This is a genomic window from Photobacterium sagamiensis (assembly GCF_050337085.1).
Taxonomy (GTDB): domain Bacteria; phylum Pseudomonadota; class Gammaproteobacteria; order Enterobacterales; family Vibrionaceae; genus Photobacterium; species Photobacterium sagamiensis.
This window is the reverse complement of the sequence record NZ_JAKJSP010000014.1, coordinates 115,344-230,686: the sequence shown is the minus strand read 5'-3', so window position 1 is coordinate 230,686 and position 115,343 is coordinate 115,344. Positions and strand designations below refer to the sequence as shown.

Genomic DNA, 115,343 nt, shown 5'->3' with positions numbered 1-115,343 from the left:
TCTGGTGACATGGAAACCTTATCGGCGTAGCTGGCGAGATAGTATTGGCTCTGGCTGAAGTTATCACCAAACGCATAAACCGGTTTTCCGGCATCTTTGAACTGATTAATGGCCTTGGCGATGTAACGCAATTTGGTCAGGTTTGTACCTGCCATGCCTTTGAGGTTCAGCACTAATCCGGTAATACTCTTGTCAGTGGCAGCTGTCCGTATTGTTTCCACAATGTCGAACAGTACATTTTCCTGTACAGGCTGTTGCCCTAATACATTACTGGCAATGCTATCGATTGGATTGATATAGCTGCGCTGTTCAACGATTGGGCCTGATAAATCCAGGACCAATGCGGCTTCTTCAGGTAATTCAGGCTCTTGGCTATCCTGGCTTAGCGCAAAAATAATTGCACCCACAATTATTAAGAAGAAAAGATTGAGAATAAATTGTCGGGTGAAACTGATCAGTTTCCAGATAGCTTGGAATATTTTTCCAATGCCTTTGAATATCACTTTCATGAACGTTCCTGATGATGATTCTTATTCCTTATCGTAACTTACTCAACATGGAATTTCAGTAACTAATCCACTCATAGCGCTTTCACTCGGTACCCGAAGAACCGATTCAAATTATAAAATGTTGTATTAATGTAAACAAATGTTTGAAAAAAGTTACTCTTGTGCAATATACTGGTCAGACCATAATCAAAAAAGAATGGAAGCCATGGACGATAAATCTTACCCTCATTTGTTAGCGCCCTTAGATCTTGGTTTCACTGAGTTACGTAACCGAGTGCTAATGGGTTCGATGCACACAGGCCTTGAAGAGTCTCGTGACGGCTTTAAGAAATTGTCGGCATTCTATGCTGCTCGTGCCCGAGGTGGTGTTGGGCTGATTGTGACAGGTGGTTTTTCACCTAACTTTCGTGGTCGTCTGCACCCGCTCAGTGCGCAGTTCAGCTCTGCTCGTGCAGCACGTGCCCATCGCGTGATCACAGATGCGGTTCACGAAGAAGGCGGCAAAATTGCGTTGCAGCTTCTTCACGCGGGCCGTTATGCGCTGCACCCTTTTGCGGTAAGTGCTTCGGCGATTCGATCACCAATCTCCAAATTTACCCCGAGTGCAATGAGCTCTCGACAGATCCATAAAACGATCGAAGCCTTTGCGAAAAGCGCTGAACTTGCCCGTGAAGCCGGTTATGACGGTGTGGAATTAATGGGATCTGAAGGGTACCTGATAAACCAGTTTATCTGTAAGCGCTCTAATCATCGTTATGATGAATGGGGCGGTAGCTATGAAAATCGTATTCGCTTCCCGATAGCGCTGGTTGAAGCGGTACGTAAGCGCGCCGGACGTGATTTCATCATCATCTTCCGTTTGTCTATGCTGGATCTGGTCGAGCAGGGTAGTACCCAGGAAGAAGTCGTCAAACTTGCAAAAGAATTAGAAAAAGCGGGAGTGACCATTCTTAATACGGGGATTGGCTGGCATGAGGCCCGCGTACCGACGATTGCGACGCAAGTTCCACGGGCCGCTTTTACCTGGGTAACGGAAAAAATGAAAAGTGAAGTCAATATTCCATTAGTTACCACTAACCGTATTAATACCCCGCAAGTTGCCGAAGATATTTTAGCGTCAGATCAGGCCGACATGGTTTCGATGGCTCGTCCGTTCCTTGCTGATCCGGATTTTGTTGTCAAAGCAGAGCAAGACCGAGCGGATGATATCAACACCTGTATTGGCTGTAATCAGGCCTGTCTGGATCAGGTGTTTGCCGGTAAGCGTGCGAGTTGCTTAGTCAACCCGCAAGCTTGTTATGAGACAGAGCTGGTATTGACGCCTGCGGCCAATAAGCGAAAAGTGGCGGTGGTCGGGGCGGGGCCTGCGGGCTTAGCCTGCGCGACTGCGGCTGCAGAACGTGGTTTTGACGTCGATTTGTTTGATAAGAATGAATACGTCGGCGGCCAGTTTAATCTGGCGATGCAAATCCCCGGGAAAGAAGAATTTAAAGAGACCATTCGTTACTTCACTCGTCGTTTAGAACAGACAGGCGTGAATGTGACACTGGGGCATGCGGTCGAAGCGGATGAATTGAAAGGCTATGACGAAGTGGTTGTTGCCACTGGGGTGAAACCGCGTCTGCCGAATATTCCGGGTGTCGAGAGCGACAAGGTGATTGATTACCAGACACTGATCCGAGATAAGGTTCAGCTGGGCCAGAAAGTCGCCGTTATTGGTGCGGGAGGGATCGGGGTAGATGTTTCCACCATGCTAACTGAACCCGACCATCATGATTTAGATAGCTGGCTCAAAGAGTGGGGGATTGATAAAACCATTGAACATGCGGGTGGGTTGTATCCCTTTAAGCAGCATATGAGCCATCGCCAGGTGTGGTTGATGCAGCGTAAACCTGGCAAGGTCGGTAAAGGGCCGGGTAGAACAACAGGCTGGATCCATAAACGTGTGCTGGAAAAACGCGGTGTTGAACTGCTTGGTGGTGTCAGCTACGACAAAATTGATGAGCAGGGGTTGCATATTACCGTTGAAGGCCAACCGCGCATTCTTGATGTTGATAATATCGTGCTGTGTGCGGGACAGACCTCTGTTGAGCAGTTATCTGAGGGTCTCAAGGCCATGAATGTGAATGTTCATGTGATTGGCGGTGCAGAAGTCGCAGGTGAGGTGGACGCTAATCGGGTGATCCGCCAAGCGGTTGAGTTAGCTGCGAAGTTGTAACAGGCATAAGACCTAGGCTCTAGATTCTAGTGTCTAGTGTCTAGTGTCTAGGTTCTAGTACTTCATCACAGAAGTTTTGATGAGTTCAGCCACCAAACGTCGTCATTCCGTAAAGTGAGGAACGAACTTATACGGAATCTAAGGCGCACACGGTAGAACTGGATCCCGGATATCTCGTACCTCGATTCCGGGATGACATGTTTAGGAACTTCAACTATTCATAATTTATGTGAAAATGTACTAGGTACTAGGTACTAGGTTCTAGCAACCCCAGAACCCCCATGGTTTTTCGCCATCATTTTTGTGATATATTAAAAATAATAATCATTTGTATTTGAGGTCGCCATGGATGCGCTAGCGCTTTTGTTAAATCGACGTTCATTGCCAAAACTGATGGAGCCGGTTCCACAGGGTGATACGTTAAATAATATCTTTCGGGCTGGGCTGCGAGCACCGGATCATGCTGGTTTAACCCCATGGCGCTTTATCGTATCGCAAGGTGAAGGGCTGCAAAAATTAGCCAATATTCTGGTCGAGGCCGCAAAAGCGGATGGTGCCGATGACACCGTGATCGAAAAAGCAGGCAAATCGCCGTTCCGTGCCCCGATGGTGATCACTGTGGTGGCTAAAGTCACCGAGCATGAAAAAGTACCGGTTATCGAACAGCATTTATCGGCAGGGTGTGCAGTGCAAGCGATGCAAATGGCTGCGGTAGCGCAAGGCTTCTCCGGTTTCTGGCGAACGGGCAAATGGGCTTACCATCCGGTCGTGCGTGAAGCTTTGGGTGTGACAGGCAATGATTTAATTGTCGGCTTCCTCTATATGGGCTCGCCAGCCTGTCGTGAGGCGAAAGTACATGAACGCGATATCGCACAATTTGTCGAATATTTGTAGCCTTACCTTTTCTCGCTAATTTGATTTTTATAATCAACATTCGCAGGTTAGGGTGACACATCTGGTTCGCAGGAGTAGAATCCTTGGCTCTCTTTGTTATTCCGGAGTGTGTCATGGAAAACGTTCGTCTTACTCAATACAGCCACGGTGCAGGATGTGGTTGTAAAATTTCTCCTCAAGTTCTTGATACTATTCTCCAAACTCAGTTAGCACCGTTTGCCGATCCTAACCTGCTGGTCGGTAATGAAAGTAAAGATGATGCAGCCGTTTATGATTTAGGAAATGGCACGGCAGTGGTCAGTACGACAGATTTCTTCATGCCAATCGTCGATGATCCGTATGATTTTGGCCGCATTGCCGCAACCAATGCGATCAGTGACATCTATGCCATGGGCGGTAAGCCGATTATGGCGATTGCGATCCTTGGCTGGCCTGTCAATGTACTGGATCCTGAAATTGCCCAACAAGTCATTGAAGGCGGTCGTTCAGTCTGCCGTGAAGCGGGGATCTCCCTGGCCGGTGGTCACTCGATTGATGCGCCTGAGCCTATTTTCGGTCTGGCGGTAACCGGTATTGTCGATACTGACCGGGTTAAGCGTAACAACCGCGCTGAAGCGGGCTGTAAACTATTTTTAACCAAGCCGTTAGGGATTGGTGTATTAACAACGGCAGAAAAAAAATCCAAGCTTGCCGATGAGCACCACGGCCTGGCCCGCGACTGGATGTGTAAACTGAATATCCCTGGTGCTGATTTTGCCAATGTTGAAGGCGTAAAAGCGATGACAGATGTCACCGGCTTTGGTCTGCTGGGGCATTTGAGCGAGATCTGTGAAGGCAGTCAGGTTAAGGCAAATGTATGGTTTGATAGCGTACCTCACTTGCCTGGTGTTTTTGACTATATCGATCAAAATTGTGTGCCGGGTGGTACAGAGCGTAACTATGCAAGTTATGGCAGTAAGATTGGTGCACTAACGGATAAGCAGAAAGCACTATTGTGCGACCCACAAACTTCTGGCGGTTTATTACTGGCTGTAACCGCGGATGCGGAACATCAGGTTCAGGAAGTGGCTGAAAAACATGGTATTGAGCTACAAGCCATTGGTGAACTACTGCCACAAGATGGCGAAACCCTGGTTGAGATTTGTTAATGTCACGCCCAAATTGTGAAGATTACCGCCAACTGTTTGTCAATGGCACGCCGTTGATGGATATGCGTGCACCGATAGAGTTTACTCAAGGTGCATTTCCAACCTCGATCAACAATCCATTGATGTCGGATGATGAGCGGACTGCGGTTGGTACTTGCTACAAAAAACATGGTCAGGAAGCTGCAATTGCTTTAGGTCATCAGTTAGTGAATGGTGATGAGAAAGCCAGGCGTGTCGCACAGTGGAAAGCGTTTTGTGACGCCAACCCGACGGGTTATCTGTATTGCTTCCGTGGTGGCTTGCGTTCGCGTATTACTCAGCAATGGCTGAAAGAAGCGGGTATTGATTACCCGATGATTGTCGGTGGCTATAAAGCGCTGCGCCGTTTCCTTCTCGATACGATAGATCAGGTGGCTCAGCAACCAATGACCTTGATCGGCGGGAATACCGGCTGTGGTAAAACTATCATGGTGAATCAGCTTGCCAATGGTATCGATCTGGAAGGGGCGGCGAATCACCGTGGCTCATCTTTCGGGCGTTATGTTACCGCACAGCGAACACAAATTGATTTTGAAAATGCGCTGGCCGTTGAAATGCTGAGAAAACAAGCGTCAGGGTGTGAGCAATTTGTGTTTGAAGATGAAGGACGGGCGATTGGCTCGACCAGTGTACCTTTATCGATCAATGCGGCGATGCAAACCGCAAAAGTCGCCATAGTCGATGATCCGCTTGATATTCGTCTCGAGCGTTTATTAGATGATTACGTAGTACGCATGCAGCGTGATTTTGTGGCTCTCCATGGTGAAGAGCATGGCTGGCAGATGTTTGCTGATTATCTTGAAAAAGGGATGTACGGTATTCGTAAGCGACTGGGCCTGCAGCGTTATGAAGAATTGCTGGCAGCACAACAGCTCGCAGTCCAAACTCAGCAGAATAACGGCTCCCTTGCCGGGCATGATGCCTGGTTGAGACCTTTGCTCGAAGAGTATTACGATCCGATGTACACCTATCAGCTCAGTAAAAAAGCTGATCGGATAGTATTTCGCGGTGACTTCGATGAGGTCAAAGCGTGGTTGATCGAGCATAGTTCCTAGTTTCTAGTCGCGAGTTTCGAGGCCCTGGTATCTCGAAATTCGCTCCTCACCTCTTTGGGTACTGTTTTTTTATCCAGTAACTTCTTGTCCTCATCCCGTTCTTTCTATAAAGTTTCCTTCAAATAACACTAACCCGATTAACCGGATGACTCGTCTTTATATTGCTGAAAAGCCCAGTTTGGGCCGTGCTATTGCCGCGGTTTTGCCTCGCCCTCATAAAAATAACAATGGTTACATTGAAACGGGGAACGGGGATATTGTGACATGGTGTATCGGTCACTTGCTCGAACAAGTAGAGCCGGACGCCTATGATGAAAAATATAAAAAATGGAATATGGCGGATTTACCGATTATTCCCGAGCAATGGCAGCTTGTAGCAAGAAAGTCAGCAAAGCAGCAATTGGCGGTTATTCGTAAATTAGTGAAGCAGGCCACGGAAGTTGTGCATGCGGGGGATCCCGACAGGGAAGGACAGCTGCTGGTCGATGAAGTTATCGATCATGTGAAATTACCGGCCAGGAAAAAAGCCGAGATCCAGCGTTTGCTGATTTCAGATTTAAACCCTGCCGCAGTCAAGCGCGCATTGGCAACAATGCGCAGTAACCGCGATTTTATTCCGTTATCGGTTTCAGCTTTAGCGCGATCACGTGCCGACTGGATGTACGGAATGAATATGACCCGGGCGTATACGTTGCTTGGGCAAAAAGGGGGATATCGTGGCGTCTTGTCTGTTGGTCGAGTCCAAACGCCAATATTAGGCTTAGTCACTCGTCGTGATGATGAGATTGCGAATTTTAAGCCTAAGCCATTTTACGAAGTCTTTGCCTTAATTCCATATCAGGATATGGAAATTCGAGCGCGTTGGAAGCCCAGTGAAGCCTGTCAGCCCTGGCAAGATGAAGACGGGCGAGTGCTCAATCGCCAGCTGTGTGAAAACGTGGTTAAGCGAATCAAAGGCCAACCAGCCGAAGTCACTGAAGCGGAGCGAAAGGAAACCCGGCAGGCACCGCCATTGCCGTATTCCTTGTCGGCGTTACAGATCGATGCTGCAAAGCGTTTCGGTATGAGTGCGGCTGATGTACTGACTAACTGTCAGTCTCTGTATGAAAAACACAAAGTGATCACTTACCCTCGTTCTGATAGCCGCTATCTGCCAAATGAGCATTTTAAGCAGGCCGGAGATGTCTGTCAGGCGATTGTCGGTAATGCCGGTGAGTTAGCCAAGGCGGGCGAAGGGGCAAATCTGTCACTGAAATCAAAAGCCTGGAATGATAAAAAAGTCGATGCTCACCATGCGATTATTCCGACACCAAAGAAGATTAGTTCCGGCATATTGAGTGCCAGTGAAAGCAAAGTCTACCAGTTGATTGCCCGTCAGTATTTGATGCAATTTTATCCGGCGGCTGTTTATGCCGAAGCGAAGTTAGTCTTTACTATTGCTCAGGGACATTTTATTGCCCGTGGTCGCCAGTTGATGAGCGGTGGATGGCGTGCGTTACTGGGACGGGATGATTCTGCCAATGATCAGGCTGATAAGGGATTGGCTGATAAAGTGCCGCCACTTGAAAAAGGTACGGTGTTAACCTGCCGGAATGGCGAGATCAAAGACAAAATGACCGAGCCACCGAAAGCCTTTACTGAAGCGACATTGCTGCAGGCGATGACGGGGATCGCCCGGTTCGTCTCGGATACTTCGCTGAAAAAAATTCTGCGAGATACCGATGGCCTGGGTACTGAAGCGACGCGTGCAGGTATATTAGAGCTTTTGTTTAAACGACAGTTGCTGAAACGGCAGGCTAAGAACATTCATGCGACAGAAGCGGGAAGAGGGCTGGTGTACGCCTTGCCAGATGAAGCAACTTATCCGGATATGACGGCTCATTGGGAGCACCAGTTGCAAGACATGGCGGATAAAAAATGCGCCTATCAACCGTTTATGGACGCTTTACAGCAGCAAGTGCATCAGCTGATGGATAAAGTAAAGTACAGTGAAGTACCCGTTAGCTTACGTGAATTGAAATCACCCGAGCCGAGACAAACGGGTAAAAAGCGGCGGTATACCAAGCGAAAGAAAAGCTAAATCACGCAGTAACGGTTCCGGCCTTGTGATTTAGCCTCATAGAGTGCCATGTCGACCCGCTTGAAGAACTCATCGGGTGAGCCGTGTATCGACGGGATCATGGTACTGACACCAATGCTGATGGTGACAATGTCGGGGGCGTTATCGACGCCGTACTGCCTTGGCAACTGTAGTTTTTGTACTCCAGATAAGGCGCGTTTAGCTGCGAAAATTGCGGCACTATGATCTTGGCCGGGTAACAGCAGCACAAACTCTTCGCCACCATAGCGGGCAAAGAGTGACCCCGCCCGTCGCTCAAGCTTCGACAGTGTGGTAGCGATGATTTTTAAGCACTGATCACCGGCAGCATGACCATATTGGTCGTTATACATTTTAAAGTGGTCGACATCCATGATTAGCAAGGAAAATGGCAGTTGGTGGCGTTCTGCCCTATGCCATTCTTCCATAATCTTCTGGTCAAAAACCCTGCGATTATAGACTTCTGTCAGGGGATCGAGTTTGGAAATTTTTTCGAGCCTGGTGTTTACCCGCTCCAGCTCGGCGGTTCGCTCCGTGACACGTTGTTCCAGCTCTTTGTTCAGATTGATCAGGTTTTCTTCTGCCTGGCGGCGCACAATATGCTGCGAGATAATAAAGCCAAACTGTTTGAGCAGGTAGTGATGGTAATCATGCAGTGGCATGCCTGTCAGCAGGTTATCGCAAGCAATCCAACCGACAGGCGTATCTTCATCCCACAGTGAGATATAGGCACTCCAGCCAAAGCCGACCTGTTTCAGATCATGGTACAAAGGCGTATTGTTCTCAATCGCAAGGTATTCCTCATTTTTCACGGTATGGGCGGTAAACCACAGATCGGGGATTTCAGACTCAAAATAATGCTCATCGACAGTATTACCATGAATGTCAGTGCCATAAGTCCCGCGCATACGCTGGTTCTTTGCGAATAGAAAAATGGCCATACGATCGAGGTGTAATTCCTTTTTCCCTTTTTCTACCGCGGTAAATAGCATGCTATTCATTGAATCAGCGCGCCATAACTTGAAGGATATGTCATGCAAGGCCTGAAGTTGATTTAACAGGGCTTGTTGTTCATGCTGGCTGATTTGTAATTCCCGCTCAGCTGAACGGCGTCCCAAATGCTCATCTTTAATTGTCTGGCTGAGTAAGCCCGCATCGAGTTCAGAGGCAAGCAGAGTCGCTAACAGCGAAAAATCCTCACATGCATGCTGTGTCTCGGAGGGAAGATCGACAATTAAACAACCGATGATACTTGAGCGGCGTTCCAGCGGTAACCATAAACGTTTAATGTTGTCATGGACGGTATATTGCGGCCTGTGGGTAGTGATGGCCTTAGTGACGTGATCAAAGGGAATACGATTCTCGCCGACAACGTCAATGGGAGGAAACTGGTAGTGAATCCCTTCATGATCCATATCCAGCAAGGTTTTCCATGTCGACTTATAAGCGACAAAGAGCTGGCTGTGTATCACACCAAAACTTTCGCTGAAATTACGGCATGTTAATTCACAAATAGTACGAAGCCCATGGGCATTACCCCATTGTTCAATAATCCGCTGATAGAAAATACTTAACTGTTTATGACTGGCCAACGTCTGTCTTCCATACTATTTATTTTTATAAAATGTATTTTTAACGATTAGAGAGAATAAATTTAGCATGGAAGCCACAGTTTTATGTGAAATGTGGTTCGCATTTATAAATTTGCGACAGGAGCCTCATAAGTGCAGGGGGGCAAGTCAAATTGTTGCTGAAGCTAGTCGTTATTATCGATTGATTTGAGTTTAAGTGACTGGTTAGTAAATAATATTTCATCCGGAAATGTTTACTTGGTGATTTAAACAAAAAGATCACCAGTCCGGTGAAAATGGCCTGGCGGCTGATGCTAACAAAGAACACATCAGCCACATGCTGTTTACCAAGGGATTGGGGTACCATCAAAGTTGAAAAATCCACCACTTTGATCTGGCGTTAAGTTATCTATGATCTGCTTTAGGCCATGGGCTGATTTCGGTGCACTTATCAACGCATTTGGCCCGCCCATTTCAGTTTGAACCCAGCCGGGGTGAAGGGCGACAGAGATAATCCCTTCAGGTAGTAAATCATTCGAAAGGCTTTTCACTACAGAATTTAAAGCCGCCTTTGATGAACGATAAATGTATCCGCCGCCACTGGTGTTTTCTGCCATGCTGCCCACCTTTGACGAGATTGAAGCGATCACTCCCGGCATGCCGGCCTTGATTTGCGGGAAGAATGCCTCGGCAATTTTCAGGGGCGCGATGGTATTGATTTCAAACACCTTACGCCATTCCGCTACGTCCGTATTGCCAAAGCCGTAACCTTTCGGACCGTAATAACCGGCATTGTTGATCAACAGATCGAGCTTGGTATCATGCAGCGTATTACTGAGCTGAGAGATTGCGTTGTGATCGGTAACATCAAGCGGATGGAGAGTAAGCCCGAGATAATTCGCGCTGAGCTGTTGTAACTCCGTGGCATTTTCAGGTGAGCGGCAGCAGGCATGCACTTGCCAGCCATCAGCCAGGTAGGCTTGCACCAGTGCTAGACCGATACCGCGGTTGGCACCGGTGATTAGTAATGTTTTTGCCATTAGTGTTCCTTGTTGTCAGCCTGAAACAGAAAAAAATAATAAAAACATTATAGTGCGATGCTGTTATTTACACATTGATATTCAGTTGCTTAAGGTGGCGGTAAATAGTGTAGCGGGATATACCGAGATCGTGGGCGGCGCGGCTTATGTTACCGTTATGCCGACTGATGGCCTTGGTGATCTCCTGACGTTCAATTTCTTCCCGGGCATGTTTCAGGGAAAGACTTTTTTGGTGATGGGGCGTTGACTGAGGCAGGTCTAAGTGTTCGGGCTCAATAACGCTGCCGTCACAGAGGGTCACGGCGCGCATAACGCGGTTGGCCAATTCGCGCACATTGCCTGGCCAGTGGTAGTGATTTAAAGCCTGGGCCGCCCGGGGGCTGAAACGTAGTGGAGGCTTGCAGTTAGCTGAATATTTTCCCATAAAATCATTGGCGAGTGAGAGAATATCTTCCGGCCGTTCACTCAGTGGTGGCACACTGAGCTGAATGACATTGAGGCGATAGTAAAGGTCGGCACGGAACAACCCTTGCTCGACTTTTTCCGCCAGATCGACATTGGTTGCCGAGATAATACGCACATTGATGGAGTGGGATCTCTGGCCACCCACACGGCAGATCTCTCCGCTTTCTAACACGTGGAGGAAATTACCTTGTTGCTCCAGCGGCAAATCGCCGATTTCATCTAGCAACAGGGTGCCGCCATTGGCTCGTTCAAACGCCCCGCGATGAGTCTGGCTGGCTCCGGTAAATGCCCCTTTTTCATGGCCAAACAACTCATCTTGTACCAGGGTAGGCACTAATCCGGCACAGTTAACCGTAATAAACGGCTTTTTGCTGCGCAGTGAGTGCTGGTGAATAAACTGCGACAGGTATTGCTTGCCAGCGCCAGAGGGGCCGAGCAATAGCACACTGGCATCGGTAATAGCAATTTTCTCGGCTTGTTGGAGAATGTCTTGCATGGCGGCACTGCGGTTGAACTGAATCGAACTGGGCTGACTGGGTGCAGAATGTTGCAGGTGCGACACACCGCTGGCGTGGCCGAGGGCGTTATTGAGCCATTCTAATTGGGCCGGGCGGGTATGAAAATCGAACAAGAAGCGCAGCAGCCCTCGGTGTTCAGGCTGTTCAAAAAAACCTTTGCTGGCGAGGGCTACCCAGTAAACATGCGGATTAATGGTGGTCAGTTTGGGAATAAGTTCCGCCAGAGTACAGTCGTCAGATAAGCAGACCAACCCGACGTTCACCTGATCGTGCTGGTAGATATCTTCAGCACTCACAAAAACCCACCCAGCAGTTTCCAGAGCCCGGATAATCTGTCGGTCTTCTGGCTGCATCTTATTACCTTCCCACAGGGCACATTGGCGAACAGGTTGTTTGTTAACGTCTGATTTGCTCACGGTATTTCCCTTACAACTGACAAACAACGATATTGTCTTAAGTGTAGGAAGCCGAAAGAAAGTCAGGCTCTCAGGTTTGAGAAACAATCTGTTTTACGGCTTTAATGTTAAATTTCCCAGTATAGTATTTTCCACTTATGTATAAATACCGTCGTCTTTATTTAAATGTAATATTATCAGATGGTTAGATTGCTAGAAATTGTCGTAATCTTAGCTTGCTTGTTATATACCCAAACCCTGTAAAAAGTGTCACTTTATAACCCTCCAGGGGTGAAAATCGGCATGTAACCAAAGTGAGTATTATTGTAACGAATATGTGATAACGGTTGAATTATTTGTCATATTACTTCCTCTTTATTTTTCAACAAGTTGAAATGCTGAACGCAAAATAATCAAATAAGTTCTAAATCCTGACCAAAAATTGACCGTCAACTATTTGTCATGACATAAATCACTTTGCTAGAATGCCGACGTTTGATGCAGCTAAGGCTTGGGTTTGCAGGCGAAGTAAGTGCTTGCGCACTGTTCTGTTTTTTTATGGTCTGATGTGCATTTTTATACCTTAAATTCAGTCGGTAAGGCTGATTTAACAAGATATAAAAGTACTCGCTAAACGGTAAATCACGGTTGTTCGGGAGCCATTTTGCGAGTTCTTTCGAAATTATTTTGACTTTGTAGAGGGCACAATTTGAAATCAAGAAATACCTGTGGGGCATCGATCTTTTCCGTCCCCAAGCTGTGCGCCACCGCGCTGATTGCTTTTTCCTCTTACTCATTTTCTACCGCTGCATTAGCCGATGTGCTTGATGCACCGGGAGCGGCTCAAGGCAGTGCCAGCCAGGAGCACCGCCAGCAGGCGGAAAACCAGACCCAGGCATTGACCAAGGCGATGGCTGATTACCGCGGTGCTGATAAGTCAAATAAAGCCAATTACCTAAACCAAATGATGACGCTGGCTGAAGAGCGCCAGGCGCTGCTGGCCGAACTGGTGCAAACCGATCCGGCAGCAGCAGTGCGTGCAGCGCTAGCGGCAAAAGATCGCGGTGATATGCCGGCTGAAGTTCAGGCTTTGCTGGAACAAGAACAAGAGCTTGATGGCGAGCTGGAAGTTTTCTATGAAGATTATGAAGATCACAGTAAGAGCCGCCTGCGCCATGTGCTGAAAACCAAAAACGGCCGGGTAGAACTGCACCTGCCGACCAATGCGAAAGCCGATGCGATGCAATCTGGGATGCGGGTACGTGCCCGCGGCTGGCAGTTTAAAGACCACAGTGAAACGCTTGGCTCGTTGGCATTAGACGACGAGCAGGACAACCTGACGGTACTGGCGGCCCAAGATAGCACCACTAACACCACTACTACTAACACCACTGCGACTTCGGCATCATTCGCCAACACTTTAGGCGAGCAACGCACGCTGGTGATGCTGGTTAACTTCCAGGACAACGCTCAGCAGCCATGGACAGTCGAAGAAACCAGAGAGATGGTGTTCGGCACGGTCAGTGATTTCTATAAAGAAAACTCCAACGGCCAGACCTGGCTCAGCGGTGATGTTAATGGCTATTTCACTCTAGCCACTAATGAGGTTTGTGATACAGATGTCATTGACACCTATGCCAAACAGGCTGCGGCCGACAATGGGGTAGATACCAGCAGCTACAGCCGGCTGATCTATATCATCCCAAAAATCAACAATTGTGGCTGGACAGGTATGGGAACCATTGGCGCAAGTCAGTCCCGAGCCTGGATCAACGGCTCTTTTACCCTGAACACTATCGGTCATGAACTGGGCCATAATTTCGGGCTTCGCCACGCCCAGGCACTTGATTGCGGCGCGAATACGATTGGCGGCGACTGTCTCAACTATTCATATGGCGATACCCTGGATATCATGGGTAGTTCTACGGGTCATTTCAATGCCTTTAATAAGGAATATCTTGGCTGGCTGACCCCGACCTCCGGTGAAATAGTCACCGCCGACAGCGATGGCAGCTATCAGCTGGAGCCCTATGAAACAGCACCAGGCGGCGCGGCCAAGGGGCTAAAGGTGCGCCGAGGCACAGATCCGGCAACAGGACAGCCGCTCTGGTACTACATCGAATACCGCCAACCGCTGGGTTTCGACAGTTTTCTCGAAGGCATGAGTGGCATTACCGATGGTGTGGTGCTGCGTCTGGCTACCGAGTCAGATATGAAGAGCAGTCAGCTGCTCGATATGACTCCGGGTAGTATCTATTCAGATTTATCCGATGCCGCACTGGCTGCAGGTAGCAGTTACACTGACCCGGATGCCGGTGTGACCATTACCACCGAGTGGGCAGATACCTCTGGGGCAAGCGTCCATGTCAGCTATTCGGAGCAGGCATGCACCCCAAGCAGCCCGGAGATCACACTGACACCAAATGAAAATGCCGGGGTTGCTGCGGGTACCACCGTCAGCTACAGCGCAACGGTAACCAACAATGACAGCAATGGTTGTGCGGCATCTGATTATAACTTATTGGCGAATGTACCCGCCGGTTGGTCGGCAACGGGTTCAACGCTGAATCTGGAGCCCGGTACCAGCGATACGATGACCCTAAATGTCACCTCGGCTGATACTGCTACCGATGGCGCTTATGCTATTGCAATCAGCGCAGAAAACAGTGCTGACAGCAATTACCACAGCAGCGTTGTTGCCAGCTATGTGGTGGAAACGCCGGTCGCGGCCTGTGTATTGGCTAACCCGGTGTTGTCACTGTCTGCTAACAATAGTGGCGAAGTTACGGCTGGTACGATAGTCAATTACACTGCTACCGTGACTAGCCAGGACAGCAGCAGCTGTGATGCCGCCGTTGTTGATGTGATAGCCAGTGTTCCTGTAGGTTGGAGTGCCGACAGCAGCACTGTCACCCTGGCACCTGGCGGCACAGCATCTGTCAACCTTAGCGTCACTTCGGCGAGCACCGCCGCTGATGGTGTATATGCTATTGACGTCAGTGCATTTAACACTGCAGACATCAGTTACAACAGCAGTGCAGTGGGCAGCTATATTGTCGCGGCTCCCGCATCGGCTTGTGTGGCCGCCGCACCTCTATTGTCACTGTCAGCCAGTGCGGGTAATGTGATTGCCGGCAGCACGGTCAATTACAGCGCGACGGTAACCAACAAGGATAGCAGTGATTGTGCTGTCACAGACTTTGCGGTATTTGCCGACGTTCCGGCGGGCTGGAGCGGCAGCAATGCCAGCGTAAATTTAGCGCCGGGCGAAAGCGCAACCGTTAATCTCAGCGTGACCTCTGCCGCGACAGCCTCTGATGGTACGTATAACATCGGTATCAATGCGCAAAATACGGCAGATAGCAGCTTGCTCAGCAGTGCGATGGCGAGCTATGTGGTTGCGACACCGGAAACGCCGGTCAATAGCGCGCCGGTTGCGGTGAATGATAGTGTGACATTGCCAGCCAAAGAGGCGCTGCTGATTGATGTACTGGCCAATGACAGTGATCCGGATGGCGACAGCCTGAGCATCAGCGCGGTGAGTCAGGGGGCCAAGGGCAATGTGCAGATCACCTCTGATGGCCAGCTACTATACACCCCGGCAAAAAGCTTCAAGAGCAGCGACAGCTTCAGCTATACCATCAGTGACGGTGATAAAACCGCCACCGCAACGGTGAGTGTTAGTCTCGCCAGTTCCGGAGACGGCAACGGCGGTGGCAACAAAGGCAAGGGCAACAATAAGTAAGCAGTCTCGCACCAGTGATATCTTATAGCCCCAAAGGTGAGTAGCACATCAAGGGAGGAGGATAACAGAAGTGTTGCTGACAAAGCGCGACAAGGCGATATTTATCGCTGAATAGGTAGAAGCGCGTTATTCCTGCTTCGTTTGATTGAAAATAAAATGCCAGTCAGTTAATCCTGACTGGCATTATTCTGTTAATCAAGCTTAATCAAGCTTAATCAAGCTTATAATGGTCCTCGTTTTGTAGTGGTTACAGTTATGTCGGCTTCAAATTTGACCGCATTGTTTTCAGGATCCGTTAGGATAACTTCTACCGGGCCAGCACCTGTAGCTAATGCTTCAAAATCGATATCAGCAAACTCTGGTAGGTGCTCGACTACAAAGTTGCAATAGTAAACATCATCAGGTGGGATAACCTCACCAATTGTACACGACTCGTAATCAACACCACGATACTCCCTGATTTGGTTGTCATTAATAATATTCATGACACCTGACTCGTCATCACCGGCATCCCCATTAGGAAGAGGAATAAGGATATTACGTATTCTCATCGCTGAAAGTGTAAGATCTTCAAATGCATCGACACCTTCAGTACTGATTTTAACGTACACAACTGTCGAGAATCCAAAATCAAGACTGAATTGAGGACCAACGTCTTCAAAGGTTACAGTTGCGGAGTCAGTGTTGGAGTTTACATTAGTTTCTTCGTCAGTGACGGTTACAAGGGCCGTATTCATTAAAGTACTTAGTGAGCCGGACGCATCGCCGGTTACCGTGGCTTCAATGGTACAGACATATGGGGTGCCATAAACAATAGTGACGGTGCCATTAAAGACACAATCTCCGCCAGTTTGTGTTACCCGAGAACCATCCAGAACCGCATCGGTCAGGCTAAGCAGACGAATATCCTCTTGCGCTACCGAGTTGTTGGTGACGGTGAACTGATAGACCACGTCGCCTTCCGGCTCAAATACTTTAGCGCTATCGGCAAAAGCTCCGTCAGAAGGACCTCCGATGGCTTTAACTTTTTTCAATAGGGCAACCATAGGTGGCACATCGGTGATGGTAACTTCTTCAAAATCTGAAAGGTCCGCAGTATTGCCTTCACTGTGGCCGGCACTTTCCGCCGCAAAAACTTCGGCTTCGTTATGAACGGTAATCAAGCCGCCGCTTACATCACGGTCAAACGTACAAGTGAAACTGTCACCATCCTCGCCGCTGATTGCCAGGTTCTGGTTATCAGCATTATCACAGTCGTGGTCGACGGATGCTGTCAGCAAATTAAGAGCATCAGTACGAGTAGGAGGAGTGCCGGGGACAAGGATATAATCAAACAACGAAGTTACGGTCAGTGGATCGACGGTACTAGTATTGGTGATCACCAGTTTGTAGGTGACATCCCCGCCAGGTTCATCGATATAGACAGAGCCACTGCACTTGCCATCCGCATCAACGGTTCCGCCGACACATTCATAGCCCGGACCGGCAATGGCGAACTTGTCGATAGTGATGGAAGGTATAACATCCTGCATCGCTACCGGAATCACGAGACTGCAGGTGCCATCTTCTGGCGTTGTCGGAGTTGTTGGGTGGGTTGGATCACAGGTATTATCCCCGACCGGATCATCATTCTTATCCAGCACCGTGGCGCGGATAAAGTCCTGATAAAGCTCATCGCTTTGGTCATCCGGCAAGTTGTCATCATCGATTTGTACCATGATAAAACATCGAACGGTCGGAATTGACGGTGTCAGGGTTATTGGCAGATTGCCGGCCAGAACAGTATCACAAGTATGCTCCGCGTGTTCCGCTAACAGGATCATATTGGTATCTGAGGTATCCGTTGTAGCAGTCAGATCGAAGTTGGCAAATACAGCAGCGTCGGTAGAAGAACGAACGATATCATTCACAGTGGTAACTTTAATATCAGCTCTCGCACTTTCGTTTGTAATCACGACTTCATATTTGAATATACCTTGGGGTTCATCAGCAGAGTCGTCGCCAATCAATGTCTTAGTCAAAGTAGGTGGTTCGGGTTTAATAAAGACATCGATATTGAAGGTATCGCAGTTACACTTCGACTTGGTATTCGGGATCTGGCCTGAATACGGGTCCTCACCAACGGTACAGTTATTACGCTCCTGGTTGTCCCATGCCGCACAGTAGTTGAAGTCGGCACGATTGTCTTCGTCTTCGTCCGAGCACAGCATGGTGATGGTTTCGTTTTCCAGGACGTACGTATCCGGGCCAAGCGCCTTGGTGATATCACCGCATACATCTTCATCGAGATCGACATCCGCTGTTTCACCGCTGTCGCCGGGGATGGGCAAAATCATACTACAGTCTTTCTTGCCCACACCGTGGACAACCTTGGGACTCAGTTCTGTTAACGGCAGATAGAAGGTGGTGTCGTAGCGTTCATTGGCATTGGTACGAACGGTGACATCCGCCTGGAATGAAAATGTTTCACCCAAGGTACATTCCGCTTCCGCGTCGAGGGGAACGACTTGGGTGATCTCCACATCGTTGGCGGTACAGTTCAGTGCATCCTTAGGCAGTGAATTGCCCGGTTCCAGCAAATAGGCATCCGCCATACAAAATTTTTCGTTCGGGGTGAACGTATAGGATCCAGCATATGCCGGAGTCTGACTCGTTAGCCCATACAGAGCCGCTGTGCTTATCAGGGTGACGCTCAGTACCCTGGCAAGCCGGCTACTTATTAATCGTTTCATTGTTTACCTTCTTGTTTCTTTTAAAGTTAATAAAAAGGTTTCACGCATGGCTGTCACATTGGAACGCCAGCTGTCGATGCTGGTATCCATGTCGGCAAGTCAAGTAGCACGCCCTCGTAGCGTTTCTGACGGCGAAAAAAGGATAGTTTCATGTTGTAAGAGGCTGCGGTTAATAGACCGGCTATCGTTCTCGGCATAGAATGCACGTGATTAACAATACTCATAAAACCTCATCTTACGGTTATCCATTTTTGTTGGTTACTCTTCACCGTTCTTGATTCTTCATTGTTGAGGTAGTGCCCTGCTTACCTGTCACTTTATTCGTTATGGTTTCCTCACGAAGGTGGATTTGATACCGCTTCACTATACAAAAATAAGGCCGGATTTTATTTTGCTAATAATCAATCAGTTACAAGGGGTTGCTTGAAAGTTGTGTTAGTGATCCGCACGAAAAAACAGGGCCGAAAATAATCGCTTATGGGAACAGTCAGTTAGGTGTGCGAAAAACTAACACTCAGTGTGCGAAGGTGACACAGTGGAAAGTCTCAAAGATGAGTCAGATAAGATCGCGTTTTTCTGCTTATCCTTTTGGTATCGCAGCTGTTTTTCCGTGGAGTATTGCTATGGGGCCAAAAACACGATTTTGCCTGTTACTCACTGGATTATTGCTGCTAACGGGAGTGGCGGGGTGTACGACCCGCCATGATCAGCTGTCGGAATTAGGCTTTACCCGTAACTATCTAGATGGTTATCAGGACGGCTGCAGTAGCCGTAAAGAACAAACGACCACGTATATCGATGGCTTTCGTCGTGATCCGGAACGGATGATGGCTGACATGAAATACGCCAGTGGCTGGACCGATGGGTTTGAGCAGTGCTATGCCAATAACACAGACTATTACTAGTAGCGCGAATGGCATAATGCTGTAGAAGAATATCAAAAAAGGCCGCGAGTTCGCGGCCTTTTATACTTATGTATTTAAAACTACTCAGGTTGGTAAAAGCGTTTTAACTCATGCATGACCTGCATCAGTGTCGACAGTTTTGGTTTACCTTCATCCATCAATTTGTAGTTGTTATCGTAAACGCGGTAGTTGCCGTATTTATCGACCACCGTGGTGCTGTTTTTCTGTACTACCACAATGTCACGACTGTCACCCGCTAAGATCCAGCGGCGTTTAGGATGCTCTTCAAACAGGTTGACGCCACTGCTGTAGCTCTTCGGTGATGATGAGACACTAAGCAGAGATTCCATCAAGGTGGGTACCACATCAAGATGACTGGTTGAGCGGTTGATCTCTGCTGCAGGCTGATCGGGCCAATGAATAACCATCGGTACTTTAAGCTGATACTGGCTGTAATTACTGTTTGCACCCCAGCTATTGGTACCCGTTTCATTGAACTCCGTGCCATGGTTAGCCGTAATAATCACAATGGTATTATCCAGCGCCTGTTTTGCGGTTAGTTCTTCAAAAATATCAGCCAAGAGTTCATCGACGTAATAGGCCGCATTACGGTAACTGTTTTTCAGTAACAGAGTCGAATCAACACCCGCGGTGTTTATCTTTACGTTGCCAAGTGAAGGTGTAAATTGCGGCACATAATCACCACTTTCTTCAAACTCTTCTACCGACTTCAGTTCAAGATAGCTAAACCAAGGTTTTTCGTTATTTTGATCACCTAACCAGGTTTTCCAGTCAGCAATCGCCAGTTGGTCATCGGGTTGTTGATTTTGAGTAGCAGGCAGTTTTTCTTCAGCTTGTTTGGTGTCAAAAATAGCCTGGTAGTAAATAGGGGCCTTAAACTGGTTACCACTGAACAGGCCAAAGTCATAATCGCGTTCTTTCAGTGTATTCAGCAGAATAGGTGTAGAGCCTGCAGAGCGCACGCTATTGATATAACCACCAGGCAGGCCGTAGAACAAGCCAAAGATGCCAGTCATGTTGTCATTACTGGCACTGTAGTGGTTTTTGTAGTTTAAATTCTGGTTAGCAAAAGCAGTCAGGTAAGGCATGGTTTCTTCATTCACCATGTCACTGCGTAAGCTATCAATCATCACAATCAGTAAGTTTTGATTAGTGCCATGATTGTTAAATCTGAGTTTTTCAATAGGGTAGCGGATCAGTTCACTTTCGTCTAAACCTTGCTCTGCTCGGCGTTTAACATAGTCTTGACGATCAAGCAGGCCGTGTTTTTCCATGAAGCTTTTCGCTGTCATCGGGTAAGATAACGGGAAATTTGAACGCTGCATGGTGACGGGGTGATACAAATTAGCATCTGCCCAGATATAGAGCAGATGGCTACCCAGGAAGCATAAGCCAAATACGGTGGCAATCGGCACACCCACGTGTTTGCGAGTGAGCTTTCTGAGTTTGCGCCATAACCATTCTGACAGAATTAATTGCAGCAGGAAGATGATCGGAACAACAACAAACAGGTATTGCCAGCGGGCATTCAGTTCTGTTTTCTCACCACTTAATAGCAGATCCCATACCAGCGGACTTAAATGTAAATCAAGACTCTCGTAGGCATGGGTGTCTAACAATAATGTTGTCAGACCAATCGTACCGACTAACACCGCAAACAGGCGCATTAAGCGCTGTGACGGGATCAGAAAACTGGCAGGGAAAAGGATTAAGATATAAAAACCAAAGACAAGAAACCCGAAATGTCCGATCCAGCTAAATCCAAGATAAAGCTGTCCCAGTAGCGTTTCAGGCCATTCAGATTGCACAATGTAACGCGTGCCTAAAAGCATGGCTGCGATAATATTGAAAAAGCTGAACCAGTGCCCCCAGCTAATTAGCTGGGATACTTTGTCTTTATAATTATTTCCGCTGGCGACCATAAATGTCTGTTCTTCTCAGTCTTAAATGCAAGCTTACAAAAAGATAAGCTTAATCTTTTTTAATTGAGTTCAGCAGGGCTTGTGCGAATTTCTCCGCGATGGCTTTTTTTTGCGATGCCGGAACATCGGCATTGATGATGTTAGTTGCAATATTACCCACCACCATAAGTGCAAGTTCTGCAGAAGCGTTATGGTTTTCAAGTACGTCGTACACATCGCTAATGATCTGTTCAACTTGCTGATTGCTGTATTTTGAAGTAATTGGCATAGGAAGTCTTGTTTAATGTCTTAGTTTAAAGTTTAAGAAAGCGACTTATAATAACCTACACTTTACTCTTACTGAAAACCTTTTCCATTATGAGCCTTATACTTTCGAACGTCATCCTTCACCAGCTGACAAAAAACGAGCAAGATGAGCTTGAGATTCATCTTAGAAAACAAATGCTTGACCATGGCGAGTCAACTGAAGACCTGGTTGCTGAACTGCATCGAGTATATAGCAGTAAAGGTGCCAAAGGGTTCGCACATTTTGCTGAAGACAGTGAATTTTGTCATTGGTTGAAGCAATGCCGCACTGGCGAACTGGACTTTTTGACATTTTCTAACCAATCTGCTCAACGATTACAGGCTGAATTAGCAAAATATCCGTTCGCTGAAGCCGGCACCTTAGTGATGGCTGAATATCAGTCATTGGCGACGGATTACCTGTTTATTGGTTTACTGCCAACCCGCCACAGCATGAAAGTTACCGAACAGCTGGATATCAGTGCAACTGATTATCTGGACGTGGCCAAAATGGATATCGCGGCGCGTATCGATCTGTCGTCTTGGGAAACGGATGCGGATTCCAATCGTTACCTGACGTTCATTAAGGGCCGTGTGGGCCGTAAGATCGCTGACTTCTTCTTAGATTTTCTGCAGGCGGTTGTGGGTTTGGACGTGAAAGAGCAAAACCAGGTGCTGATGCAAGCGGTGGAAGATTTCTGCGCCGACTCTCGCTTAGATAAGGAAGAGAAGCAGCAGTATCGTAAGCAGGTTTATGATTACTGTAACGGGCAGCTTCAATCCGGTGATGAAGTGGCAGTAAAAGAACTGGCCGGTGAGTTACCTAATGCAGAAGACGGGACAAACTTCTACGAGTTTACGTCGAACCAAGGGTATGAATTGGAAGAGAGCTTCCCTGCCGATCGTACATCAATGCGTAAATTAACCAAGTTTGTTGGCTCTGGCGGCGGACTAACGATTAATTTCGACAGCATGTTGCTGGGTGAACGTATTTTCTACGATGCAGAAACGGATACGCTGACTATCAAAGGCACGCCACCGAACTTAAAAGATCAGCTACAGCGACGTTTGAATAGCGATAACTGATCTAATGTTCGCAAACGGCTGACACCATTCTGATTGGATCCGGTAATCATTGGCGCTGCCTGTAAACCACCTTCGTTCTGGCGAAGGTGGTTTTTTTATATCTTCGATGTGCTGATGTAGTGTATGTATTCCAAGACACAAGACACGTATGTATAAAGCTTGTTGCTTATTGGATTTCGTCTGGAAATTTGTCTAAAGTTAAGATAAACAGAAACTAATTGTATAAACAGAATATTGGAGAGGGTTGTACCAATTTTCTTTTTCTGATGCGGTAGCAGGAGTTAGCATGGATGACAAAGAAACCGTACTTTCGCTTCAGGCTGCAACGACTACCCCCAGTCATCGTAAAACCAGATTGCTACTTTCGAAGAAAGTACTTTATACCTTTATATTGGTGATTATTTCGAGTGCTGGCCTGTTTGGATACCTGTCATTTCAGTCTGCGCAAGTGCGGGATGTGATTGGTCTGATTTCTCAGGTTGAGTCGGAAGCCGAGCAACTAAGAAGCACTGTCACCGTGAATATGGCAATGCCTGAATCAACTCAAAGCCATGCGTCTGTGGCACTCCGTAAACACCTGCTTGAACTCAACGATCTCTCCGTTGCCAGTCAGTTTGAAGATCCGCTGAACAACTTGATTTTACAAGGCGGGCTATTTGCCGAGAAAGTCGATAAGGCTTTAATGACCGGGCAGACGACCCATCAGTCAGCGGTCCAAAATGTTAGTCAGAGCAGTTCTCCGAACCAGTTTTATACGCTTAAAAATGACCTGCTGGCTTATGACTTCTGGCTGTCCCAGATGAATCTGATACTAATGGCTGTCGTTTCATTTGCGGGGGTGATGGTGACACTCTATGCCGCAAAAAGGGCTGACGAAATCGCAACAGCAGGCGTATCAACAACAGAAGCATCAATAACATTAAGGGGAGAAGAGGTTAATACTGCCGTTTTAGTTTCCATGCCTGCTGAAGAGGTCAGTGAGGCTGAAAAAGCATTAATTTCAGAATTGATGACAGCGACACCTGAGCTTGTCGAAACCTCAGCGATAAATGAAGATACGTCTCAGGTCAAATTGGCAGGCAAGGCAGATTTACAATCAGAATCTATATTTGATGTTCAATATATCCTGGACAATATGAATGGCGATAAAGAGTCTGTAATGATGCTGCTGGAAATCTTCCTTGAGGAACATTCTGGTGACGGGGAGTCTTTGAAAAACTGCATTGAACAGTCTGATATCGATAAGGCCAGTCTATTGATCCATAGCTTGAAAGGAGTGGCGAGCAGTCTTGGAGCGGCGTCTTTACATTCGATTTCTGAGCATATTGAGTATGCTTTTAAACATAAACAAACCGTGACCAATACTGACTGTACAGATCTCAGCCTGGCAATTAAAAATGTCGTCAGTGCAGCAGAAGCCTATCTGGCGGAAGAAAGAAGTGTCTCTGTGGACTCCCCTGATACAGCTGAAGATGTGAAAAAATGTCAGTTTCTTGAGGTTAATACCAATCGGGATGAGGGCCTGGCCATTCAGCAAGAGTGAAAGGGGCCTGATATTGTCTCTGTTGGTATATCATTTCAACTTGACAGGGTGTATGTATTTTCAGGTAGTTATTATCGCCATCACTAAATCTGATACAGATATTTTTACTGTAGCAATGCAGCCACGAAAGGATAAAAGTGTGATCGCTGCACAAAGTTGATCTTTATCAATAGTTGGTTTTCGAAGGGGTGGATAATAGCCGCCCTATGATTATTCTAAATAAACAGTCAGTTCGATCGCAGCGTGAACTGGATACAGTGAAAGCGATGATTCGCCTATATTGTAAAACACTGCACCGTGGGGCGATTGTTTGCCCTGAATGTGAAAGTCTTTTCGAGTATGTTGAAAATAAGGTAGATGGCTGCCGTTTAGCGAATGAAAAGCCAACCTGTCTGAAATGCCACAGGCACTGTTACCACCCAGCCAAACGCCTGCAAATGGCACATGTGATGCGCTGGGCGTTACCAAGGTTCATCTGGCGTCACCCGGTACAGGCATTACAATATAAACTTGATGGAATGAGTCAGAATAACAGTCTGCCATCACGCTCTACGACGGGGTACCTCAAGTAACTGTGGCGATGGAGATATACCGATTGGTATTAGACAAGGACGTTGATATAAGGATTAAAGAAAAGGCTGCCAGAGGCAGCCTTTTTGTTTGCTGTTAGTTTGCTTACTGTTATACCGAGTGGTATTAATTATGCGGCGCTCAGCCCCAAGCTTACCAGCCAGGTCGCAATACGGTCATCAGTCAGTTCTGGCTGACGGTCCTCATCCAGAGCCAGGCCGACAAATTTGTCATCGTTTACCGCGCGTGAATCATTAAAGTCATAGCCGTCAGTAGACCATTGACCGACGAGTTCACCACCAGCTTCTTCAACGAGTTCTGCAAGATCGCCCATTGCATCCTGGAAGCTGTCCGGGTAATCAACCTGATCGCCAAGGCCAAATAGCGCGACTTTTTTGCCACTGAGATCAGCATCTTCCAGCTCTGGTACAAAGTAATCCCAGTCAGGCTGCATTTCACCGTAGTTAGCGGTAGGGGTGCCTAAAATGATCAAGTCAAGATCATCGAAGATTTCGTTACTGCAGCCGGCAATGTCACTGGCGTCAACGCCTAACTGCGCCGCAATTTTATTAGCAACGGCTTCAGTATTTCCGGTGTCACTACCAAAAAAGATACCAATGTTTTTCATGTTTATCTCCAGTGCCATTACGCTTAACGATTTAAGTCGCAATGGCGGATGTTTAAAATTAATTTCAGTTTCGAGTTTCGAGTTTCGAGATCCTAGAGTCGAGAAGCTTGAACCTAGTACTCTTTCACATAAATTATGAATAGTTAAAATCCGTCATCCCGGAATTGAGGAACGAGATATCCGGGATCCAGCTCTAGCCGCGTGCGCCTTAGATTCCGTATAAGTTCGTTCCTCACTTTACGGAATGACGATGGTTGGTGACTGAACTGGTCAAAACTTCTGTGATTAAGTATTAGGAACTCGATACTCGCCCCTCATGACTATTTACTCGCTTTTACTTCTCTTCCAGCCACCTAACTGCTCTAGCAATTGCAGTTTGTGCTGGACTTGCTCACGCAAGCGCTCGAGGTTGGCCTGATACTGCTGCGGATCACGGCGCAATACCTGAGTAAAGCGGGCTTCACGGCTGATCAGGGCCTCCACATCTTTCTTTGGTGACTTAGAGTCCATCTGCAGTGCTGCCCGTCCTTTTTCGACGCGACGCGGGTCGAAGCGGAACAGCGGCCATAAGCCGGTTTCAACCAGAAGTTGCTGGTGCTCGATACCTTCAGCCATGTCGTAACCATGGGTAATACATGGTGAGTAAGCAATGATCAGAGATGGCCCCGGATAGGCTTCAGCTTCTTGCATTGCTTTGATGGTTTGGTTCATGTTGGCACCAAGGGCAATTTTGGCGACGTAAACATTGCCATGCATCATCATGTTCACGGCTAAATCTTTGCCATTGCTTGATTTGCCCTGGCTGGCAAATTTTGCAACTGCGCCGGTGGGTGTTGCTTTCGATTGCTGGCCGCCCGTATTGGAATAACCCTGGGTATCCATCACCAGTACGTTGACGTTCTCACTACCCGCTAAAACATGATCTAAACCGCCAAAGCCAATGTCGTAGGCCCAACCATCACCGCCGAGGATCCAGTTACTTTTTGCCACTAAATCATCGGCCCTGTCGATTAAACGACGGTTCGAATAATCAAGCTGGGCGCGTAGTGTTGCGATGTTCTTGCGCTGACGGATAACAGCTTGTTCGCTGCTATCAAATGCATCTTGCTTGAGCTGTTCTAACAGCTCTGATGGCAGTATGTCTGCGGCCATGTTAAGCAGGTTCAGGGCATTATCCCGCTTGTTGTTAAGGGCTAAACGCATTCCTAAGCCAAACTCGGCATTGTCTTCAAACAATGAGTTCGCCCATGCCGGTCCCCGGCCATGTTTATCCACGGCGTAGGGTGTTGTCGGCAGGTTACCGCCATAAATGGATGAACAACCGGTGGCATTGGCAATTAACAGGCGATCGCCAAACAGTTGGGTCAGCAATTTAACGTAAGAGGTTTCACCGCAGCCGGAGCATGCACCTGAGTATTCAAACAATGGCTGCAACAGCTGGCTGGTTCGGGCATCGATGCGTTTAATATCGATACGCTCTAATTCCGGTAAATCGAGGAAGAACTCGAAGTTATCGCTTTGCTGTTGCAATAATGGCTGCTTCGGCGCCATGTTGATCGCCTTACGGCTTGGATCGTCTTTATCGCTGGCCGGGCAAGCTGTGGTACAGAGGTTACAGCCGGTACAATCTTGTGGGGAAACCTGCAAGGTGTATTGCTGACCTTTAAAATCACGCTGTTTGTATTCGGTTGACTTGAAGCCTTCAGGTGCGTCTTCAAGCTGTACCGCGTTAACGGCTTTGGCGCGAATAGCCGCATGCGGGCAGACAAGGGTACAGATATTACATTGGGTACACAGATCTTCTTCCCATACCGGGACTTCCTGGGCAATGTTACGTTTTTCCCACTGGCTGGTGGCTGTTGGCCAGCAACCGTCCACAGGGAAAGCACTGACAGGCAGTAAGTCGCCTTTGTCGGCCATCATCATTGCACTAACGCGTTTAACCAGTTCAGGGGCTTTTTCGCTGACAACGGCAGGGCGGCTGAACAGGCTGGTGACCTGATTTGGAATGGTGACCTGTTGTAAGTGAGCCACCGTCGCATCCACCGCTTTATGGTTGGCTTCAACAATCGCCGGGCCACGTTTACTGTAGCTTTTTTCTATTGCATGCTTCAGCTGGCTGATGGCTTGTTCCAGCGGCATCAGATCACTGAGGGCAAAGAACGCGGTTTGCATGATGGTATTCAGGCGGTTCTTTAAGCCTAATTCTCGTGCCAGCTCAACAGCGTTGATGACATGCAAATTCAGCTGCTTGTCGATGATCACCTGCTGGACTTCACGAGGAAGGCGCTCCCACACTTGATCTGCAGGATATGGGCTGTTTAGCAGCACCGTACCTTGTTGTGTCGTGTGTTCAAGCATATCCAGTTTTTCAATGAACTGGAATTGATGGCAGGCGACAAACTCGGCTTGCTCTATCAGATAAGGGGCTTCAACAGGTGTTGCATCAAAACGCAGGTGAGAAACCGTTGTGCCACCCGATTTTTTCGAATCGTAGACGAAGTAACCCTGAGCATGTAATTCGGTATTTTCGCCAATGATCTTGATGGTGTTTTTGTTAGCGCTGACGGTGCCATCAGAGCCTAAACCGTAGAAAAGTGCCCGCAAACGTGAAGCCGGTTCGACTTCAACTGGGGTACCAATCGGTAGCGACAGATGGGTAATGTCATCGTTGATCCCAACCGTAAAGTTATGCGTCAGGGTATTTTCCGCCATTGTGTCAAAAATAGCTTTGGCATGTGTCGGATTGAATTCTTTGGATGATAATCCGTAGCGGCCGCCGACAATGCTTGGTTGGTGCGAATATTGGCCGGAAGTCACGGCCTGGTTCATTGTCGCAACAATATCCAGGTACAGCGGTTCACCCATTGCGCCCGGCTCTTTAGTGCGATCCAATACCGCGATTTGTTTGACTGACGACGGTAGCACCTGAACGAAGTGCTTGAGGGAAAACGGACGATAAAGGTGAACGCTCACTACACCCACTTTACGGCCCAGTGTCAGCAGGTGATCGACGGTTTGTTCCATGGTCGATGTTGCTGAGCCCATAACAACCACAACGTCAGTGGCTTCGGGGTGACCATAATAGTCAAAGAGTTTGTATTCACGGCCGGTCAGTTCAGCAAACTGCGCCATTTTTTCGGCCACAATATCAGGGCAGGCCTGGTAATAGTGGTTTGCGGCTTCTCGGGCCTGGAAGAACGTATCCGGGTTTTGGGCTGTACCGCGAATGCTTGGCGCATCAGGTGTTAAGCCCCGCTTATGGAAAGCATCGACCGCGTCCTGATCAATCATACTGTCGATGGCATCATCGTCAATCATCGCAATTTTGTTGATTTCGTGAGAGGTGCGGAAACCATCGAAAAAGTGCACAAATGGAATGCGGCTGTTTAATGTGGCAGCCTGGCTGATCAGGGCAAAGTCATGCGCCTGCTGAACAGAATTGGCCGCCAGCATCGCGAATCCCGTCTGGCGTACCGCCATCACATCGGAGTGGTCACCAAAAATAGACAGGGCATGGGTGGCAAGCGTTCGAGCCGCAACATGCATCACAAACGGAGTCAGTTCCCCGGCAATTTTGTACATGTTAGGGATTTTAAGTAACAGGCCTTGTGATGACGTAAAGGTGGTCGCAAGGGAGCCAGCCATCAGTGCGCCATGAACAGCACCCGCTGCACCGCCTTCTGACTGCATTTCCATCACCTGGGGTACTTGTCCCCACAGGTTGGTTTCTCCCTGGCTTTCCCAGCTTTCACAGGCTTCAGACATAGGTGACGACGGGGTAATTGGATAAATTCCGATCACTTCATTGCAGCGATAAGCAATTGAAGCGGCGGCTTCATTACCATCCATTGTCTTGTAGGTACAAGGTTTTTTAGGCATAACAAACTCCAGCGAACAGGCACCGTCTATTCTAAATTGGTCGAATAAATTTGTATTATGTATTTAATCAATTAATACAATGCGTAATAATTATTTTTATATTGATTAAATGTGCAGTATCTGTTGTGTGAATGGAGTCAGCCTCTGAATGTAGGGTAAGGCTGACTCAGGTAAGGTATCCCCTCATACTTGAAATTGCAGGCTGTATTTCCAATTAAGAGGGGCATAGGAGTGGGTGATCAGGGCCGGATTAGACCTCGACTAGCTCAATCTCAGGTTGTGGGTTCAGCAAAATAAAAGCATAAAGAAAGCTAAACATTAATTCAGTTCAAAAAACAGAAAATTATCCTAGCATCTCACCGTAAAGCTATTTACATGATTTATGTGGTGATGTAAAAAGTACATCATTATAAGTGTAAAGGTCCATATATGCAGAATTCTCTTGAGCAAGCCATGTTGCAAATTGCGCTCGACCTCAATTTAAACCTTCCTTCTGGGCATCATTACCAACGTTTAATGCAATCATTGCAATCGGTATTACCATGCGATGCCAGTGCGTTATTTATTCTTGATGAGTCAGGTTTGCTTTCTGCCGCCGCGGTAAACGGCCTGTCAGAAGAAGTGTTAGGGAAAAAGTTTGACCCGAAACAACACCCGCGTTTGGAGGCTATTATGGACAGTCGTCAACCGGTGCGTTTTCCGGCAAGCTCAACCTTGCCTGATCCCTTTGATGGTTTGCTTAAAGATGATCCTAACCGCGCTATCGACGTCCATGACTGCATGGGTTGTAGCTTGTATGTCGAAGATCACTTAGTCGGTCTTATTACGATTGATGCCATGCAGATTGGCGCATTTAAACGCGTTGATGATATTACCGTCGCGACCTTTGCGGCACTCGCTGCCGCGACGATACGAAATGTGAATCAGGTGGAGGCGCTGCGTAAAAGTCACCGCCAGCAGCAGAGCATGAACCAGGTACTGATCCAGGAGGCGCGAGAGAAAAGTGGTGAGTTAATCGGCATTAGCCCAGAAATGCAAGGCTTGCGTAATAATATCAATATGGTCGCGCATTCTGACTATGCGGTGTTAATTAGTGGTGAAACAGGGACGGGTAAAGACCTGGTCGCACATGCATTACATGCGAACTCTTCCCGGGCCAAGCAGCCGATGATCTACGTTAACTGCGCAGCGCTGCCTGAAAGCCTGGCGGAAAGTGAGCTTTTTGGTCACGTGAAAGGTGCCTTTACCGGCGCCAGCAGCAACCGTGCTGGTAAATTTGAGCTTGCCGATGGCGGTACTCTTTTCTTGGATGAGATTGGTGAACTGCCATTACTGATGCAGGCGAAACTACTGCGGGTGATCCAGCAAGGTGAAGTTCAGCGGGTTGGGGCAGACAAAAACATATTTATTAATGTGCGCATCATCGCGGCGACCAACCGCGACTTACCGCAAGAAGTCGAGGCGGGGCAGTTTCGTCGTGACCTTTACCATCGCTTGAATGTATTCCCAATTAAGGTGCCAGCCCTGCGCCAGCGGCAAGAAGATATTGCGGTACTATCCGGCTATATTTTAGATCGCGTGCGACTGCAGTTTCATGTCGCCAAACTCCAACTGCACCCACAGGCATTAACGGCATTAAAGCATTATCATTGGCCGGGTAATGTACGTGAATTAGAGCATACGCTGATGCGGGCGGGTTTACGTGCTATTCAAGATCAGCAACATCTGATCGGTAAACAGCATCTGTCAGATGAGGTAAGCCATAAAACAGACGCAGTAGAGCTTGTGGATACTTCAGCATTACCCAACACGTCTTTTGAGCTGCGTGGCGAGGTAGAGCGTTATCAAACCAAGTTGATCTCCCATGCATTGCAACAGTCCAACTTTGTTTGGGCGCAAGCGGCGGAGTTTTTACAGATGGATCGCGGCAACCTCTACAAAATGGGTAAGAAGTTGGGGATCGAACCCAACAAGTTACGCGGTGAATTAATCTGATTTTTATGATACAGCCCAGCATTTTGAACGTTTTGATCTGCTTGGCTATTAGTTCGGGGTGATGTGGGAATCACATCAAGAGTTGATGTGATTATCACATCAACTCTAGCGTGGCTTGATATTAAACTGTTAAATATCAACCTGATACATATTGGCATATTTACTGCATATAGTTGGTGAGATCTTCGTTAATACGAAATCAAAAACATAATTATAATGGAGTTTTAAATGTTCTGTATTCAATGTGAGCAAACTGTTCAAACACCTGTGTCTAAAGGTTGTTCTTATACTCAAGGTATGTGTGGTAAAACGGCGGACGTTTCAGACCTACAAGATGTATTAGTATTTAACCTACAAGGGGTGTCTTTTTGGGCTGACCTCGCACGTAAATATAACATTATTGATGCCGACATTGACGCTTGGGCACCACGCGCATTCTTCTCTACGTTAACCAACGTTAACTTTGTGCCAGAGCGTATTACTGAATACACTGAAATTGCAGAACGTTACAAGATTCAACTACGTACTCAGGTAATGGCTGCAGCAGCGGCAGCGGGTGACGAATTACCAGAACTCTCTCCGGCAGCGCAATTTGTATTGCCAGCGACTGCAGAAGAAGTGATGTCATTCGCACCGGATGCTGCGGTTAACCGTGGTCATGACGAACTGCATGAAGACATCATTGGCCTGCGCCTATTATGTCTATATGGCCTAAAAGGTGCTGCGGCTTACATGGAGCACGCGAACGTACTTGGTCAAAATGACGAGTCTGTGAGCGGTGAATACCACAAAATCATGGCATGGTTAGGCACTGAACCCACTGATGCCAATGCGTTATTAGAAACCTCAATGCAAATTGGCCTGTTAAACTACCGTATTATGGAAATGCTGGATAAAGGCGAGACAGATACCTTCGGTCATCCGCAACCAACACAGGTAAACGTAAAACCAGTAGCAGGTAAATGTATTCTGGTTTCTGGTCATGACCTACATGATTTAGAAAAGATCCTGCAACAAACTGAAGGCAAGGGTATCAATGTTTACACCAATGGTGAAATGCTACCTGCCCACGGCTACCCTGAATTAAGCAAATACCCGCATTTAGTCGGCAACTTCGGTAGCGCTTGGCAAAACCAGCAAAAAGAATTTGCTAACTTCCCGGGTGCGATCGTGATGACATCTAACTGTCTGATCAATCCAAACGTGGGTCAGTATGCAGATCGCCTGTTCACGCGTAGCATTGTTGGCTGGCCGGGTGTTGTGCATGTTGAAGGTGATGATTTCTCACAAGTGATCGAATGTGCATTGGCGCAACCTGGTATTGCACACACTGAAATAGAACACATGATCACCGTTGGTTTCGGTCGCAATGCATTAATGGCTGCGGCACCCGCTGTTATCAATGAAGTGAAATCAGGTAACATCAAACACTTCTTCCTAATCGGCGGTTGTGACGGTGATAAAGAAGAGCGTAGTTACTTTACTGACCTTGCTGTGAACACGCCAAAAGACTCGGTTGTGTTGACCCTGGCTTGTGGTAAATACCGTTTCAACAAAAAAGAATTTGGCGACATCAACGGTATTCCACGTCTGCTGGATGTGGGTCAATGTAACGATACTTACTCTGCTATCCAGTTGGTATTGGCACTGGCTGAAGAGTTTGATTGTGGTGTTAATGAGTTGCCATTATCCATCGTTTTATCTTGGTTTGAGCAAAAGGCCATTGTTGTACTATTGACGTTATTTGCTTTAGGCATCAAAGGTATTTATACCGGTCCTACAGCACCAGCGTTCTTAACTGATAACTTAATCAAAGCATTACAAGATAACTTTGATATGCGCAGTGTTGGTAATGTTGATACTGATTTGGCGACCATGCTAGCGAATAAATAAGCAATACTATTGTGGTCAAATTCCCGCATAGGCAAGTGTTACGCTTCTTTAATGGGATCCGAAATAGTTAGCGAATAACGAGAAGCGGCCTAAATCTGTTTGCAGCCTAGGCCGCTGTATCTGTTATTTGTAATCAAATTTATCTGTAAATTATTTTTATCTATAGGTGCAACTATGCCTTCTTCGTCAAAACCGTCTTCAACATTGTTACCACCTACACTTAAGCCCCTTAAGCTCAATAGTTCAGGCCTTGGTCAATCAACAAATAACGCAAAAAAAACTGCACCTGTAAGCAGCAAATTGCAAGCGCCGAAGTTAAGCTTTTCTCTCGGTGCTGACTCAAATAACAGCGTAAAGGCTAATCCAATCTCAAAGCCAAGCTCAAAGCTAAATACAAAACTGCAAACACCTAAATTAAGTTTCTCACTCGGTGAGCCGACAGCCAAGGTTGCGGCAAAGCCGACAGCCTGGTCACCGGAAAAAACACCGTTAGTATTGGTACAGCGTGAATATGAAACCCATGATTCAATGAGTTTTACGTTTACGTTTGCGATTGCAGACAATCAGCTCTTTGACTTTAAACCCGGCCAGTTTGTTACCTTGGCCGTTAACATCGATGATAAAACCCATTACCGCGCTTACTCTATTAGTTCTATCCCACAGCAAAAGCAACTGCGTTTAACCATTAAACGCGTGCCTGATGGCTTGGTATCTAATTGGCTGGTGGATAACCTGAACGTCGGTGATACCTTGTCAGCACTGAACATAGCGGGTCAGTTCAACAGCACAGACTGCACGCACAAATCCAAGCTGCTGTTTATCAGCGCGGGTTGCGGTATTACGCCCGTGATGTCGATGGCAAAAACAATGCTAGCGGCAGACAATAGCGATGTTGACATTGAGTTTTTACATTGCGCTAGAGATAAAAACAACGTTATTTTCCACGATGAAATGACTGAGATGGCTGCGCAGCATACCCAGTTCAACGTGCAATTATTATTGGAAAATAGCGCAGGTTTTAGTGCGCAGAGTGAATTGGCACATCAAACCGGCATGGTCAATACTGAAATAGTACAGACGTTATATCCAGATCTTGACCAGCGCACCATCTTCCTTTGTGGCCCGGTCGGTTTTATGAAAGCGGTGCAGACAATCGCCGAACAAAGCGGTTTTGATATGGCGCACTTCTTCCAGGAGAGCTTTACTCCCGCGGCTGATAATGCGGAGCAGGATGCACTTTCTACTGTGAATACTACAGTGAATAATGCCGCTGAAACTGATCCGGCAACGAATGTGATGTTGCATGTGCCTGATTTTTCGCTGGCGGCTGAAGTGAAGCAGGGGACGTCATTATTAGACGCGCTGGAAAAACATAACGTGCCCGTGATTGGAGCCTGCCGAGCGGGTGTTTGTGGCTCGTGCAAATGTAAGGTGACGTCCGGCACGGTAACATCAACGAGCACGGAAACGCTTACTGCGGCTGAAATTGATCAAGGATTCGTACTGGCTTGCTCAAGCACTGTGCAGGGCGATGTTGCGGTGGCGCTGAGTTAAGTTAAGTAATCGCTTCATCTGTTCCACTTGTGAGAAGACAAAAAACTTCGATCATTTCCTAATAGGAAAAGGGCTACAAAGCGCCTTTTCTTGTTAGCTTTAATGCATGGTGATTTCACCACCAAATTCAGCCTTTCCCTATTCTCGCTTTTGCCCCATTTCAAGTTAGCGCTGTTACTCACTCAAATATGTCCAAAACAATCTGCCATACATTTATACCCAAGTTACCTCAAGATGCAGGATTCAGAGTGATACCAGCCAGTTCAATTCAAGAAAAATGTGCGAAGGAATGACGGGTCCTTTCGAGTGCATTTGACACAGAAGTGGGCTGGCTGGATCACTCCCGAAGGGCGAGTTTTCCAGGCACTAATGTTGCGTTGCTGATTTTTGATGTAGAGCGCTATATCTGCAAATCAGCGCCTTACCTTAGTGCCTGGAAATTCTCGCTGAAACGAGTATCTTGAGGTTACTTGGGTATATAACTAAAGAGGTAGGCAATTTAGGCCAGACATTCAACTCGGGATAGATTCAATAGGTTAGCACTGGTTGGATTTGATGTAATCATTGAGCGACGTATCATCCAGTCTTACTTGTTTTATGCGCATGTTGTGACTAATTATGCGTACCGTGCATGCTTTTTGGGTTTGTGTTGTTAGAAGATAACGAGTAAAGAATCAACGGCAATTTCCTTGGAATAGTCGCTACCTTGAAACAAGTTCACCTTGAGAAAGATAAAAGGGAATGGAATACCGTTCATGAGTTACCAAAAGATGAGTCAACAGTTGCGCCGCAAAGCTGAAAATGAATCACAAGAACATCTTCGTCAGATCAGAGCAAAGTTTTTAAAGCAGCAGGATGAAAAGTGCCGTTTACCGGCAAAGAGTGACTCGTGGCGGTAGCTGCTGTTTATAAGGGCCATGATACGTTCATGGATTAACCTGAGAGCCCATATTTACTTGCATATAAAAAGAGCGCCTAAAGGCGCTCTTGCTGTTTTAAGTGCTTATATTACTTACGCAGTTTGTTGTGTGACTGCCAGGTTTTCTTCTTCATCCAAATCAGCTGTTGCTGTCGGCGGGCAGCGGTCAACGAACCAGCCCATGTAAGAAGTAACAATCGTGACGATGATACAAACGAAGCTTAGCCACATGAATGGAGCATAAGAGAACGTTGCAACACCAAGAATACTCGCCATGTAGATACCGTTATCACTCCAAGGCACCATACCCGATGTCAACGTACCACCGAACTCAGCGTTACGAGACAGGTTCTTACGCTGGTAACCTAAGCGATCGTAGTTCTTCGCACAGATTTTTGGTGTCAGGATCAGTGATACGTACATCGCTGAACCGAAGACATTACCCAGGAAAGCGGTTGCAATGGTTGATACTGACAGGCTGCCTGCAGAGTTGACGCGTTTCTCAAAGAGTCTAGCGACAGTTTGCAGTACACCCACTTTATCAAGCAGGCCACCAAAACCCAGACCGAAGATGATTACAGCCACAGAGCCCAGCATGGATGACATACCGCCACGGTTCAGAATCGCATCAATGAAGTCAACGCCAGAGCTGATAGAGAATGGTGCCCAGGCAGTGTTGAACGCTACGAGTGGATCCATATCCTGAACCATAACAGCCCAGACAATACCCAGCAGTGAGCCCAGAGAGATCACCGGGAAAGAAGGCAGACGCATGGCTAGCAGAGCAAGTACGATGATAACCGGAACAAATGAGAACGGTGAGATAACAAACTGCTCTTCCATTGCCAGAATCACAGATTCAACCTGGCCCATATCAACGTTACCTGCGTAGTGCAGGCCAGCACCGGTAAACAGAATACCCGTGATGATGTAGCTGATTAGCGCAATTGGCAGCATGCCTTTAATGTGTTCCATTACTTCTACGTTAGACATAGAAGAAGCCAGGATCACTGAATCGGATAGCGGAGACATCTTGTCGCCGAAGTAACAGCCGGAAAGCACGGCACCAGCTGTCATAGGTGCCGGAACGCCAAGACCCTGACCAATACCCATCATAGCAATACCAGCAGTACCAGCGGCACCCCAAGATGTACCTGTCGCCAGTGCTGTCAGTGAACAGATAATCATAGTGGCAAGCAGGAAGATAGACGGGTGAATGGCTTTCAGGCCGTAATAGATGATTGTCGGAACAATACCACCGGCGATCCAGGTACCCACCAAGGCACCAACAGCAAGAAGGATCAATATGGCACCTAAGCCGTTAGAAATACCATTGGTTGCTGCTTTTTCTAAAGATTTATAATCGTGACCGAGTTTTATACCCAGAGCAATGATGATGAACCAGCCGATATACAGCGCCAGCTGGATGGGTAAATCAAGTTTAGCGGTGAAAGAGAATGCCAGTGCAAGGAAAGTACCAAGGGCAAGTATAACTTGCGTCAGCGATGGTAATCTCACAGTCTGTTTGTTCATACTTTGAACCTTGTTTAATCGAACCTGTAAAGGGAATGTCCCTGAAATTAGCGTTAACAGGAAGCTAATAATGAGTCGTTGTTATGACCTTTGAGTCACTCTTTAAGGGTACTCATGTTATTTCGGCGCTACTCTATCTAAATGACTAATTCACTGCGATAGATATTGTGCTTTTCTGTGACCTGAATCTTTCAGTGGCTATAAACATGAATAATTGCATGTTTACATGTTTAATTGCTGTTAAGTTCAGGTTTTTAAATTGTGTGCTTGCTGTTTTTTAACCGTTTTAATATTTGCGTATTTATGTTTAACAATGGTGTTTATGCGGATATAAAAATCTGCCTGATGGTTATCTCTTGGGTTATCAACCTTATTATCTGTTGAATATTAGGTTATCAGGATGAAGGGCTATTTTCAAAAAATCATGGTTATTAAGTATTTGGCGGACTGAGCGATAAAAAGAGATTTAGACTCGTAAAATACGCAATCATCCCCATAAGAGGTGGCTTATTAATCGTTAGCTGGTGTATTTCTAGCCCGGCATGACCACCTGAGATAAACGCTATAAATAGGTAGATAAATACAATCCTTCCTGGACAGGAAAACCATCACAATTGGGACAGTGAAGGTTTTTTATGCGTTTTCTTCAGATTATGCTTGTTTTTCGGTGTTTAAAACTCTATAGATGGGAGTAGAAATACCAATCTCATTAAGTAGCACAGCATGACAATTAACGAGATTTGTTTGTAATTAAGAACAGGGAGTGTAGTAAGCAATGATGAAAGTTGGTTTAGTCGGTTGGCGTGGCATGGTTGGTTCCGTGTTAATGCAGCGTATGGTTGAAGAGGGTGACTTCAACTTTATAGAGCCTGTTTTTTACTCGACATCACAAGTAGGCATTCCTGCTCCTAATTTGGGTAAAGATGCCGGCTTACTGCAAGACGCTTTTGACATTGAAAGCTTAAAACAACTGGATGCCGTCATTACCTGTCAGGGTGGCAGCTATACAGAGAAAGTTTATCCGGCATTGCGTGCAGCTGGCTGGAAAGGTTACTGGATTGATGCGGCTTCGACACTGCGTATGAATGATCAGGCGATCATTACGTTAGATCCAGTTAACTTCGAACAAATTCAACAAGGAATTCATTCTGGTACCAGCACTTTCGTTGGCGGCAACTGTACAGTCAGTCTGATGCTGATGGCAGTGGGTGGCTTGTATAAGGCAGGTCTGGTTGAATGGATGACCTCACAAACGTACCAGGCGGCTTCTGGTGCTGGTGCGAAAAATATGCGCGAGTTAATCAACCAAATGGGAGTGATTAACGATACGGTATCTAGCGAGCTGGCTAATCCTGCAACATCCATTTTGGATATTGATCGTAAAGTCGCTGAAACACTTCGTTCTCCAAACTTCCCGGCACAGGAATTTGGTACTCCGCTCGCGGGTTCGTTGATTCCGTGGATTGATGTGAAGCGTGACAATGGCCAGAGTAAAGAAGAGTGGAAAGCATCGGTTGAAACCAACAAGATCCTGGGTCTGCAAGATAATCCGGTTCCAATTGACGGTACTTGCGTACGTATTGGTGCGATGCGTTGTCACAGTCAGGCATTAACGTTGAAACTGAAGAAAAACGTTCCTCTTGATGAAATTGAAGAGATGATCGCGTCACATAACGACTGGGTTAAAGTGATCCCGAATGACCGTGATGTTACGGTTCAGGAACTGAGTCCGGCGAAAGTAACAGGTACGCTATCTGTTCCAGTGGGCCGCTTACGCAAATTGGCAATGGGCGATGATTTCCTTAATGCCTTTACGGTTGGCGATCAGTTGCTATGGGGTGCGGCGGAGCCACTACGTCGTACACTGCGTATTATTTTGGCTGAAAAAGCCTGACGGATCAAAGCTGCATAATAATTGCCGTTTCGGGTAATATAAAAAGACCTCGCAATGCGAGGTCTTTTTTATAGCTGCTTATTAATACCAACCTGGACAATTGTCTAGATTGGTATCAGCTATCGAATCAGAGCAATTAAGCTGCCAGGTTCTTCGCTACGAAATCCCAGTTTACCAGTGCCCAGAACGCGTTCATGTAGCTTGGGCGAAGGTTACGGTAATCAATGTAGTAAGCGTGTTCCCACAGATCAACAGTTAGAAGCGGTGTTACGCCTTCTTCTGTTAGTGGAGTACCTGCGTTAGACGTGTTAACAATATCTAGAGAGCCGTCTGCTTTCTTAACAAGCCAAGTCCAAGAAGAGCCGAAGTTGTTGATTGCAGAATCTGTGAACTTTGCTTTGAACTCTTCGAAAGAACCGAAGGCTTTAACGATAGCATCAGCGACTTCGCCTGTTGGTTCACCGCCAGCGTTAGGGCTTAGGCAGTGCCAGTAGAACGTGTGATTCCAGATCTGAGCTGCATTATTAAATACACCACCAGTTGACGTTTTGATGATCTCTTCAAGAGATTTTGCTGCTAGATCAGTACCTTCAATCAGGCCGTTTAGCTTAACAACGTAAGTGTTGTGGTGTTTACCGTGGTGGTATTCCAGCGTTTCCTGAGAGATATGTGGCTCAAGAGCGTTGATTGCGTACGGTAGAGCGGGTAATTCGAATGCCATTGCTCAATTTCTCCATTTTAGTATTTGAGAGGGCAAGCCCTCGACATTGCTTCCGGTAGACTTCAGGTCTACTTTATAGTTTTGAATCTGACTTAGTTTATTTTAGCAAGTTTTTACTTTATTAAAAGCATTTATCGGTAAAAAAGCGATTAAGAATATCCATATAAATAATAGGCATTTTTTTCCGGTTCGTGACAAAGTAGAATGATGTATGTAAAACTCATATATAAGCAAATTGTCGTAACGAGGAAGCTATGGAAACCATTGATAAGATTAAGCAACAGATCGCTGAGAATCCTATTCTGTTGTACATGAAAGGCTCTCCAAAACTGCCAAGCTGTGGTTTTTCATCTCAGACGTCACAAGCACTAATGGCATGTGGTGAGAAATTTGCTTACGTAGATATTCTGCAAAACCCAGATATTCGTGCTGAACTACCTGTTTATGCGCAATGGCCGACTTTCCCACAACTGTGGATTGAAGGTGAGCTAATTGGCGGTTGTGACATCGTTCTGGAAATGTTCCAGAAAGGTGAACTTCAGCCATTGATCAAAGAAGCGGCAGCCCGTCGTGACGACGACGCAGCAGCAGCAGAGTGATCTGCTAGCATCAGAATCTGTGATGTGTTGTAAAAAGCCCCGAACATGTGTCGGGGCTTTTTGTATCAAGCTATAGACGTTCATGGTGATGTTCGGTAAGCATTTGCTGGGTCAGTGCTTGAATTGTTTTGATTGAATAGGCATCAGAGGTAAGCTTTTCTTCTCTTATTGCTTTTTCTATTTGCTCTAGCAGATCTGCCAGTTGGTCGCATTCCATCGTCCTGGCGACTCCTTTCATACGATGGGCTATGGACCTCATTTCTGTCAGGTTTCCCTGCTTGATAGATTGTTCTAACAGGGCCATGTCTTGCTGGTGGCTGTTGATAAAATCATGGATTAATTCATTGACCATGTTCTTATCTTCAAACAGCATTATCAGTCGGTCGGTATCTATTGTTTTAGCTGTATCCGACGATCTCTGGTGACAAGGCTGTGAGCCATTCTCAGTTGGCCGTTGGCAGGGGAACTCACCGGTCGTGAGTATTGCTTCTGAATTTTCTTCGTTGAGCTTTTCATCAATGGCACCGAATAAGTCAGCGAACTCATCGGTTTTGGTATCAACAGAGTCTGCTTCAATATTGGCTAAATTGTTTAGACGAAGCCTGGCATTTTTCATTGCCATAGTGCGGCTCCACCAGATGATGATGGCAATGAGTAACAGCGTTAACAAGATAATTATTGTAGCCATAGATAACCCCGATTTGTCATCGACATTGTTTATAGTCCTCTGAAAACTAGCGCTCAGCTGGTGGCTGATAATAACTGCGTTTCATTCCTTTTAAGCTTCCTGATAGCGAAAGTTTGCAACTGAGAAAGCGATGTGTCTTTCAGAGCTAACTCTGCAATGATTGACTCGCTAAGTTGGGTGAATTTTTCAAGCAACCCTAAATCCAGATAGGCTCGGCAAATCAGATAGCCCGTTTCAACATCAGTGATTTCACTGTCGATGATGGAAGAAAGGATTTCTTTAGCTTTATCAGGATAATCTAAACGCAGAAGGTGCAAAGTACGTATCGCTTTGATTGCTCCCTTTGAAGTGATGACTCCCTGTTTTTCATTACTTAATCGTATCCAGGCGGTTTCTGCCCGCCAGGATTTAAGTTCGTTTTGCGGTAAATCGTAAAGTTCTCCCCATACCGACAGCGCTCGCCGGCCTGAGTTATCCCACATTGAATGGGTTAGCAGACTTGCCAGTTGCAAAAGCAAAGGTTTTGCATGTGAAATATTATCATGTGACAGAAATAGCCAGGCCAGATTGAGTGAATGTTCAATATTGCTGGCGTTGAGTGCCAATGCACTGCGCATCGCCTTTTCCGCTTCTGTCTCCATTTCTGCTGTAATACAGATATTGGCTTTGAGGTTGAGCAATCGGATGTTGTTCTTATTCGTCTCCATTAACTCATTTATCCGCTCCAAAGCGGGTTTGAATTGCTTCTTAGCTACCATGATTTCGATTAGCATGATTTGGGCTGGCAGATAATTGTGATGTTTTAGCAGGCCTGAGAGCATAGGAAAGGCATCATCGTACAGTTCTTTTTTGATCAGTTTCGTCGCAATAAAAATAATGCCTTCTTTTAATGCGGAGGTATTGGGTGCAGTAGCAAATAACGGTTTAACATCGGCTAGCCCGTTTCGATTGAATGCCTGTGTCAGCGATTGACAAAATCGGCGCCTGACTAAACCAGCAGAGACACGTGTAATGATATCATCTGCACAAATTGGTTTGATCAGGTAACCATCGGGTTCAAATTGCGAATAGCCGTAAAAAATATCCTGGCTGTCGTTGCCAGTAACAATAAAAACTAAGGCTTGTTCTTTGATTAGCGTTTTGTGGCGAAGATATTCCAGCAATTGGAGTCCTGTACTGCCTCTTCCAAGATCGTGATCGATAAGCAATATATTAAATTGGCGATCTCTGCAGGCAGCTAACGCTTCTCTCGCATTCGCGGTACTGACAATGTTGTTGGTTGGTACGCCAAGCTTTATCAGTATGGCGCGGGTGGCGCTCTGGATAATATTGCTGTCATCAATGATCAGGTAGGTCGATTGAGCGAGTATGTCCATATAACGGCTCCATCAAAGGGGTATGTTAGGGCCTGTATATCTTTCAACATCATTGCTGCAATGTTGAAAGATAAACAGGCCCTAGTAATTCTTCCCCTGCCATTAACGTATTCATGTTCAGATGCGAGAGTAAGTTGCTGATTGTAAGCGGCAAAATAAGCTCAATAGTAGATATTAAAGATAGTGCATTAATCCGTCATGTGCACGTAGTTGATTATATTTTGCTTGGTAAGTCACAGTCGAAAAAAAAGACCGCCGAAGCGGTCTTTGGTATAAGGGTCTATTTATCTTTCAACATTGCAGCTGTAAAGACTAAAAAGTCTTCAGACAAGGCACGAAGAGAGAAGTTTAGTATTCTAAATGAGCTCTGAGTAACGCAGTATGAAGATTTTTTAGCCTTTACCCGAAGGGCTGGGGCTATTTTTCCATCTAACTGCGTTGTCAGGTATTTAAGTAGGGCAACTACATGGCATATCTTCCGCCTTGTTAGCTGAAAAAATAGTCTCCAGCAGCAATTATGTTGAAAGATAAACAGACCCTAGTTTATGAAGTCTTACAGCACCATGGATGCTAACCAGCCAAATGCGATAAGCGGCAGGTTGTAGTGAAGGAAGGTCGGGACAACGGTTTCCCACACATGCTCGTGTTGACCATCGGCATTCAGACCCGCCGTAGGGCCTAAGGTTGAGTCAGAGGCTGGTGAGCCCGCATCACCCAACGCCGCAGCAGTACCAACCAGTGCCACGGTTGCCATCGGTGAGAAACCAAAGGTCAGACACAGCGGTACATAGATGGTTGCCAGAATTGGGATCGTCGAGARAGAAGAGCCAATCCCCATAGTGACAAGCAGGCCGACAATCAGCATCAGCAGGGCCGCAAGCGGTTTGTTGTCACCAATCACAGCAGACAGTGAGCTGACCAGGGTTTCAACGCCACCAGTGGCTTTCATTACCGACGCAAAACCAGCGGCAGCAATCATGATAAACCCAATCATAGCCATCATGTGAACACCACGGGTAAACACATCGTGTGTTTCTTTCCACTTAATCACACCACCAAACGTGAAAACCATGAAGCCGACCAGGCCGCCGATGATCATCGAACCGCTGTATAACTGGGCACCCAGTGCTGCAACAATAGCACCGACGGCAATGTATACGTGGCGCATGTTGATTACAGCGTGCTCCGGCTCGCTTGCCAGGATCTTTTCTTCTGAATATTCACGTGGTTTTCGGTAACTTACAAACGTCGCAAGTAGCAGGCCGAAAATCATACCCGCTGCAGGTAAAATCATGGCTACCGGAACCTGGCTTGCAGTGACATCCAAGCCGTTGTCATGGAGGTTTTTCAGCAGAATATTATTAAGGAAAATGCCACCGAAACCGACCGGCAGTACCATATACGGCGTCACCAGGCCGAACGTGAGCACGCATGCGATCAGGCGGCGATCAAGTTTCAATTTTGCAAAAACATGGAGTAACGGCGGAATGACAATCGGAATAAACGCGATATGAACAGGAATAACGTTCTGAGAAGAGATAGCAAGTAAAACTAAAATGATGAGAACGCTATATTTAACGCCTGTTGCCGCGGCAGCATTTTCATGGCCGCTGATACGTTTAATGACTTTTTGTGCCAGAACGTCCGTAATGCCAGAGCGAGAGATCGCCACAGCAAACGTACCAAGCATGGCGTAACTCAGAGCCGTCGTTGCACCGCCCCCTAAGCCGCTTTCAAAGGCGGAAACGGTTTCTGCAAGTGGCATTCCGCCGAGCAGGCCACCGATAATGGCACTGAAGGTAAGCGCAACCACTACATTGACTCGCATCAGAGCGAGTACAAGCATGACGCATACCGAAATAACTACTGGGTTCATAAAACTAAGGTCCATCCGTTGTGTTGTGTCATATGTGTAAATTTTTATTAAGCTGACTAATTATGTGAGTGACGTAACTATTCTGCCCGTTTTTATTGTCTTTTTTGAATGTTTTGCTCAAAAGCATTCAGTTTGCTGAAATTTTCTGACATGTCGAGAAAAAATTGATGCCTGTGCGGAATTTTATTGGCATTGCGCTTGATGTCTTAGTCGTCTCACCACGGCTTGTCTATAATCAATATTGCTTTATTAGTAGACAGAACAATCTGTTACTGTCGTTTTAAACGCAAATAGTTAATGGAGTTAACCATGAGTGTATTAGTAGGCCGTCCAGCTCCCGATTTTACTGCTGCTGCGGTGCTTGGAAACGGTGAAATTGTAGATAGTTACAACTTGTTTGAAAACATTAAAGGCAAACCCGCGGTAATTTTTTTCTACCCGCTCGATTTCACCTTTGTCTGCCCGTCGGAATTGATTGCGTTTGATAAGCGCTATGCAGATTTTCAGGCGAAAGGGGTCGAGGTGATTGGTGTTTCTATCGACTCTCAGTTCTCTCATAATGCGTGGCGTAATACGGCCGTTGAAGACGGCGGTATTGGTGCTGTGCAATATCCATTGATTGCTGATACCAAGCATGAGATTTGTCAGGCTTATGATGTTGAGCACCCAGAAGCTGGTGTCGCTTTCCGTGGTTCTTTCCTTATTGATAAAGAAGGCGTGGTTCGCCATCAAGTTGTGAACGATCTGCCACTTGGGCGTAATATCGATGAGATGCTGCGTATGGTCGACGCGCTTCAGTTCCATGAAAAGAATGGTGAAGTGTGTCCGGCGCAGTGGGAAAAAGGTAAAGAGGGTATGGATGCATCACCGGAAGGGGTTGCAGCGTACCTGTCTGAGCATACTGATGATTTGTAATTAATTTTCAGTTAATTAGATAAAAGAAAGGCTAGCCGGTTGGTTAGCCTTTTTTGTTTAGTCAGTCAGTTAGTTGATTAAATCGCCGCCTTCGACTCCGACAACAACGCCTTGGCCGTCTAGTGCGATGAATGTGGCAATCTCAGTCTGTGCTTCTTTGGTAGCATTATCCGCAACAGTTTTGTCAATCGCGTTCTTATCACCATCTACATACTGAGGTGCGATAGCCGAGCTATGTTGTGCTTCTGAGTTTTTGTTGAACTCAGCAATACCCTGAACTTCGACCATCTGGGTTACGGTGATTTTAGCAAGCCCCGCTTGGTTACTAAGTTGTTTCACCAGAGGCTGTGTCCCGCCCATCTTACTAAACGTTGTAGTTTGATTTGGTACCACCGAATCCAGATGTGCCTGCATGACATAGACCGGACCTTCAACGCTGGACGCCAGGTTATACGGGTCGACGGTATCCAGTACAGTTTGTGCGGCATAGGCAAATGAGCTGAGAGTGCCGTTAATTTCACCTTTTGTATCAGTATCTAGTTCATCAAAGAATCCGGTGAAGCAGGCTCCGCCATCAACAGCGCTTCCACAGACTGACTCATAGGCTGCATTTTCAGCACCTATTAGCAATGAGTGTTTGATTGTCGGGCCGAATGTTTTTGATTCAAGCAATAGCGATGGGATACCACCGCCAGGGTTGGCAAAGGCGCCGGAGCTAAAGTTAAAGTATGAATCCAACGGCGTTAGAGGTGCTGGAAGAGACTGATTACCAAAACCATAAGTTCCTATACCTGTAATTGCTCCTAATGAATGACCAAAGAAGCTGATTTTTGACAGGTTAATTGCACCTAGTACAGGGTCAGCTTTAAGTTTCATGTTGGTGAGGGAAGCGCGTAGTCCCAGACCATCAATGATACTCTGGCGGATATTATCCCGGGCAACATTGAGGTATTCCAGGTTCATATACACATCAGCGGTGGTTGGTGTCGTGATGATGCTAGGTTTGCCATCTTTATCGAGGAGCGCCCGCTCGCCATGTAGTGGGTGATCGATGGCAATAACTGCCTTAGGTATGGAAGTAGGAACGGCTCCACCACCGTTTGTTAGAGTAGCGATGCCCATGTGGTTGGCAGCAAACAGGTAAGCCGTTTCCTTAACCGAAGTGATACCGTGTTGGTAAATAACAACCCCAGGGCCATCATCATCCGGAATCAAAGCAGACTCTGGCATAAATACCAGTACCGGTACTGGTTTCATCGATTTGATCTTCGGTATCGGGCTGAACCAGTTGATCTGGCGCTCTGAATCCAGTTGGCTACCGTCTGCCAGTTTGCCTTCAAGGCCAATCAGATTAACCATTTCTGCTGGATCACCAGTTAATAATTTGGCGATATCCACCCCAGACAGTGATTGTGCCAGTGCTGCTTTATCAGCATCGGTGCCACTTTCCATCACATTACCGATTTTTGCCAGGCTCGGTACCGCACTTTCCCATGGTGTTTTTTTCCATGCTTCGTTGGTGGTGTCATCATTTAGGAAATAAGGCAGATCGACAGTTCCTTTGTAGACCTTGATGGTAAGGCCAGCAGCTTTATAGGTTGCATAGGCATCTTTCAGAGCTTGCTTCGCGGCTGCTCCATTTGGATCTGCCTCACTTTTCACAAGATTAGTAAGAATCAGATCTGCATCAATGGCATCAGCTAAATCCACACCAATCTCTGGAAGAACAATCGAATACAGGGTACTCAAATCAAGATCTTTGGGTTTAGCTTCCCCTTTCCATATATTCCCAGGGTTACCCGTTGCAATAGATTGTGCGATGACGGTTTTGGTTGTATCAAGTACATCCCCGACAGAAGCGGTAGTAAACCAGCTGGAGTAGATGATACTTTCCGCATCAACACCTGCCTTTGCTGCAAATGTCCCTTCAATAAGATAGGTTAATCCCTGAGCTGTTTTCAATGGCTCAATGGTTTGTACTCTCATTTTTGTTTTCAGCTCGGCATAAGAGCTGGACAAGCCAACAGATTTGCCCTGAGTATCAGAGAGCTTATTGGTGACAGCAAAAATGTAGTTACTTTTCTCATCTAAGGGCTTCATCGGCTGGATGTATAATGTGCTGCCTTTTGGTTGTGCAACGAAGTGGGTTCCTTCATCTAATACCTCTAAGATCTGCATGTCCGCCCCTTTACGAGGGTCGTCAACTTTGAGCATGTAGACGCTACCAGCGGCACTTGTTGGTTCCAGATCTACACCAATAAATGGAATGATTATAGGCTGGCTAGGACTCCAGCCATCAACGGCTCCCATTGCAACTTTCGGGTTAGAGAGTGACGAGTCACCTCCGTCAGGAATATTCAACGTGCCATCTGTTGTGTCCATTAACATGAAACTAGGCAAAGGTATATTGGCATCAGCACCTAGTAAGGTGAAATCTACTTTGGTTGGTGCTTGTAAACTTTTAGCAATGTGGGATTCGTAAGAGATCGTTGGGTTACCTTCTAACCCAGTTTCATCGCCACAGGCGGTTAAACCGATTGTCGATGCGATAAGTACCGCAAGAATGTGTTTTTTCATAATTAATTGGCTCCGTATTCCGCTGTTGTTTGGTGGTGGCCTTGAGCGCCGAATATCACCTTCAGAATTTATAATTGATTTGAGCAGCGCTGATTAACGCATCACTTGTAGAGGTGAAAGAGCTGCCATCTTCTTCGAAGGTGATTTCTTTACCACGCAGATAGGTGAAACCAAGATCAAACGACATATTTGGGTTGTAGGTATAGGTGGCACCTGCTGAGTACCAGTAGCGGTCTGTATCAGGAATACTCAGGGTCGCTTTGCCTGCTTGTTCGTCTAAAGCAAAACCGGCACGTAGGGTCCACTCAGGGTTTAGAATGTAGGTTGCGCCTAAAGCCCAGCGGAATTGATCGTCATAATCCTCATCTTTCATCAGACAAACATCTGCTTCGCCATCATAGCCGGGGTTACATTCGTCACTTGTTGCACGCAGTTCTTCAAATTTACTGTACTGGGTCCACTGCACGCTATAATGAACAGCCCATTGATTATTTAGCGCGTGATAGCCGGAGAATTCAGCAATGGCTGGTAGAACAACAGGTAGTTTACCGGTGACTACATTATTGGGGGTTCCGGTAATTCCGCCGGAGTAATCAGTAAAATCGCCCTCAAAATCGAGATCAACCTGTGAACGGTAGCTCAGGCCAAAACGGTGATTCTCATTGACTTCATAAAGAGCCGCAATGTTCCAGCCCCACTCAACAGTATCCCCTTCCATCTTGATGGTTTCGTCGCTCGCAGCTTTTCCGAACAAAGGACCCAATGAGCCATAATAACGTTCAAGCTCAGCATCACCGTAGACAAGACTTACACCACCACCAATACTGAATTGATCGTTAATACGATAAGCAATATTCGGGTTCAGGTTAATTGTTGTCAGCGATGTCTCACCGGCTGATGATCCCGCATTAAAATCTGCAGGGTACTCGGTTGCGACGCCATAGTTGGAAAACAGTGCCAGCCCGACCGCCCAGCGGTCATTGATCGGATGAATATAGTAAGCTGCGGGTATAAAGCCCATCGGGGCAACATCTTTCGCAGACTGATCTTTTGTATTGTCATCTACATCAACCGTCGGGTCGACAATGCTTAATCCACCAGAAAGTTCAGCTGTTTTGAAAAGGGTCATAGCGGCGGGGTTACGGGCCAGCACTGCTGCGTTATCTGCAATTGCCGCTTCGCCAGCGAAAGCTCGGCCTAGACCGGAAGCGGAGTGTTCTGATACCTGAAAACCTGCGCCACTTGCATTAAGTGAAGTTATGGCGACGGCTACGGCAAGAACGGGGTATCTTATTTGTACGGACATTATACTGCCTCTCTATTATACAACTTGATTCTGCTTCTTGTTCTTCAGTCCATGAAGGAAAAACAACCATTTATATGCCGGATCAGTATAAGGAGGTTGAGCGTAATGTTAATTGCTTGTAATCACAGATTTAAGCTATGAATATCACGTAGTTAGAGGGGGTTTTGTTTTTATGTTTTAAACGGCCGTTTAAAATGAAATGGGTGTTTGAAAACATCATTCTAAAAGCGCGGCAAGACTGGGCTCGTAGGAGGTCTGATTAGATTTGGGTGTTTAATTATTAAGACAATTCGTTTTCTTCTGTTTGAGGTGTCAAAAGTGGCCTGCCAGCAATTTTTTTCTATTTGTTAACGATCTCACAAAAAAGTGCTGCTATTTTTTTGGTATCAGTTTGAAACTTCATTCTAAAAGCCCAGCAATGCTGGGCTTGAGAGGTGGTCCGATGAGTTCGTTTGTTTGACTTTTTATGACTCAGGTTTTTCTTCCGCTTGAGGTGCTAAAAGCGGCCAGCCACCTAATTCTTTCCATTTGTTAACAATTTTGCAAAATAGTTCAGCAGTTCTTTCCGTATCATAGAGTGCTGAGTGAGCTTCCTTATTATCAAATGGAATATCTGCCGTGCTACAAGCCTTGGCTAATACTGTTTGACCAAAGGCAAGACCGCTTAATGCTGCAGTATCAAAGGTTGCGAATGGATGAAATGGATTGCGTTTTAATTTCGCTCGCCCGGAGGCTTCCATCACAAAGCTATGATCGAAGTTTGCGTTGTGTGCCACCATAATGGCACGCGAGCAATCTGCTGTTTTCTGTTCTTTGCGGATCTTCTTAAAGATCTCTTTTAAAGCGGTCTCTTCAGACACAGCGCCACGAAGTGCGCTGAAGGGGTCACGAATACCATTAAATTCTAATGCTTCTTTATTTAAGATCGCGCCTTCAAATGGCGAAACGTGGAAATGAATGGTGGTGGCGGGCTTTAACCAACCATCTTCATCCATTTTCAGGGTGACGGCACAGATCTCAAGTAGTGCATCCGTTTTGGCATTAAAACCTGCAGTTTCAACGTCAATGACCACGGGGAAATAGCCGCGAAAGCGACTTTTTAATGTATTTAGTTCGTTATCTTCGCTCATAACACTGCTGTCGATATAAAGTAGGCGGGCATTATGTCAGATTCAGAAACGGAGCTAAACCTTCAGACAGGAAATGTCGATACAAAGGCGGCTAAAGATTTTCTGTGAGGATTCGATACAATAGGTAGCATTACGATCGACGTAGTTGGAATGGTATGAACAATTTTTCAAAAATGGCATGGTTGAATGCCTCGATGCTGGCGGGCTTGATGATGAGTCTTCCTGCGCAGGCAACGAAACAATATGTGGCAACGCCGGCGCAATCGAGCTGGAAGGTCGCTGTTGATACGCCATTAGAATGCCGGATGATCCATGCCATTCCGAGCTACGGAGAAGCGCAATTTACCTCCAGGGCCGGAAAGAAAATCAACCTTGATTTTGAATTAAAAATGCGCCGTCCAATGGGTGAAACACGCGATGTTAACCTGATATCTATGCCAGCTCGCTGGATGCCTGGCGACGCCGCAGAGCCGATTACCCGATTGACGTTTTTTAAACAATTCGATGGTTATGTCGGAGGCCAGATGGCCTGGGCGATGTTGAGTGAGTTGGAAAGTGGCCGCTATCCTACTTTTAGTTATAAAGACTGGCAGCACCGAAACAAAATGATAGAAGTTTCGCTTGCTGCGGTATCTTTCCAAACGCCATATCAGCAGTTCAGTCAGTGCCTGGATAACTTGTTGCCTTATAGCTTTGAAGATATCGCCTTTACGGTACTGCATTATGACAGTGATAGTGATGAGCTGAACAAGGCGTCACAGAAGCGATTGGCACAAATCACGGACTTTGTTCGTTACAGTGATGATATTGATTTAGTGTTGCTTGCCACTTATACCGATTCACATGGCGGGAAAAATGTGAATCAGAACTTGTCTGAACGCCGGGCGAAGAAATTAGAAGAATACTTTATGTCGATGGGCTTGCCGGAAAACCGGATTCAGGTTGAGGCTTATGGCAAGCGCCGCCCGATTGCTGATAATTCAACACCTATCGGTCGTAATAAAAACCGGCGTGTTGTGATTTCGTTAGGCAGAACAATAATTTAGAACTGATGTGGATGGTTCGAGTATTATCTAGTACCTTGACTCATTAATTATGATTGATTGAACAGATTAGTTTTTTATCGATGAAGCCAAATCGTCGTCATCCTCGAAATCGCTTAATGCTGATCTTTTCATTATCGATTGTATTTACAGTAGCGATTATCGGGGATCCACAGTCCACTGAACCTTCAGTGCATGATGGATCCCTGATAACCGCCAGGTGAGTTTTGAGAAAGCCTGCAAGCTCAGTGTTTGACGGTTTCTGGGATGACGGACTTTGACCGTTTCAATCAATCATCTTCACTGTGTTTAGGTACTAGTATCTAGTTTTCTAGTCTCTCGAACCTGCTATCTATGCTCGCTGGATCAGTTCGATTTGGTAGCCATCTGGATCGCGAACAAAAGCGATATGCGTTGTTCCGCCTTTCACCGGTCCCGGTTCTCGGGTGACATTACCACCGGATGCTTTGATGGCGGCGCAGGTGGCATAGACATCTTCAACTCCAATCGCAATGTGGCCGAAAGCATTACCCATGTCGTATTCTGTCGTTCCCCAGTTATAAGTCAGTTCAATCACGGCACCTTGTGTTTCATCACCATAACCGACAAAAGCCAACGTGTATTTGTAAGCTTCGTTATCACGCTTACGAAGCAGTTCCATCCCCATTACATCAGTATAAAATTGAATAGAGCGGTCAAGATCGCCAACCCTTAGCATAGTGTGAAGAATACGTCCGTTTGCCATAAGGCTCTCCAATGTTCAGGGCTTTCGCCTGTTTGTGATGTTATTAAAATTATCGATTAAACCGCTAGAGCTATATCGATTGGTATTACTCGTCCGGATATACTTTTTCTTCGAACTCACAAAGGTCTTCAATGATACAGCTACCGCAGCGTGGCTTACGGGCTATACAGGTGTAGCGACCATGAAGGATCAACCAATGGTGGACATCGACTTTAAATTCTTTGGGAACTACTTTGAGTAACTTTTCTTCAACCTGATCAACGTTTTTGCCCATGGCAAATTTGGTACGGTTTGATACCCGGAAGATATGGGTATCGACGGCGATAGTCGGCCAGCCAAAGGCGGTATTCAGCACCACATTCGCCGTTTTACGGCCAACACCGGGTAAGGCTTCAAGCGCTTCACGGTTTTCCGGTATTTCACCACCGTGTTTTTCCAGCAAAATTTTGCAGGTTTTAATAACGTTCTCGGCTTTTGAATTGAACAAACCGATAGTCTTGATGTATTCCTTGATGCCATCAACCCCCAAATCAAAGATGGCTTGGGGCGTATTTGCAATCGGGTAGAGTTTGTCTGTTGCCTTGTTGACACTGACATCTGTCGCCTGAGCGGACAGTAGTACCGAGATCAGCAGTTCAAATGGCGAGCTCCATTTTAGCTCGGTTTCCGGGTGGGGATTTTCTGCTCGAAGGCGTTCAAGGATCTGAACACGTTTGTCGTTGTTCATAGTATATATGGCTTCCTGACTGACCGGATCTGCAGACACTTAAGCTGGTGTCGAAGGTTGAGCTTGCCCGTTTTTAAATGTCTGCAGATCCGAGATAAATACTCTGCTCTTAGTTGGCAGATGTAATACGTACACGCTCAATCGTGGTTTTTTTCTCAGCCGCTGCTGTTTTCTGCTCGCGTTTCTTATCGATAACGTTTTTCAGGGCAATCATAAAGCCCACACCGATAAAGGCACCGGGTGGCAGCATGGCTAACAGGAAACTACTGTCAAAGCTGAAGACTTCAATGCGCAGAGATGCGGCCCAGTCTCCAAGCAGACGATCAGCACCATCAAACAACGTGCCGTTACCTAAAATTTCCCGCATTGCACCTAGCGCAACCAGCGCAGAAGTCATACCAAGTCCCATCCATAAGCCATCAAGCGTTGCTGGAAGAGGATCATTTTTGGATGCAAAAGATTCTGCACGGCCAATGATGATGCAGTTGGTTACAATAAGTGGAATGAAAATGCCTAAGGACTGATAAAGGCCATAGGTAAAGGCATTCATTAATAATTGAACACAGGTAACCAGAGACGCAATGATCATGACGAAAATGGGAATGCGGACTTCTGAGGGTACCCACTGGCGTACCAGCGACACAATAAGGTTGGATCCGACTAATACGGCAGTTGTTGCCAGACCTAAGCCTAATGCATTGGTGACGGTGGCAGACACTGCCAGCAGGGGGCATAAGCCCAGTAGTTGAACAATGGCCGGATTATTTTTCCACAGGCCATTTTTCATCAGTTCTTTATTCAGGCTCATGATTCACCTTGACAATTCAGAGGTTGATTAAGGAGTTCCTGTTGATGGCGTTCAAAATACAGTGATACATTTTTAACGGCTTTCACAATCGCACGCGGTGTGATCGTTGCGCCGGTAAACTGGTCGAAGTTACCGCCATCTTTACGTACCGCCCAGGCAGGATCTTTTTCGCCTTGTACCTTTTGACCGGTAAAGCTGTAGATCCAGTCTGTCACTCGGGTATCGATTTTATCACCGAGCCCCGGCGTTTCCTGATGGCTCAGCACACGAACGCCAGTGACAAAGCCTTTCATATCCAGACCAACAACGATCTTGATTGCACCGTTATAACCATCCGGAGCAATAGCTTCAATGGCGACACCGGTTGGCTCATTGGCTTTTTCTGCGATGTAAGCCGGCATTGGTGCTGAAGTACCTAAGTATTGCTCGTTGGTGATTGCCGTGCAGTTTTTGTGTAGCTCATTGTCATGGCTCTGCGCAGGTATTACCTGATTCAGTACTTTGAGCAGTTCTTTTTGCTGCTGCTCTATGATCTTATCTTTAGTCAGCAAATGTGTGACAGAAACCAAGGAGGTTGCGAGCAGCGCAAAAATGGCCAGCACACCACTGTTTTTCTTCATTGCATTTAGCATGATCGTGCGCTCCTAGGAATGGCCGTATGTACGAGGGCGAGTGTAGTAATCAATTAAAGGGACACACATGTTCGCCAGTAACACACTGAAAGCAACACCATCAGGGAAGCCGCCCCAGGTACGGATCAGATATATCAGCACACCAATCAGCGCGCCAAAAATAATACGACCTTTTATTGTGGTTGATGCCGATACAGGATCAGTGGCAATGAAAAAAGCACCTAGCATGGTTGCTCCTGAGAGCAGGTGAAAAAGAGGTGATGCCGTACCATCTGGGTTAAGCAGAAATGCGACGCTGCTGATCACAAAGAGCGCACCCAACATACCGGCAGGAATATGCCATTGGATCACCCGCATTTTCAGCATGATTAACCCGCCGAGTAAGAAACCCAGGTTTATCCATTCCCAGCCAACGCCTGCAATGGTGCCAAATACAGGTTTTGCCATTGCTTCAGTAGTTGTCAGTCCTGTGGTCAATGATGTTTTCAGCGTATCTAAAGGGGTCGCCATGGTTACGCCATCAACCGATAAACGTAGTTGATGAACACTAAAACCATCTTGGGTAAAGCCAGTGAAAATCGCCAACAGGCTGTCAGTCAGTGTTGCAGATTCTGCACTTAATGATAATGGCGGCAGCCAGGTTGTCATCTGTACGGGGAAAGAGATCAGCAGAACCACATAAGCCACCATCGCGGGGTTAAATAAGTTCTGGCCTAATCCGCCATAGAGGTGTTTGGCAATGACGATGGCAAACACCACACCAATGACTGTGATCCACCATGGTGCCAGTGGCGGGATCGATATGCCCAGTAACACGCCTGTCAGCAATGCACTGTTATCTCTAATGTATGGCAGAGCCGGGCGTTTTCTGAATCTCATGATAGCGGCTTCAGAAGTCACCGCGACAACAGAGGCCAAAAGGATCTGAATTAATGTTCCCCAGCCAAAAAAGAACCATTGTGCAGCAACGCCTAATGCGGTGCATAAAATTACAGTTCGCATGATGTCGCTTGTACTGCGACGGCTATGCGTGTGGGGTGAGCTGGCAATATTAAAAGCCACGGTTTAGTTTTCCTCGTTATTCTGTTGAGCTTCTTTTGCTGCCTGTTGGGCAGCTTTTCGCGCTTTAGCACGGGCGACGGCAGCAGCGACAGCGGCTTTTTTGGGATCGAGTTCAGCCTTGTCGGTCACATCGGCCGTTTCAGTCTGAGCCTGTTCTGCCTGCTGAGCAGCTTTTCGCGCTTTGGCACGGGCGATGGCAGCAGCGACTGCGGCTTTCTTGGGATCGACATCAGCAGCGTCGGTCTCATCAGCTGTTTCAGTCTGGGCTTGCTCTGTCTGCTGGGCGGCTTTACGTGCTTTAGCACGGGCGACGGCAGCAGCGACAGCGGCTTTTTTGGGATCGACGTCAGCCGTGTCAGTCACATCAGCTGTTTCCGCCTGAGCTGCCTGCTTAGCCGCTTTTCGCGCTTTGGCACGGGCGACGGCAGCAGCGACAGCGGCTTTTTTGGGATCGACATCAGCCGTATCGGTCACATCAGCTGTTTCAGTCTGAGCCTGCTGAGCAGCTTTACGCTCGCGAGCCAGGCGCTTACGTTCTTCACGAAGCTTCGCCATTTCCCGGTTATCAGGTAAGGAGCTATCGGGTAAAGAAGTATCTACTAAAGAGCCATCAGACGTGGCTGCAGTAGCTTGTGCTGCCGATGCCTGCTTCGCCTTAGCACGGGCAATTGCCGCGGCGACGGCTGGTTTCTTCTCGGCACTGGCCGATGCTGCTTGCTTGGCTTTTACCCGTGCAATTGCAGCGGCAACGGCGTCATCACCACCGGCGCTTGCCACATCTTTACGACGATCATCTGCCGCTTTCTTAAAGCGATTTTCGCGTTCAGCCTTATCTCGCTCCATACGCGCAGTTTTGGCTTCATAACGCTGTTTTGCTCGCTCGGCATTAGCTTCATCTTGTTTACGGGTTCGAATTTCAGCTTTTGCCTGGCGATAGTACTGAACCAGCGGGATCTCACTTGGGCAGACATAGGCGCAAGCACCGCATTCAATACAGTCGAATAAGTTATATTCTTCGCACTTGGCGAAATCTTGATCTTTTGCATACCATTGCAATTGTTGCGGCAGCAGTGAAACCGGGCACGCTTCAGCACATGCGGAACAACGAATACATGCCAGCTCGTGATTGGCTGGTGAAATTTCTTTACGGGTCGGCGCAAGAATGCAGTTGGCTGTTTTGGTTATTGGCACATCACAATGTGGCAGTGTAAAACCCATCATCGGGCCGCCCATGATGACGCGCGGCAGTTTCTTATCGGCTTTATGCCCGAATTGATTCAGCAGAAAGTTAACGGGTGTTCCTAATAGCACCCAGGCATTACCCGGTTGCTTAAAGGTGTTGCCGGTTAAAGTGACCACGCGTTGGATCAGTGGTTCACCATTAATAACAGCGCGTTTAATCGCATGAACAGTACCGACGTTCTGCATCATGATGCCAATATCGGCAGGAATGCCTTTTTGCGGTACTTCTTTACCGGTCAGTACTTTGATCAGCTGCTTTTCACCACCGGACGGGTACTTGGTTGGTATCACGCGGATCAAGATACCATCGTCTTCAGAGACAGAGCGCTTCAGGGCGTTGATCGCCTCGGGCTTGTTATCTTCAATGCCGATAACCGTCAGTGCCGGTTTCAGAATGTAGCGAATAATACGAACGCCTTCGATCACTTCGGCAGCATAATCCTGCATCAGACGGTCATCAGCGGTGATATAAGGTTCACATTCGGCGGCATTGATAATAAGCAGATCTGTTTTACCTAAACCACTTTGCAGTTTTCGTCCGGCAGGGAAGCCTGCACCGCCCATACCGGCAATACCACTCAGGCGAATATGCTCAATCAGATCGGCAGCTTCTATATCGTTATAGTTGCTGATAGTTTTTCGTTCACCCCAGCGATCTTCATCATCAGGCTCAATGATGATACATAAATCAGCCAAGCCGGAAGGGTGGGCAATGGTACGTGCTTCCACCGCTTTGACTGTACCGGATGTCGGTGCATGGATCGGTACACTCAATGCCACATCAGCGTGTGTCAGCGGCTGACCTTTTACAACTTTGTCGCCAGCTGAAACTAAAATATCACCCACAGCACCGATATGCTGTTTGAGGGGAAGTACCAACTCATCAGGAATGATGACTTCTGATATTTCAGATTGATTTGACAGGTTTTTTTGCTCCGGCGGGTGGATACCCCCCGGGAAGTCCCATAACTGGCCTTGTTTTAATTGTTCTATGATTGACAGCATGGTTACTCTACCTTGTTGGCGCTAGTTTCTGCAGGAATGTTAACAACAGGGATCTTATTTAGATCCCACTTCCAGCTTTCCGGTGTGGTTTCAACCGGCACCATTTCAATACAGTCAGTAGGGCAAGGTGAGACACAAAGATCACAACCGGTACATTCCTCTTTAATGACTGTATGTAGTGCTTTTGTGCCACCAACAATGGCGTCGACAGGACATGCTTGAATACATTTAGTACAGCCAATACACATGTCTTCGTGAATAAAGGCGACTTTTTTCAGTCCTTTATCTTCGTTATGTGCCGAATCCTGAACTTCAACTCCCATTAGATCGGCCAGTTTTTCGATTGTTGCCTGACCACCCGGAGGACACTTATTTATTTCATCACCATTTGCAATGGCTTCTGCATAGGGACGACAACCCGGGTAACCGCACTGGCCACATTGGGTTTGGGGCAGGATTGCATTGATTTGCTCAACAATAGGATCCGCTTCGACTTTGAAACGAATAGAAGCAAAGCCGAGAATAAGACCAAAAATTGCGGCTAAAACGGCGATTGCAATCACTGCAATTAAAATTCCGCTCATCTTACACTTTCACCAATCCAGTAAAGCCCATAAAGGCAAGAGACATCAGCCCTGCGGTAATCATGGCGATTGAGGCACCTTTAAAGGGTTCAGGCACATCGGCAGCCGCAATTCGCTCACGCATAGAGGCAAACAGAACGAGCACCAGAGAGAATCCGACAGCCGCACCGAAACCGTAAATAACCGACTCAATGAAGTTATGACGTTCGTTAATGTTTAACAGGGCAACGCCTAACACCGCGCAGTTGGTGGTGATAAGAGGGAGGAAAATCCCGAGTAAACGATAGAGAGTAGGGCTGGTTTTGTGTACCACCATCTCTGTGAACTGTACTACGACAGCGATCACCAGAATGAAGCTGAGGGTGCGTAAGTATTGAATGCCTAAAGGCACCAGAATATAGGCTTCAACCAGATAAGCGCACACAGAAGCGAGAGTCAGCACAAATGTGGTTGCTAACCCCATACCAATTGCAGTTTCCAGTTTCTTTGATACCCCCATGAAAGGGCACAAGCCTAAAAATTTCACCAGTACAAAGTTGTTAACCAACACTGTACCTACGAGTAGTAGCAGGTATTCAGTCATACCATCTTAATTATGATTGAAAGGGATCTGCATATTATCATCCTTTGTTCAGGCTATAACAACTCCTCTGAAGCAGGGTTTTTCGTTATTGATGGTCTTTTTATCAATGGTTCAGCGTACTAATGGTGGGGATAAGGTTTTAATTCGCTTATCAATACCCCACCTGACCTTCTGAAAGCCATGAGCGTGCAGTAACAAATGGCAGTGAATATTAAGGGGGAGACAGTTGTTGATTGGTATCGGTGATTAAGCAAACAACAAAGTGTTGAAAGTGTCGCCGGTCGGTTATTTTTTGAAAGATTTATGGTTGACACATTTTAGGAGCCTAGCTAATATCAGCCTCGTAAACAGAGTGATTCCCCTTTAGTTCAGTTGGTAGAACGGCGGACTGTTAATCCGTATGTCGCTGGTTCAAGTCCAGCAAGGGGAGCCAAATTTAGCCTTATCGCAGATAGCATGATTATATGCGCTAAAGCACAGAGATAATTCCCCTTTAGTTCAGTTGGTAGAACGGCGGACTGTTAATCCGTATGTCGCTGGTTCGAGTCCAGCAAGGGGAGCCACATTAAAAGCCTCATCTTCGGATGGGGCTTTTTTGTACCTGATGATTACTGCTTTGCCATAATTGTCACAGATCCCGCCAGCCATGAAGAACCCGATCGGAATGTAAGGCCTTTAAATTTCACCGCAAATGGATCCCTGATAACCGCCAGATAAGTCTTGAGCAAGTTTGTAAGTCCACTGTCTGGCGGTTTCTGGGATGACGACTGTTTGGCTTCATTGATAAAGAACTAATCTGCTCAATCAATGAGTCAAGGCAATAGGTGCCTTCCACTCAAGTTCAGCAAAGAGAGTTACATAAAAGATTCATCTTCGAATAGGACTTTTTTGTGCTTGTGTCACTGCTTTATTGCATGAAGAGCGCTTTCTCAAGAGTAATCACTCGTCATTAATTGGTTGTAAAATATTACATCAAAAAACACTTGATCTTCTTGGGGCTAGAACTGACAGGGGCTTTAGTTAGTTATCCACGGAAACTGTGGATAACTGTGTTGATGGATGTTAGAAAAACGTAATATGTATAAAGGAAGAGTTGATCAGTCTTGACCTGCCTAGTGTGAAATCATGAGCATAAGCATTTGTTATTAAATAGGAATTAATAGCAAAGAAGAGATGTTACGAAGATATTAGAATAAATGCTTTAGACTATATTTTGAACAAAGATAACTGTGAATTGATTCAAATCAAGATCTGAAAAAGCTGTGGATGATTCTCATCAATAGTTATGATGAAAAGGAATTTTATGCTGCATTTGCAAGACGGTTTTTCTAATCTTTCTGGGAGTGATTAACTCCGTGGGCGGTGATAATACGCCTATGGAAAAATTTGATCAATCCCTACTTTTCATTTTCTTATTATTTATTCGCATTTAGAACCCGATATCTGAGTGAAAAGGGTATAAAAAAGCCCAGATAGGTTATCTGGGCTTTTTTCGTCAGCCGCTAACTACCCAAGTAATCATCACTTGTTAGTTAACGATATGCTTGTTACTGGCTGTCGACCGAAGAAGGATCTACCTGTATATAGTTCAGAACTTCATCCGGAGAATCTCTGTTCGTTTATTGACATGCTTGCTCACAGTAGCAAAATAGCTAACTGAGTATTGTCTTCCCCTCCAACGGAAACTAAGCATGAGCAAAGTGTTCGAACTGTCTTCTCATTTTTCACCGTCGGGTGATCAGCCTACTGCGATCAATCAACTACTTGATGGGTTAGATGCTGGCCTTGCTCATCAAACACTGTTAGGGGTAACTGGTTCAGGTAAAACTTTTACTGTGGCGAATGTGATTGCGAAAGCAAATCGTCCCACATTCATAATGGCGCCTAACAAGACGCTGGCAGCGCAGCTATATGGGGAAATGAAAGAATTTTTTCCTGATAATGCGGTGGAATATTTCGTTTCCTACTATGACTATTACCAGCCTGAAGCGTATGTGCCGACGACGGATACCTTTATCGAAAAAGATGCGTCGGTGAATGCACATATTGAGCAGATGCGGTTGTCGGCGACTAAAGCGCTGATGGAGCGTCGTGATGTGATCATCATTGCTTCGGTATCAGCGATTTATGGCCTGGGTGATCCAGACTCCTACCTAAAAATGATGTTGCATGTTCGCCGTGGCGATATGCTTGATCAGCGTGATATTCTGCGTCGTTTAGCCGAACTGCAATACAAGCGGAACGATATGGCATTTGAGCGCGGTACTTTCCGTGTTCGGGGTGAAGTGATCGATGTCTTCCCGGCAGAATCTGAGCATGATGCGATTCGCATTGAGCTGTTTGATGATGAAGTTGATTGTATTAGTGTTTTTGATCCGCTGACCGGTGCGGTTCAGCAACGCGATTTACCTCGTTGTACGATTTATCCGAAGACCCACTATGTCACCCCGCGCGAAAAAATACTGGAAGCGATCGATAAGATCAAAGATGAGCTGGTAATACGCCGTAAACAATTAATGGATAATAATAAATTGGTCGAAGAGCAGCGTATTGCCCAGCGTACTCAATTTGATATTGAAATGATGAACGAACTGGGCTTTTGCTCAGGGATCGAAAACTATTCTCGTTACCTCAGTGGACGTGCCGAGGGTGAGCCGCCTCCGACGTTATTTGATTATCTGCCCGCCGACGGCCTGCTAATTATCGACGAATCTCATGTCACGGTATCGCAGATTGGTGCTATGTATCGTGGTGATCGCTCTCGAAAGGAAAACCTTGTCGAATACGGTTTCCGTCTACCTTCAGCATTGGATAATCGTCCGATGAAGTTTGAAGAATTCGAATCATTAGCCCCACAAACCATTTATGTGTCTGCCACGCCGGGTAAATATGAAATCGAACAATCCGGTGGTGATATAGCTGAGCAGGTTGTGCGTCCGACAGGACTGCTCGATCCGATCATCGAGGTTCGGCCGGTTGCCACACAGGTTGATGACCTATTGTCAGAAATTCATATTCGTGAAGCGAAAGGGGAGCGTGTTCTGGTTACGACGCTGACGAAACGCATGGCGGAAGACTTAACGGAATACCTGGCTGAACATGGCGTTAAGGTGCGCTATCTTCACTCCGATATTGATACGGTTGAGCGGGTGGAGATCATTCGCGATTTGCGTCTCGGTGAATTTGATGTTCTGGTTGGGATCAACTTGTTACGAGAAGGCCTGGATATGCCTGAAGTGTCGCTGGTGGCGATACTTGATGCCGACAAAGAAGGTTTCTTACGTTCTGAACGTTCGTTGATCCAGACTATTGGCCGTGCGGCTCGTAACCTGGAAGGGCGTGCTATTTTATATGGCGCCAAAATCACGGGCTCGATGGAGCGAGCGATCAATGAAACCAACCGCCGCCGTGAAAAACAGCATGCCTATAATGAGGAACGTGGCATCGTGCCTCAGGCGCTGAATAAAAAAGTGGGTGATATCCTGGAGCTGGGTAAGCCAAGTTCTCGCTCAAGGAGCAATAAAGCAGCCCAGCTAAACAGGGTTGCAGAAAGCAAGGGAACTTACACCAGCATGTCACCGCAGCAACTGGAAACGGAAATTCAGAAGCTGGAAACTGAAATGTATGATTTGGCGCAGAACTTAGAGTTTGAAAAAGCCGCCGAAACCCGTGACAAGATCCATACTCTCCGACAGCAGTTTATTGTAAACAGCTAAGCGACTAGTACTTCATCACAGATGTTTTGACGAGTTCAGTTACCAAACATCGTCATTCCGTAAAGTGAGGCACGAACTTATACGGAATCTAAGGAGTGCATGGTTAGAACTGGATCCCGGATATCTCGTTCCTCTATTCCGGGATGACAAGTTTGGGAGCTTCAACTATTCATAGTTTATGTGAAAGAGTATTAGCTCGTCCCTTCACTGATTTTCAGGTAAAAAAAAACCAACCGATAAATATTTCGGTTGGCTTCATTGTTTTAGTGAAAAAAATCCACAAACAACGTCAGTTGGCTAGGTTGACTCTTCATTCAGAGTCAATTTATATAATGCAGGCATCGTGCCAACTTTTTTTGCGATAATGATTTGTACTTTTTACCTATGATAAAGATATTTTTGTCATATTTATTTGCTAAACTGGAGTTGTTATTCGCATTTTGCAAACCGTTATGCGATTCATAGTGAGACGGTGAACGAATGAAAAATCGTGGCAATATAATTACTTGTATTGATTAAAATGGGTTCATGGAACTTAGGTCTGGGGTGGCAATGGAAAGCAGGGCAAAACAACGGCAAGTATTGATGGTAGAAGACACCGCCTCTGTTGCGGCGTTGTATAAATCTTACCTCAACCCTCTGGGGCTTAGTGTCAATATCGTCGGCACGGGAAGAGAAGCACTCTGCTTCATTCAGGATATTGTTCCTGATCTGATCCTTCTTGATTTACGCTTGCCCGACATGACGGGCATGGAAGTGCTGGAAGCGGTTCGGCGTGAGCATGGCAACCTTCCTGTCGTGATAATGACAGCTCATGGATCGATTGATGTTGCCGTTGAAGCCATGAGATATGGCGCTCAGGATTTTTTAATCAAACCTTGTGAAGCTGATCGGCTGCGTATTACCGTTAACAATGTTTTGAAGGAAGGCTGCCAAACGCAGGAAGCTTCTCAATCCAAGCAAGGTGGCGCGCAATATCAAGGGTTCATTGGCAACAGTATTCCGATGCAAGCGGTATATCGTGTGATCGAATCAGCGGCGGCAAGTAAAGCGACGGTATTTGTTACCGGAGAAAGCGGCACCGGCAAAGAAGTTTGTGCTGAGGCTGTTCACGCTGCCAGTCCACGAAATGACAAACCTTTCATAGCCTTAAACTGTGCCGCAATTCCAAAAGAGTTGATTGAAAGTGAGTTGTTCGGCCATGTGAAAGGGGCATTTACCGGGGCTTCAACTGAGCGTCAGGGAGCGGTAGAGCTTGCCCATCAGGGAACATTGTTCCTCGATGAACTTTGCGAAATGGACTTAGATTTACAAAGTAAGTTGCTGCGTTTTATTCAGACCGGCACTTATCAGAAAGTGGGCTCTTCAAAAACCAGCACGGTCGATGTTCGTTTTGTTTGTGCGACGAACCGAAACCCCTGGGTGGAAGTGCAAGAAGGGCGCTTTCGGGAAGACTTGTATTATAGGTTACACGTTATTCCTATTGAACTGCCGCCTTTGCGTGATCGCAGTGATGACATGATTGAAATTGCCCATGCTTTACTGGCTTTAATGTCGATGGAAGAAGGAAAAAACTTCAGTCGCTTTTCGCCAGATGTTATTGCGTTACTTAAATCACACTCCTGGCCTGGCAATGTACGAGAGTTGCAGAATGTCATCCGGAATATAGTGGTATTAAATGCGGGCGAAGAAGTGACTTTGCAAATGGTTCCACCGCCGATAAACAGTATAGCTGGCGTTGAAATTGCATCTTCCATAAATAGTTCACCAGATATTCAAAATCGTCCAATCGAACTTGGTGCAAATTTACATATTGAACAAAGTCGGCGATCGATGATTGAGCCGCTTTGGGTGGTTGAAAAACGTGCGATTCAGGCTGCAATTAATGTCTGTAATGGAAACATTCCGCGTGCTGCAGGTTTACTGGAAGTTAGTCCTTCAACCATATACAGAAAATTACAAACCTGGCAGGAAACAACAGGTTGAAACAGGGAGATCAAATAAATGGTAAAGAGTATTAATGCAGTAACCATCAAACGACTGGCAGAAGAAGTCGGTGAAGAAACGGTCATACTCTTACTTAATGTGTTTAGTGATGAGCTAGAGCAGTACTTACGCCAGTTATCTGATCAACCATCGGTCAATCAGGTCGGGGAGATCAGCCATGCCATTAAAAGTAGCGCTGCCAGCTTTGGGGCTGACAGTTTAGCTGAAATGGCTCAAGAATGTGAATCGCGTGTGAGACAAGGGCAAAATGAATGGATGGTGGATCATTTGCCGGAATTAACACAAATGGTTAAGGGCATGGCACGCGAGTATAAGCAATTAGCCTGTAACGATCAGTTTATCAATCGAATGCTTTAATTTCATTCGGTCATGGCGCCATTCATGATTGCTCGATGCTAAATCTTCAATCAGCTGTTCATACCTTGGAGCAAGTTCTGGCCAGGGTTGATCGGTAATAATGGCATCAATGTGGCGCCCCTGCATTGCCCGTTCACACCAATGCAGCATACTGCTAAGAGACATCTGTCCGGCAGGACCTTTCTCTTTATCCAGATTGGTTATAAATACGATTTTGGCCTGGCTCTCTTTTAACGCTGAACCAATGTCTTTGAGTAATAAAGGCGGCATAATACTGGTTAGAAAACTGCCAGGCCCTAACAAGATGATATTGGCCTCTTTAATCGCCGTCACCGTTTCTTTCGTGGCGGGAACCGCTGGCTCAATATAAAGTCGTTGAGGGACTTCCTCCAGTTCATCGACACTGGTTTCCCCGCAAATAATCTCGCCAGCCAGCGTCAACGCTGATAGGTCGGCCGGGTGCTCAGACATTGGGATGATATGGGGTTCGACTTTCAGCATGTCCCGGATAAGATTAATCGCTTCTAAGGGGCGGATGCAGAGATTATCGAGTGCGGTAAGCATCAAATTACCCAGATTATGCCCATTGAGTTCGCCATTGCCGCGGAAGCGGTACTCGAAAATCATCGAACCGACAGAGGGCTCTGTGATCAATTGGTTAATGCAATTACGGGTATCACCCCATGCGATTCCACCCTGACAAGCACGAATACGACCTGTAGAACCGCCGTTATCTGTAGTGGTGACAATCCCGGTAACATGGGAGCCATAATCAGACAGTGAGGAGAGCATGCGGCCCAAGCCATGACCACCACCGATAGCAACGATCTTGGTATTAATTTCAGTCTTTGTATTTGTCATGATTTTATTTGCATATTTTTGCGATCTTGATTGTTGTATAGAGTATACAAAGCAACAAAATGAATACAAGATTTCGCTGGGGATATGCTATTACTGTCACGTTTTTGGGGGGGCTGCACACCCAAACATTAGTGAGGCTCTTGCATCATACTCATTAAATAATCGCAGGTATCCAGACAATTTGGGGTATTAAGTAGTGCTTGTTTTTCACAGGCAGGTACCGGCAAAAGTTCTAACCAGCGCTGACATAACCAGCTTAAATTGTTGAACTCTTTGGCTTGATGTAAACGGTCGAGTTCCGGGTATTTCTCGAACATAATTCGCAATTTCACTGCCAGCAATCGCTGGTTATTATGGAGTTTGATTTCTGCCCATTGAGGTATTGTCCGGTATTCAGCAGAAAACACCCCCTTGTTATCTTGCGTCAATGACTTAATGCGGAAATTGTCGTGCCCGTAGACGGTAACGATGAGGGAGCCATCCTGTGTTGATGTGTCAAAATCTTCCACAGTGACGCGGGTACCAATGTGGAAAAAATGCTGACCAGGGTTGTTTTCATCAAGCATACAGACACCAAAGCCATCGGTTGACGACAAAGCCACTTTAAATGCTGCTGTTTGTGAGCCGGGAGCTATACGAATAGGCATTCTGCCTGTAGGCAATACATGGCGTTTTTGAAAAAGTAGCGGTATTGATTGCGTCATACACAGCTCCATTCGTCACTATCAGTGTCTGGTAGCATGGATATTGCAAATGTGATGCCGAAAGTGTCATACCGCTAACGTGCTGAAATTGAGCGTCTCAATTGATGAGTAAGCAATGCGCTTATTTTCATATTGCAAACCCCTGATGCAAATTGCAAAGCAGCCTATCCCCAAACTACCTCACTTCTCACTTCCTGTTGGCAATGATTTTAAGCGCATTATCGCTGGGTAATAACTCGAGATGACCTTGTTCATTGAAGTACCAACCTTTAATGATCCCTTTTGCCATCATGTCATGAAAGCCATCAATAATATGTTGCGCTTCCTGATGCGCGTTCTGTGCATCTATGCCATCTTCGCGCTGGAGATAGAGTGCAATATCATCAACGCTGGCAGATTCGATAATGTTGGACATAATATCCTCACTTAATATCAAGAAAACAATTAATATTCCCTTTAGTAGTATTGTCGGGATCTTTCTCGAAAGGTAGAATGCAGCACGTTTTTTTCGGTGAAATGTCTATACTGTCATTTCTCTGATACTTATATGATTAGATTAGCAGCTGTGTGGATGACTCTAAATGAGCGTTACATAGCAGCCCATAACTCCGAGCTTTGTTCACTAAGTTGCCGCCTTTTGTCTTTTGTAATACGGACGAGAGACAGGTAATAAGTGACCAACGCCAGTGACAGTCTGTCACCAGGGTCGATTTAGAAATGAACCGGCCTCCCGTATTTGGAAAGGTGTTCCGTGGCAAAACAATTAGAAGATAATCTTCAGTTAGAAGATCAATTTCATCGCAAGTTTTATTACTTGCGACTTTCAGTTACCGATGTGTGTAACTTCAAATGTACATATTGCCTGCCTGATGGTTATCATCCGACGGAAAAGAAGAAGCCTTCTTTTCTTACGTTAGATGAGATCCAGCGTGTAACGGGTGCCTTCGCCGAATGTGGTACGACAAAAGTGCGTATTACAGGTGGCGAGCCGAGCTTACGTCGAGACTTTAGCGATATCATCCGTACTGTGGCTTCTCAGTCTGGTATAGCCAAAGTGGCGACAACCACGAATGGTTACCGCATGGCTAAACATGTTAAAGACTGGAAAGAGGCTGGCCTGACACATATTAACGTGAGTGTTGATAGTCTGGACCCGAAAATGTTTTATCAAATCACGGGTGAGAATATGTTTCATCAGGTGATGTCGGGTATAGATGCCGCTTTTGATGCGGGCTTTGAACAAGTTAAAATTAACACGGTACTGCTCAAAGACTTAAATTCACAAGAGTTGCCGAAGTTTCTTGATTGGATAAAAACCAGGCCGATCCAACTGCGTTTTATTGAATTGATGCAGACCGGTGAGATGGACAATATGTTTAAGAATCATCATCTCTCTGGGGTTAGCATTCGTAATCACCTCATTGCCAATGGCTGGATCTTAAAGATCAAGAGCAAGAATGATGGTCCCGCCCAAGTCTTTTGTCACCCTGATTATGTCGGTGAAATCGGACTGATCATGCCTTACGAAAAAGATTTCTGCCAAAGTTGTAACCGTTTACGCATATCGGCGAAAGGTAAGCTTCATCTGTGCCTGTTTGGTGAGCACGGGGTGGACTTGCGAGATTTGCTTGCCGAAGACGAGCAGCGTGCAGAGCTGATTGAGCGTATTCAAGGTGGTTTACAACAAAAAGCGGTAGGTCATTTTCTTGATGATGGAAATTCTGGTATGACTCCGCACCTTGCCTCAATTGGTGGCTAATACCAGTAAACCAAACAATTGATGACTGCTATCACCCATGTGAACGGAAGTAATAATAATGACACAACTAACGCATATCAATGCTTCAGGTGAAGCGAATATGGTCGATGTTTCAGCTAAGGCTGAAACTGTTCGTGAAGCGCGCGCTGAAGCCTTCGTCCATATGGCGCCGGAAACACTCGCACTGATTGTATCGGGCAAGCACCGTAAAGGTGATGTATTTGCAACGGCCCGTATTGCGGGTATTCAGGCGGCGAAAAAAACATGGGATTTGATCCCGCTATGTCACCCTTTGTTGCTGTCCAAGGTTGAAGTGCAGTTAGAAGCTATTGAAGCGGAGAATATGGTACGTATAGAATCGTGCTGTAAGCTGGCGGGTAAAACCGGCGTTGAAATGGAAGCGCTAACTGCGGCATCGGTGGCGGCGCTGACTATTTACGATATGTGTAAAGCGGTACAGAAAGATATGGTTATAGATCAGGTTCGTTTGTTAGAAAAAACGGGCGGCAAATCAGGTCACTTTAAGGTTGAAGCATGATTAGTGTACTTTTCTTTGCTCAGGTCAAAGAGCTGATTGGGGTTGATCGTTTAGACGTTGAAGCAGAATTTACGACTGCAGAAGCATTACGCGCTCATCTGACTGAACGTGGTGATAAATGGCAGCTGGCGCTGGAGTCTGGCAAATTACTGGTTGCTGTTAACCAGACAATTTGCCATTTAGAGTCTGAAATCAAAGATGGTGATGAAGTTGCTTTCTTCCCGCCAGTAACCGGGGGCTAATCATGGTTTCTGTTCAGGTTGAAGATTTTTCAGTTGCAGATGAATATGCAAAACTGGCTGAAGGCACTGACGCTGGAGCGGTTGTTACGTTTATCGGTAAAGTGCGTGATTTTAACCAGGGTGATGACGTCACGGGTCTATCGCTAGAGCACTATCCGGGAATGACCGAGAAGGCCTTAGCTGAAATTATTGAGCAGGCGTGCGAGCGCTGGCCACTGCTGAAAACCCGGGTTATCCACCGAGTGGGTGATCTGGAACTGGGTGATCAGATTGTGTTTGTTGGCGTAACCAGTGCACACCGAGGTGCGGCATTTGAAGCCTGTGAATTTATCATGGACTATCTGAAAACCCGCGCACCATTTTGGAAGAAAGAACAGACGAACAGTGAGAGTCGCTGGGTCGATGCAAGAGATACCGATACTTCTGCGGCTGATCGTTGGCAGAAAAAATAACCTAACACTTTTGTTAGGGTGTGAAAAAAGGAGCTGATAACCAGCTCCTTTTTTAATGGCTAAAGAAAAAGATTTAGTTTCTAAATTTCTCGAACTTCGTTACCACCCCTCCTGCATTAAATAGCACTTTCCGCCGCATTGCCCTGCGGAATATTCCCCCCTTTATTATCGCGCTCATAACATAAATGCAACCTCTGTAAGCGTTGTAAAATCGCCTGATAAAAGCAGAGGTAACCATGTCGCAACAAATGATTGGATAATCTTTCATTAATATTCAGGTGTTGTTTCAAAAAAAGCTGTGCTATGTTTTTCTTATGAGCATAAATAACCATTAATAATGAATGGTTATAAAACTTACGGTTAAGGTTCGAGTACCCGTAGTAAATAGGAGGGGATTATGATCAGGAGCGATCGTTTACTCTATGAAATTGCACCCGATGGTTTTGGTGAACGTCAGTGTGAGCCTTGGGATCTCTGGCGTGACCGTGCACACTTGATGTTGCCCCATTTTCCCGATGAAGTACTTGAGCAATGGGTATATCGCCATTGGAAAGCGGTGCTTTGTAATTGGGGCTGGCTTGATTTTCGTGCGATGTCATTTACCAAGCAGGTCTGGACAAATGACGAGATCCTTAACACAATCAAGACTCCTCATGATGATGTGGTCGATAAGTTTTCACGCCGTATGAGCAATGAAATCTTTCAGCGCAGTTGGTTAGTACAGAATATGCAAGAGCGTGGCACCTGGCCTGTGGCGCCGATTATTTTGCATTATGAGCGTGATTTGTACGCGACCAATGGCCGGGTATTAAAAGCCCCGTTTAACTTGCTGGAAGGGCATCATCGGTTAGGCTACCTGAAAGCGATGATAGAGCAGGGAGAGTTTACCCAGGAGACACATGAAATCTGGATTGCAAAGATCCCCGTTCATTAACGGATATCCCGAATGGTATTAGTTTGTCCTACAGTGAATGTCGATATAAAGAAGAGCAGCCGGATTATAGGCTGCTTTTTTCTGCCAATTTCATCATGAACTGATTTTTCGTTGCTTCAGCTCCAGTTTTGATAATTGCTGGTAACAGTTTTTCTCCGCGGCATTTAATTCCATCATTACAGCTTGAATATCGGCTTGTTGCTGTACCAGAAGACGTTGTCGATACTTAATTGCATTGAGCATGTCATGCAGCTGCTTTTTATTGCTCTTCTCTGAATCGTACAGATCAAACAGTCCCCGAATATCATCAAGGCTGAAACCGAGTCGCTTGCCACGAAGTGTCAGCTTTAAGCGAGCGCGGTCTTGCCGCGAATAGATACGGTTTTGACCATTTCTTTGCGGGGTTAATAATCCATGATCTTCATAAAATCGAATACTGCGCAGTGTCACGCCAAACTCTTCAGCAAGTTGAGATATTGAGAAAGTATCCTTACTTTCTGTCTTTAACATTATGATTTAACCTAATTCCATTGACCTGCTGGGATCATTTCACAACTGAGTAGTCATTGACAAGCTTCGCTGCGGGTTTAAACAGGGGGGGGCTAATGGTTTAGATCGGTATCAAGAAGGTAAATGTTTCTCGGTAGCGGTAAAAAAATAGCCCCTTTAAAAAGAGGCTATTGAAAAATGTGAATGGGTAGTTAATAACTACTTGGTTTCACTTTTTGATTCGCCTTTAGTACTACGTGCTGGTGGCACATAACCGTGACGGACTCGGGATGGACTTGGACGTGAGAAGCAACCTGCTGGTCTCATATATCAACTCTCAAGATAGAACGGAACGGGAACGGATTATTGAATAATCAACCTGATTTGATGCTATCAGATTAACTTTTTCAATATAGACGATAGTAACGCGATTTACGTGTTGCAGATACTTGAAAAATGGTAAAAAACAGCCTTGTGAAAAGTTAATCTATCAGTGTTTTTTTTATTCTGTTTCGTTATTAAAACGTAGTACAGAGCTACTGTGAGGCAGAGTGGGAATTTATGTGCCATATTTATTTTGCACATAAATTTTATTGCAAAGTGCTTTAGATGATGACCGTGCGAAACAGATTGTTTATCAAACTTGCTGAATTTGACAGCGGAGGGTTCATGAAACATAGGCGTGTATCAAACAAGAAAATCAAGCAGATGCTTAATGAAATAGGCATTGGGAGTGATCTCGAAAAAGACGATGAACAACAGCTTCTGCTGGAAAAAAGACAGCAATCAGTCAGTCCAGACAAACAGGTTTTTAACATCGACAGCGAAAATAAATAATTCCCCCACCGATAAAAACGCTCCTCGTGGGCGTTTTTTTATGCTCGCACATCAAGTTATTGATTTTTTGTTATTGACTATTGTTTTCTTTGTTGGTCTGCTGAGTCACTTATGCTGGTTATTTGTGTAAATATGTGGTTATTTATTCAGAATATGAATTTTATTAGCTTTATTGGCGGATATTTCTCTATAACCTGGTTTTTATAATAGAAAGGCCCACATAGTTCTTTTTGGGTGGTGGTTAATGCTGGCTAGGTGATATATATTAAGGATAATATCTCTTTTTGTAATGGATTTGTGGCAAATTGCTTCAATGCCTGTTAAAATTCCGACCAATTCTTCGGTTTGTGTTGTGTTGTTTCAGAGAAATGATGCAAATATTGTAGTTGTATGAACAGCAACTGAAGAACGTCATGGATGCAATGAAATTATGTATTGGAGTTAATGCATGTATAAAAATAAAATCACTCAGGCGTTACTAATTAGCGCGAGCCTGACAGTCGCTGCCACTTCTTTTTCTGCTCTGGCTGCTGAGGTTCCTGAGGGTGTTAAGCTTGCTGCGAAACAGGAATTGGTTCGTGGTAATGGAACAGAAGTAGCCTCACTTGATCCCCACAAAACCGAAGGTGTACCAGAATCTCACGTTATTCGTGACCTTCTTGAAGGTCTGGTAAACCAAGACGCTGACGGTAAGACCATACCTGGTGTAGCAGAAAGCTGGGAAACAACCGATAACCGCACATTTATCTTCCACCTGCGTAAAGATGCGAAGTGGTCAAATGGCGATCCAGTTACAGCAAGCGACTTTGTATACAGCTTCAAGCGTGCAGTCGATCCGGCAACGGCATCTCCTTATTCATGGTACCTAGAAATGACTACCATGAAGAACTCAGCGCAAATCATTGCAGGTAAAGCCGATAAAGAAACACTAGGTGTTACTGCGGTAGATGCAAATACGCTAAAAATTGAACTGGAATCTGCCGTACCATATTTTGTCATGATGATGGGCCACACAACAGTGAAGCCTGTTAATCAAAAAGTGGTTGAGAAATTCGGTAACGATTGGACTAAGCCAGAAAACTTTGTTGGTAACGGTGCTTACGTTCTTGATAAGTGGGTTGTGAACGAACGCATTGTTCTAAAAAACAACCCTCAGTACTGGGATAACGAAAAGACCGTTATCAAGCAGGTAACATTCTTACCGATTGAAAACCAAGTTGCAGAGATGAACCGCTTCCTTGCGGGTGAAATTGATATTACCAACGAACTGCCGAATGAGCACTTCCGTCGCTTGCAGAAAGAGTATGCAGAAGATGTATCCATTCAGGGTAACCTGTGTTCGTATTACTACGGCTTTAACAATGCTAAAGCGCCATTTGATGATGTTCGTGTACGTAAAGCACTATCTTACGCAATCGATCGTGACATCATTACTAAAGCGCTACTAGGTCAAGGCCAGAAGTCGGGTTACTTCCTAACACCAGAAATCACCGCTAACTTTAACCCGGTGATGCCTGATTACGGTAAGCTATCTCAGAAAGAGCGTAACGCGAAAGCGAAAGAGCTTCTGGCTGAGGCAGGGTTTGATAGCAGTAATCCACTAGAGTTTACACTGCTTTATAACACTTCAGAGAATCACAAGAAGATCGCAGTTGCTATCGCATCTATGTGGAAGAAAAATCTGGGCGCGAAAGCTAACCTGGAAAACCAAGAGTGGAAAACTTACCTGGATAACCGCCGTCAAGGCAACTTCGATGTTACTCGTGCCGGCTGGTGTGGTGACTACAACGAAGCATCCAGCTTCCTTTCTCTAATGCAGAGCAACAACAGCTCTAACGATCCTAAGTATCATAGCAAAGCATATGACAGCGTCATGGAAAAAGCACTTAACTCAACCTCAGAAACTGAGCGTGAGCAGCTTTACGTAGAAGCTGAAAAATTGCTAGCTAAAGATATGCCGATTGCTCCTATCTACCAATATGTGAAAGCGCGTCTGGTAAACCCTAAAGTTGGCGGTTTCCCTGCAGACAATGCACAAGACAAACTCTTCACAAAAGATATGTACATCATTGCTGACTAATAAACAGCAAGATATATAAAAATACTTACGCTACACCCTATGGCTAGGGTGTAGCGCTTTCTGTCACAGATAAAAAATAACGGTAAAGTTTATGATTAAATTCGTAGCTAAACGGATATTTGAAGCAATACCAACATTACTGGTATTAATCACTATTTCGTTTTTCCTGATGCGCTTTGCGCCTGGTAACCCATTCTCGAGTGAGCGTCCGCTTCCTCCTGAAGTCATGGCAAATATCGAAGCTAAATATGGCTTAGATAAACCTGTGTTTGAACAATACACCACTTACCTGGGTAATATTATTCAAGGTGATTTTGGCCCATCTTTCAAATACAAAGATTTCACCGTAAATGAGCTGGTTGTTAAAGCACTGCCGGTATCTGCAAAAATTGGCTTTTTCGCCTTTATATTTGCCTTGGTGATGGGGGTAACTGTCGGCACCATTGCCGCACTGAAGCAAAATACGTGGTTAGACTACACCATTATGTCGACAGCCATGGCCGGGGTGGTAATGCCATCCTTTATCTTGGCACCTGTACTCATTTATATCTTCTCAATTAACCTTGGTTGGCTTCCTGCTGGTGGCTGGCAAGATGGCTCTATGAAGTTCTTACTGTTGCCAATGTTTGGCATGTCACTATTGTATGTGGCCACCTTCGCTCGTATTACCCGTGGTAGCATGATCGAAACCCTGAACAGTAACTTCATTCGTACCGCCCGTGCGAAAGGTTTGAGCTATCCGTACATCGTCATAAAACATGCGCTGCGACCAGCGCTGCTACCGGTTGTGTCTTATATGGGACCGGCATTCGTTGGTATCATCACCGGCTCAGTGGTTATTGAAACCATTTTCGGCTTGCCGGGTATCGGCAAACTCTTTGTTAACGCCGCCTTTAACCGTGATTACTCACTGGTTCTAGGTATCACTATTCTAATCGGTACGCTGACCATTATCTTCAATGCAATCGTTGATATCGTATTAGCGTATATCGATCCGAAAATCCGTTACTAAGAGGCCTTACGATGATGTTAACTAAAAAAGATAATGTAGAGGCCGTCGAAAAATTTTCAGAGAAGCTGGAAATTGAAGGCCGTAGTTTATGGCAAGATGCGCGTACTCGATTTATGCGCAACAGGGCGGCAATGGTGAGTTTAACCATTCTGTTTCTGATCACATTGGCCGTTGTATTTGGTCCAATGTTAAGTAGCTATGCCTTTGATGACACTGATTGGTATGCATTGCATGCCGCGCCAAGCTTCGGCCCGGAAGGTCACCTGTTTGGTACCGATAGCCTGGGGCGTGATTTATATACCCGTACCTTAATTGGCGGTCGTATTTCACTGATGGTAGGTCTTCTAGGTGCGTTAGTTGCCGTCGTTATCGGTACCCTTTACGGTGCAACCTCTGGTTTCATTGGTGGTCGTACTGACCGTGTGATGATGCGTATTCTTGAAATTCTGTATTCCATTCCATTCATGTTCTTCGTGATCGTACTGGTGACCTTTTTTGGCCGGAATATCATGCTTATCTTCGTGGCGATTGGTGCGATTTCCTGGCTGGATATGGCGCGTATTGTTCGTGGTCAGACCCTGTCTCTACGTAGCAAAGAGTTCATCGAAGCTGCACATGTATCAGGTGTTAGCCGCTGGAGAATTATCACTCGCCATATCGTACCGAACGTTTTAGGTATTGTTGCCGTGTACTCAACCCTGTTGGTACCGCAAATGATCCTGACTGAATCATTCTTAAGTTTCCTTGGTCTTGGTGTTCAAGAGCCAATGACAAGCTGGGGCGCATTGCTTCAGGAAGGTTCGCAAACCATGGAAATTGCCCTGTGGCAGTTAATGTTCCCGGCTGCATTTATGGTTGTAACCTTGTTCTGCTTTAACTATGTGGGTGACGGTTTACGTGACGCACTAGATCCAAAAGACAGATAATTAGAGGAAGTTATTATGAGCTTATTAGATGTCAAAGATCTACGCGTAGAATTTACAACACAAGATGGTATCGTCACCGCGGTTAACGATCTGAATTTTTCTCTTAATCTGGGTGAAACCCTGGGTATTGTTGGTGAATCTGGTTCAGGCAAAAGCCAGACAGTATTCGCGATCATGGGCCTGCTTGCTAAGAACGGTATTATTAGCGGTAGTGCAAAATTTGAAGGTCGTGAAATTCTGAATTTGTCAGAAAAAGAACTGAATAAAGTTCGAGCTGAACAAATTGCGATGATTTTCCAAGACCCAATGACTTCACTTAACCCTTACATGAAAGTAAGCGCTCAGCTTATGGAAGTGTTAATGCTGCACAAAGGCATGGGTAAGAAAGAAGCGTTTGAAGAAAGTGTACGTATGCTGGATGCGGTGAAGATCCCTGAAGCCCGCCAGCGTATTACGATGTATCCCCACGAGTTCTCTGGTGGTATGCGTCAGCGTGTAATGATTGCGATGGCATTGCTATGTCGTCCAAAATTGCTGATTGCCGATGAACCAACAACGGCATTAGATGTAACGGTTCAAGCACAGATCATGGAGATGTTGAACGATCTGAAAAAGGACTTCAATACATCGATCATTATGATCACCCACGATCTGGGCGTAGTTGCAGGCAGTTGTGACAAGGTATTGGTGATGTACGCGGGCCGTACCATGGAATATGGCAAAATCAATGAGATTTTCTATACACCGTCACACCCTTACACTGAAGGTCTGCTAAGAGCGATTCCTCGTTTGGATACGGAAGGCGAAGAACTACCGACTATTCCAGGCAACCCACCAAACATGTTGCGCTTACCTGTTGGTTGTCCTTACCAGGAGCGCTGCCATCGTGTTTCGAGTCGATGTACGCAGGAAGCACCTGATTTGAAAGCGTTTACTGAAGGTCGTTTACGTGCTTGTTTTTCTGATGTGGGGACGTGGTAATGGATGCACAAAAAAACCTATTGTTAGATATTAAAGATCTGAAGGTTCACTTTAATATTGCACCAAAATCAGCATGGCCATGGACTAAGCCTTTAAAGCTTAAGGCGGTTGATGGTGTTGATATTCGCCTTTATGAAGGTGAAACCTTAGGTGTAGTGGGTGAGTCAGGCTGCGGTAAATCAACGTTTGCTCGCGCGGTTATCGGTCTGGTAGAAGCAACCGACGGTAACGTTGTATGGCTGGGGCAGGATTTAACCAAGCTCGATCATGCCAACATGCGTGAAAAGCGCAAAGAGATCCAGATGATTTTCCAGGATCCGCTGGCATCTCTGAACCCGCGTATGACGGTGGGAGAAATCATTGCTGAGCCGTTGAAAGCCTTTTATCCGGATCTCACTGCTGACGATATTAAAGAGCAGGTAAAAGCGATGATGACAAAGGTAGGCCTGCTACCGAATGTGATCAACCGTTACCCGCATGAATTTTCAGGTGGACAGTGTCAGCGTATTGGTATTGCACGAGCACTGATTTTAAAGCCTAAGATGATTATTTGTGATGAGCCGGTATCGGCATTGGATGTATCGATTCAGGCGCAGGTGGTAAACCTGCTGAAATCATTACAGAAAGAAATGGGTCTTAGCCTGATTTTCATCGCTCACGATTTGTCTGTGGTTAAACATATTTCTGACCGCGTGTTGGTGATGTACCTGGGTAATGCCGTCGAAATGGGTGAGAGTAAAGCTCTGTTTGCTGAGCCTAAACACCCTTATACCAAAGCATTAATGTCAGCAGTGCCGATCCCTGATCCTGAGCTAGAAAGAAATAAGCAGATTCAAATGCTTGAAGGTGAACTTCCTTCGCCAATTAATCCACCGTCGGGTTGCGTATTCCGTACTCGTTGCCCACAAGCAACAGAATCATGCGCACAGAACAAGCCTGAACTACAAGGTGGCGACATTCATGCGGTTTCGTGTCTGCATGTACACTAGTTTGAGCCTGTGACAGGCTTTAAGCGCGGTGTAAAAGCCGCGCTTTTTTTATACTTTATTACTCAATAGCTGAAGCGATGTGGATGATTGCCTCAATAAATAGCTAAAATTCAACAGCATAATATCAGTTACTCTGATAGGTAATGCCAATCGGTATCATGGTATAAATGCTGACAACCAGATACAAACAAGGATTGTTTATATGCGGTCACTTTCCGTACAGTGGAAAATCACACTTGTGGCAGGCGTTGGTTTACTGCTAACAGTATTCGTTTTAACGGGTCTTTCCTTTTATTTCTCCAGCCAAAACCAACAACTGGTCAGTGAGCAGACATTCTCTTCTTTGCGCAGTACGTCCCAAGAACTGGTTAAGGTTCAGTCTGAACGCCAGGCTATTTATGTCCAGCAATATATGGATGAAGCAATTTACCGTGCCGAGATGCTGGCGCAGAGCGTGCTTTTCTTAAAATTCAACGCGGAAGAGAACTATACTAATAGTGCTGAACTGCGTAGTTCACTCAATGAACTGCTACGCCGTTCGGTCAATGATTTTTCGAATGTTTATGCTGCGTTCGTGGTATTCGAACCCAATGCCCTTGATGGTGAAGACAGTAATTACCATGATGCCGATTATGTCGGAGCTAATAGCACCGGACGTTTCGCTCCATACTGGTCGAAATCGGCTGATCAGCAAGCAGTACAGCGTATTATCACGGAACAACAGATCCTTGATAGCAACCAGAATACAGACGGCAGACCGGCCAACGAATGGTTTACCTGTAGTTTAGCGGCGCAAGATACTTGTGTGCTGAATCCGGCTTTTTCCGACGATCAATCTGGCCGTCACTTAATCAGCTCGATCACAACGCCATTGATTGTGGATGGTAAATCTATCGGTGTGATGGGCATTGATATTAGGTTAGATGTTCTGCAGCCTGTTATTGCAGAGGTTGATGCCAACTTATTTTCAAGTACGGGTAAAGTGAGCCTGCTCAGCCAGAATGGCACCATTGTAGCGTGGGATCAGACTGTTAGCCGTCTCGGCGAGAAGTTTACCGATAATGACGGGTTACCAGTAACGCTGTCTGGCTGGTTAAGGCTGGGAGAGGAATTTGTCGGTTGGAGCGACGATCAGCAATGGTTGACGGCTTACACGCCGGTGATGTTAGGCAACTCTTCCTGGGGTATTGTCATTCAATTACCTGCAGAACAAGTATTAGCCGAAGCGATAGCCTTAGATCGTGCTATTCAGGGCCAGCGTTCTGAATCGTCGACCATACAAGTTATCGTCAGTATCGTAATTGCGGTATTGGGCCTGTTAATCGTCTTAATTGCCGCTTCACGGTTAGTGGCACCGATTAAACAGGTGGCAGAGAGCCTGAAAGATATTGCCTCAGGGGAAGGGGACCTGACTCAACGCATTAGCATTGCTCAGCAAGATGAAGTGGGTGAACTGGCGCTCTGGTTTAATCGCTTTTTAGATAAATTGCAAAACACTATCGGACAGGTGATCGTCGCGGTAGATGAAGTGGGTAAAACAGCCAATGAGGCAGCCCATGTTGCCAGCAATACCCGTGATGGCAGCCAATCGCAATTTAAAGAGGTAGATATGGTGGCTACTGCGTCTGAAGAGATGACGCAAACAGCCGCACAAGTAGTCGAACATACCGAAACGGCGGTAGAGGCGGCGAAACAAGCCGATGACGCGGCACTTGATGGCCAGCAAGTGATCCGGCAATCGGCTGAATCAATGACCAGCCTGGTTAGTCGGATGGATTCCGCAGTGCCGGTAGCGAAAGAGCTGGCAAGTAATAGTGAGAACATCAATCAGATCTTGCTGGTTATTGAGGGTATTTCACAACAAACCAATCTGTTGGCATTGAATGCAGCCATTGAAGCTGCCCGGGCTGGTGAGCAAGGGCGGGGTTTTGCGGTTGTTGCTGATGAAGTGCGTCAGTTGGCAAGCCGTACGCAGGATTCTGTCGGCCAGATCCGCACTGTGATTGAAGATCTGCAGCAGGGTACCAGAGATGTTGTTAATGCGATTGAAGAAGGTAACCAGCTTGCTGGTGATACGGCAGAGCAGGTTAGCAGGGCTGTCCTGAGCCTCAATCAGATCACTGAGTCTGTGAGTGCGATTCAGGCGATGAATGAACAAATCATGCGTGCCGCAGAAGAGCAGCAAGCCGTTTCGGGTGAAGTGAATCGTAATGTGTCAAACATTCGCGAGCTGAGTGAGAGCATCCTGAATCAGGCGGAAAATTCAGCCAATATTGGCCAACGCTTGACTGCGCTGTCTCATCGTCAGCAAGAATTAGCTGGCCAGTTTAAGGTGTAATACCAATTCCTTTAAAGCTGGTATGGAGAGCATCAACTTGCACCGATGCTCTCCATCAAATCATTGGCAGGGCGTTATTCTACCGGGTACCAGTAACCCAGGTTGATGAGTTGTGTCAGCATGGCAAGGAAGGCCGGGTTATCAAGTTGCTTACCTAGCAATGTGCGTGTGATTTGCTCTTCATCACATAGGCATTTAGCCGCATCTTTACACTCTTCAGGCAGTTCAAAACGCTCCCCGTTAATATAAAGCACATGTGGTTTCTCAGGATGATAAAAAGCGCGTAAGCCACCCAGGCGCTTAAATGCTTCGCCATCTTCTAGGAACTGGTATGTTTCACCGTTCTGCCAGGGTGGTTCCGATGCAATAATATCCAGATCATGACGGTTTTGGCTTAAATACTCACCGATCCATTGTTTCATCTGCTGAGGGTGATCCAGCAGGCTACGCATCATGGCTTCCAGATCGGTATATTCAGTCTCTAAAATGGCACCACAGTTGTTGCGAGCAGGCAGTGAGGGGTTATGGTAATGCACATCACCAATATCGTTGGCGATAACGAAGTCAGCAAAACTGCTTAACAGTTCCTGCTTCTTCGGGGATCTGAATCCAACGGAAAAGCTCATTGCGGTTTCTGTGGCGTAACCATCATGCGGGAACCCCGGCGGAATATATAAAATATCTCCAGGTTCAAGGATCTCATCAATAATAGGCTCAAATCCTTTGATTTGTCGCAGCGCAGGATGATGAAGCTCTTCTTCGTAATTGTCATCTTTTGGCCCTACACGCCAGTGGCGCTTTCCCGAACCTTGAATAATAAATACATCGTATTGATCGATATGGGGGCCAACGCCACCGCCTGGGGTGGAGTAACTAATCATTAAGTCATCAAATAACCAGTTCGGTAACTGGCGGAAAGGCGTGACTAGTTTTGCGGCCCCTTCGTGCCAGTGGTTAGCAGCCTGAACGATAAATGACCAATGATCTTCCGGTGTATTTTCAAAAGTTAGCGGGCCATGGTGAACGTCCCATTTTTCACCAATTTGGGCGACATAACGGGAATCGATCTCTTCTTCCATGGCTAAACCCGCTAATTCATCCGGGCTTATCGGGTCAACAAAGTCTTTAAATCCACCTTTAATGACCGTGGGCTTTTTCTGCCAGAATTCGGCAAGAAACTCTTCAAATGAGAATGTGAACTGGTACATATATAGGCTTTTGATTGTTGAGCTAAGTGCCTATTATAGCTCAAAGTATTGCATGCTTAGCGAAATTTGAATTTGTTCTGAGTATCTGATCTGAGTTATCTGGTGTTATTTCTATTTTAACGGGGGATGAGAGAGATGATATTCATTCGATGTGGAGTTATGGATAAGAAAAAAAGAGAGGCAAAAAATGCCTCTCAAAGTGAATTCCATTTCAGCTCTTTTCATCTCTGAACAGAGCAAGCAGTGTACAAGTGGTGTATACAATTACTCAGCGGGTAAGAGTCGCAATAAAGGGAAGGCGGCTTTAAGCTGATCGTGGCTGACAATAAATCCGACTAACTTCGCTGTTTCCTTATCAAAAGCTTTGGCAATCATGCCATTTGGTTCAGTAACGACTTCCCATGACAGATCTTCCCTTACTGTGTCGCCTGACAAGTGGAGCGGTAACCAGGGTGTTTTGGCCTTAATCAAGCTAGCCGGAAGACGAACCGGAGTCGGGGAGCCCAACAGTGTCTTTGCCAGTGCCATGGCACTTAACATTGCCGGCTGTATGAAAGCCCGAACTTTTCCTTCCAGCTCTGCGCAATCACCCAATGCATAGACGTTCGATGCCGATGTTTGCATCATCCGATCGACTGTTATTCCTCGGCCAGTTTCAATCCCCGATTTTTGTGCCAGCTCGGTATTGGGTTTCAGTCCCATTGCGGCAATAACGACATCAGTTTCGATAGGCTCACTGCCTGAGAGTGAAACAACCAGTTCCTGGTGGTGGCGGTTGATACCGGTGACTTCTGTATTGAGTCGGATTTGCACGCCTTTCCCGTGCATTTCCTGAAATAATCCGGCACTAATAAATGGCGGAAGCAGTGTCGGCATCAGGCTTGATGCCCTATCACATAAAGTGACGATCTTGCCCGAGCTCGCAAGATCCATCGCGATTTCTGTGCCGATCAAGCCTGCTCCCAGCACCAGAACCGACTTCGCACAAGCGAGTTTTTCCTGGTGCTGTTCATATTCGGTCAGGCTATTTAACGTCACTATCTCGTCGGCGGCATTTCCTGCAAACGGAGGAACAAATGCCGATGCACCTGTTGCTAATACAAGCTCGGAGTAAGTGATCGCATTATTGTCGTAATGTACTGTCTGGTTATCGGTATCGATAGATTCAACCAGAGTGTTGTTGATTAATAGAATGTTGTTAGCAGCCGCGAATTCACTGGCAGACTGTTTGATCAGATCATTAGCTGTTTGCTGTTTGCTGAATACATGGCTGATCTCGGGCTTAGAGTAATCATCACCGTTATCGGCAGTAATTACAGTAATAGGGGTCTCAGCATTGAGTTTCCGCAATGATTTCACTAGCTGGTAAGCGGCAAAGCCGCTCCCAATAATTACAATGTGCTTATCCATGCTCTTTTATTACTCCGTAGGTTCGAATACTTCTTTACCGATGCCACATTCAGGGCAAAGGAAATAGTCTGGTACTTCGTACCACGGTGTCTTTGGTTCAACATCCTGGTTAGGCTCACCAATTTCAGGATCGTAAATCCACTGGCAAACAGTACAAATCATTTTCTGATCTTGCTCTGTAGCAACAGAGTGACTGGTCTCTGTTTTTTCTGGCTCTGAACGAGAGATAGTCACTGTTTCTGACTGAGCTGAGTCTATAGCCGGTTGAGAGACAACATTTGCTTCTGCCTGCTTTTGTAGCGGCTGAAGTGCCCACTCACGTGCAATTTTACGTCCGTGTTCGCGGCATTCTTCCAGTGCATTTGAGTCTGGACGCCATTTTGTTTTCAGGCCGACAGTGGTAAAGAAACCGGCATCCGTTAAGCGTGCATGGATACGGTCAACGGCACCGCCATTCCAGCCGTAGCTGCCGAAAGCACCGGCTTTTTTGCCTTTAAAGCGCAGGCCGGTAATTTCTTCTAGCATGCCGGCAACTTTAGGCATCATCACGTTATTCATTGTCGATGAGCCGACTAATACGCCTTTAGAGCCGAATACATTGGTCAGAATTTCATTCTTATCATGACGTGAGACGTTGAATATTTTCACCGCTACATTGGGATCCGTTTCGGTGATCCCCTGAGCGATACCATCAGCCATCATGCGGGTGTTATTTGACATAGAGTCATAGAAGATTGTGATTTTGTCTTCTTTATATTCATCAGCCCATTCAAGATATTTTTCAATGATCTGAGTAGGATTGTCACGCCAGATCACACCGTGAGAAGTGGCAACCATATCAACAGGCAGATTAAAGCCAAGTACCTCGTGGATCTTAGCGGTTACCAGCGGGCTGAATGGCGTCAGAATGTTTGCGTAATAGCGCAGGCATTGTTCCATTAACTCGTTTTGTTCTACTTCGTCATTGAACAGGCGCTCATCGCAGTAATGCTGACCAAACGCATCGTTGCTGAATAGCACGGCGTCTTCTGTCATATAAGTCATCATGCTGTCAGGCCAGTGCAGCATTGGGGTTTCGATAAAGACCAGTGACTTGCCATTACCGATATCAATGCTGTCGCCCGTTTTGACGGTATTGAAATTCCATTCAGGATGGTGGTGATGACCGGTAATTGAGTCAATTGCATTTTCAGTACAGTAAATCGGGGTGTTTGGGATCTTGCTCATCAGAACAGATAACGCACCGGCATGATCTTCTTCCGCGTGATTGATCACGATAAGATCAATCTCGTTCAGGTCGATCTCTTGCTCAAGTTGTTGGATGAAATCGTAGCTAAACTTGTGATCAACGGTATCAATTAACACGTTTTTACCTTCACGGATCAGGTAACTGTTATAGCTCGTTCCTTTTAATGTTTTGTATTCTGTGCCGTGGAAATCTCGAACTTCCCAGTCGCGTTGACCAACCCAGTGAATATTATTTTTAACGTGAATAGACATAGTATTAACCCGTATTTCGCTTAACATGTATTTTGTGTGCATGTTATAACCGGAAGCGACTTCTGGCAATACTAAAGTTGCATCAAAAATGAATGTTTAAGTTATTGCTATGATATTTAACGTTTTATATCTTAAAAAAGATTTTTAACCGCTTTCGATAGGACCGGGAGTATGAGGGAGTAAGGAAGGAAAAATAAAAAAGGGCTGGCAAAAATGCCAACCCTTTTTCGTTATGCTATTCGAATGAATTACAGCTTGTCAGTAAGCTTAACAGCGTCACCGATGTAGTTAGCTGGTGTCATCTCTTTCAGACGTGCTTTCTCGTGCTCTGGCAGCTCAAGACCGTCGATGAAGGTACGCATGCCTTCACCATCAACACGCTTACCGCGAGTCAGCTCTTTCAGCTTCTCGTATGGCTTTTCGATGCCGTAGCGACGCATAACTGTCTGTACGGGCTCAGCCAGTACTTCCCAGTTCTTGTCCAGCTCAGCTTCTAATGCAGCCTGGTTTATTTCCAGCTTGCTGATACCTTTCAGTGTCGAGGTATAAGCAATGATTGCGTAGCCACAACCGACACCCAGGTTACGAAGAACCGTTGAATCAGTCAGGTCACGCTGCCAGCGGGAAACCGGCAGTTTCTGGGCAAGGTGAGAGAACAGTGCGTTAGCCAGACCCAGGTTACCTTCAGAGTTTTCGAAGTCGATTGGGTTTACTTTGTGCGGCATCGTTGAAGAGCCGATTTCGCCCGCAATTGTTCTTTGCTTGAAGTGACCCAGAGCAATGTAGCCCCAAACATCACGGTCAAAGTCCAGAAGAATGGTATTGAAACGAGCAAACGCATCGAACAGCTCTGCAATGTAATCATGCGGTTCGATTTGCGTTGTGTACGGGTTCCAGGTAATGCCAAGAGACGTGACGAACTCTTCGCTGTACTGGTGCCAGTCAATTTCTGGATAAGCAGAAATGTGGGCATTGTAGTTACCTACAGCACCGTTGATTTTACCCAGAATTTCAACGTTCTCGATTTGCTTGAACTGACGTTCCATACGGTACGCCACGTTGGCCATTTCTTTACCCATCGTCGATGGAGAAGCCGGCTGACCGTGGGTACGAGAAAGTAATGGAATGTCGCGGTATTCGTTCGCAAGGCCTTTGATTGCATCGATAACGTTGCGGATCTCTGGCTGCATCACTTTTTCACGAGCTTCATTAAGCATTAGCGCGTGAGACAGGTTGTTGATGTCTTCAGAAGTACATGCAAAGTGAATGAATTCATTGACTGCGTGTAGTTCAGGTACTTCTGCAACTTTCTCTTTCAGGAAGTATTCAACAGCTTTAACGTCGTGGTTAGTCGTACGCTCGATTGTCTTAATTCGTAGCGCATCTTCTTCGCTAAATTCAGCAGCGACGCGATCTAAAAATTGATTCGCTTCATCACTGAACGCAGGAACTTCGACGATAGCATCAGTAGCGGCTAGTTTTTGTAACCAACGGACTTCAACAATAGTGCGATACTTTAGCAGACCAAATTCGCTGAAAATGCTGCGAAGTGCACTTGTTTTACTTCCGTAACGGCCGTCTACCGGGGAAACAGCAGTCAATGCTGACAGTTCCATGTTGTCTCTCTCCTGATATTGATGAGGTTAGAACAGTATATGTAAATCCTGAATAGCTATTCACGAATTGAATAGCTAAGGATATCGATTAATAAACTAAATGATGGCTTATCACATAAGCGGATAAGCCAGTAAAGTTAACAGCGAGCGAGTAAGATTTTTGCTTGCTCAACCATTTGTTTGCGACCAAAAATCAGGTGACGACGTTTACCGCCAACCTGGCGCCAAAGTACGGCACTACGTACAGCAGCTAAAAGCAAAGCGCGTACTTTATGCTGTACTTGTTGTTGTTGAAGATGCGCAGGTGTACCGGTTACCTGAATTCTTGGGCCGAGAGGGCTGATAATATCCAGATAGATACTGGCAAGGTTACTTACCATTTGATCATCTAATAACTCGTAATGGCCTGTTTGACGTTTAATGGTACCAATACGATCACCTAGTTGCGCCATGCTGTCACGCCGACCGGATAACTTGCGCTCCAGTGCCATAACGCTAACCAGATAACGCGTAATCTCATTACCTGATGTCGTGTTGTCTATTTCGGTCGCTAAGGTTTCAAGACCAAGTTTCAGGTTGGCCTCATTACCATAAATTTCTACAGTATTAGAAGGATCTGTTACAGAGATACTGTTCAGACACGCTTCCAGTTCATTGCTATCACAAGTGCCGTCACGGGCAATTTTTTGAACAAGCTTTATAGCCTGACAAATACCGGCAAATGCGATAGTTCGGTCATACAAAGTGTGTGCCACGAGGACTGCTCCTTTAGATTCGCTGCTCAATAATACCGCCGCCAAGGCAGATCTCATCTTGATAAAATACTGCGGACTGACCTGGAGTAACCGCAATTTGAGGCTCATCGAAAATCACTTTGATGTTCTCATCATCCACAGGGATAATTGTGCAAGGAATATCTTGCTGACGGTAACGGGTTTTTACGGTGCAAGCCATTGGTTCGCGAATTGGCTGACGATCAACCCAGTGTAGCTGAGAGGCCATTAAACCATTCGATTTAAGGCGTGGATGATCTTTACCCTGTCCAACAACCAGCACGTTACGCTCAACATCTTTATCGACAACGTACCATGCATCTTCATTGCCGCCACCGCCTTTCTGACCACCGATGTGCAGACCTTTACGCTGTCCCAGGGTGTGGTACATCAGGCCCTGGTGCTCGCCAATCACTTTGCCTTCATCTGCCGTTTCAATATTTCCTGGCTGAGCCGGAAGGTACTTACTTAAAAACTCAGTGAATTTACGCTCACCGATAAAGCAGATACCGGTTGAATCTTTTTTCTTCGCCGTGATCAGATCTTGCTCTTTTGCAATACGGCGTACTTCTGGTTTTTCCAGTTCACCCACGGGGAACAGGCTGCGTGCAATTTGTTCATGGCTAAGGGTATACAGGAAGTAGCTCTGGTCTTTGTTAGTGTCTACACCACGTAACATCTGTGGCTTTTCGCCTTCCCCTGTCGGGAAGCTACGGCGCGTGTAGTGACCCATAGCGATATAATCAGCTTCCAGAACTTCATCAGCGAACTCCAGGAAGGCTTTGAATTTGATCTCTTTGTTGCAAAGGATATCCGGGTTAGGTGTACGACCTGCTTTGTATTCAGCCAGAAAGTACTCGAACACGTTGTCCCAGTATTCTGCTGCAAAGTTAATCGTGTGAAGGTGGATCCCTAGCTTGTCACATACAGCTTGTGCATCAGCGAGATCTTCTGCGGCAGAGCAGTATTCTTCATTATCGTCTTCTTCCCAGTTCTTCATAAACAGGCCTTCAACCTGATAGCCCTGTTGAAGCAATAAGTAAGCTGATACGGAAGAGTCAACGCCGCCGGACATGCCGACAATGACTTTTTTCTGGCTGTTATCTGACATATTTCTCTTAAGTCGCTAGTAGTGATAAGAGTGTAATTCTAACAGAAAGCTCAGGGACGAAACAGACCGAGAGCAGAATCACACTTTAATAATTTTATCGTCTTTTTATTTATCTGCTTTCTTGGTAATTCAGACATATAAAAAGTACTGAAAAACGACAATATGCTGTATGAACAAGTCTTTCTGACAAAAAAACAACGCCTACCCTATAGTTGCGCAAACGTTTGCTATTTGCTGGCAATAATAGTTGAACACGCAGGCAATGTGTAGCTTTTTATGTGGTGAGTCGTGATAAAATCGGTAAGGAAATACCGGCAGCGAACACTACCGATTAATGAAGGATTAATTAGCCGCTGCGGTTAATGGTCAGTTGTCGACATTAAAGTAACTTCACGCCATTCGCCGGGTGCCAGATCATCAACTGCCCAGTCAGCCATCTTGTAGCGGATCAGACGTAGGGTCGGAAAGCCGATATGAGCCGTCATACGACGTACCTGGCGATTTCGGCCTTCTCTTAACGTAATCGCAAGCCAGGTTGTCGGTATGTTTTTACGCTCCCGAATCGGTGGGTTGCGATCCCAGATCTCAGGTTGAGTCATACGCTCAATATCTGCTGGCAGGGTTGGCCCGTCATTTAAAGTTACCCCTTTACGGAGTTGCTCCAGATCGTCATCGCTCGGAACGCCTTCGACCTGTGCCCAGTAGATTTTAGGTGACTTAGATTTTGGCTGAGTTAAGCGTGCCTGAAGTACGCCATCGTTGGTTAGCACCAGCAAACCTTCGCTGTCTTTATCTAATCGTCCGGCAGGGTAGATGTCTTTTACCGGGATGAAATCAGCCAGTGTTTTATCACCAGGTTCACCGGAAAACTGAGTCAAAACATTGAATGGTTTGTTAAATAAAATGATCTTTTGTGGACCGCGCGGTCGCTTTGGTTTATGCAGCTTTCTTGATGTTCTGCGCTCATTACTGGAGCGTTGAGTTTGACGATTGGAGGTGTTTGGCTTCATAGGTAGCGTGCTGTACGGGGGGTTGGTAATTTCGACTGACCTATTATACGCTAAAAAAACTCAATTGGCGTGTTGATAAAATTTCAAGTATGATTTGCGCGCATCTTACAAAAAGATAACAAATGGACGCTAGGAGATTTAAATGGATAGTAAAGTAGTTGTACCAGCTGAAGGTCAGAAAATTACACTTGACGCAAACGGTAAGCTGGTCGTTCCTAACAACCCGATCATTCCCTACATTGAAGGTGATGGTATCGGTATTGATGTAAGCCCTGCAATGATCAAAGTTGTCGATGCTGCAGTGAACAAAGCGTACGCTGGCGACCGTAAAATTGAGTGGATGGAAATCTACACAGGCGAGAAATCAACTCAGGTTTACGGTGAAGACGCGTGGCTACCGCAAGAAACTTTAGACTTCATTCGTGAATATAAAGTGGCGATTAAAGGCCCGCTAACGACGCCAGTTGGTGGCGGTATTCGTTCTCTCAACGTTGCTCTACGTCAAGAACTCGATCTTTATATCTGTGTTCGCCCAGTTCGTTACTTCGACGGCGTACCAAGCCCGGTAAAACGTCCAGATCTAACTGACATGGTTATTTACCGTGAAAACTCAGAAGATATCTACGCTGGTGTTGAATTCCAGGCTGGCACTGCAGAAGCAGATAAAGTAATTAAATTCCTGCAAGATGAAATGGGCGCAACTAAGATCCGCTTCCCGCAGCAGTGTGGTATCGGTATCAAGCCTATTTCTGAGGAAGGTACTAAGCGTCTGATCCGCGCAGCACTTGAGTACACAATCGTTAATGACCGTGACTCGTTAACGCTGGTTCACAAAGGTAACATCATGAAGTTCACCGAAGGTGCCTTCAAAGATTGGGGTTACGAAGTCGCATTGCAAGAGTTTGGTGCTGAGCTATTGGACGGTGGTCCATGGATGACACTGAAGAATCCAAATACCGGCAAAGAGATCGTTATTAAAGACTGTATCGCAGATGCATTCCTGCAACAGATCCTGCTTCGTCCTGCTGAGTACGATGTTATTGCAACGATGAACCTGAACGGTGACTACATTTCGGATGCGCTAGCTGCCCAGGTTGGTGGTATTGGTATCGCTCCTGGTGCAAACATCGGTGATGGCATAGCACTATTTGAAGCCACTCACGGTACCGCGCCGAAGTATGCCGGTCAGGATAAAGTAAACCCTGGCTCACTCATTCTTTCCGCTGAAATGATGCTTCGCCACATGGGCTGGACTGAAGCTGCTGATCTCATCATCAGCGCGACCGAAGCTGCAATTAGCAATAAGACGGTAACTTATGATTTTGAACGCCTGATGGAAGGTGCAACACTTCGTAAGTGTTCTGAGTTTGCTAACGATATGATTGAGCAGATGTAAAAATTCATTTTTTACTCTTGTGAGATGTAAGGGCTCAGCTTCGGCTGGGCCTTTTTGTAGGTATTTCGACCAAGCAGGTGTGATAGATTTAACTTGTTAATAGAAATGTTAATAACGGTGATGGGTGTATTCACTTCCTATTCGTTTTTTATTCAATGAGCTGAAAGGCCGGGTATCCGTCTCGATGATGCGCTGCGCGGGTAAGATTGAGGTGGGAAATATATCATTTGAATGTAAGTTTGGTTGCAAATGCAGCTTGGTGGGAAGGTATGGCCGTTTGATAAAAAGGTCGTTTGATAAAAAAGGCGAGCACATTGCTCACCTTTAAGATTTGATGCGACTTAACGTTGATGATTATTTTGCAATTTCACCTTCGAGCGGGACTATCTCGCTGGCATGGAAACCTTTAGGACCAGTTTGAACATTATAGTTGACCTGCTGGCCAGCTTTTAGTGTTCGATACCCATCCATCTGGATAGTTGAATAGTGTGCAAAGATATCACCATCTCCCCCTTCTGGGCAGATGAAACCAAAACCTTTGGCGTTATTGAACCATTTAACCGTACCTGTTGCCATGCTTTACATCCCTCTTGCATTCAAGATCCATTATGCATTAGCGAACAAGGCTCATCCTCGAGCTCATGCATACTAATGCTATTTGATGCAGTTTATATTTACTACAGGTTACACTTTAGTAAAAAGAGCTAGACAGTCAAGTGCATATTGTAACATTTGGGTGAAATCTTTTTTTATCAGCCTCAATATAGCAAGCGCTTGAACAAATGATTGAAATAAAATCATAAGCTTCGCTTCCTGCCCCCCGCGCTATATGGGGCCTGAGCCGAAAATTAAAGGCTGTCCAGAATCACTAAACTCAAATAAAATTATATTTGGTATCTATTCGTCGCATGTGCGCCACTTTGTCGCTATTTGTAATGAACTAGAAATTTCATGGAATGGGTATAAGCCCACTCACAGAAAGCGCACCTCCTCAAGAGCCGCAAAGTCAGATGATTCGCTGGTGGCGGGGTAGTAAGATTGTTTGAAACGGGCGATAAATAATTAAGTAAAATGTCAAAGAGTTTTTTAGTGCTTTGGGTGCAATACCACTACGATGATTTTGATTTAAGGTTTTACTCGTTGATATTAAGAACCAATTTATGGTCTGTGTTTGCTGAGGTGTGTTGAGCATGTACGCATTTAATGAAATATATGAAGCCAGATAAAACAAGGGCTTGTCATGACTTGTTAAAATGAAAAATTTAAATCTAGGGCCTGTTTATCTTTCAACAATGCCGTAATTATGTCGAAAGTTAAACAGGATCGGGTTAATGGTTAATGCCGTAAACACGAGATTAAGCTGGCTCTTGTCGGCCAATTTATAAGAAATGTGGCCATATTGACCGTTTTAGCAGGCTTAAACAGAGAGATGTTGCTGTTAAGATTGATTTGGTCATAGCCACCTTTGATTTGCTGGAATACAATTGGTGGATTAGTGTTGATGTATAGGTAGAGAAAAAAGTATCGCCATTTTTCGCCATGGATTTATGCATTGATCTTTAAGTTGTTGTTTGTAAAGGGCGTTTTGATTCTTTAGCTATAAGATGAGATTATGAGTAAGTTATATGAATGGATTATTCCTGAGTCAGATGTATTAAATGAGGAAAAAACTCAGGTTAAACCACCGTCGATGTATAAAGTTATTTTAAACAATGATGATTACACTCCGATGGATTTTGTGATAGAAGTGTTACAGAAGTTCTTCTCCATGGATCTGGAGAAAGCCACACAGTTGATGCTTTCTGTACATTATGAAGGGAAAGCTATTTGCGGAACCTTCACCGCTGAAGTCGCTGAAACGAAAGTGGCACAGGTGATGATGTATGCAAGGGAGCATGAACATCCGCTACTGTGTTCGATGGAGAAAGCTTAAACTTTTTCCGGCACACCATATTGAGTGGTATTTAGGGGAGGTGCCTTATGCTAAATAAAGAACTTGAAGCCAGCTTGAACGGTGCATTCGCACGTGCGAGAGAAAAGCGCCATGAGTTTATGACCGTCGAGCATTTACTGTTGGCCTTACTAGAAAATGCCGCAGCTCAAGAAGCGCTGCTAGCGTGTCGCGCTGACCTTGATGTTTTACGCAAAGAACTTGATTCATTCATCGAGCAGACCACACCTCTCATTCCTGTGGATGATGAGAGCCGTGAAACGCAACCAACACTAAGTTTCCAGCGTGTTCTGCAGCGCGCTGTTTTCCATGTTCAATCATCTGGTCGCAGTGAAGTCACTGGTGCTAATGTCCTTGTTGCTATTTTCAGCGAGCAAGAATCTCATGCCGCTTATCTACTTAAGAAAAGTGACATTAGCCGTTTAGACGTGGTCAATTTCATTTCGCACGGTACCGTCAAGGACAGTGACAATGATGATTTGGGTGGTTCAGATGTCGGGGGGGAAGAACCTCGCGCTGAACAAGGCTCAGAAGACAAGCTGGAAAACTTTGCAACCAACCTGAACCAACTAGCCCGCGCTGGTGGTATTGATCCGTTAATTGGCCGAGATAGCGAACTTGAGCGTACCGTTCAGGTTCTGTGTCGCCGTCGAAAAAATAACCCATTGTTGGTCGGTGAGGCCGGTGTCGGTAAAACCGCCATTGCTGAGGGTCTGGCATGGCGTATTGTTGAAGGCCAGGTTCCTGAAATTATTAAAGACTGTGTTATCTATTCGTTGGATATTGGTTCTTTGCTGGCAGGAACGAAATATCGCGGTGACTTCGAGAAGCGCTTTAAGGGCATTTTGAAACAGCTTGAAAAAGAAGAACACGCCGTTCTGTTTATTGATGAAATTCATACCATCATTGGTGCGGGTGCAGCATCTGGTGGTCAGGTAGACGCAGCCAACCTCATCAAGCCCTTACTGAGTGGTGGTAAAATCCGCTGTATGGGTTCAACGACTTACCAAGAATACAGCAATATTTTTGAGAAAGAGCGCGCGTTGGCTCGCCGTTTCCAGAAGATCGATGTTATTGAACCTTCGATCGATGACACCACTAAAATCTTGATGGGCCTGAAGCCTAAATACGAAGCACACCACGATGTACGCTATACCAATAAAGCGATTCGTGCGGCAGTTGAGTTGTCAGCGAAATACATCAATGAACGTCACCTGCCTGATAAGGCGATTGATGTGATTGATGAAGCCGGTGCCCGTTGTCGTCTTGCGCCTGCGAGTCGCCGTAAGAAAACAGTTAACGTCAGTGACATCGAAGCGATGATCGCTAAGATGGCACGTATTCCTGAAAAATCAGTGTCATCGAGTGACCGTGATGTGCTGAAGAAACTGGATGGTAAGCTGAAGATGCTGGTGTTTGGTCAGGATCCTGCTATTGATGTGCTGACTGAAGCGATCAAGTTAAGTCGTGCCGGTTTGGGGGCTGAGAATAAACCTGTCGGTTCGTTCCTGTTTGCCGGTCCTACCGGGGTGGGTAAAACGGAAGTAACGGTTCAGCTGGCACGTACGTTAGGTATTGAGTTGCTTCGCTTTGATATGTCGGAATATATGGAGCGTCATACCGTTAGCCGTTTGATTGGTGCGCCTCCTGGTTATGTCGGTTATGACCAAGGTGGATTACTAACCGATGCCGTTATTAAGCAGCCACACTCAGTCGTATTGCTCGATGAAATTGAAAAAGCGCACCCAGATGTCTTTAACCTGCTATTACAGGTGATGGATAACGGTACGTTAACCGATAACAATGGTCGTAAAGCCGATTTCCGTAATATTATTTTGGTCATGACCACCAATGCTGGTACGACGGAGACAGTACGTAAGTCGATTGGTTTGATACAGCAAGATCACAGCCTTGATGCGATGTCGGAAATTAAGCGTGTGTTTACACCTGAATTCCGTAACCGTTTAGATGGCATCATTTGGTTTAACAATCTTGATAAAGATGTTATTTCTCAAGTGGTCGATAAGTTCATTGTTGAGCTGCAAGCCCAGCTTGATGCCCGTGGCGTTTCGATGGAAGTCTCTGATAGTGCTCGTGTCTGGCTGGCCGATAAAGGGTATGACAAGACCATGGGTGCACGTCCGATGGCCCGCGTCATTCAAGACCGTCTCAAGAAGCCTTTGGCGAATGAACTGTTGTTCGGTTGCCTGGTAAACGGTGGTTCGGTACGTGTTGATTACGTCAATGGTGAACTTGACTTCCAATTCAATAGTGAAATGGAACCCGCGCATTAACCATTGCTTTCAATACTAAATAACCGCCTGAGAGGCGGTTATTTTTTATCTGCCGATTGTGATTGGTATTAACAAAAACAGGCAAAATAAAACCCGGCAACTGGCCGGGTTTCACAGTATTCTTTAATCTTGGTTCAAGATTAACGTGCGCGGAAGACGATGCGGCCTTTAGTCAGGTCGTATGGAGTCAGTTCCACGGTAACCTTATCACCAGTTAGAATACGGATGTAGTTCTTACGCATTTTACCAGAGATGTGAGCGGTAACTACGTGACCGTTTTCCAGTTCAACGCGGAACATAGTGTTAGGCAGTGTATCTTGTACAGTACCTTGCATTTCAATTACGTCTTCTTTTGCCATTGAATCCTCTTAGGCTACCTGCCATTCTTCTGATCGGGCAGAATAATGCCTTTAAACTGTTTAAGTGTAAAGTTTAGGTCGCAATTCTACCCTTGCCAGTACTCTTTGTCAGCTTTTGTTACCGACTAAAGTTCATTTTCACCTGATTTTGTCGAAATACATCCATTAGGTGACGGTTAAGCATATTAATTTCAGTCATGATGACGGTGTAACTGGCTATTCCTGCCATCGTCCCAGAATTAGTTTTTGGTGTGGCTTAAATCTGATTTTGTAATTCATCGCCTTGCAGGCATCAATTTGATAGCCGGGGTAGAGCCATTTCCGTCCTGTCTGCTGGCAGTACTGGATCTGAAATAATACACACAGAGTACCCAGAGAAAACGCGGAATCCGGTTCGAAAAAACTATACACCGCGCTTAACGCATCAACAAACACGTCAGTGACGGCAATGGCAATCAGGGTATCGTCTTCGTAGACGTGAAGAAACAGGGTATCCATCCATTCTGCGGTGCAGAAATCAAAGAACTGTTGTTTGTTCGCGGGATACATGGCGCCATCAGAATGACGTAAGCGGATGTACTTTTCATACAGCGTGAACCAATTGTCATCTAACTCGGCTTTAAATTCCCAACGCAGCTTCTTCATCTGATTGAGTTGGCGCTTCTGACTTTTCGATGGCGTGAAAAACTGGCAATCAACGCGGATTGGGGTACAAGCCGTACATTGTTCGCACATGGGTTTATAGACTGCACAGCCGCTGCGACGATAGCCCGAGGCTAATAGTACGCTGTAACCCTTAGGTGAAAGCCAGTGTTGATCCATCACCACGCCCAATTGCTCTTGTTTGCCGGGCAAATAGTTACAATAAGAAAAGGGAGTTAAACCTATTCGTAAAGAGAGGTTATTCATAGACGCCTTTATTCTGATGGGACCCGTAACTCTTGTGCTGTGTAGCAGCCTGTTTTAAGTATGGCATCTCTCTCCCGATGCAATTGTTGCATGAACGGACGGCGTTCAATTTCGATAGCACCTAATGATTCTAGATGGTCATTCATGATTTGGCAGTCGATTAAGGTACCACCGTGCACGGTGAAGTGGCGACAGAAGAACCATAACGCGATCTTGGATGCATTGTCTGCCAGTGAGAACATCGATTCACCACAAAATACTGTCCCTACTTGTATGCCATACAGGCCTCCGATCAGCTTGTCCTGATCCCATACTTCGACCGAGTGGCAATAACCGAGATTATGCATCACTTGATAAGCTTGTATCATGCTGGTTGTTATCCAGGTGGCGTCAGGGCCTCGGCTGGCGGCACATTGGCGGATCACTTCATGACAGGCTTTATTCAGCGTGATTTGATATCCTGATTTACGGTGAAATTTACGTAAGCTTTTGCTCGGTCTAAACTTGTCGGGGAGAAAGATCGCGCGGGGAGCTGGGCTCCACCATAAAATAGGCTCGCCATCAGAATACCAGGGGAAGATCCCTTGTCGATAAGCAGAAACCAAACGTTCAGGCCGTAAGTCTCCGCCAAAAGCCAGCAAGCCATTGGGATCGTCGAGTGCCGTTTCCGGTTTAGGAAAATGCGTATCAACCGGATCTAATTCCGGCAGGTAAATAGCCATAAAAGCTCAATTTTTTTAGTTTAATATTAGAGTCAGTGGAGAAATTATATATGAGAACGTTGTTAATGTTACTGTTATTGCTGCCACTGGCTTCGACTGCAGCGCCATACAACCGAAATGAAGCCCGGGTCGTTAATCAGATTGTGTTCGGCCAAGTCGATACCGTGCGCTATATCACCCAGCAGGAAGTGATTAATTCTCGGCACAATGGCTGGGAAACCTTATTAGGTGGCGTTGTGGGGGGCTTGATTGGTAATCAGTTTGGTGGCGGTACAGGGCGTGAGGTCGCAACTGCTGTCGGTGCTGTGGCCGGAGCCAGCATCGCGCATAATCGCCAGCCGGGTCAAACGGTAGTTGAATATCGCTTGGTGGAAATATTGATTAAAACCGACGACGGTAAATTGATTGATGTCATTCAGGATGTCGACCAGAGTATGATTTTTGGCCGTGGTGATAATGTGCGAATTCTCTATTTCAATGAAGGAGTGCGGGTGGATAAGGTTTTTTAAGAGCGGCTCGATGGCCCTGAGGACCTAAGGATAAACAGTTTCGAGTAATTAGGTTCGAGTTTCGAGAAAGAGCCACAGCTTGACTCCCAACTATGGCTCGGAGAGCCTGCTTGCAGGACCACAGGACCACAGGACCACAGGACCACAGGACCACAGGACCACAGGACCACAGGACCACAGGACCACAGGACCACAGGACCCATACAACATAATAAAAACGAGGAACTCTCATCCCTCACTTTTATTATTTTCTAGAACCTAGAACCTAGAACCTAGAACCTAGGTTCTTAAATACGCTGGCACAATTCTGAATAACGGCCGCCTGCAGCCAGTAGTTCTTTGTGCTTCCCGTGTTCAATGATTTCCCCTTCATCCATCAGGCAAATCTGATCCATCTGTTCCAGACCTACCAGGCGGTGGGTGATAAACAGTACCGTTTTGTTTTTGGCATGTTCCAGTAACAGATCCAGGATCTGCTGTTCGGTACGGCGATCCAACCCTTCGGTGGGTTCATCGAGCAGCAGGATCGGTGCATCATGTAACAACGCCCGGGCAATACCTAAGCGACGGCGTTCACCACCAGAGATCTGGCGTCCACCCTCTCCGAGCCAGGTATCTAGTCCCTTACCGTCAAGCAGTGTTTGCAGGCCCACGTTATCCAGTGCCGCCACAAACTCTTCGTCGGTACCTTCGGGTTTTGCCAGTACCAGATTTTCACGCAATGAGCCGTTAAACACGTCAACACGCTGGCTGACCACGGTCACGGCTTTACGGAGTGAGTCTTCATGCCATTCAGGCAGCGCCACATCATCAATACGGATTTGCCCTTGCTGTGGATCCCAGTTTCGGGTCAGAAGCTGAAGCAGGGTAGACTTACCGCAACCGGTACGGCCAAGCAGTGCCAGCTTCTCACCTTGCTTAAGGCTGACGGAAACATTGCTCAGTACGGGTTGGTCGCTACCGTAATAGGTATAGCTGATGTTATCGATAGCGATATCACCCTTCACTGCTGCCTGATGACCGTTCGGATCAAATTGCGTGTCCGGTGTGGCTTCGATGATTTCGTTCAGGCGGCGAGCGGATGTCAGGGTCTGTCCCAGATACTGGAAGGCACCCGCAACAGGCATCATCAGCTCAAAGCTGGCCATCGTGGCAAACGCAACCATGGCGACGAATGGATCGGGGGCCGCCCCACCAACGCCGTCAGCGGCAATCCAGAGAATCAGTACCAGAGTCCAGCCCGTTGCTGCCATTAGAATAGCATTGGCTAACCCGGTCAGGCTGGCCATCTGGCGTTGTGCTGTCAGCAGTGACTGCTGTTCATCTTCTGCCTGTTTGCGGTAACGTTCTTCGGCATTGAACAACAATAATTCTGCGTGTCCCTGTAACCAATCCAGCAGCTTAATGCGATAGTTGGCTTTGGCATAGGTTAGCGTCGCACCATTGGATTTACCTAAGCGGTAGAAAATCACAGGCAGGGCTAACATCAATGCCAGCAGGATAGCACCCAATGTCAGGCCGATCGTTAAATCAAACCAGGCCAGAAAGCCGGTAATGGTAAGCAGACCGATAATGCCAATAGTCAATGGGCTGACAAGGCGCAGATAGACATGGTCCATCGCATCCACATCGGCCACCAGACGGTTTAGCAAGTCAGCATCTCTTAAGTTAGCCTGACGGCCCGGAATTAAGGGGGTCAGCTTTTTGAAAAAGAACAGACGCAGATCGGCCAGTAACTTAAAGGTGGCATTATGGCTGACCACACGCTCGCCCCAGCGGCCAGCGGTACGGGCAATTGAAAACCCGCGAACACCGGCACCTGGCAGCATGTAGTTGAACGTTTCACGGGCAATGGTTAAGCCTGCGATAGCAGACGCTGAAATAAACCAGCCGGAAAGGGTTAACAGGCTCATTGCCGAAAGCAGGGTCGCCAAGCCAAGCAGCATGCCCAGCGTCAGACCGAACCAGTGCTTACGGTAGAGCTTCAGGTAAGGGATTAAATCACGCATTGAGATCCCTCTTATCAGTATGGGAAAGCATGTCGGCGAGTAAACCTTCATGACTAATTTGATCGAAATGACCGTTCTGAACCAGCTTACCGTCTTCTAATACCAGAACACGGTCAATGGCCGATAACTGATCTAAACGGTGGCTGACCATTAATGTCGTTTGGCCTTGTACGGCTTGACTCAGGCTTTTCAGCACCAGTTTTTCACTGTTAGCATCAAGACTGGCGGTCGGTTCATCTAACAACCAAAATGCCCCGCTTTGCAGCATGGCCCGGGCAACAGCGATACGTTGTGCCTGGCCCACAGATAAGCCTCCGGATCGATCGCCGACCTGGTGTTGGTAACCTTTTTCCAGACGGCTGATAAACTCGTCGGCATAGGCCTGTTTCGCCACCAGGCTAACGTGTTCATCAGTTGCCAGCGTGTTGCCTAGGGTGATGTTGTCATGAACAGTGCCGTGAACGAGTAGCGGGTTTTGCCCCACCCAGCTAATAGCCTGGCGCCACTCGCTGTGATCCAGCTCTTTCAGTTCGATCCCGTTGATTTTCAAGCTGCCGCGATAAGGCAGGAAACCGAGCAGGGCATTAAGCAGGCTGGTCTTACCCGCGCCGCTAGGTCCAACCAGAGCAACTTGTTCACGGGCGTGAATATCGAAACTTAACGGGCCTGCAAGAACCTGACCTTGAGGGCTTAGTACTTCCAGATCCCTCACGTTGATCTCGATGGTTTCTGGTGACGGCAGTTCTTTGTCACCAGCGGCCATTTCGTCGGCTTCAATGTTTAGAAACTCAACAATCGATTCTGCAGCACCGATAGCCTGGGCCTTAGCGTGGTAGAAGGTTCCGAGATCACGCAGAGGCTGGTAGAACTCGGGAGCTAACACGAGAACGAAAAGGCCGGTAAACAGCGAGATTGGTACACCATAGTGGCCGAAATTTAATTCACCGATAAACGAGAAACCAAAGTAAACGGCAACAATAGCGACCGAAATGGCGGAGAAAAATTCCAGCACTGCAGACGATAGGAAGGCGAGACGCAATACTTCCATGGTGCGTTTACGTAACACATGCGAGGCGGCATGAAGGTTTTCAGCTTCTGCATCTGCGCGGTTAAATAAACGAAGGGTAGACAGTCCTTGTAAACGGTCGTAAAAGTGGCCAGAAAGGCGCTGCAACGCTTTAAAGTTACGTCGGTTAGCATCTGCTGCCCCTAAACCGACTAACGCCATAAACACCGGTACAAGCGGAGCTGTGACTAAAAAAATCAAGCCCGCAGCCCAGTTTATAGGGAATACTGTAACCAGAATGACGACAGGAACCAGTACCGCAATCGACATCTGAGGGAGGTAGCGAGCAAAAAAGTCTTGCATCTCTTCGACTTGTTCAAGGACCAGGCTCGCCCAGGCACCGGCTGGTTTACCCTTGATGTAAGCCGGACCTAAACTATGCAGGCGGTTTAAAATCAGCTGACGGATATGGAGACGAATTTGTTCACCGCAGCGGTAGCCGAAAATTTCCCGTCCCCAGCTGCATGCAGCGCGTAAGCCTACAATTGCGATCAGGGCGATAAACTGGTTGACGAGTTCATACTTGTCGGTGTGTTCAATGATCAGTTGGTGGAGAATATTCGCTAATAGCGCAGCTTGGCCGACTAAGAGCACCCCAGAAAGGAAACCAAGCCCGACACTCAGCATAAGCCAGCGTTTGGCTAACTTGCTTTGTGATTTTAACCACTTGGTTAAATCACGTTGTAATTGTTTATCCATAAAAAAGGTATCGTTATTAAACGGTATGCTGCAGTATGCAGGCAGATGTTGAGCAGACTGAAAATATCTGGCCGTTATTAACAATAACGGCCAGAAATAAGATTATTTTTGTTGTTCTAATGCGTCCAGGTAACGCTCTGCATCAAGGGCAGCCATACAACCGGTTCCCGCAGAGGTGATTGCCTGGCGGTAGGTATGATCCATGACATCACCGGCAGCGAAGACACCTTCAACACTGGTTTGAGTGGCATTGCCCTGAGTACCTGACTGGACTTTGATATAGCCGTTTGCCATATCCAGCTGGCCTTCAAAGATTGCCGTGTTCGGCTGGTGGCCGATAGCAATGAAGGCACCCATAACGTCAATAGTTTCCGTCGCATCAGATTTGGTATCTTGAATGCGAACACCCGTTACACCCATATCGTCACCCAGAATTTCGTCCAGAGTGCGATCGGTGTGAAGAACGATATTGCCGTTTTCGACTTTATCCATCAGGCGGTTGATCAGAATTTTCTCTGAACGGAATGCGTCGCGACGGTGAATAAGGTGCACTTCAGAAGCGATGTTAGACAGATACAAGGCTTCTTCAACAGCCGTATTACCGCCACCCACTACGGCAACTTTTTGGTTACGGTAGAAGAAACCATCACACGTCGCACAAGCTGATACCCCGCGACCTTTAAAGGCTTCTTCCGACTCCAGCCCCAGGTATTTTGCTGAAGCACCGGTTGAAATGATTAACGCATCACAGGTGTATTCAGCATTGTCGCCTTTCAGACGAAAAGGGCGCTGACTAAAATCGGTTTCATTGATGTGATCAAAGATGATTTCAGTGTCGAACTTTTCGGCGTGAGCTTTCATACGATCCATCAGGGCAGGACCGGTTAAACCTTCTGCATCACCTGGCCAGTTTTCAACTTCGGTTGTCGTCGTTAGCTGACCGCCTTGCTGCATACCTGTAATCATCACTGGGTTCAGGTTGGCACGAGCAGCATAAACAGCGGCAGTATAGCCAGCAGGACCAGAACCAAGGATGAGTAGATTACAATGTCTTACGTTACTCATTACTTCTCCAGGCTGAATGAGATTATCTCTTATTAAGTGAGTGATTGTAGGTAAATTGAGGGCGTAAAGAAAGCGTGTCATTCTGCTGAGTGAAATGCAACTTAAAAGAGAGCGCAGAAAAGAGGGTAACCAATGGAAGAAAAAGGAAAATCAACAGAAAGATTTTCCTTTTTGCTCTACATTATTACAGTCTCAGTTTTATGAGCAGTCGATCAATGCATACTGAGGGCAACGGTGGGATCGGTGTAGTGGAGATCGAAGGCATCAGCCACTTCTTTGCAAGTCACTTTACCGTACATGATGTTCATACCACTTAAGAAGCCTTCATCCTCTAACAGTGCTTTCTTATATCCCTTGTTTGCCAGGTTGATCACATAGGGCAGGGTGGCATTGTTTAAAGCAAACGCTGACGTACGGGCAACGGCGCCTGGCATATTGGCAACACAATAATGCACGACTTCATCAACAATATAGGTCGGATCGGTATGTGTCGTCGGATGAGAGGTCTCAAAGCAGCCTCCCTGATCGATAGCAACATCAACCAGCGCAGAGCCCTGCTTCATTTTCTTGACATGTTCTGCAGTGATCAGTTTGGGGGCTGCTGCGCCGGGGATCAGTACCGCCCCGATAATCAAATCGGCATCGACAACCAGATTATCGATGGCTTCTCTGGTGGAATAGATAACTTTTGCCCTGCCTTGAAATTCAGCATCCAACGCCCGTAGTGTATCTATGTTCCGGTCGAGAATTGTTACGTCAGCGCGCATACCTAAAGCGATACGAGCTGCATTCGAGCCAACGACGCCACCACCTAAGATAACGACCTTTGCAGGTTCGACGCCCGGAACACCACTTAATAAGAGTCCGCGTCCGCCCCGCGAATTTTCCAGTGTCTGGGCTCCAGCCTGAACAGACATTCGTCCTGCGACTTCAGACATTGGCGCTAAAAGTGGTAATGTACCCTTATTATCTGTTACCGTTTCATAAGCAATACAGACAGCTTTACTCTTTATCAAGTCTTTTGTTTGTGGAAGATCTGGTGCAAGATGGAGATAGGTGAATAAAATCTGCCCTTCGTGGAGCATAATTCTTTCTACTGCCTGAGGCTCTTTTACTTTGACAATCATCTCTGATCTGGTAAAAACTTCTTTGGCGCTAGAAATAATGAAAGCACCGGCAGCTTGATAGTCAGCATCGGTGAGGCCAATACCAGACCCGGCTTTGGTTTCGACGAGAACTTGGTGGTTGAGTAAGACAAGCTCACGAACGCTCGCAGGGATCAAACCAACGCGATATTCGTTATCTTTGATTTCTTTGGGTACACCAATGATCATCCTGCTTCCCCCTTGGCATCATAGTGTTTTTGCTATTGGCAAGGTTGTTAATGCGGATCTAATGGCAGTATAGTTTGACTATCAGAGTATTTGATTCTAAATATTAGAAAGTTGTAGTATATTTTTTTGCAAGGAAGTAAGAAGGTGGAATAAAAAATGGTAGATACCAAAAAGAAACCATCCAAGGAATTGGATCGTATTGACCGTAACATTTTGAATGAGCTGCAAAAAGATGGTCGCATCTCGAATGTTGAACTGTCTAAGCGTGTTGGGCTTTCTCCAACACCCTGTCTTGAGCGTGTGCGTCGACTAGAGCGTCAAGGTTACATCAGCGGCTATACTGCGCTGCTAAATCCTCAGTTTCTAGATGCATCGCTACTTGTTTTTGTTGAAATCACGCTAAACCGTGGTGCACCTGACGTGTTTGAGCAATTCAACAAATCGGTTCAGGAGCTGGAAGATATTCAGGAATGCCATCTTGTATCCGGTGATTTCGATTACCTGTTAAAAACACGTGTATCTGATATGTCGGCTTATCGTAAACTGCTAGGCGAAACACTACTTCGTCTACCTGGTGTTAACGACACCCGTACTTACGTGGTAATGGAAGAAGTCAAGCAAAGCAATAACTTGGTTATTAAAACTCGCTAATTACAGTGTGACCTATCTCTGATAGTGATTCAGTTGCTGGTGGCTGAGTGAGGCGAGTGGATCGAGCGGCGTATGCCGCTCGATTTGTATCTGGATGTTATACCAACAGGTATTAACCACTTCTGTTTCTGTGCCGCCTGATCTCACCTCGACACCGACGTTATTTTTTATTCTTACAACGCTATATTTCTCTTCTGTTTATCTTTTACGCAAAAATCAGTCGCCATCTAAAGGTTTCACTCATAGAAAGAATTCCATGAGTGTCGATATATTGAGCGATTGTCACCGTAGATTGACAAAATGATGAATTTTATCAAAGCATAAACGTCTACAATACTGAGTTTCAGTGTCTTGCTTCCAGTTTTTGTTTCTTACACTGATAACATCACAAATGATGTGAACTGGTATAAGATAGGGCAAATAGAAACGCATTTTTCTGGATATATAAACAGTACTCAATGCAGTCAATAATAAATTAATCAAAGGATCAACCAACAAGTGTTGGTGGCTGGTGCTGAGATAGCCCGTTTTCTAGATTGGTTATGACGCCGTTTTTTGGTTATTAAAATAGATACACCGGAGTTTTTTTTGAGGAAGGTTAAAGGCAAACAGCAGCCCAAAGCGCGTCTTTCTGGCGGACAGCGCATTCTTGAGAGCTTTCTAATTATCGGCATTCTGGCCGCCATTTTTATCATGGTGGCATTGGTAAGCTTTGATCCTGCCGACCCGTCATGGTCTCAAACCGCGTGGGAAGGCCCCGTACAAAATAAAGCGGGGGCCATGGGGGCACTCGTCGCGGATACTTTTTTCTTTGCTTTCGGCTCTCTGGCTTACCTGTTACCGGCAGCCATTGTGTTGGCCGCATGGGTATTATTCAGCCATCGGAAAGAGCCGAAGTCGATCGATTATATGATCTACGGAGCGCGTCTGCTTGGCTTGCTCTTGCTGTTTCTGACCAGCTGTGGTTTAGCCGATTTGAACTTTGATGATATCTGGTATTTCTCGTCCGGCGGGGTGATTGGTGATGTTGTTTCGAATATGACCTTACCCCTGCTCAACATACTCGGCACAACCTTGGTGATGATGTTTGTCTGGGCCGTCGGCTTTACGTTATTTACCGGTATTTCCTGGTTATCCATCGTCGATACATTGGGTGACAATACATTAGGCAGTCTGTCTTGGTTGATGAACAAGCTCCGCTCTGATAAATCAGAAACCCTGACCCCGTTCGCGGCCGATATCCCTGATGAGCAGCAAACCCCATATGCCCGGCAGCTGCAATTTGCACAGCAGACGATGCAACCACAGCCCGACGCAGATGATGTGTTATTAGCCTCTTACAGTCAGAAATCGGGCGCAGGGCAGCCGTTTGCAAATGATGAACAATTACCTGCGCGCCAGCCATGGGAAACCGAATCGGCGGCTCCGAGAATTGTAATGCCTGGCCGTAGCCAAGCTTCCAGGGACGAAGCACTCGCGGTTGAGACCGCGACTGCTGCCGTGGCCGGTGAGCACTTTGCCGGCACGGCGTCGCTACAACAACGTCCGGTTCTGTCTGCAGAAGAGCTATCGCCAGCACCGGTTGAGATAACCTCAACAGTGCAGGCAAAGGGGTTAACCATTGCTGAGTTGGAACGTGAATTAGAAAAAGACGAAGACTTTACGGTTTATGTCGAAGAACAAGAACCGCTGACAGCTCCAAGTCGCGCGTTGTCAGAAGGTGAGCCTGAATCCGAGTCATTAGCAAAAATGGCAGAGCATTCGTTACAGGAGCCTCAAGAGCCGGTTTTAGGTGACTTGTCGCTCGTTAATGACCTACCACCTACCGATAAGCCTATGGGGCATGCCCAAGTCGCACTTCAGGACTCACTACAACAAGATGGTGCTGACGTACAAGCAAGCATCGTATTACCGCAAAATGAGCCTGTCGCGGAGCAAACCCTTCCTACGGTAGAGGCCAATCAACAATCGATGGACTCCATGCAAGTTACCGAAGCTGAGCAAGCTGATGTTGAGCGTGGTATCGAACCACACACCAGTATCGAGATAGGTGTCCATGACGGCATGTCTGAATTAGAACGCGCTCAGCAAGCCAATGAAGAGCCGATGTCAGATGAAGAGATCTTTTTGCAAAAGATCCGAGACGCTCAAAAAGATCAAGCCCATGCCGCAGGTCTCGATAATCCGTTTTTAATGCAAAAAGATCCTGATTTACCTGTACCGACATCACCAATGCCGACGATTGATTTACTGGCACCGCCAAAGCAAAACGCTGAGCCGACATCAGAAGAAGAGCTGATGCAAACGGCACGGCTAGTTGAATCGAAGCTAGCGGATTATAAGATAAAAGCACGGGTTGTCGCGGTGTGTCCCGGTCCGGTCATTACCCGTTATGAATTGGATCTTGCGCCGGGTGTCAAAGTCAGTCGAATTTCCGGTTTGGCAAAAGATTTAGCCCGTGCCTTATCGGCAACGGCGGTACGTGTTGTCGAGGTCATACCGGGCAAACCTTATATCGGTCTGGAGCTGCCAAACCATAGTCGTGAGACCGTGTATATGTCGGAAGTGGTCGACAGTGAGCGCTTCCAGAATATGAAAGGCGCGCTGCCTATCGTATTAGGTAACGATATAGCCGGTGAGGCGGTGGTGGCGGATTTGAGCAAAATGCCACACTTGCTGGTGGCCGGTACAACCGGCTCGGGTAAGTCGGTGGGTGTCAACGTCATGATCCTTAGCTTACTGTATAAATGTAAGCCGGAAGATTGTCGTTTCATCATGATCGACCCGAAAATGCTGGAACTCTCGATCTATGAAGGGATCCCGCACCTGTTGACGGAAGTGGTCACCGACATGAAAGATGCTGGTAATGCACTTCGCTGGTGCGTGGGTGAGATGGAACGCCGTTATAAAATAATGTCAACAGTCGGGGTGCGTAACCTCGCCGGTTATAATGCGAAATTACTGGAAGCCACTGAGGCAGGTCATCCGATCTATGATCCGTTGTGGAAACCTGGCGATAGTATGGATGAACATCCCCCGTTGCTAGAGAAAATGCCAAGCATTGTTGTTATCGTCGACGAATTTGCCGACTTAATGATGGTTGTTGGTAAGAAAGTGGAAGAATTGATCGCTCGGCTGGCCCAGAAAGCGCGGGCAGCCGGTATTCACCTCATACTGGCGACTCAGCGTCCATCGGTGGATGTGATCACCGGCTTGATTAAAGCCAATATCCCAACCCGTATGGCATTTACGGTATCGACCAAAACCGATTCCCGAACCATCCTTGATCAGGGCGGGGCCGAATCGCTACTGGGTATGGGTGATATGCTGTATTTACCACCAGGTCAGAGCCATACCATACGTGTTCATGGTGCCTTTGCGTCAGATGATGATGTGCATAATGTTGTCAATGACTGGAAAGCCCGTGGACGGCCACAATATATCGGCAGTATCTTAAATGCAGAACAAGGTTCAGACAGCTTATTACCTGGTGAATCTAAATCAGGAGATGACGATCGAGATCAGTTATTTGATGAGGTTGCCGCTTTTGTAGCTGAAACACGCCGGGGCTCAGTCTCAGGCGTACAACGTAAATTTAAAATTGGTTATAACCGCGCGGCGCGTATTGTGGAGCAATTGGAAGCACACGGAATTGTGAGCCCTCCAGGGCATAATGGTAACCGTGAAGTGTTGGCTCCGCCTCCGCCACCAAGGGATTAACCAGAATGATTGATAATATAGGTTGTTGATAATGATTAAAAAAATAGTAATGAGCTTGCTGATTGCAGCACCCGTAATTGTTTCTTCCGCGGCCTGGGCAGATCCGCAGCAAGAGCTAAGCGATCGATTAAATTTAGTGAATGCGTTCAGTGCTCAGTTTGATCAGCAAGTGCTGAGCCCCGAAGGTGACGTGCTGGTGGAAGGTCAGGGCGATGTTGCAATTAAACGTCCAGATCTGTTCCGCTGGAATACCGTCACACCGGATGAAAACATATTGATCTCAGATGGCAAAACGCTGTGGTACTACAGCCCGTTTATCGAGCAGGTCACGGCAATGTGGCTGAAAGATGCCACAGAGCAGACGCCATTTGTGTTGCTGACTCGCAATAGTGACAGCGACTGGGCGCATTATAACGTGGCGCAAACGTCAGACACGTTCACCCTGACACCTAAAGACAGCACATCCTCGATGGGCAAGTTTGTTGTCACTGTCGCAAAAAGCGGTGAAGTGCGTAATTTCTCCGTTGTTGAACAAGACGGGCAGCGTAGCCATTTCACTTTCCGTCAGTTCAGTAAGCAGATGCCTGAAAGCAGTCTGTTTACCTTTACGCCACCAAAAGGCGTAGAGCTGGACGATCAGCGTAATTAGGTGTGCGTATTCTAGGACCGAGTATCGAGTATCGAGTACCGAGTACCGAGTATCGAGTATCGAGTACCGAGTATCTAGAAACTAGACCCTAGAATCTAGCGCAACGATTTTAAATAGGTGGTACTGAGTACCGCCTTTTTCTGTATTAAAGAGAGTGGTTATTTTGAGTAACTTTAGCCTCGACTTTTCTTCTGATTTTCGCCCGCTTGCGGCACGTATGCGTCCTCGTACAGTAGAAGAGTATATTGGCCAGCAACACATTCTGGGTGAAGGTAAACCGCTGCGTCGTGCGCTTGAGGCGGGTCATCTGCACTCGATGATCCTCTGGGGGCCGCCTGGTACAGGTAAAACGACGTTAGCAGAAGTTGCGGCAAATTATGCCAATGCCGAGGTCGAGCGAGTCTCTGCCGTCACCTCTGGAATCAAAGACATTCGTGCTGCGATTGATAAAGCCAGAGATAATAAGATGGCCGGTCGTCGTACTATCTTATTTGTCGACGAGGTGCATCGCTTCAACAAAAGCCAGCAAGATGCATTTTTGCCGCACATCGAAGATGGTACGGTGACGTTTATCGGTGCGACCACGGAAAACCCTTCGTTTGAGTTAAACAACGCATTGTTGTCACGTGCCCGGGTCTATAAATTGAAATCGCTGGAAACGGAAGAAATTCTGGCGGTCATCGAGCAGGCGTTGTCCGATAAGATCCGCGGCATCACCGATACCAATATCAACTTTGTTGATGACGTTACAGAACGCCTGGCGGAGCTGGTTTGTGGTGATGCCCGTATGGCGCTGAACTATCTAGAACAGCTCATCGATATGGCACAGGAAGACAACGGCGGTATCAAGCAGATCACCTTACCTTTGCTGGCCGAAGTGGCCGGAGAGAAGATTGGCCGTTTCGATAACAAAGGCGATCTGTGGTACGACATGATTTCTGCTGTCCATAAATCGATTCGGGGCTCGAACCCTGATGCGGCGCTGTATTGGTATGCCCGTATGCTGCAAGCGGGCTGTGATCCGCTGTACGTCGCTCGTCGTTTACTGGCGATTGCTTCGGAAGATGTCGGTAATGCGGATCCACGCGGTATGCAGATTGCGGTTTCTGCCTGGGATTGCTTTACCCGGGTGGGTGCTTATGAAGGTGAGCGGGCGATTGCTCAGGCAATCGTATATCTGGCATGTGCACCGAAAAGCAATGCGGTCTACGTAGCCTTTGCGAATGCGAAAGAAGATGCCCGTAATCATCCTGATTATGAAGTGCCGCCTCATTTACGTAATGCACCAACAAAATTAATGAAAGAATTAGGCTACGGGGCTGAGTATCGTTATGCCCATGACGAGCCCGGCGCCTACGCTGCCGGTGAGAACTATTTTCCACCGGAAATGAAAGAGACACGTTACTATCAGCCGACAAATCGAGGCTTAGAGACCAAAATTGCAGAAAAGTTGGATTATCTTGCTTCTTTAGATGCTAAAAGCCCATTAAAGCGCTACCAATAATAAGGCTTTTTGGGTATCGTTGAACAACTGACGTCAGATTTGCTGGCGTATCGAAAACTAAGATTATTTTGACATGAATTGTCTGAATAACATGCATTTCAGAATATTTAAGAGCACAGGATTAGCATGCTAGATTCTAAATTACTTCGAACTGAGCTGGATCAAACAGCTGAAAAACTCGCGCGTCGTGGTTTTAACCTCGATGTTGAAAAATTACGCAACCTTGAAGAGAAACGTAAGTCCCTTCAGGTAAAAACAGAAGAGCTGCAGGCTCTGCGTAACTCGCGATCGAAGTCGATTGGTCAAGCTAAAGCTAAAGGTGATCATGACGCTGCTGAAATAATCCTTGCTGAAGTCGCCAATCTTGGTGGCGAGCTGGATGACGCGAAAAAAGCCCTTGCTGAACTTCAAGTTGAACTTCAAGACGTTACATTATCTGTGCCTAACCTGCCGGACGATTCTGTACCAGCAGGTAAAGATGAAGACGAGAACGTTGAAATCTCTCGCTGGGGTGAGCCAAAAACTTACGACTTCGACGTAAAAGATCACGTTGATTTAGGTGAAATGGCGGATGGTCTTGATTTCGCAAGTGCGGTTAAGATCTCCGGTTCACGCTTTATCGTAATGAAAGGCCAATTTGCCCGTCTGCACCGTGCGATTGCACAGTTCATGCTAGATCTTCACACTGAAGAGCACGGCTACACAGAAATGTATGTACCGTACCTGGTGAACAAAGACAGCTTATTTGGTACTGGTCAGTTGCCTAAGTTTGGTGAAGACCTGTTCCACACCCAGCCTGCTACTGAAGAAGGCGTAGGTATGTCTCTGATCCCAACGTCTGAAGTCCCGCTGACTAACATGGTACGCGATACCATTACAGACGAAGCTGATCTTCCTCTGAAAATGACAGCGCACACACCGTGTTTCCGTTCTGAAGCGGGTTCATACGGCCGTGATACTCGTGGTCTGATCCGTATGCACCAGTTCGACAAAGTTGAACTTGTACAAATCACCAAGCCTGAAGATTCAATGGCTGCACTAGAAGAGCTAACAGGTCACGCTGAGAAAGTGCTTCAGTTGTTAGAACTACCATACCGTAAAGTGATTCTATGTACGGGCGACATGGGCTTTGGCGCATGCAAAACTTACGATCTGGAAGTTTGGGTTCCTGCACAAGAAACTTATCGTGAAATCTCTTCATGCTCTAACATGTGGGATTTCCAGGCACGCCGTATGCGAGCACGCTTCCGTCGTAAGGGCGAGAAGAAGCCTGAGCTTGCTCACACACTAAACGGTTCTGGTCTTGCTGTTGGCCGTACGATGGTGGCGATTCTTGAGAATAACCAAGAAGCAGACGGCCGCATCGAGATCCCTCAGGTACTGCGTAAGTACATGGGTGAGCAGACTCACATCGGCTAACTATTCTGATCACAGTGTGATCATTACCGCTGTTAACAGCTGACAGAGTACAACCTTGTTAAAACCCAGCTTTGGCTGGGTTTTTCTTTGTTCATTATTTAATTTATCGCCACCACGATCTAGCTGCTTTACTCTTATGCCGCAGGTCGCTTGTCTGACTTAATCTCTAGCGGAACAATCTTCGATTCATTGAGATGAATCGCTGGAAAACGGACTGAAATATCATTGGCAATATCCCCCAGCATTAGATCAAACAGAATAAAAATGGTATCTGAAATTCTTAAGGACAACTGATAGAGCGATTGTTTTGTAACCATCACATATGGCGCATTCAGATTGATCTTATCAAAATCTGCCTGCAATTCTTCAAGCATAAAGACTGGGGGAGTCTGGTGCATGAGTAATGATAATTGCCCCAACCGGCGTTGAATTATCTGAATATGGAGTTTGAGTTCTCGTTTTGCGCCGGAATTATCAACATTGTAGTTTTCGATGGTGTGACGAAAGCGGCTTAGGCTGTCGATTGCATTGAGCGTGATGGGCCAAACCGCCTGATATTGGTTGAACAGTTGTTCTTTGCCGGCAGCCAGTAAACTTTGGCTAATAAGATCATCAATCAGATACAGCACATGACGAATAGCCTTGCCATGAACGGCTTGATTGCGTCGTACAGAGTAGTGAAACCACTCATTTAGCAGGCTGTTAATACGCTGGCGCAAAATTCGGTGCATGGGTTTATGTGTTTGCTCTGCCTGGCTAACTAAGGTACGCATCAGAGCCTTAATTGCTTTGGCTTCATTAAGTTCTTTCAGCTCGGACGAGTTGATATTCAACAGGCATTGATGAGATTGCCGGCGGTGAAAGCGTAATAAGTAGATTAGCTGGCGTAATCCAATCACCTGATCAAAACGAGCCTGTAATAGGTTATTCCTTTGATTTGACTGCCAGGCGATGAAACCGATAGCGATAAAACATATCGTAAGTAGTAATATTATCCACATAATTCCTCCTGACACATGTATGCATTTCTATACAGCAAGATATGTGCCGAAGAAATGAGAACAGCAGACTTAACTATTTGGTCTTAAAACAAATGTTTAGGAGTGTAATATGGAAGGGGGATTAGGGGCTGTACTATTTTGGTGAGTATTTGTCCAGATTGGTGCAGATGGACTGTTGGATCTGAAGGAATAAAAAAGGCTCCGAAGAGCCTTTTTTAAACAGAGTAATTGCTGTCTGGTTGAGTCAGTAATTAGCTGTTTTGCGTATCGGGATGAAGATGAAATTCTTCGTCTTTCTCGCCCGCAGCCGGATCGTTGAAGCGTTTGATATCCATTTCATTTTCAGATTTAGCAACAATACAGGTTACAACGCTGTCACCAGTGATATTCACCGCGGTACGGATCATATCCAGCAGTCGGTCTACACCCATAATCAGTGCAATCCCTTCAACTGGCAGACCAACTTGGTTCAGTACCATTGCAAGCATGATCAGACCAACACCCGGAACACCCGCAGTACCAATAGATGCCAGCGTTGCCGTCATAATCACAGCCAGGTAATCACTCATGGTCAGGTCAATGTTAAAGGCCTGAGCAATAAAGACGGTCGCAACACCCTGCATGATGGCGGTACCATCCATGTTGATGGTTGCACCTAGTGGTACGGTGAATGAAGCAATTTTGTTACTAACACCTAAGCGCTTGGTTGCTGTCTCCATGGTGATTGGAATCGTCGCATTTGAAGAGGCGGTAGAGAACGCAAACATAATGGCGTCTTCCATTTTCTTCAAGAATACCTTAGGACTAAGACCTGTGAAGATCTTCAGCATTGACGTATATGTAACCAGACCATGGATCAGTAGTGTTGCTGTCAGTACCAGGAAGTAGCCGAACAGGTTGAAAATTGCATCCAGACCTAAGCTGGTGAACAATTTTGCCATCAGGAAGAAGACGCCGTATGGGGCGATGTTCATTAATAGCGCAACCAGCTTCATGATCACTTCATTTAAGTCACTGAACATGGCGGCGATACGTTCACCCGGCTTGCCCGCGGCACTGATAGCCACACCGAACAGAATAGCAAACACGATGATCTGAAGCGTATTACCCTGAGCCATCGAGTTGATTGGATTTGTTGGGAACATGCCAATAATGACATCACCTAGCGACGGGGCTTCTTTCGAAGCAAAACTGGTTGCTGCTGTTAAGTCAGCACCTGCACCTGGCTGGAAAATCGTACCCATGGTAAGAGCAAGTGTGATAGCAAGCGCGGTTGTTACCAGGTAAAAAGCTAGTGTCTTGCCACCAAGGCGACCCAGGGTCTTGATGTCACTTAGTGAACTGGTACCACACACCAGAGAAACAAAGACGAGTGGCACAACAAGCATTTTCAAGCTTGCAATAAAGATTTTACCACCAACGTCGAACAGGCCATTCACAATGTATTCATAGACAAAAGAGGTTTCCGCAAAAAGGGAACGAATGACAAATCCTGTCAATATGCCCAGAACCATACCGAGAATGACACGGCCGGTAAGGGACATTTTTTTCTTCTGTGTATTCATGAATAGAACACTCCTTATAATTATTCACTCTGTAAATCATTCATCAGAGAGCGGAGCAGGTTAGCAGTAGTTTGGGTGTTAAAGCGAAGTAAAATACTGTTCAAAATGCAAAGATATGTTTGAGATCACACTTTTAGCGTCAGAATAGCATTCTGAAAACATGAATTTTAACCAAGCTTTAACCTGGAGTTTAATTATTAACCAAATATGATGTTGTTGCCTTGATATTTTAAGATGTTGCTCGCGGAATTCAGAAGAAAAAGCCATGTTATCGTGTCGGCCAAAATTTTTGTTAACAATTACAAATGGCAACCATCTATTTCACTGAGTGTTTTTTAGTAGATGACGTAATGATTTGGTTAATTGTTTTACCTGTCAGCCGGGTTTCAGGTAGAACCGTTGTAATGTGGTGGGTGATGCATATATACACTGATGTGAATATTTATGCTGAATGCAGGAGAGGTAAAAGATCTGGTTGGTATTATTGAGATTTTAAGCAATAAAAAAGGAGCCTGAGCTCCTTTTTCGATTAGCGGTGATAATGGTTACATTACACGCATACCAGGCTGGGCGCCTTCGTGTGGCTCAAGGATCCATAGATCTTTACCACCCGGGCCGGCAGCCAGGATCATGCCTTCAGACATACCAAACTTCATTTTACGAGGTTTAAGGTTCGCCACCATGACAGTGTGCTTACCCACTAACTCTTCTGGCGTGTAGGCTGATTTGATACCGGAGAAGACCTGACGCATTTCACCACCGATATCCAATTGGAATTTCAGTAGTTTGTTTGCTTTAGGTACTGCTTCACAAGAAACGATTTTCGCGATACGCATATCAACTTTTGCGAAGTCATCGAACTCGATTTCGGCTTCAATAGGCTCATCAATAAGAGGACCGGTTGGTTTTTCCGCCGCTTCTTTTGCTGCCTTCTCTGCCGCCGCATCTTCTTTAGATGCTTCAAGCATGGCTTCTACATGCTTAGGATCGATACGGTTGAATAGTGCCTTGAACTTAGTCACTTCGTGATTAGTGAGTGGCTGAGCAATGCCTTCCCAAGTTAACGTCTCATTCAGGAATGCTTCAGTACGCTCTGCCAGCAGAGGCATAACCGGTTTCAGGTAAGCCATAAGAACGCGGAACAGGTTAATACCGACAGAGCAGATTTCTTGTAGCTCTTGATCTTGACCTTCTTGTTTCGCAACAACCCAAGGTGCTTTTTCATCGATGTACTGGTTTGCTTTATCAGCAAGTGCAGTGATCTCACGAATAGCGCGGCTGTATTCACGGGTTTCGTAAAGCTCAGCGATACGATCTGCAGCATTAGCAAACTCAGCATACAGTTCTGGCTCGGCGAAGTTATCAGATAGTTTACCTTCAAAACGCTTTGCTATGAAGCCGGCATTACGAGATGCAAGGTTAACAATCTTGTTGACCACATCGCTGTTTACGCGCTGGGTGAAATCGTCAAGGTTAAGATCCAGATCATCAATACGGCTATTTAGCTTCGCCGCGTAGTAGTAACGCAGACATTCCGGATCCAGATGTTGAAGGTAAGTACCCGCTTTAATAAAGGTACCTTTAGACTTCGACATTTTTGCGCCGTTTACTGTTACATAACCATGAACAAAGACATTGTTTGGTTTACGGAAACCCGCACCATCAAGCATTGCTGGCCAGAACAGGCTGTGGAAGTAAACGATGTCTTTACCGATGAAGTGGTAAAGCTCGGTAGAACTGTCTTTGTTCCAGAACTCATCAAAGTTCAGGTCATCGCGCTTGTCACATAGGTTTTTGAACGAGCCCATATAGCCGATCGGTGCATCTAGCCATACATAGAAGTATTTGCCGGTTTCACCTGGAATTTCGAAACCGAAGTAAGGTGCATCACGGGAGATATCCCACTGTTTCAGACCAGATTCAAACCACTCTTGCATTTTGTTTGAGGTTTCGGTTTGAAGTGCGCCTGACTTGGTCCATGCCTTAAGCATTTCT

At 46.2% G+C, this 115,343-nt stretch carries 90 protein-coding genes, 2 tRNA genes and 1 riboswitch (2 of these 93 cut by a window edge); of the genes, 44 read left to right on the top strand and 48 right to left on the bottom strand.

The window, feature by feature from the left end:
* Positions 1 to 509, bottom strand: the beginning of a protein-coding gene (gene sppA, locus L4D76_RS05610) for a signal peptide peptidase SppA (protein ID WP_428439949.1). It extends 1,345 nt beyond the left edge of the window; the window shows 509 of its 1,854 coding nt (coding positions 1-509); it begins with the start codon at positions 507 to 509; its stop codon lies off the left edge, out of view.
* A gap of 205 nt (positions 510 to 714) precedes the next feature.
* Here sppA and L4D76_RS05605 point away from each other — a divergent pair, with 205 nt between their 5' ends.
* From L4D76_RS05605 to L4D76_RS05585, 5 genes are all read left to right on the top strand, one after another.
* Entirely contained in the window at positions 715 to 2,727 is a 2,013-nt protein-coding gene (locus L4D76_RS05605; protein ID WP_428439948.1) for an oxidoreductase, read from the top strand.
* Between the two features lie 345 nt (positions 2,728 to 3,072).
* Positions 3,073 to 3,621, top strand: a complete 549-nt coding sequence (locus tag L4D76_RS05600; RefSeq protein WP_428439947.1) for an NAD(P)H nitroreductase — start codon at positions 3,073 to 3,075, stop codon at positions 3,619 to 3,621.
* A 113-nt stretch (positions 3,622 to 3,734) separates the two neighbouring features.
* Positions 3,735 to 4,769 (top strand): selenide, water dikinase SelD, encoded by a 1,035-nt coding sequence (selD, locus tag L4D76_RS05595; RefSeq protein ID WP_428439946.1) that lies wholly within the window; start codon positions 3,735 to 3,737, stop codon positions 4,767 to 4,769.
* Entirely contained in the window at positions 4,769 to 5,863 is a 1,095-nt protein-coding gene (mnmH, locus tag L4D76_RS05590) for a tRNA 2-selenouridine(34) synthase MnmH (protein WP_428439945.1), read from the top strand. Before selD ends, mnmH begins: the two co-directional genes overlap by 1 nt.
* Before the next feature lie 145 nt (positions 5,864 to 6,008).
* Positions 6,009 to 7,943: a DNA topoisomerase III gene (locus L4D76_RS05585; RefSeq protein ID WP_428439944.1), complete on the top strand. Its 1,935-nt coding sequence runs from the start codon at positions 6,009 to 6,011 to the stop codon at positions 7,941 to 7,943.
* Here the strand turns inward: L4D76_RS05585 and L4D76_RS05580 are convergent.
* The 3 genes from L4D76_RS05580 to L4D76_RS05570 all read right to left on the bottom strand — a co-directional run bounded on the left by L4D76_RS05580 (position 7,940) and on the right by L4D76_RS05570 (position 11,971).
* Entirely contained in the window at positions 7,940 to 9,553 is a 1,614-nt protein-coding gene (locus L4D76_RS05580; RefSeq protein WP_428439943.1) for a sensor domain-containing diguanylate cyclase, read from the bottom strand. The two genes, L4D76_RS05585 and L4D76_RS05580, sit on opposite strands and share 4 nt — an antisense overlap.
* A 323-nt stretch (positions 9,554 to 9,876) precedes the next feature.
* Complete coding sequence (locus L4D76_RS05575) at positions 9,877 to 10,572, bottom strand: SDR family oxidoreductase (RefSeq protein WP_428439942.1); 696 nt, start codon at positions 10,570 to 10,572, stop codon at positions 9,877 to 9,879.
* Between the two features lie 67 nt (positions 10,573 to 10,639).
* Positions 10,640 to 11,971, bottom strand: coding sequence for a sigma-54 dependent transcriptional regulator (locus tag L4D76_RS05570; RefSeq protein ID WP_428439941.1), 1,332 nt, complete (start codon positions 11,969 to 11,971; stop codon positions 10,640 to 10,642).
* Positions 11,972 to 12,659: 688 nt separating this feature from the next.
* On the opposite strand from L4D76_RS05570, the gene L4D76_RS05565 reads away from it, so the two are divergent.
* Positions 12,660 to 15,695, top strand: coding sequence for an Ig-like domain-containing protein (locus L4D76_RS05565; protein ID WP_428439940.1), 3,036 nt, complete (start codon positions 12,660 to 12,662; stop codon positions 15,693 to 15,695).
* A 221-nt stretch (positions 15,696 to 15,916) separates the two neighbouring features.
* On the opposite strand, the gene L4D76_RS05560 is transcribed toward L4D76_RS05565, so the two are convergent.
* Both L4D76_RS05560 and L4D76_RS05555 read right to left on the bottom strand, forming a co-directional pair.
* The gene (locus tag L4D76_RS05560) at positions 15,917 to 18,427 is read right to left on the bottom strand and encodes a hypothetical protein (protein ID WP_428439939.1); all 2,511 of its coding nucleotides are present in this window, start codon (positions 18,425 to 18,427) and stop codon (positions 15,917 to 15,919) included.
* A gap of 53 nt (positions 18,428 to 18,480) precedes the next feature.
* On the bottom strand, positions 18,481 to 18,651 hold the full coding sequence (locus L4D76_RS05555) for a hypothetical protein (protein WP_428439938.1): 171 nt from the start codon (positions 18,649 to 18,651) through the stop codon (positions 18,481 to 18,483).
* Between the two features lie 327 nt (positions 18,652 to 18,978).
* Between L4D76_RS05555 and L4D76_RS05550 the strand changes: the two genes are divergently transcribed.
* Positions 18,979 to 19,332: a hypothetical protein gene (locus L4D76_RS05550; RefSeq protein WP_428439937.1), complete on the top strand. Its 354-nt coding sequence runs from the start codon at positions 18,979 to 18,981 to the stop codon at positions 19,330 to 19,332.
* An 80-nt stretch (positions 19,333 to 19,412) separates the two neighbouring features.
* On the opposite strand, the gene L4D76_RS05545 is transcribed toward L4D76_RS05550, so the two are convergent.
* Positions 19,413 to 21,275: a DUF3413 domain-containing protein gene (locus tag L4D76_RS05545; RefSeq protein WP_428439936.1), complete on the bottom strand. Its 1,863-nt coding sequence runs from the start codon at positions 21,273 to 21,275 to the stop codon at positions 19,413 to 19,415.
* Between the two features lie 49 nt (positions 21,276 to 21,324).
* Entirely contained in the window at positions 21,325 to 21,543 is a 219-nt protein-coding gene (locus tag L4D76_RS05540; protein WP_107284512.1) for a YejL family protein, read from the bottom strand.
* 89 nt (positions 21,544 to 21,632) lie between these two features.
* Here L4D76_RS05540 and yejK point away from each other — a divergent pair, with 89 nt between their 5' ends.
* The 3 genes from yejK to L4D76_RS05525 all read left to right on the top strand — a co-directional run bounded on the left by yejK (position 21,633) and on the right by L4D76_RS05525 (position 24,761).
* Positions 21,633 to 22,646 carry a nucleoid-associated protein YejK gene (yejK, locus tag L4D76_RS05535; protein WP_428439935.1) on the top strand — a complete coding sequence of 338 codons (1,014 nt, stop codon included), beginning with the start codon at positions 21,633 to 21,635 and terminating at the stop codon, positions 22,644 to 22,646.
* Positions 22,647 to 22,932: 286 nt separating this feature from the next.
* Positions 22,933 to 24,189, top strand: a complete 1,257-nt coding sequence (locus L4D76_RS05530) for an Hpt domain-containing protein (protein ID WP_428439934.1) — start codon at positions 22,933 to 22,935, stop codon at positions 24,187 to 24,189.
* A gap of 206 nt (positions 24,190 to 24,395) precedes the next feature.
* Positions 24,396 to 24,761: a nitrous oxide-stimulated promoter family protein gene (locus tag L4D76_RS05525; RefSeq protein ID WP_428439933.1), complete on the top strand. Its 366-nt coding sequence runs from the start codon at positions 24,396 to 24,398 to the stop codon at positions 24,759 to 24,761.
* A 128-nt stretch (positions 24,762 to 24,889) separates the two neighbouring features.
* Here L4D76_RS05525 and fldA read toward each other — a convergent pair whose 3' ends face one another.
* Both fldA and nifJ read right to left on the bottom strand, forming a co-directional pair.
* Positions 24,890 to 25,387: a flavodoxin FldA gene (gene fldA, locus L4D76_RS05520; protein ID WP_428439932.1), complete on the bottom strand. Its 498-nt coding sequence runs from the start codon at positions 25,385 to 25,387 to the stop codon at positions 24,890 to 24,892.
* Positions 25,388 to 25,711: 324 nt separating this feature from the next.
* Positions 25,712 to 29,269, bottom strand: coding sequence for a pyruvate:ferredoxin (flavodoxin) oxidoreductase (gene nifJ / locus L4D76_RS05515; RefSeq protein ID WP_428439931.1), 3,558 nt, complete (start codon positions 29,267 to 29,269; stop codon positions 25,712 to 25,714).
* Between the two features lie 429 nt (positions 29,270 to 29,698).
* On the opposite strand from nifJ, the gene norR reads away from it, so the two are divergent.
* The 4 genes from norR to L4D76_RS05495 all read left to right on the top strand — a co-directional run bounded on the left by norR (position 29,699) and on the right by L4D76_RS05495 (position 35,610).
* Positions 29,699 to 31,264: a nitric oxide reductase transcriptional regulator NorR gene (gene norR, locus L4D76_RS05510; protein ID WP_428439930.1), complete on the top strand. Its 1,566-nt coding sequence runs from the start codon at positions 29,699 to 29,701 to the stop codon at positions 31,262 to 31,264.
* A 228-nt stretch (positions 31,265 to 31,492) separates the two neighbouring features.
* On the top strand, positions 31,493 to 33,157 hold the full coding sequence (hcp, locus tag L4D76_RS05505; protein WP_428439929.1) for a hydroxylamine reductase: 1,665 nt from the start codon (positions 31,493 to 31,495) through the stop codon (positions 33,155 to 33,157).
* Positions 33,158 to 33,331: 174 nt separating this feature from the next.
* Positions 33,332 to 34,711, top strand: coding sequence for an FAD-binding oxidoreductase (locus L4D76_RS05500; protein ID WP_428439928.1), 1,380 nt, complete (start codon positions 33,332 to 33,334; stop codon positions 34,709 to 34,711).
* A 755-nt stretch (positions 34,712 to 35,466) separates the two neighbouring features.
* Positions 35,467 to 35,610 carry a hypothetical protein gene (locus L4D76_RS05495; protein WP_428439927.1) on the top strand — a complete coding sequence of 48 codons (144 nt, stop codon included), beginning with the start codon at positions 35,467 to 35,469 and terminating at the stop codon, positions 35,608 to 35,610.
* A gap of 113 nt (positions 35,611 to 35,723) precedes the next feature.
* Here L4D76_RS05495 and nhaC read toward each other — a convergent pair whose 3' ends face one another.
* A complete protein-coding gene (gene nhaC, locus L4D76_RS05490; RefSeq protein ID WP_428439926.1) occupies positions 35,724 to 37,163 on the bottom strand; it encodes a Na+/H+ antiporter NhaC in 1,440 nt (479 codons plus the stop codon).
* A gap of 778 nt (positions 37,164 to 37,941) precedes the next feature.
* On the opposite strand from nhaC, the gene asd reads away from it, so the two are divergent.
* On the top strand, positions 37,942 to 39,057 hold the full coding sequence (asd, locus tag L4D76_RS05485; RefSeq protein ID WP_428439961.1) for an aspartate-semialdehyde dehydrogenase: 1,116 nt from the start codon (positions 37,942 to 37,944) through the stop codon (positions 39,055 to 39,057).
* A gap of 136 nt (positions 39,058 to 39,193) precedes the next feature.
* On the opposite strand, the gene sodB is transcribed toward asd, so the two are convergent.
* Positions 39,194 to 39,778 carry a superoxide dismutase [Fe] gene (gene sodB, locus L4D76_RS05480; RefSeq protein WP_428439925.1) on the bottom strand — a complete coding sequence of 195 codons (585 nt, stop codon included), beginning with the start codon at positions 39,776 to 39,778 and terminating at the stop codon, positions 39,194 to 39,196.
* 254 nt (positions 39,779 to 40,032) lie between these two features.
* On the opposite strand from sodB, the gene L4D76_RS05475 reads away from it, so the two are divergent.
* Positions 40,033 to 40,377, top strand: a complete 345-nt coding sequence (locus tag L4D76_RS05475; RefSeq protein ID WP_428439924.1) for a Grx4 family monothiol glutaredoxin — start codon at positions 40,033 to 40,035, stop codon at positions 40,375 to 40,377.
* Positions 40,378 to 40,447: 70 nt separating this feature from the next.
* Here L4D76_RS05475 and L4D76_RS05470 read toward each other — a convergent pair whose 3' ends face one another.
* The 3 genes from L4D76_RS05470 to L4D76_RS05460 all read right to left on the bottom strand — a co-directional run bounded on the left by L4D76_RS05470 (position 40,448) and on the right by L4D76_RS05460 (position 44,317).
* Complete coding sequence (locus tag L4D76_RS05470; protein ID WP_428439923.1) at positions 40,448 to 41,065, bottom strand: Hpt domain-containing protein; 618 nt, start codon at positions 41,063 to 41,065, stop codon at positions 40,448 to 40,450.
* A 53-nt stretch (positions 41,066 to 41,118) separates the two neighbouring features.
* On the bottom strand, positions 41,119 to 42,441 hold the full coding sequence (locus tag L4D76_RS05465) for a response regulator (protein WP_428439922.1): 1,323 nt from the start codon (positions 42,439 to 42,441) through the stop codon (positions 41,119 to 41,121).
* Between the two features lie 553 nt (positions 42,442 to 42,994).
* Positions 42,995 to 44,317 carry a Na+/H+ antiporter family protein gene (locus tag L4D76_RS05460; RefSeq protein WP_428439921.1) on the bottom strand — a complete coding sequence of 441 codons (1,323 nt, stop codon included), beginning with the start codon at positions 44,315 to 44,317 and terminating at the stop codon, positions 42,995 to 42,997.
* 309 nt (positions 44,318 to 44,626) lie between these two features.
* On the opposite strand from L4D76_RS05460, the gene L4D76_RS05455 reads away from it, so the two are divergent.
* Positions 44,627 to 45,232 (top strand): peroxiredoxin, encoded by a 606-nt coding sequence (locus L4D76_RS05455; protein ID WP_428439920.1) that lies wholly within the window; start codon positions 44,627 to 44,629, stop codon positions 45,230 to 45,232.
* Positions 45,233 to 45,301: 69 nt separating this feature from the next.
* Here L4D76_RS05455 and L4D76_RS05450 read toward each other — a convergent pair whose 3' ends face one another.
* From L4D76_RS05450 to rnt, 3 genes are all read right to left on the bottom strand, one after another.
* Complete coding sequence (locus L4D76_RS05450; RefSeq protein ID WP_428439919.1) at positions 45,302 to 47,809, bottom strand: VolA/Pla-1 family phospholipase; 2,508 nt, start codon at positions 47,807 to 47,809, stop codon at positions 45,302 to 45,304.
* Positions 47,810 to 47,870: 61 nt separating this feature from the next.
* Positions 47,871 to 49,115 carry an outer membrane protein transport protein gene (locus L4D76_RS05445; protein ID WP_428439918.1) on the bottom strand — a complete coding sequence of 415 codons (1,245 nt, stop codon included), beginning with the start codon at positions 49,113 to 49,115 and terminating at the stop codon, positions 47,871 to 47,873.
* A gap of 464 nt (positions 49,116 to 49,579) precedes the next feature.
* On the bottom strand, positions 49,580 to 50,245 hold the full coding sequence (gene rnt / locus L4D76_RS05440) for a ribonuclease T (protein WP_428439917.1): 666 nt from the start codon (positions 50,243 to 50,245) through the stop codon (positions 49,580 to 49,582).
* A 194-nt stretch (positions 50,246 to 50,439) separates the two neighbouring features.
* On the opposite strand from rnt, the gene motY reads away from it, so the two are divergent.
* Positions 50,440 to 51,291, top strand: a complete 852-nt coding sequence (motY, locus tag L4D76_RS05435) for a flagellar protein MotY (protein WP_428439960.1) — start codon at positions 50,440 to 50,442, stop codon at positions 51,289 to 51,291.
* Positions 51,292 to 51,640: 349 nt separating this feature from the next.
* On the opposite strand, the gene gloA is transcribed toward motY, so the two are convergent.
* The 8 genes from gloA to rsxA form a co-directional block, all read right to left on the bottom strand.
* A complete protein-coding gene (gene gloA / locus L4D76_RS05430) occupies positions 51,641 to 52,033 on the bottom strand; it encodes a lactoylglutathione lyase (RefSeq protein ID WP_428439916.1) in 393 nt (130 codons plus the stop codon).
* A gap of 85 nt (positions 52,034 to 52,118) precedes the next feature.
* Positions 52,119 to 52,760, bottom strand: coding sequence for an endonuclease III (gene nth / locus L4D76_RS05425; RefSeq protein WP_428439915.1), 642 nt, complete (start codon positions 52,758 to 52,760; stop codon positions 52,119 to 52,121).
* Between the two features lie 109 nt (positions 52,761 to 52,869).
* Positions 52,870 to 53,568, bottom strand: a complete 699-nt coding sequence (locus L4D76_RS05420) for an electron transport complex subunit E (protein ID WP_428439914.1) — start codon at positions 53,566 to 53,568, stop codon at positions 52,870 to 52,872.
* Positions 53,565 to 54,200, bottom strand: coding sequence for an electron transport complex subunit RsxG (gene rsxG / locus L4D76_RS05415; RefSeq protein WP_428439913.1), 636 nt, complete (start codon positions 54,198 to 54,200; stop codon positions 53,565 to 53,567). The genes L4D76_RS05420 and rsxG overlap by 4 nt, the downstream gene beginning before the upstream one ends.
* A gap of 12 nt (positions 54,201 to 54,212) precedes the next feature.
* Positions 54,213 to 55,262, bottom strand: coding sequence for an electron transport complex subunit RsxD (rsxD, locus tag L4D76_RS05410; protein ID WP_428439912.1), 1,050 nt, complete (start codon positions 55,260 to 55,262; stop codon positions 54,213 to 54,215).
* Positions 55,263 to 55,265: 3 nt separating this feature from the next.
* Entirely contained in the window at positions 55,266 to 57,509 is a 2,244-nt protein-coding gene (gene rsxC, locus L4D76_RS05405) for an electron transport complex subunit RsxC (protein ID WP_428439911.1), read from the bottom strand.
* A gap of 2 nt (positions 57,510 to 57,511) precedes the next feature.
* Positions 57,512 to 58,093 (bottom strand): electron transport complex subunit RsxB, encoded by a 582-nt coding sequence (gene rsxB / locus L4D76_RS05400; RefSeq protein ID WP_428439910.1) that lies wholly within the window; start codon positions 58,091 to 58,093, stop codon positions 57,512 to 57,514.
* A 1-nt stretch (position 58,094) separates the two neighbouring features.
* Complete coding sequence (gene rsxA, locus L4D76_RS05395) at positions 58,095 to 58,676, bottom strand: electron transport complex subunit RsxA (RefSeq protein WP_428439909.1); 582 nt, start codon at positions 58,674 to 58,676, stop codon at positions 58,095 to 58,097.
* Positions 58,677 to 59,033: 357 nt separating this feature from the next.
* Here rsxA and L4D76_RS05390 point away from each other — a divergent pair.
* The 5 genes from L4D76_RS05390 (at position 59,034) to L4D76_RS05370 (ending at position 64,756) form a co-directional block, all read left to right on the top strand.
* A tRNA-Asn gene (locus tag L4D76_RS05390) sits at positions 59,034 to 59,109 on the top strand.
* Positions 59,110 to 59,163: 54 nt separating this feature from the next.
* Positions 59,164 to 59,239 (top strand) — tRNA-Asn (locus tag L4D76_RS05385).
* 1,128 nt (positions 59,240 to 60,367) lie between these two features.
* A complete protein-coding gene (uvrB, locus tag L4D76_RS05380) occupies positions 60,368 to 62,392 on the top strand; it encodes an excinuclease ABC subunit UvrB (RefSeq protein ID WP_428439908.1) in 2,025 nt (674 codons plus the stop codon).
* A 552-nt stretch (positions 62,393 to 62,944) separates the two neighbouring features.
* Positions 62,945 to 64,378 carry a quorum-sensing sigma-54 dependent transcriptional regulator LuxO gene (gene luxO, locus L4D76_RS05375; RefSeq protein WP_428439907.1) on the top strand — a complete coding sequence of 478 codons (1,434 nt, stop codon included), beginning with the start codon at positions 62,945 to 62,947 and terminating at the stop codon, positions 64,376 to 64,378.
* Between the two features lie 18 nt (positions 64,379 to 64,396).
* Positions 64,397 to 64,756 carry an Hpt domain-containing protein gene (locus tag L4D76_RS05370; protein WP_428439906.1) on the top strand — a complete coding sequence of 120 codons (360 nt, stop codon included), beginning with the start codon at positions 64,397 to 64,399 and terminating at the stop codon, positions 64,754 to 64,756.
* On the opposite strand, the gene yvcK is transcribed toward L4D76_RS05370, so the two are convergent.
* The 3 genes from yvcK to L4D76_RS05355 all read right to left on the bottom strand — a co-directional run bounded on the left by yvcK (position 64,718) and on the right by L4D76_RS05355 (position 66,736).
* Positions 64,718 to 65,617, bottom strand: a complete 900-nt coding sequence (gene yvcK / locus L4D76_RS05365) for a uridine diphosphate-N-acetylglucosamine-binding protein YvcK (RefSeq protein WP_428439905.1) — start codon at positions 65,615 to 65,617, stop codon at positions 64,718 to 64,720. The genes L4D76_RS05370 and yvcK overlap by 39 nt on opposite strands.
* Before the next feature lie 128 nt (positions 65,618 to 65,745).
* A complete protein-coding gene (locus L4D76_RS05360; protein ID WP_428439904.1) occupies positions 65,746 to 66,321 on the bottom strand; it encodes an LON peptidase substrate-binding domain-containing protein in 576 nt (191 codons plus the stop codon).
* A 187-nt stretch (positions 66,322 to 66,508) separates the two neighbouring features.
* Positions 66,509 to 66,736 (bottom strand): hypothetical protein, encoded by a 228-nt coding sequence (locus L4D76_RS05355; RefSeq protein ID WP_107284542.1) that lies wholly within the window; start codon positions 66,734 to 66,736, stop codon positions 66,509 to 66,511.
* A 179-nt stretch (positions 66,737 to 66,915) separates the two neighbouring features.
* Positions 66,916 to 67,084: riboswitch (molybdenum cofactor riboswitch) on the top strand.
* Here L4D76_RS05355 and moaA point away from each other — a divergent pair.
* From moaA to L4D76_RS05330, 5 genes are all read left to right on the top strand, one after another.
* Entirely contained in the window at positions 67,058 to 68,080 is a 1,023-nt protein-coding gene (moaA, locus tag L4D76_RS05350; protein ID WP_428439903.1) for a GTP 3',8-cyclase MoaA, read from the top strand. It overlaps the preceding riboswitch by 27 nt.
* Before the next feature lie 58 nt (positions 68,081 to 68,138).
* Positions 68,139 to 68,618: a cyclic pyranopterin monophosphate synthase MoaC gene (moaC, locus tag L4D76_RS05345; protein ID WP_428439902.1), complete on the top strand. Its 480-nt coding sequence runs from the start codon at positions 68,139 to 68,141 to the stop codon at positions 68,616 to 68,618.
* Entirely contained in the window at positions 68,615 to 68,860 is a 246-nt protein-coding gene (gene moaD / locus L4D76_RS05340) for a molybdopterin synthase sulfur carrier subunit (RefSeq protein WP_428439901.1), read from the top strand. The genes moaC and moaD overlap by 4 nt, the downstream gene beginning before the upstream one ends.
* A gap of 2 nt (positions 68,861 to 68,862) precedes the next feature.
* Positions 68,863 to 69,312 (top strand): molybdopterin synthase catalytic subunit MoaE, encoded by a 450-nt coding sequence (gene moaE, locus L4D76_RS05335; RefSeq protein WP_428439900.1) that lies wholly within the window; start codon positions 68,863 to 68,865, stop codon positions 69,310 to 69,312.
* 397 nt (positions 69,313 to 69,709) lie between these two features.
* Positions 69,710 to 70,246 (top strand): hypothetical protein, encoded by a 537-nt coding sequence (locus L4D76_RS05330; RefSeq protein WP_428439899.1) that lies wholly within the window; start codon positions 69,710 to 69,712, stop codon positions 70,244 to 70,246.
* Positions 70,247 to 70,339: 93 nt separating this feature from the next.
* Here the strand turns inward: L4D76_RS05330 and L4D76_RS05325 are convergent, their stop codons facing one another.
* Entirely contained in the window at positions 70,340 to 70,756 is a 417-nt protein-coding gene (locus L4D76_RS05325) for a MerR family transcriptional regulator (RefSeq protein WP_428439898.1), read from the bottom strand.
* A 648-nt stretch (positions 70,757 to 71,404) separates the two neighbouring features.
* Here L4D76_RS05325 and L4D76_RS05320 point away from each other — a divergent pair.
* From L4D76_RS05320 to L4D76_RS05290, 7 genes are all read left to right on the top strand, one after another.
* Positions 71,405 to 71,572 (top strand): hypothetical protein, encoded by a 168-nt coding sequence (locus tag L4D76_RS05320; protein ID WP_428439897.1) that lies wholly within the window; start codon positions 71,405 to 71,407, stop codon positions 71,570 to 71,572.
* 448 nt (positions 71,573 to 72,020) lie between these two features.
* Positions 72,021 to 73,652: an ABC transporter substrate-binding protein gene (locus L4D76_RS05315; protein ID WP_428439896.1), complete on the top strand. Its 1,632-nt coding sequence runs from the start codon at positions 72,021 to 72,023 to the stop codon at positions 73,650 to 73,652.
* 91 nt (positions 73,653 to 73,743) lie between these two features.
* Positions 73,744 to 74,664 (top strand): oligopeptide ABC transporter permease OppB, encoded by a 921-nt coding sequence (gene oppB / locus L4D76_RS05310; RefSeq protein WP_428439895.1) that lies wholly within the window; start codon positions 73,744 to 73,746, stop codon positions 74,662 to 74,664.
* Between the two features lie 14 nt (positions 74,665 to 74,678).
* Complete coding sequence (oppC, locus tag L4D76_RS05305) at positions 74,679 to 75,590, top strand: oligopeptide ABC transporter permease OppC (RefSeq protein WP_428439959.1); 912 nt, start codon at positions 74,679 to 74,681, stop codon at positions 75,588 to 75,590.
* 15 nt (positions 75,591 to 75,605) lie between these two features.
* On the top strand, positions 75,606 to 76,571 hold the full coding sequence (locus tag L4D76_RS05300; RefSeq protein ID WP_428439894.1) for an ABC transporter ATP-binding protein: 966 nt from the start codon (positions 75,606 to 75,608) through the stop codon (positions 76,569 to 76,571).
* Positions 76,571 to 77,560: a murein tripeptide/oligopeptide ABC transporter ATP binding protein OppF gene (gene oppF / locus L4D76_RS05295; RefSeq protein ID WP_428439893.1), complete on the top strand. Its 990-nt coding sequence runs from the start codon at positions 76,571 to 76,573 to the stop codon at positions 77,558 to 77,560. Before L4D76_RS05300 ends, oppF begins: the two co-directional genes overlap by 1 nt.
* 202 nt (positions 77,561 to 77,762) lie before the next feature.
* Complete coding sequence (locus tag L4D76_RS05290) at positions 77,763 to 79,898, top strand: methyl-accepting chemotaxis protein (RefSeq protein ID WP_428439892.1); 2,136 nt, start codon at positions 77,763 to 77,765, stop codon at positions 79,896 to 79,898.
* A 74-nt stretch (positions 79,899 to 79,972) separates the two neighbouring features.
* Here L4D76_RS05290 and L4D76_RS05285 read toward each other — a convergent pair whose 3' ends face one another.
* The 7 genes from L4D76_RS05285 to rluE form a co-directional block, all read right to left on the bottom strand.
* On the bottom strand, positions 79,973 to 81,106 hold the full coding sequence (locus L4D76_RS05285; protein WP_428439891.1) for a ribosomal protein uL16 3-hydroxylase: 1,134 nt from the start codon (positions 81,104 to 81,106) through the stop codon (positions 79,973 to 79,975).
* Positions 81,107 to 81,370: 264 nt separating this feature from the next.
* Positions 81,371 to 82,516: an NADH:flavorubredoxin reductase NorW gene (norW, locus tag L4D76_RS05280; RefSeq protein WP_428439890.1), complete on the bottom strand. Its 1,146-nt coding sequence runs from the start codon at positions 82,514 to 82,516 to the stop codon at positions 81,371 to 81,373.
* A gap of 9 nt (positions 82,517 to 82,525) precedes the next feature.
* Positions 82,526 to 84,016: an anaerobic nitric oxide reductase flavorubredoxin gene (gene norV, locus L4D76_RS05275; protein WP_428439889.1), complete on the bottom strand. Its 1,491-nt coding sequence runs from the start codon at positions 84,014 to 84,016 to the stop codon at positions 82,526 to 82,528.
* 248 nt (positions 84,017 to 84,264) lie between these two features.
* On the bottom strand, positions 84,265 to 85,632 hold the full coding sequence (gene purB, locus L4D76_RS05270; protein WP_428439888.1) for an adenylosuccinate lyase: 1,368 nt from the start codon (positions 85,630 to 85,632) through the stop codon (positions 84,265 to 84,267).
* Positions 85,633 to 85,769: 137 nt separating this feature from the next.
* A complete protein-coding gene (gene hflD / locus L4D76_RS05265; protein WP_428439887.1) occupies positions 85,770 to 86,387 on the bottom strand; it encodes a high frequency lysogenization protein HflD in 618 nt (205 codons plus the stop codon).
* Positions 86,388 to 86,400: 13 nt separating this feature from the next.
* On the bottom strand, positions 86,401 to 87,516 hold the full coding sequence (gene mnmA, locus L4D76_RS05260) for a tRNA 2-thiouridine(34) synthase MnmA (RefSeq protein ID WP_428439886.1): 1,116 nt from the start codon (positions 87,514 to 87,516) through the stop codon (positions 86,401 to 86,403).
* Between the two features lie 359 nt (positions 87,517 to 87,875).
* Positions 87,876 to 88,526 (bottom strand): 23S rRNA pseudouridine(2457) synthase RluE, encoded by a 651-nt coding sequence (gene rluE, locus L4D76_RS05255; RefSeq protein WP_428439885.1) that lies wholly within the window; start codon positions 88,524 to 88,526, stop codon positions 87,876 to 87,878.
* Positions 88,527 to 88,668: 142 nt separating this feature from the next.
* Here rluE and icd point away from each other — a divergent pair, with 142 nt between their 5' ends.
* Positions 88,669 to 89,922, top strand: a complete 1,254-nt coding sequence (gene icd, locus L4D76_RS05250; RefSeq protein ID WP_428439884.1) for an NADP-dependent isocitrate dehydrogenase — start codon at positions 88,669 to 88,671, stop codon at positions 89,920 to 89,922.
* A 354-nt stretch (positions 89,923 to 90,276) separates the two neighbouring features.
* Here icd and cspD read toward each other — a convergent pair whose 3' ends face one another.
* Positions 90,277 to 90,498, bottom strand: a complete 222-nt coding sequence (cspD, locus tag L4D76_RS05245; RefSeq protein WP_428439883.1) for a cold shock domain-containing protein CspD — start codon at positions 90,496 to 90,498, stop codon at positions 90,277 to 90,279.
* 1,036 nt (positions 90,499 to 91,534) lie between these two features.
* Between cspD and clpS the strand changes: the two genes are divergently transcribed.
* Both clpS and clpA read left to right on the top strand, forming a co-directional pair.
* Complete coding sequence (gene clpS, locus L4D76_RS05240) at positions 91,535 to 91,855, top strand: ATP-dependent Clp protease adapter ClpS (protein WP_428439882.1); 321 nt, start codon at positions 91,535 to 91,537, stop codon at positions 91,853 to 91,855.
* A 47-nt stretch (positions 91,856 to 91,902) separates the two neighbouring features.
* Positions 91,903 to 94,167, top strand: a complete 2,265-nt coding sequence (gene clpA, locus L4D76_RS05235; RefSeq protein WP_428439881.1) for an ATP-dependent Clp protease ATP-binding subunit ClpA — start codon at positions 91,903 to 91,905, stop codon at positions 94,165 to 94,167.
* A gap of 140 nt (positions 94,168 to 94,307) precedes the next feature.
* Here the strand turns inward: clpA and infA are convergent, their stop codons facing one another.
* From infA to aat, 3 genes are all read right to left on the bottom strand, one after another.
* Positions 94,308 to 94,526 (bottom strand): translation initiation factor IF-1, encoded by a 219-nt coding sequence (gene infA, locus L4D76_RS05230; RefSeq protein ID WP_006231244.1) that lies wholly within the window; start codon positions 94,524 to 94,526, stop codon positions 94,308 to 94,310.
* Positions 94,527 to 94,742: 216 nt separating this feature from the next.
* Complete coding sequence (locus L4D76_RS05225) at positions 94,743 to 95,435, bottom strand: arginyltransferase (protein ID WP_428439880.1); 693 nt, start codon at positions 95,433 to 95,435, stop codon at positions 94,743 to 94,745.
* An 8-nt stretch (positions 95,436 to 95,443) separates the two neighbouring features.
* Positions 95,444 to 96,157: a leucyl/phenylalanyl-tRNA--protein transferase gene (gene aat, locus L4D76_RS05220; protein ID WP_428439879.1), complete on the bottom strand. Its 714-nt coding sequence runs from the start codon at positions 96,155 to 96,157 to the stop codon at positions 95,444 to 95,446.
* Positions 96,158 to 96,207: 50 nt separating this feature from the next.
* Between aat and L4D76_RS05215 the strand changes: the two genes are divergently transcribed.
* Positions 96,208 to 96,666 carry a glycine zipper 2TM domain-containing protein gene (locus tag L4D76_RS05215; protein ID WP_428439878.1) on the top strand — a complete coding sequence of 153 codons (459 nt, stop codon included), beginning with the start codon at positions 96,208 to 96,210 and terminating at the stop codon, positions 96,664 to 96,666.
* A 287-nt stretch (positions 96,667 to 96,953) separates the two neighbouring features.
* Here L4D76_RS05215 and cydC read toward each other — a convergent pair whose 3' ends face one another.
* The 4 genes from cydC to ald all read right to left on the bottom strand — a co-directional run bounded on the left by cydC (position 96,954) and on the right by ald (position 102,839).
* Positions 96,954 to 98,675: a heme ABC transporter ATP-binding protein/permease CydC gene (gene cydC / locus L4D76_RS05210; protein WP_428439877.1), complete on the bottom strand. Its 1,722-nt coding sequence runs from the start codon at positions 98,673 to 98,675 to the stop codon at positions 96,954 to 96,956.
* The gene (cydD, locus tag L4D76_RS05205; protein ID WP_428439876.1) at positions 98,668 to 100,440 is read right to left on the bottom strand and encodes a heme ABC transporter permease/ATP-binding protein CydD; all 1,773 of its coding nucleotides are present in this window, start codon (positions 100,438 to 100,440) and stop codon (positions 98,668 to 98,670) included. The genes cydC and cydD overlap by 8 nt, the downstream gene beginning before the upstream one ends.
* Positions 100,441 to 100,542: 102 nt before the next feature.
* Positions 100,543 to 101,505 carry a thioredoxin-disulfide reductase gene (trxB, locus tag L4D76_RS05200; RefSeq protein ID WP_428439875.1) on the bottom strand — a complete coding sequence of 321 codons (963 nt, stop codon included), beginning with the start codon at positions 101,503 to 101,505 and terminating at the stop codon, positions 100,543 to 100,545.
* Positions 101,506 to 101,717: 212 nt separating this feature from the next.
* Positions 101,718 to 102,839 carry an alanine dehydrogenase gene (ald, locus tag L4D76_RS05195; protein WP_428439874.1) on the bottom strand — a complete coding sequence of 374 codons (1,122 nt, stop codon included), beginning with the start codon at positions 102,837 to 102,839 and terminating at the stop codon, positions 101,718 to 101,720.
* A gap of 156 nt (positions 102,840 to 102,995) precedes the next feature.
* On the opposite strand from ald, the gene lrp reads away from it, so the two are divergent.
* From lrp to serS, 5 genes are all read left to right on the top strand, one after another.
* On the top strand, positions 102,996 to 103,490 hold the full coding sequence (gene lrp / locus L4D76_RS05190; protein ID WP_005368765.1) for a leucine-responsive transcriptional regulator Lrp: 495 nt from the start codon (positions 102,996 to 102,998) through the stop codon (positions 103,488 to 103,490).
* Between the two features lie 588 nt (positions 103,491 to 104,078).
* Complete coding sequence (locus tag L4D76_RS05185) at positions 104,079 to 107,210, top strand: DNA translocase FtsK 4TM domain-containing protein (RefSeq protein WP_428439873.1); 3,132 nt, start codon at positions 104,079 to 104,081, stop codon at positions 107,208 to 107,210.
* A 34-nt stretch (positions 107,211 to 107,244) separates the two neighbouring features.
* On the top strand, positions 107,245 to 107,859 hold the full coding sequence (lolA, locus tag L4D76_RS05180) for an outer membrane lipoprotein periplasmic chaperone LolA (RefSeq protein ID WP_489686026.1): 615 nt from the start codon (positions 107,245 to 107,247) through the stop codon (positions 107,857 to 107,859).
* Between the two features lie 163 nt (positions 107,860 to 108,022).
* Positions 108,023 to 109,363: a replication-associated recombination protein A gene (locus L4D76_RS05175; protein WP_428439871.1), complete on the top strand. Its 1,341-nt coding sequence runs from the start codon at positions 108,023 to 108,025 to the stop codon at positions 109,361 to 109,363.
* Positions 109,364 to 109,489: 126 nt separating this feature from the next.
* Complete coding sequence (gene serS / locus L4D76_RS05170) at positions 109,490 to 110,782, top strand: serine--tRNA ligase (RefSeq protein ID WP_428439870.1); 1,293 nt, start codon at positions 109,490 to 109,492, stop codon at positions 110,780 to 110,782.
* Positions 110,783 to 110,916: 134 nt separating this feature from the next.
* Here serS and L4D76_RS05165 read toward each other — a convergent pair whose 3' ends face one another.
* The 3 genes from L4D76_RS05165 to metG all read right to left on the bottom strand — a co-directional run.
* A complete protein-coding gene (locus L4D76_RS05165) occupies positions 110,917 to 111,783 on the bottom strand; it encodes a hypothetical protein (protein ID WP_428439869.1) in 867 nt (288 codons plus the stop codon).
* A gap of 251 nt (positions 111,784 to 112,034) precedes the next feature.
* Positions 112,035 to 113,348 (bottom strand): dicarboxylate/amino acid:cation symporter, encoded by a 1,314-nt coding sequence (locus tag L4D76_RS05160; protein WP_428439868.1) that lies wholly within the window; start codon positions 113,346 to 113,348, stop codon positions 112,035 to 112,037.
* Between the two features lie 545 nt (positions 113,349 to 113,893).
* Positions 113,894 to 115,343 carry the 3' portion of a methionine--tRNA ligase gene (gene metG / locus L4D76_RS05155; protein WP_428439867.1) on the bottom strand. Its footprint extends 596 nt past the window's final position, so 1,450 of the gene's 2,046 nt are visible here — the last part of the coding sequence; its start codon lies beyond the right edge, outside the window; its stop codon occupies positions 113,894 to 113,896.

Coding starts and splice junctions, on each gene's coding strand:
- cydD (WP_428439876.1), bottom strand. CDS start 100,440: ATGGATAAACAATTACAACGTGATTTAACCAAGTGGTTAAAATCACAA.
- L4D76_RS05495 (WP_428439927.1), top strand. CDS start 35,467: ATGAGTTACCAAAAGATGAGTCAACAGTTGCGCCGCAAAGCTGAAAAT.
- serS (WP_428439870.1), top strand. CDS start 109,490: ATGCTAGATTCTAAATTACTTCGAACTGAGCTGGATCAAACAGCTGAA.
- L4D76_RS05475 (WP_428439924.1), top strand. CDS start 40,033: ATGGAAACCATTGATAAGATTAAGCAACAGATCGCTGAGAATCCTATT.
- moaD (WP_428439901.1), top strand. CDS start 68,615: ATGATTAGTGTACTTTTCTTTGCTCAGGTCAAAGAGCTGATTGGGGTT.
- mnmH (WP_428439945.1), top strand. CDS start 4,769: ATGTCACGCCCAAATTGTGAAGATTACCGCCAACTGTTTGTCAATGGC.
- fldA (WP_428439932.1), bottom strand. CDS start 25,387: ATGAAAAACATTGGTATCTTTTTTGGTAGTGACACCGGAAATACTGAA.
- norR (WP_428439930.1), top strand. CDS start 29,699: ATGCAGAATTCTCTTGAGCAAGCCATGTTGCAAATTGCGCTCGACCTC.
- L4D76_RS05455 (WP_428439920.1), top strand. CDS start 44,627: ATGAGTGTATTAGTAGGCCGTCCAGCTCCCGATTTTACTGCTGCTGCG.
- L4D76_RS05285 (WP_428439891.1), bottom strand. CDS start 81,106: ATGTACCAGTTCACATTCTCATTTGAAGAGTTTCTTGCCGAATTCTGG.
- ald (WP_428439874.1), bottom strand. CDS start 102,839: ATGATCATTGGTGTACCCAAAGAAATCAAAGATAACGAATATCGCGTT.
- rsxC (WP_428439911.1), bottom strand. CDS start 57,509: ATGCTGTCAATCATAGAACAATTAAAACAAGGCCAGTTATGGGACTTC.
- L4D76_RS05560 (WP_428439939.1), bottom strand. CDS start 18,427: ATGAAACGATTAATAAGTAGCCGGCTTGCCAGGGTACTGAGCGTCACC.
- cydC (WP_428439877.1), bottom strand. CDS start 98,675: ATGCGTGATTTAATCCCTTACCTGAAGCTCTACCGTAAGCACTGGTTC.
- L4D76_RS05315 (WP_428439896.1), top strand. CDS start 72,021: ATGTATAAAAATAAAATCACTCAGGCGTTACTAATTAGCGCGAGCCTG.
- yvcK (WP_428439905.1), bottom strand. CDS start 65,617: ATGACAAATACAAAGACTGAAATTAATACCAAGATCGTTGCTATCGGT.
- L4D76_RS05585 (WP_428439944.1), top strand. CDS start 6,009: ATGACTCGTCTTTATATTGCTGAAAAGCCCAGTTTGGGCCGTGCTATT.
- moaC (WP_428439902.1), top strand. CDS start 68,139: ATGACACAACTAACGCATATCAATGCTTCAGGTGAAGCGAATATGGTC.
- L4D76_RS05325 (WP_428439898.1), bottom strand. CDS start 70,756: ATGTTAAAGACAGAAAGTAAGGATACTTTCTCAATATCTCAACTTGCT.
- gloA (WP_428439916.1), bottom strand. CDS start 52,033: ATGGCAAACGGACGTATTCTTCACACTATGCTAAGGGTTGGCGATCTT.
- L4D76_RS05500 (WP_428439928.1), top strand. CDS start 33,332: ATGCCTTCTTCGTCAAAACCGTCTTCAACATTGTTACCACCTACACTT.
- clpS (WP_428439882.1), top strand. CDS start 91,535: ATGAGTAAGTTATATGAATGGATTATTCCTGAGTCAGATGTATTAAAT.
- L4D76_RS05525 (WP_428439933.1), top strand. CDS start 24,396: ATGATTATTCTAAATAAACAGTCAGTTCGATCGCAGCGTGAACTGGAT.
- L4D76_RS05225 (WP_428439880.1), bottom strand. CDS start 95,435: ATGAATAACCTCTCTTTACGAATAGGTTTAACTCCCTTTTCTTATTGT.
- norV (WP_428439889.1), bottom strand. CDS start 84,016: ATGTCTATTCACGTTAAAAATAATATTCACTGGGTTGGTCAACGCGAC.
- selD (WP_428439946.1), top strand. CDS start 3,735: ATGGAAAACGTTCGTCTTACTCAATACAGCCACGGTGCAGGATGTGGT.
- rsxB (WP_428439910.1), bottom strand. CDS start 58,093: ATGAGCGGAATTTTAATTGCAGTGATTGCAATCGCCGTTTTAGCCGCA.
- rnt (WP_428439917.1), bottom strand. CDS start 50,245: ATGAGCGAAGATAACGAACTAAATACATTAAAAAGTCGCTTTCGCGGC.
- L4D76_RS05215 (WP_428439878.1), top strand. CDS start 96,208: ATGAGAACGTTGTTAATGTTACTGTTATTGCTGCCACTGGCTTCGACT.
- moaE (WP_428439900.1), top strand. CDS start 68,863: ATGGTTTCTGTTCAGGTTGAAGATTTTTCAGTTGCAGATGAATATGCA.
- L4D76_RS05420 (WP_428439914.1), bottom strand. CDS start 53,568: ATGAGCCTGAATAAAGAACTGATGAAAAATGGCCTGTGGAAAAATAAT.
- L4D76_RS05450 (WP_428439919.1), bottom strand. CDS start 47,809: ATGAAAAAACACATTCTTGCGGTACTTATCGCATCGACAATCGGTTTA.
- icd (WP_428439884.1), top strand. CDS start 88,669: ATGGATAGTAAAGTAGTTGTACCAGCTGAAGGTCAGAAAATTACACTT.
- nifJ (WP_428439931.1), bottom strand. CDS start 29,269: ATGCCTAAAAAACCTTGTACCTACAAGACAATGGATGGTAATGAAGCC.
- L4D76_RS05470 (WP_428439923.1), bottom strand. CDS start 41,065: ATGGCTACAATAATTATCTTGTTAACGCTGTTACTCATTGCCATCATC.
- L4D76_RS05300 (WP_428439894.1), top strand. CDS start 75,606: ATGAGCTTATTAGATGTCAAAGATCTACGCGTAGAATTTACAACACAA.
- L4D76_RS05600 (WP_428439947.1), top strand. CDS start 3,073: ATGGATGCGCTAGCGCTTTTGTTAAATCGACGTTCATTGCCAAAACTG.
- L4D76_RS05555 (WP_428439938.1), bottom strand. CDS start 18,651: ATGAGTATTGTTAATCACGTGCATTCTATGCCGAGAACGATAGCCGGT.
- oppF (WP_428439893.1), top strand. CDS start 76,571: ATGGATGCACAAAAAAACCTATTGTTAGATATTAAAGATCTGAAGGTT.
- asd (WP_428439961.1), top strand. CDS start 37,942: ATGAAAGTTGGTTTAGTCGGTTGGCGTGGCATGGTTGGTTCCGTGTTA.
- lrp (WP_005368765.1), top strand. CDS start 102,996: ATGGTAGATACCAAAAAGAAACCATCCAAGGAATTGGATCGTATTGAC.
- oppC (WP_428439959.1), top strand. CDS start 74,679: ATGTTAACTAAAAAAGATAATGTAGAGGCCGTCGAAAAATTTTCAGAG.
- nth (WP_428439915.1), bottom strand. CDS start 52,760: ATGAACAACGACAAACGTGTTCAGATCCTTGAACGCCTTCGAGCAGAA.
- cspD (WP_428439883.1), bottom strand. CDS start 90,498: ATGGCAACAGGTACGGTTAAATGGTTCAATAACGCCAAAGGTTTTGGT.
- sodB (WP_428439925.1), bottom strand. CDS start 39,778: ATGGCATTCGAATTACCCGCTCTACCGTACGCAATCAACGCTCTTGAG.
- mnmA (WP_428439886.1), bottom strand. CDS start 87,516: ATGTCAGATAACAGCCAGAAAAAAGTCATTGTCGGCATGTCCGGCGGC.
- motY (WP_428439960.1), top strand. CDS start 50,440: ATGCTGGCGGGCTTGATGATGAGTCTTCCTGCGCAGGCAACGAAACAA.
- rsxG (WP_428439913.1), bottom strand. CDS start 54,200: ATGCTAAATGCAATGAAGAAAAACAGTGGTGTGCTGGCCATTTTTGCG.
- rsxA (WP_428439909.1), bottom strand. CDS start 58,676: ATGACTGAATACCTGCTACTACTCGTAGGTACAGTGTTGGTTAACAAC.
- trxB (WP_428439875.1), bottom strand. CDS start 101,505: ATGAGTAACGTAAGACATTGTAATCTACTCATCCTTGGTTCTGGTCCT.
- L4D76_RS05355 (WP_107284542.1), bottom strand. CDS start 66,736: ATGTCCAACATTATCGAATCTGCCAGCGTTGATGATATTGCACTCTAT.
- L4D76_RS05540 (WP_107284512.1), bottom strand. CDS start 21,543: ATGCCAATTACTTCAAAATACAGCAATCAGCAAGTTGAACAGATCATT.
- luxO (WP_428439907.1), top strand. CDS start 62,945: ATGGAAAGCAGGGCAAAACAACGGCAAGTATTGATGGTAGAAGACACC.
- nhaC (WP_428439926.1), bottom strand. CDS start 37,163: ATGAACAAACAGACTGTGAGATTACCATCGCTGACGCAAGTTATACTT.
- L4D76_RS05550 (WP_428439937.1), top strand. CDS start 18,979: ATGAGTCAGATAAGATCGCGTTTTTCTGCTTATCCTTTTGGTATCGCA.
- L4D76_RS05445 (WP_428439918.1), bottom strand. CDS start 49,115: ATGTCCGTACAAATAAGATACCCCGTTCTTGCCGTAGCCGTCGCCATA.
- purB (WP_428439888.1), bottom strand. CDS start 85,632: ATGGAACTGTCAGCATTGACTGCTGTTTCCCCGGTAGACGGCCGTTAC.
- L4D76_RS05160 (WP_428439868.1), bottom strand. CDS start 113,348: ATGAATACACAGAAGAAAAAAATGTCCCTTACCGGCCGTGTCATTCTC.
- L4D76_RS05290 (WP_428439892.1), top strand. CDS start 77,763: ATGCGGTCACTTTCCGTACAGTGGAAAATCACACTTGTGGCAGGCGTT.
- L4D76_RS05605 (WP_428439948.1), top strand. CDS start 715: ATGGACGATAAATCTTACCCTCATTTGTTAGCGCCCTTAGATCTTGGT.
- hcp (WP_428439929.1), top strand. CDS start 31,493: ATGTTCTGTATTCAATGTGAGCAAACTGTTCAAACACCTGTGTCTAAA.
- aat (WP_428439879.1), bottom strand. CDS start 96,157: ATGGCTATTTACCTGCCGGAATTAGATCCGGTTGATACGCATTTTCCT.
- clpA (WP_428439881.1), top strand. CDS start 91,903: ATGCTAAATAAAGAACTTGAAGCCAGCTTGAACGGTGCATTCGCACGT.
- L4D76_RS05465 (WP_428439922.1), bottom strand. CDS start 42,441: ATGGACATACTCGCTCAATCGACCTACCTGATCATTGATGACAGCAAT.
- L4D76_RS05370 (WP_428439906.1), top strand. CDS start 64,397: ATGGTAAAGAGTATTAATGCAGTAACCATCAAACGACTGGCAGAAGAA.
- L4D76_RS05530 (WP_428439934.1), top strand. CDS start 22,933: ATGGATGACAAAGAAACCGTACTTTCGCTTCAGGCTGCAACGACTACC.
- L4D76_RS05545 (WP_428439936.1), bottom strand. CDS start 21,275: ATGGTCGCCAGCGGAAATAATTATAAAGACAAAGTATCCCAGCTAATT.
- L4D76_RS05360 (WP_428439904.1), bottom strand. CDS start 66,321: ATGACGCAATCAATACCGCTACTTTTTCAAAAACGCCATGTATTGCCT.
- L4D76_RS05320 (WP_428439897.1), top strand. CDS start 71,405: ATGAAACATAGGCGTGTATCAAACAAGAAAATCAAGCAGATGCTTAAT.
- L4D76_RS05575 (WP_428439942.1), bottom strand. CDS start 10,572: ATGGCAAAAACATTACTAATCACCGGTGCCAACCGCGGTATCGGTCTA.
- L4D76_RS05165 (WP_428439869.1), bottom strand. CDS start 111,783: ATGTGGATAATATTACTACTTACGATATGTTTTATCGCTATCGGTTTC.
- rluE (WP_428439885.1), bottom strand. CDS start 88,526: ATGAAGCCAAACACCTCCAATCGTCAAACTCAACGCTCCAGTAATGAG.
- norW (WP_428439890.1), bottom strand. CDS start 82,516: ATGGATAAGCACATTGTAATTATTGGGAGCGGCTTTGCCGCTTACCAG.
- oppB (WP_428439895.1), top strand. CDS start 73,744: ATGATTAAATTCGTAGCTAAACGGATATTTGAAGCAATACCAACATTA.
- infA (WP_006231244.1), bottom strand. CDS start 94,526: ATGGCAAAAGAAGACGTAATTGAAATGCAAGGTACTGTACAAGATACA.
- uvrB (WP_428439908.1), top strand. CDS start 60,368: ATGAGCAAAGTGTTCGAACTGTCTTCTCATTTTTCACCGTCGGGTGAT.
- L4D76_RS05330 (WP_428439899.1), top strand. CDS start 69,710: ATGATCAGGAGCGATCGTTTACTCTATGAAATTGCACCCGATGGTTTT.
- yejK (WP_428439935.1), top strand. CDS start 21,633: ATGAGCCTTATACTTTCGAACGTCATCCTTCACCAGCTGACAAAAAAC.